At 47.5% G+C, this 115,343-nt stretch carries 94 protein-coding genes, 2 tRNA genes and 1 pseudogene (2 of these 97 cut by a window edge); 32 read left to right on the top strand and 65 right to left on the bottom strand.

Features of this window, described 5'->3' with window-relative positions:
- The 12 genes from C7382_RS01705 to C7382_RS01645 form a co-directional block, all read right to left on the bottom strand.
- Nucleotides 1–555, bottom strand: the 5' portion of a protein-coding gene (locus tag C7382_RS01705; protein ID WP_116678596.1) for an ATP-grasp domain-containing protein. The gene continues 459 nt to the left of window position 1, outside the view; 555 of the gene's 1,014 nt are visible here — the first part of the coding sequence; its start codon is at nt 553–555; the stop codon falls past the left edge of the window.
- A gap of 19 nt (nt 556–574) precedes the next feature.
- The gene (locus tag C7382_RS01700) at nt 575–1,492 is read right to left on the bottom strand and encodes a 1-aminocyclopropane-1-carboxylate deaminase/D-cysteine desulfhydrase (RefSeq protein WP_116678595.1); all 918 of its coding nucleotides are present in this window, start codon (nt 1,490–1,492) and stop codon (nt 575–577) included.
- Nucleotides 1,485–1,985, bottom strand: a complete 501-nt coding sequence (locus C7382_RS01695; RefSeq protein ID WP_116678594.1) for a GNAT family N-acetyltransferase — start codon at nt 1,983–1,985, stop codon at nt 1,485–1,487. The genes C7382_RS01700 and C7382_RS01695 overlap by 8 nt, the downstream gene beginning before the upstream one ends.
- On the bottom strand, nt 1,982–2,617 hold the full coding sequence (locus C7382_RS01690) for a sugar transferase (protein ID WP_116678593.1): 636 nt from the start codon (nt 2,615–2,617) through the stop codon (nt 1,982–1,984). Before C7382_RS01690 ends, C7382_RS01695 begins: the two co-directional genes overlap by 4 nt.
- Before the next feature lie 3 nt (nt 2,618–2,620).
- Nucleotides 2,621–3,778: a glycosyltransferase family 4 protein gene (locus C7382_RS01685; RefSeq protein ID WP_116678592.1), complete on the bottom strand. Its 1,158-nt coding sequence runs from the start codon at nt 3,776–3,778 to the stop codon at nt 2,621–2,623.
- Between the two features lies 1 nt (nt 3,779).
- A complete protein-coding gene (locus tag C7382_RS01680; protein ID WP_116678591.1) occupies nt 3,780–4,865 on the bottom strand; it encodes a glycosyltransferase in 1,086 nt (361 codons plus the stop codon).
- Nucleotides 4,866–4,882: 17 nt separating this feature from the next.
- The gene (locus tag C7382_RS01675; protein ID WP_116678590.1) at nt 4,883–5,986 is read right to left on the bottom strand and encodes an EpsG family protein; all 1,104 of its coding nucleotides are present in this window, start codon (nt 5,984–5,986) and stop codon (nt 4,883–4,885) included.
- A 3-nt stretch (nt 5,987–5,989) separates the two neighbouring features.
- The gene (locus tag C7382_RS01670; RefSeq protein WP_116678589.1) at nt 5,990–6,871 is read right to left on the bottom strand and encodes a glycosyltransferase family 2 protein; all 882 of its coding nucleotides are present in this window, start codon (nt 6,869–6,871) and stop codon (nt 5,990–5,992) included.
- A 10-nt stretch (nt 6,872–6,881) separates the two neighbouring features.
- Nucleotides 6,882–7,808, bottom strand: a complete 927-nt coding sequence (locus tag C7382_RS01665) for a glycosyltransferase family 2 protein (protein WP_116678588.1) — start codon at nt 7,806–7,808, stop codon at nt 6,882–6,884.
- Nucleotides 7,809–7,819: 11 nt separating this feature from the next.
- Nucleotides 7,820–9,343, bottom strand: a complete 1,524-nt coding sequence (locus C7382_RS01660; protein WP_243405621.1) for a lipopolysaccharide biosynthesis protein — start codon at nt 9,341–9,343, stop codon at nt 7,820–7,822.
- A gap of 55 nt (nt 9,344–9,398) precedes the next feature.
- Nucleotides 9,399–10,664, bottom strand: a complete 1,266-nt coding sequence (locus tag C7382_RS01655; RefSeq protein WP_116678629.1) for a nucleotide sugar dehydrogenase — start codon at nt 10,662–10,664, stop codon at nt 9,399–9,401.
- Between the two features lie 877 nt (nt 10,665–11,541).
- Nucleotides 11,542–13,878 (bottom strand): TonB-dependent receptor, encoded by a 2,337-nt coding sequence (locus tag C7382_RS01645; protein WP_116678585.1) that lies wholly within the window; start codon nt 13,876–13,878, stop codon nt 11,542–11,544.
- Nucleotides 13,879–14,031: 153 nt separating this feature from the next.
- Here C7382_RS01645 and C7382_RS01640 point away from each other — a divergent pair, with 153 nt between their 5' ends.
- Nucleotides 14,032–15,000, top strand: coding sequence for a TIGR01212 family radical SAM protein (locus C7382_RS01640; RefSeq protein ID WP_116678584.1), 969 nt, complete (start codon nt 14,032–14,034; stop codon nt 14,998–15,000).
- A 162-nt stretch (nt 15,001–15,162) separates the two neighbouring features.
- Here C7382_RS01640 and C7382_RS01635 read toward each other — a convergent pair whose 3' ends face one another.
- The 20 genes from C7382_RS01635 to glgP all read right to left on the bottom strand — a co-directional run bounded on the left by C7382_RS01635 (nt 15,163) and on the right by glgP (nt 40,292).
- Nucleotides 15,163–15,735 (bottom strand): GNAT family N-acetyltransferase, encoded by a 573-nt coding sequence (locus tag C7382_RS01635; protein ID WP_116678583.1) that lies wholly within the window; start codon nt 15,733–15,735, stop codon nt 15,163–15,165.
- A gap of 133 nt (nt 15,736–15,868) precedes the next feature.
- Nucleotides 15,869–16,597, bottom strand: a complete 729-nt coding sequence (rprY, locus tag C7382_RS01630) for a response regulator transcription factor RprY (RefSeq protein WP_116678582.1) — start codon at nt 16,595–16,597, stop codon at nt 15,869–15,871.
- Nucleotides 16,598–17,063: 466 nt separating this feature from the next.
- Nucleotides 17,064–18,461: an asparagine--tRNA ligase gene (gene asnS / locus C7382_RS01625; RefSeq protein WP_116678581.1), complete on the bottom strand. Its 1,398-nt coding sequence runs from the start codon at nt 18,459–18,461 to the stop codon at nt 17,064–17,066.
- A gap of 45 nt (nt 18,462–18,506) precedes the next feature.
- Nucleotides 18,507–19,820 (bottom strand): pseudouridine synthase, encoded by a 1,314-nt coding sequence (locus C7382_RS01620; protein WP_116678580.1) that lies wholly within the window; start codon nt 19,818–19,820, stop codon nt 18,507–18,509.
- 94 nt (nt 19,821–19,914) lie between these two features.
- Nucleotides 19,915–21,258: an adenylosuccinate lyase gene (gene purB / locus C7382_RS01615; protein WP_116678579.1), complete on the bottom strand. Its 1,344-nt coding sequence runs from the start codon at nt 21,256–21,258 to the stop codon at nt 19,915–19,917.
- Nucleotides 21,259–22,051: 793 nt separating this feature from the next.
- Nucleotides 22,052–25,633 (bottom strand): pyruvate:ferredoxin (flavodoxin) oxidoreductase, encoded by a 3,582-nt coding sequence (nifJ, locus tag C7382_RS01605; RefSeq protein ID WP_116678577.1) that lies wholly within the window; start codon nt 25,631–25,633, stop codon nt 22,052–22,054.
- Between the two features lie 69 nt (nt 25,634–25,702).
- Nucleotides 25,703–26,884 carry an AAA family ATPase gene (locus C7382_RS01600; protein WP_116678576.1) on the bottom strand — a complete coding sequence of 394 codons (1,182 nt, stop codon included), beginning with the start codon at nt 26,882–26,884 and terminating at the stop codon, nt 25,703–25,705.
- A 114-nt stretch (nt 26,885–26,998) separates the two neighbouring features.
- Nucleotides 26,999–27,553, bottom strand: coding sequence for a C40 family peptidase (locus C7382_RS01595; RefSeq protein ID WP_243405620.1), 555 nt, complete (start codon nt 27,551–27,553; stop codon nt 26,999–27,001).
- Nucleotides 27,543–28,457 carry a ribonuclease Z gene (locus C7382_RS01590; RefSeq protein WP_116678574.1) on the bottom strand — a complete coding sequence of 305 codons (915 nt, stop codon included), beginning with the start codon at nt 28,455–28,457 and terminating at the stop codon, nt 27,543–27,545. Before C7382_RS01590 ends, C7382_RS01595 begins: the two co-directional genes overlap by 11 nt.
- 29 nt (nt 28,458–28,486) lie before the next feature.
- Nucleotides 28,487–28,939, bottom strand: a complete 453-nt coding sequence (locus C7382_RS01585) for a nucleoside deaminase (RefSeq protein WP_116678573.1) — start codon at nt 28,937–28,939, stop codon at nt 28,487–28,489.
- Nucleotides 28,936–29,160 (bottom strand): hypothetical protein, encoded by a 225-nt coding sequence (locus C7382_RS01580; RefSeq protein ID WP_207772690.1) that lies wholly within the window; start codon nt 29,158–29,160, stop codon nt 28,936–28,938. Before C7382_RS01580 ends, C7382_RS01585 begins: the two co-directional genes overlap by 4 nt.
- 32 nt (nt 29,161–29,192) lie before the next feature.
- Nucleotides 29,193–29,780 (bottom strand): ribonuclease HII, encoded by a 588-nt coding sequence (locus C7382_RS01575; protein ID WP_116678571.1) that lies wholly within the window; start codon nt 29,778–29,780, stop codon nt 29,193–29,195.
- A gap of 44 nt (nt 29,781–29,824) precedes the next feature.
- On the bottom strand, nt 29,825–30,202 hold the full coding sequence (locus tag C7382_RS01570) for a hypothetical protein (protein WP_116678570.1): 378 nt from the start codon (nt 30,200–30,202) through the stop codon (nt 29,825–29,827).
- Nucleotides 30,203–30,261: 59 nt separating this feature from the next.
- Complete coding sequence (locus C7382_RS01565; RefSeq protein WP_116678569.1) at nt 30,262–31,476, bottom strand: cysteine desulfurase; 1,215 nt, start codon at nt 31,474–31,476, stop codon at nt 30,262–30,264.
- A 43-nt stretch (nt 31,477–31,519) separates the two neighbouring features.
- Nucleotides 31,520–32,071: a nitroreductase family protein gene (locus C7382_RS01560; RefSeq protein WP_116678568.1), complete on the bottom strand. Its 552-nt coding sequence runs from the start codon at nt 32,069–32,071 to the stop codon at nt 31,520–31,522.
- Nucleotides 32,068–32,670: a riboflavin synthase gene (locus tag C7382_RS01555; protein WP_116678567.1), complete on the bottom strand. Its 603-nt coding sequence runs from the start codon at nt 32,668–32,670 to the stop codon at nt 32,068–32,070. The genes C7382_RS01560 and C7382_RS01555 overlap by 4 nt, the downstream gene beginning before the upstream one ends.
- Nucleotides 32,671–34,052: 1,382 nt before the next feature.
- Nucleotides 34,053–35,195 (bottom strand): OmpA family protein, encoded by a 1,143-nt coding sequence (locus tag C7382_RS01545; RefSeq protein WP_116678565.1) that lies wholly within the window; start codon nt 35,193–35,195, stop codon nt 34,053–34,055.
- A gap of 44 nt (nt 35,196–35,239) precedes the next feature.
- Nucleotides 35,240–36,409, bottom strand: coding sequence for an OmpA family protein (locus tag C7382_RS01540; RefSeq protein WP_116678564.1), 1,170 nt, complete (start codon nt 36,407–36,409; stop codon nt 35,240–35,242).
- 307 nt (nt 36,410–36,716) lie between these two features.
- A complete protein-coding gene (locus C7382_RS01535) occupies nt 36,717–37,685 on the bottom strand; it encodes a DUF5106 domain-containing protein (RefSeq protein WP_116678563.1) in 969 nt (322 codons plus the stop codon).
- Nucleotides 37,686–37,724: 39 nt separating this feature from the next.
- A complete protein-coding gene (glgP, locus tag C7382_RS01530; protein ID WP_116678562.1) occupies nt 37,725–40,292 on the bottom strand; it encodes an alpha-glucan family phosphorylase in 2,568 nt (855 codons plus the stop codon).
- A gap of 504 nt (nt 40,293–40,796) precedes the next feature.
- Here glgP and C7382_RS01525 point away from each other — a divergent pair.
- From C7382_RS01525 to C7382_RS01500, 6 genes are all read left to right on the top strand, one after another.
- The gene (locus C7382_RS01525) at nt 40,797–41,087 is read left to right on the top strand and encodes a hypothetical protein (RefSeq protein ID WP_243405619.1); all 291 of its coding nucleotides are present in this window, start codon (nt 40,797–40,799) and stop codon (nt 41,085–41,087) included.
- A 71-nt stretch (nt 41,088–41,158) separates the two neighbouring features.
- Nucleotides 41,159–41,677, top strand: coding sequence for a 1-acyl-sn-glycerol-3-phosphate acyltransferase (locus C7382_RS01520; protein WP_116678561.1), 519 nt, complete (start codon nt 41,159–41,161; stop codon nt 41,675–41,677).
- Nucleotides 41,674–42,495 (top strand): amidohydrolase, encoded by an 822-nt coding sequence (locus C7382_RS01515; RefSeq protein ID WP_116678560.1) that lies wholly within the window; start codon nt 41,674–41,676, stop codon nt 42,493–42,495. Before C7382_RS01520 ends, C7382_RS01515 begins: the two co-directional genes overlap by 4 nt.
- Before the next feature lie 103 nt (nt 42,496–42,598).
- Nucleotides 42,599–43,231 carry an orotate phosphoribosyltransferase gene (pyrE, locus tag C7382_RS01510; protein WP_116678559.1) on the top strand — a complete coding sequence of 211 codons (633 nt, stop codon included), beginning with the start codon at nt 42,599–42,601 and terminating at the stop codon, nt 43,229–43,231.
- 30 nt (nt 43,232–43,261) lie between these two features.
- Nucleotides 43,262–43,675, top strand: a complete 414-nt coding sequence (locus C7382_RS01505; protein ID WP_116678558.1) for an SRPBCC family protein — start codon at nt 43,262–43,264, stop codon at nt 43,673–43,675.
- Between the two features lie 34 nt (nt 43,676–43,709).
- The gene (locus tag C7382_RS01500; protein WP_116678557.1) at nt 43,710–44,177 is read left to right on the top strand and encodes a hypothetical protein; all 468 of its coding nucleotides are present in this window, start codon (nt 43,710–43,712) and stop codon (nt 44,175–44,177) included.
- Nucleotides 44,178–44,263: 86 nt separating this feature from the next.
- Here C7382_RS01500 and C7382_RS01495 read toward each other — a convergent pair whose 3' ends face one another.
- From C7382_RS01495 to C7382_RS01480, 4 genes are all read right to left on the bottom strand, one after another.
- Nucleotides 44,264–45,145, bottom strand: coding sequence for a diacylglycerol/lipid kinase family protein (locus C7382_RS01495; protein WP_116678556.1), 882 nt, complete (start codon nt 45,143–45,145; stop codon nt 44,264–44,266).
- A gap of 29 nt (nt 45,146–45,174) precedes the next feature.
- Nucleotides 45,175–45,639, bottom strand: coding sequence for a preQ(1) synthase (queF, locus tag C7382_RS01490; RefSeq protein WP_116678555.1), 465 nt, complete (start codon nt 45,637–45,639; stop codon nt 45,175–45,177).
- 103 nt (nt 45,640–45,742) lie between these two features.
- Entirely contained in the window at nt 45,743–47,014 is a 1,272-nt protein-coding gene (locus C7382_RS01485; protein ID WP_116678554.1) for a glycosyltransferase, read from the bottom strand.
- Entirely contained in the window at nt 47,011–48,150 is a 1,140-nt protein-coding gene (locus C7382_RS01480) for a glycosyltransferase family 4 protein (RefSeq protein WP_243405618.1), read from the bottom strand. Before C7382_RS01480 ends, C7382_RS01485 begins: the two co-directional genes overlap by 4 nt.
- A 552-nt stretch (nt 48,151–48,702) precedes the next feature.
- On the opposite strand from C7382_RS01480, the gene C7382_RS01475 reads away from it, so the two are divergent.
- From C7382_RS01475 to C7382_RS01440, 8 genes and pseudogenes are all read left to right on the top strand, one after another.
- The gene (locus C7382_RS01475) at nt 48,703–49,074 is read left to right on the top strand and encodes a hypothetical protein (RefSeq protein ID WP_116678552.1); all 372 of its coding nucleotides are present in this window, start codon (nt 48,703–48,705) and stop codon (nt 49,072–49,074) included.
- Between the two features lie 11 nt (nt 49,075–49,085).
- A complete protein-coding gene (locus tag C7382_RS01470; RefSeq protein ID WP_116678551.1) occupies nt 49,086–50,027 on the top strand; it encodes an NAD(P)H-dependent flavin oxidoreductase in 942 nt (313 codons plus the stop codon).
- A pseudogene (locus C7382_RS10275) lies at nt 50,024–50,194 on the top strand (cysteine-rich CWC family protein); the annotation flags it as partial. The gene C7382_RS01470 and the pseudogene C7382_RS10275, both read left to right, overlap by 4 nt.
- Before the next feature lie 135 nt (nt 50,195–50,329).
- Nucleotides 50,330–51,976 carry a fumarate hydratase gene (locus C7382_RS01465; RefSeq protein ID WP_243405617.1) on the top strand — a complete coding sequence of 549 codons (1,647 nt, stop codon included), beginning with the start codon at nt 50,330–50,332 and terminating at the stop codon, nt 51,974–51,976.
- A 229-nt stretch (nt 51,977–52,205) separates the two neighbouring features.
- Nucleotides 52,206–54,017: a DNA polymerase III subunit gamma/tau gene (locus tag C7382_RS01460; RefSeq protein ID WP_116678549.1), complete on the top strand. Its 1,812-nt coding sequence runs from the start codon at nt 52,206–52,208 to the stop codon at nt 54,015–54,017.
- A 987-nt stretch (nt 54,018–55,004) separates the two neighbouring features.
- The gene (locus C7382_RS01450; protein ID WP_116678547.1) at nt 55,005–55,466 is read left to right on the top strand and encodes a helix-turn-helix domain-containing protein; all 462 of its coding nucleotides are present in this window, start codon (nt 55,005–55,007) and stop codon (nt 55,464–55,466) included.
- Nucleotides 55,467–55,930: 464 nt separating this feature from the next.
- Entirely contained in the window at nt 55,931–56,719 is a 789-nt protein-coding gene (locus C7382_RS01445; RefSeq protein WP_116678546.1) for a dihydroorotate dehydrogenase electron transfer subunit, read from the top strand.
- Nucleotides 56,710–57,624, top strand: a complete 915-nt coding sequence (locus tag C7382_RS01440; protein WP_116678545.1) for a dihydroorotate dehydrogenase — start codon at nt 56,710–56,712, stop codon at nt 57,622–57,624. Before C7382_RS01445 ends, C7382_RS01440 begins: the two co-directional genes overlap by 10 nt.
- A gap of 80 nt (nt 57,625–57,704) precedes the next feature.
- On the opposite strand, the gene rlmD is transcribed toward C7382_RS01440, so the two are convergent.
- The 4 genes from rlmD to C7382_RS01420 all read right to left on the bottom strand — a co-directional run bounded on the left by rlmD (nt 57,705) and on the right by C7382_RS01420 (nt 62,303).
- Nucleotides 57,705–59,135, bottom strand: a complete 1,431-nt coding sequence (gene rlmD / locus C7382_RS01435; RefSeq protein WP_116678544.1) for a 23S rRNA (uracil(1939)-C(5))-methyltransferase RlmD — start codon at nt 59,133–59,135, stop codon at nt 57,705–57,707.
- A gap of 22 nt (nt 59,136–59,157) precedes the next feature.
- The gene (gene glmM, locus C7382_RS01430) at nt 59,158–60,546 is read right to left on the bottom strand and encodes a phosphoglucosamine mutase (RefSeq protein ID WP_116678543.1); all 1,389 of its coding nucleotides are present in this window, start codon (nt 60,544–60,546) and stop codon (nt 59,158–59,160) included.
- A gap of 77 nt (nt 60,547–60,623) precedes the next feature.
- Nucleotides 60,624–61,238 carry a DUF4827 domain-containing protein gene (locus C7382_RS01425; protein ID WP_116678542.1) on the bottom strand — a complete coding sequence of 205 codons (615 nt, stop codon included), beginning with the start codon at nt 61,236–61,238 and terminating at the stop codon, nt 60,624–60,626.
- Nucleotides 61,239–61,268: 30 nt separating this feature from the next.
- On the bottom strand, nt 61,269–62,303 hold the full coding sequence (locus tag C7382_RS01420; protein ID WP_116678541.1) for a DHH family phosphoesterase: 1,035 nt from the start codon (nt 62,301–62,303) through the stop codon (nt 61,269–61,271).
- A gap of 501 nt (nt 62,304–62,804) precedes the next feature.
- Between C7382_RS01420 and C7382_RS01415 the strand changes: the two genes are divergently transcribed.
- Nucleotides 62,805–64,655, top strand: coding sequence for an ABC transporter ATP-binding protein (locus C7382_RS01415; protein WP_116678540.1), 1,851 nt, complete (start codon nt 62,805–62,807; stop codon nt 64,653–64,655).
- 29 nt (nt 64,656–64,684) lie between these two features.
- Nucleotides 64,685–66,214: a lipopolysaccharide biosynthesis protein gene (locus C7382_RS01410; protein ID WP_116678539.1), complete on the top strand. Its 1,530-nt coding sequence runs from the start codon at nt 64,685–64,687 to the stop codon at nt 66,212–66,214.
- Between the two features lie 83 nt (nt 66,215–66,297).
- On the opposite strand, the gene efp is transcribed toward C7382_RS01410, so the two are convergent.
- Both efp and glmS read right to left on the bottom strand, forming a co-directional pair.
- Entirely contained in the window at nt 66,298–66,864 is a 567-nt protein-coding gene (gene efp, locus C7382_RS01405; protein ID WP_116678538.1) for an elongation factor P, read from the bottom strand.
- Between the two features lie 178 nt (nt 66,865–67,042).
- Nucleotides 67,043–68,887 carry a glutamine--fructose-6-phosphate transaminase (isomerizing) gene (glmS, locus tag C7382_RS01400; protein ID WP_116678537.1) on the bottom strand — a complete coding sequence of 615 codons (1,845 nt, stop codon included), beginning with the start codon at nt 68,885–68,887 and terminating at the stop codon, nt 67,043–67,045.
- A gap of 568 nt (nt 68,888–69,455) precedes the next feature.
- On the opposite strand from glmS, the gene serC reads away from it, so the two are divergent.
- The 3 genes from serC to C7382_RS01385 all read left to right on the top strand — a co-directional run bounded on the left by serC (nt 69,456) and on the right by C7382_RS01385 (nt 72,826).
- Nucleotides 69,456–70,538 (top strand): phosphoserine transaminase, encoded by a 1,083-nt coding sequence (gene serC, locus C7382_RS01395; protein ID WP_116678536.1) that lies wholly within the window; start codon nt 69,456–69,458, stop codon nt 70,536–70,538.
- A 102-nt stretch (nt 70,539–70,640) separates the two neighbouring features.
- A complete protein-coding gene (locus C7382_RS01390; RefSeq protein ID WP_116678535.1) occupies nt 70,641–71,561 on the top strand; it encodes a 3-phosphoglycerate dehydrogenase in 921 nt (306 codons plus the stop codon).
- A 17-nt stretch (nt 71,562–71,578) separates the two neighbouring features.
- Entirely contained in the window at nt 71,579–72,826 is a 1,248-nt protein-coding gene (locus C7382_RS01385; RefSeq protein ID WP_116678534.1) for a DUF1015 domain-containing protein, read from the top strand.
- Between the two features lie 101 nt (nt 72,827–72,927).
- Here the strand turns inward: C7382_RS01385 and C7382_RS09990 are convergent, their stop codons facing one another.
- The 10 genes from C7382_RS09990 to C7382_RS01335 all read right to left on the bottom strand — a co-directional run bounded on the left by C7382_RS09990 (nt 72,928) and on the right by C7382_RS01335 (nt 84,571).
- The gene (locus tag C7382_RS09990) at nt 72,928–73,410 is read right to left on the bottom strand and encodes a DUF6078 family protein (protein WP_133241524.1); all 483 of its coding nucleotides are present in this window, start codon (nt 73,408–73,410) and stop codon (nt 72,928–72,930) included.
- A 544-nt stretch (nt 73,411–73,954) separates the two neighbouring features.
- A complete protein-coding gene (locus tag C7382_RS01375; RefSeq protein WP_116678532.1) occupies nt 73,955–75,358 on the bottom strand; it encodes an MFS transporter in 1,404 nt (467 codons plus the stop codon).
- Between the two features lie 26 nt (nt 75,359–75,384).
- A complete protein-coding gene (locus C7382_RS01370; protein ID WP_116678531.1) occupies nt 75,385–76,674 on the bottom strand; it encodes a bifunctional folylpolyglutamate synthase/dihydrofolate synthase in 1,290 nt (429 codons plus the stop codon).
- Nucleotides 76,671–77,942, bottom strand: a complete 1,272-nt coding sequence (locus tag C7382_RS01365) for an adenylosuccinate synthase (protein WP_116678530.1) — start codon at nt 77,940–77,942, stop codon at nt 76,671–76,673. Before C7382_RS01365 ends, C7382_RS01370 begins: the two co-directional genes overlap by 4 nt.
- A gap of 27 nt (nt 77,943–77,969) precedes the next feature.
- A complete protein-coding gene (locus C7382_RS01360; RefSeq protein ID WP_116678529.1) occupies nt 77,970–78,473 on the bottom strand; it encodes a Fur family transcriptional regulator in 504 nt (167 codons plus the stop codon).
- Between the two features lie 145 nt (nt 78,474–78,618).
- Nucleotides 78,619–79,494 carry an RsiV family protein gene (locus C7382_RS01355; RefSeq protein WP_116678528.1) on the bottom strand — a complete coding sequence of 292 codons (876 nt, stop codon included), beginning with the start codon at nt 79,492–79,494 and terminating at the stop codon, nt 78,619–78,621.
- Nucleotides 79,491–80,510 carry a type I phosphomannose isomerase catalytic subunit gene (locus C7382_RS01350; protein ID WP_116678527.1) on the bottom strand — a complete coding sequence of 340 codons (1,020 nt, stop codon included), beginning with the start codon at nt 80,508–80,510 and terminating at the stop codon, nt 79,491–79,493. The genes C7382_RS01355 and C7382_RS01350 overlap by 4 nt, the downstream gene beginning before the upstream one ends.
- Nucleotides 80,511–80,522: 12 nt before the next feature.
- Entirely contained in the window at nt 80,523–80,783 is a 261-nt protein-coding gene (locus C7382_RS01345; protein ID WP_116678526.1) for a hypothetical protein, read from the bottom strand.
- A 15-nt stretch (nt 80,784–80,798) separates the two neighbouring features.
- On the bottom strand, nt 80,799–82,994 hold the full coding sequence (gene rnr / locus C7382_RS01340; protein WP_116678525.1) for a ribonuclease R: 2,196 nt from the start codon (nt 82,992–82,994) through the stop codon (nt 80,799–80,801).
- Between the two features lie 41 nt (nt 82,995–83,035).
- Nucleotides 83,036–84,571, bottom strand: coding sequence for a GH3 auxin-responsive promoter family protein (locus C7382_RS01335; RefSeq protein ID WP_116678524.1), 1,536 nt, complete (start codon nt 84,569–84,571; stop codon nt 83,036–83,038).
- 804 nt (nt 84,572–85,375) lie between these two features.
- Between C7382_RS01335 and C7382_RS01325 the strand changes: the two genes are divergently transcribed.
- The 4 genes from C7382_RS01325 to C7382_RS01310 all read left to right on the top strand — a co-directional run bounded on the left by C7382_RS01325 (nt 85,376) and on the right by C7382_RS01310 (nt 88,528).
- Nucleotides 85,376–86,842 (top strand): C2 family cysteine protease, encoded by a 1,467-nt coding sequence (locus C7382_RS01325; RefSeq protein WP_116678522.1) that lies wholly within the window; start codon nt 85,376–85,378, stop codon nt 86,840–86,842.
- 191 nt (nt 86,843–87,033) lie between these two features.
- Nucleotides 87,034–87,107: transfer RNA gene (locus tag C7382_RS01320), tRNA-Arg, on the top strand.
- Nucleotides 87,108–87,143: 36 nt separating this feature from the next.
- A tRNA-Arg gene (locus C7382_RS01315) sits at nt 87,144–87,217 on the top strand.
- Between the two features lie 84 nt (nt 87,218–87,301).
- A complete protein-coding gene (locus tag C7382_RS01310) occupies nt 87,302–88,528 on the top strand; it encodes a THUMP-like domain-containing protein (protein WP_116678521.1) in 1,227 nt (408 codons plus the stop codon).
- A 336-nt stretch (nt 88,529–88,864) separates the two neighbouring features.
- Here C7382_RS01310 and C7382_RS01305 read toward each other — a convergent pair whose 3' ends face one another.
- From C7382_RS01305 to C7382_RS01295, 3 genes are all read right to left on the bottom strand, one after another.
- The gene (locus tag C7382_RS01305) at nt 88,865–91,333 is read right to left on the bottom strand and encodes a bifunctional UDP-N-acetylmuramoyl-tripeptide:D-alanyl-D-alanine ligase/alanine racemase (protein WP_165815103.1); all 2,469 of its coding nucleotides are present in this window, start codon (nt 91,331–91,333) and stop codon (nt 88,865–88,867) included.
- Between the two features lie 69 nt (nt 91,334–91,402).
- Nucleotides 91,403–92,371 (bottom strand): GSCFA domain-containing protein, encoded by a 969-nt coding sequence (locus C7382_RS01300; protein ID WP_116678519.1) that lies wholly within the window; start codon nt 92,369–92,371, stop codon nt 91,403–91,405.
- A gap of 170 nt (nt 92,372–92,541) precedes the next feature.
- Nucleotides 92,542–92,790: a hypothetical protein gene (locus tag C7382_RS01295; RefSeq protein ID WP_116678518.1), complete on the bottom strand. Its 249-nt coding sequence runs from the start codon at nt 92,788–92,790 to the stop codon at nt 92,542–92,544.
- A gap of 961 nt (nt 92,791–93,751) precedes the next feature.
- Here C7382_RS01295 and C7382_RS01290 point away from each other — a divergent pair.
- The 4 genes from C7382_RS01290 (at nt 93,752) to C7382_RS01275 (ending at nt 98,377) form a co-directional block, all read left to right on the top strand.
- Nucleotides 93,752–94,852, top strand: coding sequence for a TlpA disulfide reductase family protein (locus tag C7382_RS01290; protein WP_116678517.1), 1,101 nt, complete (start codon nt 93,752–93,754; stop codon nt 94,850–94,852).
- Between the two features lie 200 nt (nt 94,853–95,052).
- A complete protein-coding gene (locus C7382_RS01285; protein ID WP_243405616.1) occupies nt 95,053–95,832 on the top strand; it encodes a DUF3108 domain-containing protein in 780 nt (259 codons plus the stop codon).
- 304 nt (nt 95,833–96,136) lie between these two features.
- Nucleotides 96,137–97,144 (top strand): phosphate acetyltransferase, encoded by a 1,008-nt coding sequence (pta, locus tag C7382_RS01280; protein ID WP_116678515.1) that lies wholly within the window; start codon nt 96,137–96,139, stop codon nt 97,142–97,144.
- A gap of 33 nt (nt 97,145–97,177) precedes the next feature.
- Complete coding sequence (locus C7382_RS01275; protein ID WP_116678514.1) at nt 97,178–98,377, top strand: acetate kinase; 1,200 nt, start codon at nt 97,178–97,180, stop codon at nt 98,375–98,377.
- A gap of 98 nt (nt 98,378–98,475) precedes the next feature.
- On the opposite strand, the gene C7382_RS01270 is transcribed toward C7382_RS01275, so the two are convergent.
- The 8 genes from C7382_RS01270 to C7382_RS01235 form a co-directional block, all read right to left on the bottom strand.
- On the bottom strand, nt 98,476–99,678 hold the full coding sequence (locus C7382_RS01270) for a tetratricopeptide repeat protein (RefSeq protein WP_116678513.1): 1,203 nt from the start codon (nt 99,676–99,678) through the stop codon (nt 98,476–98,478).
- 33 nt (nt 99,679–99,711) lie between these two features.
- Nucleotides 99,712–102,288, bottom strand: coding sequence for a DNA gyrase subunit A (gene gyrA, locus C7382_RS01265; protein WP_116678512.1), 2,577 nt, complete (start codon nt 102,286–102,288; stop codon nt 99,712–99,714).
- Between the two features lie 181 nt (nt 102,289–102,469).
- Nucleotides 102,470–103,393 carry a hypothetical protein gene (locus C7382_RS01260; RefSeq protein ID WP_116678511.1) on the bottom strand — a complete coding sequence of 308 codons (924 nt, stop codon included), beginning with the start codon at nt 103,391–103,393 and terminating at the stop codon, nt 102,470–102,472.
- 11 nt (nt 103,394–103,404) lie between these two features.
- Entirely contained in the window at nt 103,405–104,127 is a 723-nt protein-coding gene (locus tag C7382_RS01255) for a DUF3256 family protein (RefSeq protein WP_116678510.1), read from the bottom strand.
- A gap of 523 nt (nt 104,128–104,650) precedes the next feature.
- Nucleotides 104,651–104,821 carry a DUF362 domain-containing protein gene (locus C7382_RS01250; RefSeq protein WP_116678509.1) on the bottom strand — a complete coding sequence of 57 codons (171 nt, stop codon included), beginning with the start codon at nt 104,819–104,821 and terminating at the stop codon, nt 104,651–104,653.
- A 241-nt stretch (nt 104,822–105,062) separates the two neighbouring features.
- Nucleotides 105,063–106,520, bottom strand: a complete 1,458-nt coding sequence (dacB, locus tag C7382_RS01245) for a D-alanyl-D-alanine carboxypeptidase/D-alanyl-D-alanine endopeptidase (RefSeq protein WP_116678628.1) — start codon at nt 106,518–106,520, stop codon at nt 105,063–105,065.
- Nucleotides 106,521–106,553: 33 nt separating this feature from the next.
- Complete coding sequence (locus C7382_RS01240) at nt 106,554–108,497, bottom strand: polysaccharide biosynthesis protein (RefSeq protein WP_116678508.1); 1,944 nt, start codon at nt 108,495–108,497, stop codon at nt 106,554–106,556.
- A gap of 10 nt (nt 108,498–108,507) precedes the next feature.
- Complete coding sequence (locus C7382_RS01235; RefSeq protein WP_116678507.1) at nt 108,508–108,693, bottom strand: hypothetical protein; 186 nt, start codon at nt 108,691–108,693, stop codon at nt 108,508–108,510.
- 681 nt (nt 108,694–109,374) lie between these two features.
- Here C7382_RS01235 and C7382_RS01230 point away from each other — a divergent pair.
- The 4 genes from C7382_RS01230 to C7382_RS01215 all read left to right on the top strand — a co-directional run bounded on the left by C7382_RS01230 (nt 109,375) and on the right by C7382_RS01215 (nt 113,093).
- Complete coding sequence (locus C7382_RS01230) at nt 109,375–109,947, top strand: FHA domain-containing protein (RefSeq protein WP_116678506.1); 573 nt, start codon at nt 109,375–109,377, stop codon at nt 109,945–109,947.
- A gap of 55 nt (nt 109,948–110,002) precedes the next feature.
- Nucleotides 110,003–111,304, top strand: a complete 1,302-nt coding sequence (locus C7382_RS01225) for an L-cysteine desulfidase family protein (protein ID WP_116678505.1) — start codon at nt 110,003–110,005, stop codon at nt 111,302–111,304.
- A 9-nt stretch (nt 111,305–111,313) separates the two neighbouring features.
- Nucleotides 111,314–111,814 carry a DNA-deoxyinosine glycosylase gene (locus tag C7382_RS01220; RefSeq protein WP_116678504.1) on the top strand — a complete coding sequence of 167 codons (501 nt, stop codon included), beginning with the start codon at nt 111,314–111,316 and terminating at the stop codon, nt 111,812–111,814.
- Between the two features lie 100 nt (nt 111,815–111,914).
- Entirely contained in the window at nt 111,915–113,093 is a 1,179-nt protein-coding gene (locus C7382_RS01215; protein ID WP_116678503.1) for a proline dehydrogenase family protein, read from the top strand.
- 84 nt (nt 113,094–113,177) lie between these two features.
- Here the strand turns inward: C7382_RS01215 and C7382_RS01210 are convergent, their stop codons facing one another.
- Both C7382_RS01210 and C7382_RS01205 read right to left on the bottom strand, forming a co-directional pair.
- Nucleotides 113,178–114,881, bottom strand: a complete 1,704-nt coding sequence (locus C7382_RS01210) for an alkaline phosphatase (protein WP_116678502.1) — start codon at nt 114,879–114,881, stop codon at nt 113,178–113,180.
- Between the two features lie 25 nt (nt 114,882–114,906).
- Nucleotides 114,907–115,343 carry the 3' portion of a M24 family metallopeptidase gene (locus tag C7382_RS01205; RefSeq protein WP_116678501.1) on the bottom strand. 751 nt of this gene lie beyond the right edge of the window, so only the last 437 of its 1,188 coding nucleotides appear in the window; its start codon lies beyond the right edge, outside the window; its stop codon occupies nt 114,907–114,909.

Below are 115,343 nucleotides of genomic sequence, written 5' to 3'. Positions count from 1 at the left end.
TGTTTTCTTGACTTTCTTCATCAGTAGGCCGTAATAAATGTCTAGTTCCTCCATGTCCGCAATGCTCTCAAGACCGATAGACCCGGAACCCCAACGTGGCTTCATGAACAGTGGAAATGCAACCTCGCCCGCAGCCAATGCCACCTTAGCATCCTTTAGACGGACGTATGTTTTAGGTGTAGTCAAACCCAAAGACTCTACCCACTGAGCCGTTTTGTACTTATCGAAGGCGATGTCTATCACCTTGGGGTCACTCACGATCACTTTCACGCCAAGGGTCTCAAATCTCGCCTTATTCTCTGCCAAGATAGGCAGCTCTAGATCGTTCAACGAGAAGAGCGCATCGATCTTCTGCTCTTCACAGATGCGGAGCGTCATATTCACGTATTCGGGATCATATACGGCAGGTACCTGCAACTTCACATCAGCAACTTGCAATGCTGGCGCACTCAGTTGCATATCTGTAGCCACCACCTTATCTCCGTCAGACAGATTCTCTTTGAAATACTTCAGTAGATATGTGCGTCTGCCCGCACAAGTGAAAAGAATATTCATGGTTATCTATTTCTCTTATTCACTTCATTATGTTCATAATGCCTCCAGTGTGCCAAAATAAGATTTTCTTATTCCACAGTCGACATTTTTCTATCTCTTGCATCATGCCCCAGAAGCCCTTGCCCGAATAGGTTGTGTCGAAAACAAGTCCTGATTGCTTCATTATGCCATCAAGATAGTCTTTCATTTCATCAGTATAATTTTCATACCCCCCAAAAAGATAATCGGTGTTAAAGAGAATCCTGTCTTTGTAATCCTTCTCTAGACCATAATGGGTTGCTAGCATATTTGCAAACTCAGCTATCACTTGTATTCCTTTTTCTTTTTTGCGAGCTACTGAAATGCCAACACACTTTACGTCTCCCCATCCTACCATGTCGAGTCCCACTTGGATACCTGCTTGTGTACTACCAGTACCCGAGGCGAGAAACAGATAGTCAGGTTTCCAACCCTCCTCATCACATTGGCGTTTCAATTCCTGTACAGCCTCCACAAAGCAGGTGCCTCCAGATAGATTATGGCCACCGCCTATTACATAGAATGGATTATATCCTCTTGCTCTGAGATCTTCCATGGCTCTATCCATTGCAGTTGCTGTATCTTCCGGATTGATAAGCTCACACTCAGCACCACTTAGACGATCGAGCAAAGCATTGCCTTTTTCTTCTGCAAACCGCTCTTTCGATCCCTGAATGCAAAGATGACATTTCCATCTGTTTTTTGCACACATCAGTGCCATCGCTCTGTTATGGTTACTTTGAACTCCACCACACGTCACGATAGCATTATAGCCTTCCTCCTTGAGGAATTTCTCGTAAGCCACAGCTTTGCGCGCCTTATTGCCACCGCCTATAAAGGGGAAAATATCATCGCGCACAATTTTCAGCCTTTGGCCATTGATTGTGTAGTTTTCGTGAATCAGAAATGTATTATTCATTGAGTTCACCTCTTAAGAGTCCGTAATACATGCGACTCAACATATGTCCGTTATTAGTGCAGTATTCCTCTCGAAGTATACCTTCCAATTTAAATCCACATTTCTTGTACACATTTTGTGCAGCTTTGTTGTCCTCATTAGTCTCCAAGTGAATTTTGTTGAGCCCCAATTTCTCAAATCCATATTTGCATAATATCTTCGTTGCTCTTGTCCCGATGCCAACCTTCTGTGATTCAGGGTTTACAAAAATGTATAGTTCAGCCTTGTTGATCTCTCGATTGATCCTCGTTAGACCGCCAAAAGCCACGATTCGGCCTTCTTCCTCGAAGACCAAATCCACACGTTTCTCATTGCCAATATTGCCTTGAAACCACTTGATGGTATTCTCCATCATCACAGGTGTCTCAAAGTGCATATTGTTAGAAACTATCGGGTTGTTCATCCACGTTACACGCAACTGCAAATCCTGTTCTTCCAGTCTTCTTGCTATCATCTCAACTTACGATCGACACGTTCTTCATTCAGTTTTCCCATGCCTTTTACGGCACTTGGTACTACGTTCACATCTTTGCTGCCGCTCAGAATATTCCTAATTGTAGTAATAATCACACGGAAGTCCGTCCCAAGGCTAAGATGCTCCACATAGTATGCATCAAGCTCTAACTTCTGATTCCAAGTCACATTGTTACGACCATTGATCTGAGCCCAGCCCGACATGCCCGGTCGTACTGTATGGCGTAAGCGTTCGCGCTCTGTGTAATATGGCAGATACTCTGGCAACAGTGGGCGAGGGCCTATCAAAGCCATGTCTCCTTTTAGCACATTCCAGAGTTGAGGAAGTTCATCTAGTGAGGTCTTACGGATAAAACGCCCAACCGGAGTCAATCTCTCTGCATCAGGCAGGAGCTTTCCGTCTGTATCTCTTTCATCCGTCATGCTCTTGAACTTGTAGAGCTTAAATATTTTTTCATCCTTCCCCGGTCTTTCTTGTGTAAAGAAGGTGCCGGCTCCTTTATTGGCAAAATGCAACCAGATTGTTATCACCAAGAGAAGGGGCGACAACACTAAGAGAGCGATTAAGGCCAAACAAAAGTCCAATACCCGTTTTATTCCGTTCCTGTACATTTCCTATTGTTTAGTTAGTTTTTGGTATTCGGATAGGATCGCCTCCCAAACCGCTTGTTGTTCATAGCGTTCAGCTATGAGTGGGCGAGCCTTTTGTGCCATCATTTTTGTTGTTGCAGTGTCTTCGACCATATTTTTCATCCTTTGATATAGAGCTTGCGGGTCGCGAGGTGGTACGATGTAACCATTTTCTCCTTCTATAATGATTTCGTTACATCCATTGATGTCTGTTACTATTGAGGGCAAGCTCATGGCTCCGGCCTGCATAACGACGTTGGGGAAGCCTTCCCGATAACTTGGAAACGCCAAAGCATCTGCAGCGGCAAGCCAAGGGCGAACATCGTTTTGCCAGCCAGCTTCGAATATAGCGGGATTATCTTTGATTGCTTGAAGTGTTGATGGGCGTATTGGATCTAAGTCTGGTTCTTGTCTCCCAAGCAATACCAATCGACATTCGGAATGTTCTTTTTGCAGTCTCTGGAAAGCCTCAATAAGTTCTATAATACCTTTGTCTCGAACAATGCGCCCCACAAAGATAAAGGTAAAACCTTCTCCTATTTTTGCTTTGATCTGTCTGGCTGCTTCCTCTAAGCTTTGATTTCGGGAGTAGTATTCTAAGTCAACCCCATTGATATTACCATTCAGTATCTTTTTCAGTGGCTTAGCTGTAATGCGTTCTCGTCGAAGTGTTGCTGCTACACCGTCTCCCTCGGGGATTACCTTCGTGGCACACAAGCAGGTAATGCGTTCCATAGCGATGAGCAATCGGCGAAACAATCCTGTTGCGGTCTCAAATCTGAGGCCTGTTACCGTATAGATGCGGTGAGGTACGCGACAATACCATGCAGCGAGCATTCCAAGGAGAGAGCCTTTGGGTGTATTGGCATGTACAATCAAAGGTTTCTCCTTCTTGATAGCTCGGATCAATTCAAGGAACGCTTTCAAGTCATTCGCAGGACTGATAGGCCGGACTAAGTGAGGAATAAAAATAGAGGTAATACCTTCCGCTTCTGTTAATTGTTGCAATCTGTTTTCGGGTTCACCGGCAACACCAATCACATTCCATCCCTTTTGGCTGAGGAAGCGGAGTTGTCCTTTGAGAAGACTAAAGGAACCGGATGTGGTTACGATGCGTAAAAGGGTGTTTCGATGCAGTCTCATCTCACTTATTGATTTTTGAAAAAGATAAGTAAAGTTGATAATAATTATTGGTCATTGTTTCAATGTCGAACTGCTTGGCTCGTTCTTTTCCTCTCAGGATGAGTGATTCTCGCCACCTTATATCTTCACAAGCTCTTTGTATTTCATGAGCCAATGATTTTGCATCGCCCTTGGGGAATAAGATGCCAGCATTACCAACAATAGTCGATAAACCTGGTACATCGGATGCAATAACAGGTATTTCGGCGGCCATCGCTTCCACAGATACTAAACCAAATCCCTCCCAATGAGACGAAATTACTTTAACTGTAGATGCTTTAAGAATATTGGGTATATCAATCCGTGCTCCTAAAAAATGTACACGTTCACCTAATTTTAACTGCTTAACATAGTCCTTGCAGTCTTCCTGTGTAATGCCTGTTCCAACAAGCAATAAATGGTAGTCTATCGGAAGATATCTCATTGATTCAATCAAGGTCTTATGATCTTTTGCAGCTCGAAAGCCTGCAACCATAGAAATAACCTTTTTGCCTAAAAATTTAGACTGAATTTCATCGGAAGGATAGGCTTGTGCATACTTTTGGATATCTACTCCATTGTAGATGGTCTGTATTGTAGGAATATTTGTTCTTAAGTGCTTTCGAAGGTTTTCTTCTGTCTGATCAGATATACATATTATCTTATGATATCTCTGATACATCCATTTGTCAATTGGTCTAAACCAGAATAAGCTACGCCTGCGATTCGAAGAGCTGTGCTCAGTTGTGCACAATATCACTTTTTTTTCGATACTTGCAATGGCTGCAAAAAGTTGTGGAGAGTAATTATGCGAATGAACAATGTCATAGCTGCCAATTATACGCCGTAACCGTAGGATATGCCGTGGGTTATAGACTGATTCTCCGATTGCAGAGATGATAACGTTGATATTCGCCTTTCGTAATTCCTGCATGAATGGTGTTTCGTGACCGTCCAAAACGAATAAATCCACAGAGCAACCTCTTTGCTGCAATCTTGGCAACAAATCAACCATTAGCTTCTCTGCACCTCCAATTGCAAGAGAGGTAATAATATGTAAAATTTTCATATTTGAAAAATATATTATTAGTCAAGTTCTGACCATTTATTGCTATGTTCTCCTTCTATGAAAAATGCCTTATAGGGAACATAGCTTCCTCCATCTCGAACAATTAATTCTTTATAAAAAAGAGCAGTACTATACAGAAGAATCAAAGATACAATGATGAATTTTTCTTTTCGAATAACTAATTTTATGAAATGTGAAACAGAGACAGCATAGCCAATAAAAAAGAACCAATGGATTCGCTGCATACCCGGATCCTTGAGGGTAAATAGCGTTGTGGCAATATAGAGTATTAATAGATTTAAGTAAAGAGGTGGTGTTAAAGCAGAGACTCTTTTGTATTGTATGCAGAGAAAAATGCCAACCGTTACACATTCAATTAAATGCAATAAGTGAGTGGATTCTTCTTCAATCAGTGAATACATTGTTAGTTTTTCACTACCCGTTGTTTCTCCTATCAGAGCTCCGAGGATTTTTGTGCCACCGATCTGCCCTAAAATAAAACTACCTGTAAAAATAGCAATTACAATCCCAATTGGCATTGCTTTTTTACGAAAGAATACTGCAATAGCTGCAATAGCTGCTGTGTAATGAAAAAGAGATGCGATGATGACGACTAACAGATAGCGATAGGGTTTCTCTTGCTCCAACAAAACGAGCCCGGCCCAAAGGATACAGAGCGATAAGAACTGCCTAAGGTAGGCATAACTTGGAAGGGTAAATTTCGCTAGCATCAGAATAAGGACTAAACCTGCATATTCATGCCTTCTGACGTTGCGATAAAGAAGACCATATGAAAGTATAGCTAGGACGAAGAATAATACATATTTATCATCTGTAAATGTTTTAATTATCATGTTAAAAAATAAGTAAAGAGGCTCATAACCGTATATATTTTGTATCTCACCATTTCCTATTGCGGAAAGGGAAAGTACCTCTTCGAAATAACGAGAATACATGTATACATCATAACCTCCAATCATATCTCGACAGGCAGCAAGCAAAGCAGCAAAACCCATGCATACAATGAGAGCTAATCTTTTGTTCTGACTTGTAATCGTATCAGAAGAAGAGATCACCGCTGCAATAATCGCTAGCACAATAAGAAGTGTGTAAACAAACATTTGTTATTTAGGGCTTCTTGTTAGAATGGAATCTTTAAGATATAGTCCATATCCCAAAGGAATTGCTAATATGGATAGAATAGAAAATGACAAACTTAAAGGATGGCTATAGGTCCATGAATGGAAATAATACCTCCAATACAAAATGGAGTTTTTTAACTTGAATAGAATCGGTTTATTCCCATCGACCATCGTTGCGTAAGCTATTGTTGACGATATAGGATTAGTTTGTAATAGTTTCTTGATTTTTGCGGATAAACCATCGGGAAGATATTCTGTTACATATATGCCTTCATTTATGAAAAACATCTTGTGGTTTTTGTCAATAGAATGCCATAAATAGGCTTCGGGACAAAACCGTTCTCCTTCGATTTCTGGGAAAGGATATTGTTTAATAACTTCCAAGCGAACAGTCTCTGCTAAATCTCCTTGAATAGAAAGTTTGCATCGAAAATCTGTGATACTCATTGCTGAGGATTCAAAGCTCACATTGCCTCCGATACGTGTACCATCTGGAGCTACTCTCATAAAGCTTATTCCTGCGACACTCAATTTTTTACCAACCTTTTCGTATGCCTGATTAATTTTGAGAATGGCATCATCAAGCAGATAATCATCGCTATCCACTATAAAGAAGATATCTCCTTTTGCCTCCTTTACTCCTCTATTTATTGCTCGGTGTTTGCCTCCATTGGATTGCCGAAAATAGCGAATAAGTACCCTTTCTTGATTCTTCCATGATGACACTAATTCCTGTGTATTGTCTGTTGAGCCGTCATCAACAATCAGCCATTCAAAATCTTGAGAGATTTGCCTACAAAGAGAGTTGTATAGATTCTCAAGTATATATGCTCTGTTGTACGTAGGAGTGAATACAGTAACCATAATGATTTAGTTAAATTAATTTAGCAATAAGCGAGAAAGCTTTTTCTTTCCATCCAGTGCTATTTGAAAAAAGAATAGATTTTCTATCAAGCGGATAAGTCCTTAGCTGTTCCATTAAAGATGTATATTCTCTCTTGGTGAGTAATGACCTGTTTTTCAAAAGTAAGGATATATACCCTAGCAGTCTATGATTGTATATATGTGATTTTGGATATTGTTTTAAGTAATCTAATGTGACAAAGGCGACTTTCATTGCGTCCTTCATCTTTTTGGCGTCTCTTGACGATGTTATTGAGCCCTCCCTTTTTAGGTAGAAATATGTGCCAATTCCGGAAATTGAAATTTTAGTCAAATTTTCTGCCAAGCTGGGTAATACATATGAGTCTTCATAAACCATCCCTAATGGAAACCTAATATTGTGCCAAGCAGATGATCTATATACGCCTGATTGTAATAATAAAAAATATTTAGACCACAGAAAGCCATTAATAGACTCTTTCCCTTGTTTTGTGCATGAGGCTAGATTGTTAAGATAGGGTCTCTTTGCGCCACTCTTTTCCTCTTCAATAGCAATCGTTGCAACAACCATGTCTATATCCGGATGCTCTTGAAGGTGGCGAATGTTTGCCTCGTAGAAATCCGTAGATATATAGTCGTCGCTGTCGATAAAGGAGATGTACTTCCCTTGGACTATATCAAGTGCTGCATTCCTAGCTGAACTTAGTCCCCCATTGGATTTGTGTATTACCTGAATGCGTGAATCCAATTGTGCATATTCATCACAAATTGCCCCGCATTTGTCTGGAGAACCATCATCCACAAGAATGAGTTCAAAATCTGAAAAGTCCTGTTCAAGAATACTGTCGATGCATTTTTTTAGGTAGCGTTCTACCTTGTAAATCGGGACGATGATCGATAACAATGGTTTTTTTCCCATGGCTTATCTGCTTATATTCTCTTTATTCGTTTGACTATTCTGTTTGAAAAATATCTTATTCCTTTATCCCAGGCAAACAATATGAGGTAAGAAATAGAGGTGAAAATAATTAGATGTTGGGCAGAAAGAAGTATCCAATCTTGCCAAGAAAAAACTGCATCGGGATTTATCCTACCAAGTAAAGTGCAAGTTGCCCAAGCTGATGTGGCAAATGAGAGAATATAGCCCATGTATCTTATATAATAACCAATGACAGGAATGCACAATCCATGTCGATGCAAAAAATAAGGTTTCCAAATCAATAGAAATAAGACCAAGCTGATCAATACTCCAGATAGTATCCCCCGTAAAGAGAAAAAGTATCCGAGCAAAATAGATAAACCAAGATTGGTGATAGCTTCGGCGATAGGAGCCCAAATGTCTTTGAATAGACCATATGCCATCAGAAAATCATCGCATACCCTGGTGATATTGAGAAACGTAATAATGACAATTAGCGAAAAGGCAAAATCGTTTAGAATATAATCTTTTCCGACCCATAGTGAAACAAAAGCATTGCCACTGATCCACAGGCAGTATGATACAGCCGCAGCTGCAAGCATTCGACAGGCAAAATACTCTCTAAAAACCCGTCGTACAGAATCCTTATTCCCCTCTGCTATCAAATTGCCTATACCAGGAATTATGCCACTGAAGACTGATGTTAAGAGCGATATTATGCCAGATACGATAAGCATGTAGTTGCCATATATAGCCACTAAGGTTAGCGTTGTATAGGCATAGATAATCAAAGGAGATGTTTGGTTAAGGATGAATCCTGACATCCGATGGAAGAAAAGTTGTTTGGTCTTTGACAATATTGTGCTATATTTTTTATACGTGTCTTTCCCTAATTTAAAAGATGTTTTTAGCCATGGATAATTTCTGTAAACAACCCATTCTAAGGCCAATGCCGTGAGAATCGAAAAAGCTACTTCTATGGCTAACCATGCATGATATCCCCATGGCGATAAATAAAGAACGCCTATTTGGCCTGCGAGTTTAAGTAGCATTAAACCCTTTGTGATTAAGGTCAGCTTATACTGTTTTTGGTCAGCAGATAGAATGATTTGTTTGTAGTTGACAAAATAACCTAATAAGGAGGAGAATAAAAACGTAATAAATGTAGCATATGCATACCAAATTGGTAGGTCGAGTTTTTTTAATATAAAGGGAAATAATAGCATAAGTATTATTCCTATAGCCGTAATTAATAGTGCGATATTTTTATACAACCATCCTTGTACTGATATGATCTCTTGTATGCTTTTTTTATCGTGGTCAAATAGTGGTTTATATAGCGCAAAAGAAACTGCTGTCCCTATGCCAAGCTCTGTCAGATTCAAAAAGGCGAGTAAATTAGTAATAGCAGTGTTTAATCCTAGTAACTCTATCCCGAGGATGTCAATGAATGCTTTCCGTGAAAAGAAGGTCGTGGCTAATATAAGAAAGTAAAAATACAAAGAAACCTTTGTGTTTTTAAGACTATTATCCATCCGACTTTTTTTGGACGTGCCCATCGATCTTTTAATATAATTTTTTGTGTATATTCTATAATCCTATATGATGTCTCCCCTTTGATAAAATGCCTTTTACATCGTAAATAATCGCATTGCGAGTAGATATCCTATCAAACTCCATATCTTTAAATTCCTTGTGCGCTGTTGAAATAATGATAACATCAAAGAGTCCTTGCGGTTCTTCGTTTAGGATTTTTAGTCCATATGTTTGCTCAACGGTAAGCGGGTTAGCCAAGGGATCATATACGGTGATGTGGGGAGTGTATTCCCGGAGCGTACTGTATATGTCGATGACTTTGGTGTTGCGGATATCCGGGCAGTTTTCCTTGAAGGTGAAGCCTAAGATCAGGATGTGGGCATCCTTGACTAAGATGCCCGCTTTGTTCATGTGCTTAATGACTTGCGTGGCCACATACGACCCCATGCTGTCGTTGAGTCTTCTGGCTGACATCATAACCTGCGGATAGACGCCATAGACCTGCGCACTCTGGATGAGGTAGTAGGGATCGACGCCGATGCAATGGCCGCCGACCAAACCCGGACGGAAGGGGAGGAAATTCCACTTGGTCTCAGCGGCATCCAGCACTTCACGGGTATCAATACCCATGGCGTTGAAGATCTTGGCGATTTCGTTCATGAAGGCAATGTTCACGTCACGTTGGGCGTTCTCGATGATCTTGGATGCCTCGGCCACCTTGATGGAAGAGGCTTTATGTGTACCATTGATCAAGACGGAGTTGTAGACGGCATCTACAAAGTCTGCAATGGCCGGTGTAGAGCCTGATGTTACTTTCTTGATTTTCTCTACCGTGTGTTCTTTATCTCCCGGATTGATGCGTTCCGGTGAGTAGCCGGCAAAGAAGTCTATATTATATCGGAGTCCCGATACGCGCTCCACAACGGGGATGCATTCGTCTTCCGTTACACCCGGATAGACCGTGCTTTCGTACACGACAACGTTACCGTGGCTGATGACGCGGCCGACTGTTTCGCTGGCTTGTAAGAGTGGGTGTAAATCGGGGGTGTGGTTGCGATCGACAGGGGTAGGGACCGTAACGATATAGAAGTTGCAATCCCGAATATCTTCGATTCGAGTCGTGCAGAAAAAGCCCTTGGCGATCGCTTCTTGAAGTGCCTCCCGACTGACCTCGCCCGTTTCGTCTCGGCCCGACATGAGCGCATCAACACGTGCCGAGTCCAGATCGAAGCCGACAGTGGGGTATTTCGTGGAGAATAGTCTCGCCAAAGGCAAGCCCACGTATCCTAATCCGATGACTGCAATGCGGATCTTATCCATTCCGTTCATAACAAATCGCCTGTCCTATATTCGTTCTCATCCAAACGCTTGTGACTTCTACCATTCTTTAATGCGCGGTGCGCAGCACATGGTCATGATCTGTAACAGTGCACTTATTGTTTGTTGCAAACAATGATATACCAATAGTTTTACCTACAAAGATAGCGCTTTCGATCGAAGATTTAGTGATGGACTTGTTTTTGTTCCCCTTGCTGGTGCACTTACTATCGGAAAATACACCCTTTGTGGTGAACTTGTCAGTGAAAAGTGCCATGATCCTTGGGGAGACTGAAACAAAGGAGACCCAAGGCGAAACCATCCTTTTTTATCGCTTTCGTCGAATGCGTAAGGTTCCCTCAGTGTTTTTGTGGTGAAAATTTCTCGACAAAGAGCTGAAAAACGATTTTTCGGCTCATTGTCGACGATATTTTGGCGAAAAAATGATTTTTCGGCTTTTTGTCGACGATATTTTGGCGAAAAAACGATTTTTCGGCTCTTTGTCGACGATATTTTGGGAGAAAAATGATTTTTCAGCTCTTTGTCGACGATTTTTTGGTGGAAAAATCGTTTTTCAACTCTTTGTCGACGATTGATGGCGGTTGTGTCAGTCCTTTATGTCCGACCGAGAGGATAATCGGACCGATGATAATAAACGGAGGGAGTGTAGAGCTGTTTCCTCCCTCGCCTTCGCTTTTGATGCGTATCGCCTCTCCCGGGAGACCGGAAAAATAGCGTAAAATCGTTCGATTTTCTTGGGTATAAGTGGATTTTTCAGTACAGTATGCTACCGGGGTATAACCGTATGAAAGAGGAGCCCCCCGAAAGTTTTTATCCAACTTTCGGGGGGCTTCACTATTTCGTTATCCAAGAAAAGTGCTTAGAGGCTGAAAGTGCAGTCTAAGCCGAAACGGAGGGGCTTGGCTTGCTGCTTGAACTTATTGCCCAGAGACTCGAAATAGAATACGGTGTAGTCTGTGTCGGTCAGATTCTGTCCCCAGATCGAAACGGTGAATGCATCTATCGCAACGCCTACACGGCCTCCCAAAGTGGCATATAACGGCTGCTTGACAGTATTGTTTTCATCCCAGTATATGGAGCCGGCACCACTTAGGTCGAGTGTGCAGAAGAGCTTGTCGATAAAGCTGCGTGAGAGCGCACGGCTATAGTTGATGCTCATGGCATAGGTGTGCATGGGGATGTAGGGGACGCGCTTGCCTTTGTAGTCGAGGGCTACGATCTGGCCATTGATCTTCTTCTCGGTCTTGAAGTCCACAAACTTGGATTGCGTGAAGCCATAGTTGAAGACAGTCGTGAGTCCGGGCAGGACGATCGCGCGGAGAGAGGCTTCGGCTCCGACACTGCGGGAGCGGCCGGCATTGACGATCATACGGCCGGTGCCATTGTCTACGAATCGCGTGAGCTGAAGGTCGCGTGTGTTCGTAACAAAGAGGGCTGCATCGGCAGAGAGTTTGTTCTTGACAGGCTCCCAATGAAGACCCAGCTCGTAGTTGAGACTATATTCGGGCTTGAAAGAGATGGTCTGCTCCATGTCTTCCACGACGGGCTTGAGGGGCTGGTTCTTGAGGGTAGCCATCAAGTCGCTTTGCTGCTGTTGCATGATGAGGTCGGCAAACACCTGTTCGTTATATCCACCTGCTTTATAGCCTTTGGCTACGGAAAAATAGGCTGTCCATTCTGATGATGGGGCATATTTGAGCGAGAATTTGGGCAGGAGTTCCCAGGCATTTTTCTGCTCACGGCCTTCGAGGACACTCGGCACGCTGAGAAGGAAGGTTTCGCCGGAGGCTTTCTTGGTGACGAAGACGGGGAAGGTGGCGGATTCGAAGTAGTCGAAGCGTTGGTGCTCATAGTCCAGACGCAGCCCGATGGTGGCGGACAGACCTTGTACGAAGAGGTCGTCTATCGTGGACTGATGGAAAACAGCTGCACCGAATGTAGGACGCACGAACCGTCCCGGGAGGAGGAGATCCTGAGACATATCGGCCGTGAGCGTGAGAGGGAATTGGGGCATGGCATTGAGCTTGTCGAACTGTGACTGGAGCATGGCCTTGATGCCACCACGCTTGAGCGTAACGGGGACATCCAATGTGTGGTGATCATAGAAACCGAAGAGTCCTGCACTCCAATGATAGCGACCCGAGGAATTGTCTCGAAGGGCGAACTCTTGCGTGAGGCTGTGATTCTTTTGCTTTTGTGTGATGGCAAACAGATCGAGCTGTGTATAGTCTTGGTCCATATTCATCTCGTCATTGAGATGCTGATAGCCGGTGGCCGAACTGAAAGAAAAGGGTGCGAACCGCTTGTTGAGGAGGAAACGCGAAGTGAGCATATGGCGGCGGTAATTGCCCTTATCATTGTAGCTGACAGGGTGGAGTACTCCGGTGGCGTCGTCGTAACGGCGGTAGGGGAAGGCTTCTTGATCGGCAAAGTCATAGTCGGCGCTAAGCGTCATGCGTAGCGTTTCATCGGGGCGCATCTCCATTTTGAAGTGTCCACCCAGATTGTTTTCTCCGTCGGCCCATTTGCCGGTAGTGCTATTGCGGTTGTATCCTGCTACCTTGTCGGCATAGGCTGCAACGGAGAGGGCAGTGCGATCGGAGAGACGTAGATTGCCCTTGCCTTTGAAACTATAGTAGCCAAACTTGCCTGCTCCACCGGTCAGTTCCATTCGTTCGGGGGCAAAGGGAGAGCGGGTATGTACGTTGATGACGCCGGCCATGGCATTGCGTCCGTAGAGGGTGCCTTGCGGACCGCGGAGAATCTCGACGCCTTGGACATCGGCCAACTCGAAGTTGAAAGTACTCTTATTCAGATAGGGCACACCGTCTACATATATGCCGATGGTCTGTCCGCTGGAGCGAGTGCCTACACCTCGCAGATACATGGCCGTGGACATCTTGGAGCCGTACTCCGGCATATAGAGATTGGGGACGTAGCTCGTAAGTGCCGGCAGCGAGCTGATGCGTGACTGCTCTAAAAGGTGTGAGCTAAGGATGGAGTACGCTCCGGGGAGTGTTTTGAGTGAATTAGTCTCCTTAATGAAGGTGCCGGTTGACAAGATGACAACTTCGTCTAATCGGCGAGTTTGGAGGCTGTCGGTCTCCTGATCTAAGAGTCCGTCTTTAACGGGTGCAGCCTGCAAAAGAGAGATGCACACGATGGAACAACCAAGGATGTGAAGGATTTTCTTCATATCGATGCAGTAATTTGGTGGTGAATGATTGGAGGACGAAAATAGGCTTTTGCCTCGGCAGATGAGATGTCCAATAGGGGAAGGTATGGGAGAATGTGGTTTGTTGGCATGGGTTTGTATCAAACGGCTGAAATATCCGCTATCTTTGGCCTAATGAACGATGCTCTACTCCAAGGTTATAGAGAGTTTGGCGATTATCTGCATCGCCTATTCCCTCACTACAAAGTGCAGAAGATAACCCTCAATGCGGGGTTTACCTGTCCCAACAGAGACGGGCTGAAAGGGCGCGGAGGCTGTACTTACTGCAATAATCAGACCTTCAGTCCGGCCTATGCGCTGAGCGACCGATCGGTGACGGAGCAGTTGCACGAAGGGATCGCCTTCTTCTCCCGCAAATATCCGCAGATGAAGTATCTGGCCTACTTCCAAGCTTATACCAATACCTATGGTGAGCAGGAGGAAATCATCCGGAAATATGAGGAGGCTTTGGCCTTTCCCGGAGTGGTCGGGCTCGTCATCGGGACGCGCCCCGACTGTATGCCGGAGGCTTTGCTGTCGTACCTGAAAGAACTGTCGGGGAGTACTTTCGTCCTGGTGGAATATGGTGTAGAGAGTACGCTCAATAGCACGTTGGAGCGAGTGAATCGCGGGCATCTGTGGGAAGAGAGCGTGGAAGCCATTGTGCGGACTGCCGATGCCGGACTGCCCGTGGGGGCGCATTTGATACTGGGCCTGCCGTGGGAGAGTCGAGATGAAATACTCGGACATGCGGATAAGCTCTCCGCTCTGCCGATCACGACGCTCAAGCTGCATCAGCTGCAGATTATTCGGGGGACGGCCATGGGACGAGATTATCTGGCCGATCCGTCCGCTTTCCAATTCTATACCGAAACGGAGTACATCGATCTCTGTCTCGACTTTATCGAACGGCTACGCCCTGATATCGTTTTGGAACGTTTCGTGTCGCAATCTCCGGCCGAATGGATATTGATGCCTCGATGGGGGATGAAGAATCATGAGTTTACCCATCTGGTGAGACGGCGTATTCAGGAGCGCGATATCAGACAGGGGCGTTATTGGCAAGGCTGCATGAACTCGCATCCTCTGCCGAAATCCATTTGAACCCCATAATTTCTAAATTAAGATACTATCAGGTGGTAGGGCTTAATACTGTCAAGTGTTGGGACTTGATACTATCAAGTGATAAGGCTTAATACTATTAAGTGGCAAGAGTTGTTTTGTCCTTCTTTGAGAGCGAATAGGTTTCGTATAGATGACTGCGCACTATGGAAGTCGAGGAAAGGCCGTCTGATACACTCGTTTGTAAAGGAGTCGGATCATTTCTGTCAGGTTAGTTCCCTGAGCATTAAAAGCCAAAAGGTAGAGGGGTACAGCTGCACCGCCTAAGTGATAGGATGGTTGTAAGTATTCGGTGTCGATGATCTCAAATCCGGCTCGCTCATAAAATCCGATTCGTCTGCGGGCGATCTCCGTTAGTGGTGGCTCTGCTTCCAGAAGCATGCAGGCCTCTGCATTAGTGACTTGCTCGGTGAGGAGCTTGAGGATGGTGCTACCCAACTGACGATTACGACACTCGGGCAGGATGGCAAAGTGCTCGATGAAAGTGAGTGTGGGTGAAAGCTCCCAGCTGATAAGGAAGCCCATGAAGCCTGTGGCCTCAGTCTCCTCGCGGACGAGGGAGAGATGGCAGTCGGGATGGAGTAGGGCGTGTTGCAGATCTTCCTGAGACCTCCTCTCTTCTGGAGGGAAGGCTGCTTCGTACAATTGTCGGACGAACGGATATGCTGTTTCCTGTTCCTTAGGAGGTAGCGATGAGTAGTCGATCAGGTGGATCATGGGTGCCGGTAAGTACGTTAAGAGTTAGTCTTTCATTAAGTAATAAACCCCGAGGGTTAAGACCAATAACTCTCGGGGTTCATGCAAATGCGTACGGCTTTGCCCTTTAATACGATGAACAATGCCGATGCGCTTAGATCTCCTTGATCATCTCTTTGCTCTCGCGTTCGCGGAGAGGAGTCACCAGTCGATAGCCTTTGCCATGGACATTCTTGATCTCGACATTGGGATCGTCTTTCAGTAGCTTGCGAAGCTTTGTGACATAGACGTCCATGCTTCTGGCATTGAAATAATTGTCGTCAGTCCAAATTGTCTTAAGGGCAAAGTTGCGCTCAAGCGTTTCATTGGCATTGGCACAAAGCAGTGCCAACAGGTCATTCTCCTTGGTCGTCAGTTTGGTTACCCGATCGCCAAAAGTGATGGTTTGCTTCTGTGTGTCGAATAGATATTTGCCAATGCGGTAGCACAACATATACTTATGTGCACGGCCGCTGCAACGACGCAGGAGTGCCTCGATGCGCATGGCGAGTTCTTCCATGCTGAAAGGCTTGGTGACATAGTCATCAGCCCCGAGCTTGAATCCCTCGATAATATCCTCTTTTTTGGATTTGGCACTCAAGAAAATAACCGGAACGACCGGATCGATCAACCGGATCTCCTGTATAAGTGAGTAACCATCTTTGCGTGGCATCATGATATCGAGTATGCAGATATCATACGAACTCTCTTCGAAATTGGCATACCCCTCTTCTCCATCAGCGAATAAATCGACGATATAATCTTTCGTCTCAAGGTACTCCTTGAGCAAAGGTCCTATATTGCCGTCATCTTCACAGAGAAAGATTCTTGTTTTTTCTTCCATTCCTTTTCTTTGTTAATAATACTGTCATTATTTGGTGAGCGATACGAAGAGCTTCCGTTATCGGATGTTGGTGCGCTTGGCTCTTGTTATCGCTTCTTGTCCTTTATTTGTTATGAATCTTCCTTATTTGGAACGATTCTTAATATCCGATTATTGCTATGCCATCAGAATGCGAGGATTGTCCCAAAATAGACGTATAGATAACACTTGCTAATGTATACTGTTCGAAGGGTTTGCTCTATGTATTTAGACGTAACCGACGCAATCTTGCACAAAATAAATACTTTCTGTCTAATTCTCATGCTTTTCGGCATACAAATATGTACATTATTTCTCATCTGAGCAGAATAATAGACAAATATTCTACTACACAGTCGTTGAAACTGACAATTGTCAATAAAAAGAGGGTAGGCCATCAAGGCCTACCCTCTCTCATTTTTATGTGGTAAGAGACCTATTCCGTCTGTTAAAATTCAGCGTTATTGGGTGTTCGAGGGAATGGGATCACGTCGCGGATATTGCTCATACCAGTTACGAACAACAGCAATCGCTCGAAACCGAGACCGAAACCGCTGTGTGGAGCCGTACCATAGCGACGAGAATCGAGATACCACCAAATATCTTTTTCGGGTACGCCCATCTCTTGAGCGCGAGCCACCAATTTGTCATAGTCGGCTTCACGTTCTGAGCCTCCGATAATCTCTCCGATCTTGGGGAAGAGGACATCCATGCCGCGTACGGTCTTGCCGTCTTCGTTGAGCTTCATGTAGAAACTCTTGATCTCCTTGGGATAGTCTGTCATGATAACCGGTGTCTTGAAGTGCTCTTCTACCAGATAGCGTTCGTGTTCGCTGGCCAAATCGGCTCCCCAGTAGATGGGGAATTCAAACTTGGTTCCATTCTTAACAGCTTCCTCGAGGATGCGTATCCCTTCGGTATAAGACAATCGAACAAATGGTTTTTCGAGAACGAACTGCAAACGGCTTACCAACTCTTTGTCGAAGTGATCGCCAAGGAAGCTGATGTCGTCCATACAATTGTCCAATGCCCACTGCACGCAGTACTTGATGAACTCTTCGGCCAAGTCCATATTCTCTTCTATCTCCAAGAAAGCTACTTCCGGTTCGATCATCCAAAACTCGGCCAAATGACGGGGTGTGTTGGAGTTCTCGGCACGGAATGTAGGACCGAAGGTGTAGATACCTCCCATAGCCATGGCTGCCATTTCGCCTTCGAGCTGGCCCGATACGGTCAGCGAAGTGTGGCGACCAAAGAAGTCTTTGCGATAGTCCACTTCTCCTTCTTTGGTGCGGGGAGGACAGTCTTGGTTCAGTGTTGTTACCTGGAACATCTGTCCTGCTCCTTCGCAGTCACTACCTGTGATCAGAGGTGCATGGAAATAGTAGTACCCCTTGTTGTGGAAGAAGGTGTGAATGGCAATAGCCATATGGTGGCGGATGCGGTAGATGGCACCAAAGGTATTGGTACGCGGACGCAGGTGTGCGATTTCACGCAGAAACTCCAATGAGTGGCCTTTCTTCTGCAGCGGGTAAGTCGTAGGATCGGCAGTACCATATATCTCTATGGCCGAGGCCTGTACTTCAACGGACTGGCCGGATCCTTGAGATTCCACCAACTTGCCGATGACGCTGATGCAGGCTCCCGTGGTGATCTGGGCCATCAGTGCTGCATCGAATTGGGCGAGATCGGCTACGATCTGAATATTGTGAATCGTAGAACCATCATTGAGAGCAATAAAATTTACAGCCTTGTTCCCGCGCTTTGTGCGCACCCATCCTTTGATGTTGATTTCCTGGCTGACAAGCTCTCCGCGGAGGGCGTCTGCGATTTTAGTCCTTTTCATTGTCTTTGTCCTATAGTATAAGGTATTCGTTGATTCGTTTTTTGCTTACTCGAATGCTCCCATTCGGAGGTTGTTCACTTCCTGCTCGTTGAGGTAACGCCATTTGCCTCGGGGTAGATTCTTCTTGGTCAGACCGGCAAAGTACACGCGGTCGAGCTTGTTTACTCGATAACCGAGGTGCTCGAATATGCGTCGTACGATACGGTTACGGCCACTATGTATCTCTATACCCACCTGAGAGAGGTCATCCTCTTTCACATAGCTGATGGCATCGGCATGAATCTCACCATCTTCCAACTCCACGCCGTCGGCAATCTTCTGCATATCTTCGATAGATACGTCCTTATTGAGCCATACGTGGTAGATTTTCTTTTTCTTAAAAGAAGGGTGGGTTAGCTTGGAGGCCAAGTCACCATCATTCGTGATCAAGAGTACACCAGTCGTGTTACGGTCCAAACGTCCTACGGGGTAGATTCGTTCGGGACAAGCGTGCTTTACGATCTCCATAACAGTCGTTCGGCACTCGGGATCGTCGGTGGTGGTTACGCAGTTCTTTGGTTTGTTTAGAAGTACGTAGACCTTGCTTTCGATTTCGACCTTGTTTCCCTTATATATGACCTCGTCTTGGCGGGTGATGCGTCTGCCCAATTCGGTAACAACCTCACCGTTTACCGTGACCTCACCTCTTTCGATCAGAAGGTCTGCTTCGCGACGCGAGCATACACCTGCATTACTCAAGTATTTATTCAGACGGATAGGCTCGTTCGGGTCTGCCAGTACCTCTTGATACTTAACCGGTATGATAGGCTTTTTCTTTTTCTTCTTCTGAGGAGCTGTCTGCACTTTGGTACCGATGGGACGTTCTTCGCGAGGCTGTTGCTTGTGATGGGGGAAAGATTGACTGCCACCACGACTATATTCATCATTTCTTCTGGCACGATTGGCATCGTATTCGTTTTCATACCGTCTGGTAGTAGCTCTCCTTTGTCCAAACTCTTCGTTGTCCCGGTTGTAACTCGGCGATGGACCTCGCTGTTCGCTCCTGTCATAGCGATCGTTGTTGTACGTACGCTGCTGGGAGGGGTGTGAGTCATTGAAATCACCTTGCCGATTTTGTCCGTAGGGGGACTTAGGACGAGATGGTTGTTCGCCGATGCGGGTACGGCGCTTGCGCATCTGTAGGGCATCCGTCGATTCATGATGGGATGTTGCTCCTACGCGTGGAGTCGGAGTAAAGCTTCCTCTGGCACTCGAGCGGTTCGCAGTCTTGAAAGGCGAAGGAGCATCGGTACGTTTGTCTGACGAAAAAGCGTCCTCGCGGCTTCGTTTTGCGATGAAATCGCATTCTTCAGTTGTCATTTCTTGAAATAGGTTGTTCTAAGATTCTACACATACAACCTCACGGTTGCTAAGCATTTTTTTATGTCTTTGGTTGAGCGAATGTAGGAAAAAATCATATTCCTACGTAATTCGAGGGTGTTATCTTGCGCATTTCCCTCTTGACTGCTTCGTCCACTTCCAATGTTTCGATGAACTGTGCGATCGAATCGGCCGTTATAGCTTCATTCGTTCGCGTCAACGCTTTGAGCGTTTCGTAAGGATTGGGATAACTTTCTCGGCGGAGTATTGTCTGGATGGCTTCGGCCACAACAGCATAGTTGTTCTGCAGATCGCGCTCCAGAGCCGTTTCGTTCAGGAGCAACTTGCCCAGTCCCTTTCGGATGCTTGACACTGCAATGAGCGAGTGTGCCAGAGGTACACCCACATTGCGCAGCACGGTGGAGTCCGTCAGGTCGCGTTGTAAGCGGGAAATGGGGAGTTTGCGCGACAGATGCTCGTATATCGCATTGGCAATACCCAGATTGCCTTCGGCATTCTCATAGTCGATGGGGTTCACCTTATGCGGCATAGCTGACGAACCCACCTCTCCGGCCTTAATTTTCTGCTTGAAGTACTCCATGGAGATATACTGCCAGAAGTCGCGACAGAGATCGATCAAGATTACATTAATACGACAACAGGCGTCAAAGAGGGCTGCCATATTGTCGTAATTGGATATCTGGGTAGTCCATTCCTCGCGATCAAGCCCGAGTATTGCCAAAAAGCGACGACCGAAATCTTTCCAATCATGCTCGGGATAGGCTACGTGGTGTGCATTAAAGTTACCCGTTGCTCCTCCGAATTTGCCGCTATGTGGTACGGCTTCAAGCTGCTCGATTTGCTTACGCAAGCGATATACGAATACTTCTATCTCTTTGCCTAAACGAGTCGGAGAAGCGGGCTGCCCATGGGTCTTGGCGAGCATGGGTATATCCTCCCATTCGAGTGCATAGCCATGCAGTTGCTCTACAAGCTCTCGTAGAGCGGGGATATATATATCGACTATTGCCTCACGGATCATCATCGGGAAGGCTGTATTATTGATGTCCTGCGAAGTGAGGCCAAAGTGGATAAACTCCTTGTCTTCTCCTATGCCGAGAGTTTCGAATCTCTCTTTCAAGAAATATTCCACGGCTTTAACGTCGTGGTTGGTCACAGCCTCTATTTCTTTTACTCGAGCGGCATCGGCCTCGCTGAAGTTTGTGTAGATGCGACGCAGCTCTTCACAGAGCGAGGGCGTGCAGACGTCCTTGAGTGAGGGCAATTCGCTACAGAGAGCGATGAAGTATTCTACTTCTACCTGGACACGGTAACGGATCAGAGATTCCTCTGAGAAATAGCGACTGAGTGTTGCTACCTTATCACGATACCTGCCATCAATAGGAGAAATGGCTTGAAGGGCTTGAAAAGCAATCATTTGTTTTGTTCTGAAAAACCGAAAAGTATGACGAGAAGTTGTGTCTTTAATTATCCGTTGAGATACGACGACGAAACCTCTACAAATAGTGAGCAACAAAGGTAATAAAGATTTTGCTCTGCTTAGTATGCTTTTCTGCCTGCCTATTCCACCTATAAGCAAATTAAGAAAGAAACGTTCGAAAGGCGTTCTATATTCAAGCTTTTTTCTGAGTCTGTTGTTACGTTAGTATTCATTATTTGCAAGTTGTTTCTGGGTTAACTCAATGGAAGAAGAATGCATAGGGATGTATTGTCTGATGACAGCATTTACTTGTTCGATGTGAGGTTTGCGCGTAGAAGGTCTACGCTCTGGCAGAATATACGGGCATCTTGAGGGCTTCTTCAATCTTATCAAAAACCATGAACTCTGACTTGTTATTACTGGTGATCGATTGGAATTGTTCTTTCTGTTCCTTGATTTCTTGCACTTCACCAGATTTGAAAGTCTGCTCTCCATGTCTGAGAACATGTCTGCAATGAGTGTATAGAGCACCTCCGCTGTGCTTATCCTCGTGTAGGAAGTCATAAATAGAGGTTTTGCCCACCATGAGTTGCCGCTCTCGCTTATCGCGACCTGCAATTTGCTCTGGCGACCACTGTTCATTTCGGATTTTCGTTGCAATCTCCTCTTTGATTTTTATACCAGCCTACGCGGATGCTGCTTCCATTCATGCCGTTCCCAGACAAAAAAAGAAGCCCTCGCACTCGATGAGCGCGGGGGCTTCCTGCGTGAAGAGGGGAGTCGGAAAGACTTATGCGTCGCGATCCTTTTCCTCCTTGATGTCCTGTATGCCCAGCGTGTCGGACCAGTCGGCTGCACTCATACGCATATAGTTGCGGTATCTCCACTGAGCATTCTCAAGGGCTGCAGCGAAGAGCTCGTTGGCATCCTCAGGGAACTGTTTATGGAGTGAGGCGTAGCGCACTTCGCCCTGAAGGAACTCTTTAAATTTGCCCCAGTTCGGCTCCTTGCTATCCATCTGGAAGGGGTTCTTGCCCTCCTTCTCCAATTCTGGGTTGTAGCGCCACAGGTGCCAGTAACCACATTCGACAGCGCGTTTGCCCTCGGCTTGGGTCTTACCCATACCGTTTTTGATACCGTGTGAGATACAGGGTGAGTAGGCAATGACGATTGAAGGACCGTCATAGGCTTCTGCTTCGCGGATGGCCTTGAGGGTTTGGGCAGGGTTGGCACCAATAGACACCTGTGCCACATAGACGTAGCCGTAGGTAGTGGCAATCATGCCGAGATCTTTTTTTCGGATACGTTTGCCGGCAGCGGCAAACTTGGCGATGGCACCGATGGGGGTACTCTTGGAAGACTGGCCACCCGTATTGGAGTACACCTCTGTGTCGAGTACCAAGATGTTGACATTCATGCCTGAGGCAATTACATGGTCAAGACCGCCGAAACCGATGTCGTAGGCCCAGCCGTCACCACCGATGATCCATTGTGCACGTTTGATGAAGAAGCTATCGACACGCTGGATGCGCCGGCATATGTCACAGTCGCATGCGGCAACAAGGGGACGGATCTTATCGGCCAAAATCTTGCTCGCTTCGGCATCTTGACGCTTCTCTATCCATTCCTTGAGGAGAGCTTTGAGTTCATCAGAGCAACAAGAGCAGCTTTGTGCTTCTTCAGCGAGGTTAACGAGGCGGCGACGCATCTTTTTATAGGCCAGATGCATACCGAGACCGAATTCGGCGTTATCCTCGAAGAGAGAATTGGCCCATGCAGGTCCTTCTCCACGTTCGTTCTTGGTGTAGGGAGTGGAAGGTGCCGATCCAGAGTAGATAGAAGAACATCCCGTAGCGTTGGCTACCGTCTGACGCTCACCATAAAGCTGCGTAATGAGCTTCACGTAGGGCGTTTCGCCACAGCCGGCACATGCTCCTGAGAATTCGAACAAAGGTGTGGCAAACTGAGAGTTTTTCACATTGGCTGTCACATCTACGAGGTGAGCCTTGCTTGTCACGCCGGTGATCATTTTGTCCCAGTTCTTTTGCTCGTCGTACTGTTCTTCGATGGGCTTCATTGTCAAAGCCTTGCCGTTCTTATTGCCGGGACACACATCCACACAGTTGCTACAGCCCAGACAGTCCATTACATTAACTTGGATACGGAAGCCCATATCGGCAAACTGTTTGCCCACAGCCTTGAGTACGCGAACGCCGCTCTTATCCTCTTCTTCTTTGGTGAGGACGAAGGGACGAATCGTTGCATGGGGACAGACGTAAGCACACTGGTTACACTGTACACAGTTGTCAGCCTCCCACACGGGGACAAAAGCTGCAACACCGCGCTTCTCAGAAGCAGCCGTGCCGGCATCCCACGTACCGTCCTCACGGCCGAGGAAAGCCGATACAGGGAGGTCGTCTCCGGCTTGTGCATTGATAGGACGTACTACGTTGTGAATGAAGTCTGTGTCTCCTTCGTGGCGTACCACTGGATCATCGGAGAGATCGGCCCATTCTGGCTTCACTGCTATCTCCACTACGTTACCACCCTCATCTACAGCCGCAAAGTTCTTGTTGATAATTTCTTCACCTTTCTTGCCATAGCTCTTGACGATGAACTTTTTCATCTGCTCTACGGCCAATTCATAAGGGATTACGTTGGCGATCTTGAAGAATGCCGACTGGAGGATAGTATTGGTTCTGTTGCCCAGACCGATGCGTTGTGCGATGGCTGTGGCGTTGATGATGTAGAAACGAATATTGTTCTTGGCCAAATAGCGCTTCACCTTGTTGGGCAAGTGTTGCTCAATGTCTTCGGGTGCCCAAATGGAGTTAAGCAGGAAGGTGCCGTTCTTCTTGAGACCCTTGAGAACATCGTACATACGCAGGTAAGCTGGTACGTGGCACGCTACGAAGTCTGGCGTAACAACGAGATAAGTAGAACGAATGGGATTGTCACCGAAGCGGAGGTGTGAGCAGGTGAAGCCACCGGACTTTTTGGAGTCATAAGCGAAGTAGGCCTGACAGTATTTGTCCGTATTGTCACCGATGATCTTCACAGAGTTCTTATTGGCTCCTACAGTTCCGTCGGCACCGAGACCGTAGAACTTGGCTTCCACCAACGAGGGGTTGTCAAAGATAAGGTCTTCGCCCAAGGGCAGTGACGTGAAAGTTACATCATCTACAATCCCCACTGTGAAGTGATCTTTTGGCACATTGAGTTTGAGATTATCATACACGGCCTTCATTTGAGCCGGTGTGGTGTCCTTGGAAGAGAGTCCGTAGCGACCTCCCACTATCACAGGGGCATTTTCAATACCATAGTAGCAGTCCCTTACGTCAAGGTAGAGAGGTTCGCCGGTAGCACCTGGTTCCTTGGTCCTGTCAAGTACGGCGATGCGCTTCACTGACATGGGCATGGCTGCCAGGAAGTGCTTAGCACTGAACGGACGGTAGAGGTGTACGCTGAGTAGACCCACCTTTTCTCCCTTGGAGCGGAGGTCGTCCACTACTTCGCGGATAGCTTCGGTCACAGACCCCATAGCGATGATTACGTGCTCTGCCTCTGGATCACCATAGTAGTCAAAGAGATGATAGTGACGTCCCGTAACCGTTGCGAGCTGATCCATACAATACTGTACTGCTTCTGGCACAGCATCGTAGAAGCGGTTGCTGGCCTCACGGTTCTGGAAGTAAATGTCTCCGTTTTGTGCCGTGCCGCGAGTTACAGGAGCTTCGGGGTTGAGAGCACTCTTGCGGAAGCGTTTTATGTCGTTCCAGTCAATGAATTGAGCCAGGTCTTCGTTGTCGAGAGCTTCGATCTTCTGGATCTCGTGCGAGGTGCGGAAGCCGTCAAAGAAGTGGATGAATGGGATACGCGTACGCAGGGTGGCAAGGTGTGCCACTCCGGCCAAGTCCATTACTTCTTGTACTGATCCGGTACAGAGTTGTGCAAAACCAGTCTGGCGTGCAGCCATCACGTCTTGATGGTCTCCGAAGATGGAGAGGGCGTGGGAGGCAATTGCACGTGCCGATACGTGAAAGACGCAGGGGAGCAGTTCGCCGGCGATCTTGTACATGTTTGGGATCATCAGCAATAAGCCTTGTGATGCCGTAAAGGTTGTGGTTAGTGCTCCTCCTTGCAGAGAGCCGTGAAGTGCTCCGGCTGCTCCGGCTTCACTTTGCATCTCTTGGACTCTTACCGTCTCGCCGAAGATGTTTTTCCGACCGGCGGCAGCCCAGTCATCTACGTACTCAGCCATCGTAGAAGATGGAGTGATGGGATAAATGGCGGCTACTTCGCTAAACATATAAGCAATGTGCGCAGCAGCTTGGTTCCCGTCACAAGTGAGGAATTTCTTTTCTTTTGCCATTTTGATTCTTTATTGTAAAGTAATAATCGTAACTGTTTTTCTCTTTTTTATCTGACAAAGATCTGCTCCTTAGTACAAGAAACCGAAAAGCCAGAGGGGGATAATATTGCGAGTCCCGCTTCTTATGTTGTGGACTGCATAGTAGCGATCCGGACGGTAGCGGCGACTCATCTTTTCATCTATGCAAAACTGATATTCTCCGTTCACACAGAATGCTATCTGAGAGCGAGAACCCAGACACACCTCATTGCGGCTTTTCACCTGATTGAGGAAGAATGTCTTGAGTACATCGATAAAGTTAAGAGGTTCGGGCTGTATCACATATCCCACATTGGTATTGTCGAGATAGATCATTGCCGGCTTCTTAACCTCCTCGGTCTCTTTGCGGTGAAGCTCTTTGATCAGTCTGGCTTCGGACAGATACTTCAAGTAGTTTGTTATCGTTGTACGTGATGTATCCACTTCCTTGGCTATGTTCGATATGTTAAGTGACCCTGGTGCCCGTTGCCCCAAGATGTATAGAAGCTTACGCAGCTTATGCAGGAAGCGCTGTTCGATCTGTCTGATAAAGAGCACGTCCACCTCCAGTGTCATATTGAGTGTCTTGAGCAGATTCTCAGAGTAATTCTTGTCTTCTAAGAAAATAGGGTAGTATCCATGGTGCAGATATTCTTGCAGCCAATCGAGCGGATTCACCTCATCCAGTATCTTTGGTACGATCTCTTCATGGTGCTTGACAATCTCTTCCCATGTGTAGGGTTTAAGCGATAGACCTGTTCTAAGATTTAGAAATTCGCGGAATGAGAAGCCATCTAACACATAAGACGTGACCAATCCATTCAGTTCAGGATTTTCTTCCTTCAGACGCATCACAGTCGAACCAGTGAATACAATTCGAAGACTCGGATACAACTCTATGCACTTACGCAAGCTTGCAGGCCAGTCCGGGTATTTGTACACCTGATCCAGTAGTAATACTTCTCCTCCTTGCTCAACAAAGTCGCCGGCGAAATCCACCAATGATTCTGTCGTGAAATAGAGCTGATTCAGGTTGATATACAAGCACTTTCTATTGCCTACGCCGAATTTTTCCCGTGCATAGTCAAGCAGAAATGTCGTCTTGCCTACACCTCTCGAACCCTTGATACCAATCAGACGTTCCTCCCAATTGATTTCATCCATCAAACCTCTACGTAGTGAGGGCGATAGATTGCGAAGAAGATTGTCGTATATCTTGAAAAAGTTGTTCATTTGATTATGTCGCTATATTTAGGTAGCAAAGATAACATAGTTTTTCTGTTTTTGCGACATAGACTTTGCAAAATTGGGGCATAGTATGCCAAATTCAGCGATAGTATGCCAAATTCAGTCCATGCGAGCATGAATCTCAGGCAGACGACCTGCCCCAACGTATCTATTTCGGAAATATGGGCTGCTTTGTACTGATTCGATAATAATTCCTCGGCTGTTAGTATTGTGCATCATGATTAGTTCTTCACCGCGTACTTCAATGAGTAGAGCTACGTGCCCAATGCGGCTATTCTTGTTGTTATTCCCACGAAAGAATAGCAAATCACCGGGAAGGGGGTAACGCACAGGTAGGGTATAGGTGTATAGGGCTGAAGAGGATCGTGGTATATGGATGCCGTAGCATGAGTACAAATAAGCTACATAGCCGGAACAATCCATTGGCCAAGCCGAAGGATAGTTATAAGGCTTTCCAAGGAATTTCTTGCCATACGCAATTAGATCAGTTACAATCTCTTCAGCAGTCAGTAGAGGTCGGCCGGTAGCCGAATAAACCGGCTTGCCGGATATAGGAGTAGGCTTCTTGTTGACTCCACAAGAACTCATCAGTGCCGTGAGGATGATGAGTACATATAATAATGGTGTCTTAAAGATGTCACCTCTATACGTCAATGCGCATCCCCTCATTGGCTGCAATGGTAGCTTCAAAAACTGTTTTGGCTTCTTCAAGAAGCCCCTTGCTATCTCTGTATCTACCCGAATAATGTCCTATGACAAGACGCTTGACTTCTGCCCTGCGTGCTATTTCTGCAGCCTCCTTGGCTGTACTGTGGCAGGTCTCTTTGGCTCTTGTCTTTTCCGAATCCATAAATGTTGCTTCGTGGTAGAGGAGATCTACACCTTGTATAATAGGGATGATAGCCGGAAGAAACTCCGTATCTGAGCAATAGGCATATCTTCTGGGAAGTGTCCCCGGGATGGTCAATTGTCTGTTGGGGATGATTCTTCCATCATCAGTCGTATAGTCAAAACCTTCTATTATCATGGGGTATTCGGACAGAGGAATTTGGTAAAACTCCGCTGCTGCCCTGTTAAGGTGGCGCACCCTGCATTTTTCTTCAAATAGATAGCCCGCTGTCGGTATGCGATGACTGAGCGGTATACTGTACACTTTCACTGATTTATCTTCATGTATCAGTGCGTGACGCGAAGCATTGATGGTGTGTATTTCTACCTCATAGGGCATACGTTGGCAGAACTGATCTAATATGGGAGCCAAGAAGCGTTCTATTCCTTCAGGCCCATGTACATGCAGAGTTCCTGTTCGACCCAACATCCCAAGCGTGGAGATAAGACCGGGAAGTCCGAAGCAATGATCCCCGTGTAGATGGCTGATGAAGATATGCACCAGACGACCGAAGCATAGCTTTTCGATTCGGAATTGATGCTGCACGCCCTCTCCACAGTCGATCATATAGAGCTTGTCACGCAAATTGATTACTTGCGAAGATGGGTGGTGATAGGTCGTCGGTAGGGCAGATCCGCAGCCCAAGATATGTACACTGAATTCTGCCATATTGCACAAATATATAGATAATGAGTCTGTCAGCGTTTACTTGCAAAGAAAGTACGCATCAGATCTTCCGACTCTGCAGCCAAAATACCACCTTCAACGCGGCATTTCGGATGGAATGCATTGTCCGCAAAGAGATGATAACCTACCTTCGGCTCTGAAGCACCATATACTACGCGTGGTATCTGTGTCCATCGCAGTGCTCCTGCACACATAAGACATGGTTCCACCGTGACGTATAGCGTGCAGTCTCGTAAGTATTTCCCTCCTATTGCATCTACTGCCATCGTGATGGCAAGCATCTCGGCGTGTGCGGTGGGGTCGTTCAGTCTTTCCACTGCGTTGTGGGCACGCGCAATGATTTGCCCCCTGCTTACGATGATAGCACCTATGGGCACTTCGCCTTCCTCGGCAGCCTTCTGCGCCTCCTCAAGAGCCAATCGCATATAGCGGATATCGTCTGTGGCAAGAGTTACGGACATCATCGCATCTCCTCCTCTCGGAAGAGTAAGGGCACATCGCTTTCCAATCGATGGATCACCTCACTCATCAATAATTCACGTATCCAGCGCGAACGATTCTCGACACCAAAACGGGAACAATACGCATCAAGGGCCTTATGCTCCGCTTCGTTCAAGCGAATCTGGATGGCCTTCTTGCGGAGCATCGTTGCTCGTGGAAGTGCATGGTGGCTTTTTTTACTCATATATACTGCGGCGCAAATATGATTCCTAATCCTTACTTCTCTGTCACACCACGGAAGGTCAGACGATGATGGGGTGATGCCCCATGCACGCGAATGGCCGATTTATGAGAAGGCGAAGGATAACCTTTGTTTTGCTTCCATCCATAGACGGGGAAGTCTGTATCCAAGCGGAGCATTTCGTCATCTCGATAAGTCTTGGCCAATATAGATGCCGCAGCAATGGAACGATAGCGAGCATCTCCTCCAACGATGCAGTGATGCGGTATCCCTTCAATGGGATCGAATCGATTACCATCAATCAGCAATCTTTCCGGACGGAAGGGTAGTTGATCAATGGCACGATGCATAGCCAAAAACGACGCTCGCAGGATATTGATTTCATCTATTTCCTGCGCACTTACTATGCCTATACCCCAAGCAATAGCCTCTGCTTCGATAATGGGGCGCAAGCTATAGCGTTGCTTTTCGCTTAGTTGCTTCGAATCGTTTAGCAGTGGGAGGAAGAAGTCCGCAGGCAAAATTACAGCCGCTGCATATACGGGACCGGCCAAGCAGCCACGACCGGCTTCGTCGCAACCACATTCACGTAAATCGTCATCTATGTAGCGGGAGAGTAACAAGTAATAGAAAAATGAGGAGTCTAAGTCTGTATAATAGAAGTGTTTTACGTGCTAAATATGTAGGATTCTTTACCTTTTACATACTTTTCAAAGACTCTTGCCTCTTCTTTGTGTTCAAAAGCTATTGTGCGATACTCAATTCTATCAATATTTTCAAGGATGTATTCTCTCTTTTCTTTATTCTTTCTTGTCCCTTCCCCTTTAGGCTTAGGTAATAATGAGGACATACGAAATGCAACATTCTTCCCACTACCAAATAAGATGAATTCTTCTGGACAATCATGATCGAAAGAAGAATGACGTAGCTGATAAACACCAGGACCAAATGGAGCAAATAAATATTCTTTTTTGTCAGGGTTAGGAAATTTTTTCCATTCGCTCCAATTGTTTTCGTAGAGTGCCTCGAATTCTTTTTGTGTCATAAGCCTGTGTCTTATTATGAAAATCCTTTTTCAAAATGGGTGTGTAGATAAATAAGAGCTTAAAACATACTCACTACACGTTTGAGGCCTTGGAGGAATTGTTCCACTTCCTCTTCGGTGTTATAGAGGGCAAAGGAGGCACGTGCCGTAGCATTCAGTCCCATGCTTTCGAGTAGAGGTTCTGCACAATGGTGTCCCGTGCGGATGGCTATCCCGAGTCTGTCAAGCAGCATACCGAGGTCGTAGGGATGAATGTCCCCGATCAAGAAAGAAAGTGCACCACTTTTATGCTCTGCCTCTCCGATGATGCGGGCATTGGGAAATGCCTTTATGCCTTCAGTGGCCATCCGAAGCAATTTGTCCTCGTGTGCGGCTATTGCTTCCAAACCCAATCCTTCTATATAATCAAGTGCAACAGCCAAGGCCGTGGAGCCTACATAGTCCGGCGTACCGGCTTCGAACTTATAGGGAAGTTCGTTGTATGTCGTCTTCTCGAAAGTAACCTTGGCAATCATTTCTCCGCCTCCGTGGTAGGGAGGCATCTTTTCCAACCATTCTTCTTTGCCATACAGTACACCTATGCCCGTAGGAGCATAAACCTTGTGTCCTGAGAAGGTGTAGAAGTCTGCCCCCAGTTCGCGGACGTCTACCCGACTGTGCGCGATGGCCTGAGCGCCATCTACCAACACAGGTACTCCTGCTGTATGAGCCAGATCTGTTATTTGACGTATGGGGTTGATTGTGCCGAGTACATTACTTACGTGTGCTACCGAAACGAGTTTGGTACGTTCGTTCAGCAACGAACGGTAATGCGCCATATCGAGTTCGCCTTTCTCGGTCAGACGGATTACACGTAGTTGAGCACCAGTACGTTCGGCGAGTAGTTGCCAAGGGACAATGTTCGAGTGATGTTCGAGCGTGCTGATGATGATCTCGTCTCCTGCTCGGACGAATGCTTGTCCGAAGGACGTAGCCACCAGATTGATGGCCTCAGTGGTGCCACGCGTGAAGAGTACCTCCTTGGCATCCTCAGCACCGATAAAGCGTGCTATCCGTTTGCGTGCCAGCTCGTGCTGTTCCGTGGCTACTTGGCTTAGGTGGTGTACGCCGCGATGGATATTGGCATTGAAGGTGCGGTAAGCACGCTCTATCTGGTCTAAGACGGCGATTGGCTTCTGTGTCGTCGCAGCATTGTCCAGATAGATGAGCGGTTTGCCGTAAACCTCGGTATGGAGGATGGGGAAGTCTTCCCTTATTTTCTGAATGTCGTACATAACGATCTGTAATAGTGGTATAGCTTCGTGGAGATTTTTCCCTTCACCACTTTTCGCGGTGTAGGATCTCCGAGGTCTCTTTGCGTTTCTTGAGCCTGTGCGGATCTGTCGAGTATCCGAGTACAATGTTCATGACCACACGACGCCCCGACGGAATGCCGAGGATGTCGCGAATCTTGGCATCGTTGACCCAACCGATGATGCAGCTGCCGAGTCCTTCGGCTGCTGCAGCCAAGGTAATATGTGCAGCAGCAATGCCGAGGTCTATGTTGGCGTAGTGGATGCCCTTCATCTTACCGCCTATGGTAGCGGTGAAATTGGCTTTCTCTTCCACCACAATGATTTGTACAGGGGCTTGACGGGTGAAGTGATTCATCATCAGCACACGGGAAGAGGAGGCTTCGGCCAGCCTGTTACGCGTAGCGGGATCGGTCACAACTACAAAACTCCACGGCTGGGAATTGCATGCCGATGGAGAGAGCCGTCCTGCTTCTATGATACGTTGTAGTACATCATCCGGTACGGTACGATCGGGGTCGAACTTGCGGTCGCTCTGTCTTTGCTCGACGAGTGCGTAGAAGTCCTCCGGTATCATTGGTACTGAATCATCTTGCTGAGGTATTTCCCCACAATGTCAAATTCCAAGTTGACGACGCTACCCGGAACGATGCGGCAGAAATTCGTATGGTCACGCGTGTAGGGGATAATAGCCACGCGGAAGCTGTTCATGCCAGAATCGCAAACCGTCAAGCTCACGCCATTCACGCATACTGAACCCTTTTCCACCGTCATATAACCTTGCTGTGCCATCGCCTTGTCCAGCTTGTATTCGAAGGCATAGTAGTGGCTGCCTCCCGCTTCTTCTACAGCAGTACATACAGCTGTTTGATCCACATGACCTTGCACGATGTGTCCGTCAAGGCGGCCACCCATCATCATGCTTCGCTCCAGATTGACGAGGTCTCCTATCTGCAGGAGGCCGAGGTTGGAGCGTTCAAGTGTCTCACGTATGGCGGTGACCGTGTAGGTCGTGTCCGTTTTGCTCACGACCGTCAGACATACGCCATTGTGCGCGATGCTCTGGTCTATCTTTAGTTCGGGAACAAAAGAGCACGTCATTGTTATATGCAGATTGTCATTTTCGCGACGAAGATCCGTCACTTGGGCATATTCTTCTACGATTCCGGAAAACATATTCTTATTCTTTTCGTTGGTGTAAGTTGCACAAAATTACGGAAATTACTCAGATCTGCACATTCCCCCTCAAGAGCAACACAGTTGTTATATAGAGCGATAGAGATTAGTAAAAGAAGTAGCCAGCGGGTAGTGGCCCGTCGGCTGATCGGAAAGACAACACTCTACAAATGGTTTCACGAGGACAAATGGCAGGGCGGCAAGCTCTATACCTATTGTCGTCATTGCCTATGCTCTCGTAAGCGTTCGTTGGCGACACCAATGCCGATTATATAGAAAAGCAGTTTTGTCCTTAGGTAAGGACAGTTCTGTCCTCAGTCAAGGACAAATCTATCCTTTATAAGGGATAAAGGGGCGCAAAAGTATTCTTGATCGCCTGCCCATTATCGAAGCCAAGGAGCGTATAGGGGACATCGAAATGGAATTATATGGGCATCAGGCAGCGAAGCAATACTGACGTTATGTGGATAGGAAGACCGAATTTGCTTCAAGGACGGCAGGAAGTCAGAGAGTCATTAAGCAAGTGCGTGATTAGACGATTAGCCTATGCCAAACGGCGCGGTCAGCTTCACTCAATAATGACGGATAATGGTTGTGAATTCGCTGCCTTTGCTCGGATAGAGAGGTGCCTCAAGGTGCCCGTATTCTTTGCTCGCCCCTACCGCTCGACAGATAAACCTCTTAGTCTCAGCATATCACGCATGTGTACAACTCCTGCTGTAGGGTGCTCGGTGTGGTACGCATCAATGATACGCATCATCCCTAGGTCCTCCTCACACTCTCCCTTTGGCTTGTAATATAGCGTAGATCAATTAAGCTTCATATCCTTACAAAAACGACTTCGACTTAAGCCTGCTGGACACTGACTCTCCATTTCTATTATCTCACTTTGAGTCCTGCTTCCTCGTGGCAGTCGCAAAAAAATCGCAGTCAATTGTTAACTGTCCCTGCTTCTGCAAAAGCCGCTTATTCTCACTCTCTATCTTCTTAAGGTCTCTGGCATTGTCAGAGGGCTTTTCAAAAGCTTGAGTAGCTTTCTCCTCAAACTCTCGCATCCACTCTGTAATCTTGATCGGGATGACTTCGTATCGTTTCGCTAAACTCTGTATCGTCTCCTCACCCCTCAAGCCGGCGAAAGCAACTTGTGCCTTAAAGCATGAACTCGATTTACTTCTTCGTCACATTAACTTCTATTTTTCTTTCCCTCTGAATGTGACAATGATTGATACCTCAATGCTCAAATCCAGCTCTTTTTATGTTGTAGAGTTTATGGGGAGTAGAATAGCTTCTCAAAATTGATCGAGTCATTATCGAAAAGAATAGGGGCTGCCTCGGAAGAGGCAGCCCCTGATTCATTGTCTATTGGTAGGGAAAACTCAATATTATTCTGCGGCAGACATTACTACGATGCGGTTCCAAGCATTTTCTTCATAGATTTGCTCAGAAGATCCCTTCCAATCAATCGTGATACGATCTGCAGATACGCCATACTTTTCAAGCATCTTGGCCACTGCCTTCGCACGACGCTCTGAAAGCTTCATGTTGTAGTCAGCTGTACCAGTCTTTTCGTCTGCGTAACCAACAATCTTGATCGGTGCATTGTTAGTCTTGGCGTACTCAGCTGTGTTGTATACGTTGATTTCTTGGTTGCGATCTATCTTCGCGCTGTTGAGACGGAAGTAAACCACATTGTCAACTACTACGCGGCTAACAACAGCCTGTACAGGTTCGGGACACTCGGGGCAAGAAACCGGACGACGGCTAAGCTCTTCTGCCTGCGCACGGAGAGCGTTGATCTGGTTGTTGAGGTCGTTAACCAAAGCATAGTCCATCGGAATAACTTCTGTCCATTCTGTCTTGCCAAGATTAAACGTAAGACCTGCTGTAGCCATTGCAGGGAAGTCTGCTTTGCCAGTCTTGGTTCCGATAAAGTTCATCTTAGAAGCAAAAGCCTGACCTTCAATATTGAAGTCCACAACTCTTGAAAGGCGGAACTTAATCATCAAACCGGCATTAACTGTTCCAGAAATATCATCTTTGCTTCCTATCTTATTACCGTCAGAATCAGCGCTATGGAATTTATATCCAAAGCCGATACCTACCCAAGGAATGAGGTGGAAGACACGGTTGGGACGATATGTTCCGAAATAGTTCATCATGTCAAACATGAAGTCGAAGTGAGCATTGCCAAAGTAGTTGTGATAACGGTCAGTACTCCCGTTTGTATATCCGTAAATGTCGAAACCAGTGAATTGGAGACGAGTTGCAAAGTAGGGCTCATGCCATTTACCAAAAGCTAAGGTCGGAACAATGCTGATACGATCCATGAGATCGATGTTGTTGTTCCAGCCAGAGAGAGGCATTCCTGCACCTCCTGCAATGTCAATGAACCAATGATCAGATGCTTTATCGCGTTGGAAAGTGGTGTTCTTTCCTGCTTTGTTCTGCGAAGTCACTTCTTGGGCAGTTGCACCGAAAGTGCATGCGAGACCCACAAGCGCTATAAATAAAGATTTAGCTTTCATATCTGTATGTCATTTTATATTATCCAACAAATGTTTCAGGCGAATTACTTGGAGCGAACGATTACAACGCGGTTCCAAGCTTTTTTGCTGAACGGTTGCGTAGAGTCACCCTTCCATTCTACAGAGATCAATTCGGAAGGCACACCATACTTACCTGTCAGAACTTCAACAACAGCCTTAGCGCGACGCTCTGACAAATTCTGGTTGTACTGCGAAGCACCCGTCGGATCAGCGTAACCTACTACTGTGATCGGCTCTTTCGTTTCCTTTACGAACTGAGCAACGTCGTACAGATTGATGAGCTGGTCTTTGTCTACTACATCGCTGTCGAAGCGGAAGAGTACAGCCTTATCCGTGAGTTTGTTTTCTGTCACAGTTACGGGAGTAACATCTGGACATTCTGGACATGAAACAGGACGCTTTGAGAGTTCTTCTACTTCACGACGCAGACGATTGATCTGACCATTCAGGTCGTTGATCAGTTCGTAGTCCATAGGCTCTACAGCATCGAAGCCAACTTTGCCTAAGCGGAAGTTGAGACCTGCAGTGGCCATACCCTGAAAACCGTTATAATAACGTCCTGCTGGATCGTTGATCACGGGGTTGGGCTTGTGGTTGAACGCGCGACTCAGATTGAGGTTGGAGTGAGCTGCTTGAGCTTCAATAACGAAGTCAACGCGCTTTCCTAATCTAAAGCCCATCATTACACCGACGTTTGCAGTCAGTGACTCAACGTTGTTTTTGCTCCACTCGTTTCCGAGGAATTTGTGCTGGTAGCCAACGCCCACCCAAGGGATGAAATGGAAGAAGCGATTCTCGCGATAAGACGAGAAATAGTTAACCATGTCAAACATGAAATCAAAGTGAGCAGCGGCAAAGTTTGAATGGATTTCTTGCTCACCGTTGTTGCCTAAGAATGTGTGCGCATGTCCGCCATTCAATTGGAGACGTGTCGCGAAGAACGGATTGTGATACTTTCCGATTGAGAGAGAACCAATGGCACCCAAGCGATCTAAGAGATCCTTGTTGTCATTGTCATTCAAGAACTGTGCTGCAACACCGCCTTGCAGTGTTACAAAGTAATTGCCGCCATTACGAGCAAAAGCGACGTTCTTTGCGGGTAACTGACCCGTTGCCGGTACAGTATTCTCCTGTGCACTTGCATTGAGTGCAATAGCTCCTGCTAAAGAGAGCATTAAGTACTTTACCTTCATAGTTTTACTTTTCTAAGTGTATTATTATACGTTTACCAATAGCCTATTTCGCTACACAAATGTAGTTCATTCCTTTGAATAACCAAATTATTCGCTCAAAAATTTCACTCCAAGGAGTCATTGGACATCCTTCCAGATAGCTTTTTTTATTGTATATCAGACGGAAACAATACGAATAAAACTACTGAGAAGCAGCTTTCGCTACCGATTGTAGCCCGCCCGATTATGTCTGCTTTCGACTATAACAAAGCTTCGTTTGATATGTTTATTCAGTTCTTCTTTTGGGCAAAAAGAAGAGAGTAGAGCATTATTTTTTTTCGTTTAGGTATTCCTTTATAACCTCGATACGGGCATCTTTTTGGAGTACATACCCGTGTTTGTCAAGCAGATAGATGGTCGGCGTAGCCTTGATGTCGTAAAGCTGTTTGCTCACTATGCTGCCATCACTGTTAATTCCTGCCTCGATGAATGCCGGGAATTCGGACAAGCCTGCTTGCCAAGTTGTCTTGTCTCCATCGGGATATATGAAGAGGATATCTAATTGCTTGGTTTCGCTCCATGAACGGAACTGCTCGTCGTTTTGCAGTTGCTGTAGTAATGCGGCGCATGTATGACACCCTGGTTCGTAGAAGACGAGCATGGTATGAGGAGTAAATCGTGTGCTCAGACGGTGCAAGCTACCATTGCCAAGTTCGTATACGAAGTCCTCTGCTTTCTTTCCCACGCGATTTCGCAGCATTAGTTCGTAGCGTTCTTTCAAGCGCACGCGCTCGGCGTAGGAAACCTTAGGTGATTTGAGTGCAGACTCTACGACGGGGATGTAGTATTCCTCATTCAATATCGGTGAATTAGGATCGTAGAGATACTTTTTATATAATCTGAGGAAAAGCTCCAACATCCCCCCTGAGGAATTTTCGATAGGGAGGAGGATGGATGGTTTAGCTTCACCCAGAGGTAGAGCTATAGCCACTCCGAGAAAGTTAGCTACGCTGACCTCCATGTTTTGTGGCTTGGCCAGATAGGAAGAGTCCGTGAAGTTGAACTCATCCCAATAGTGCTTGACGAAATAAGAGGCACGCTCTTGTGGTGTCGTTAGGGACAATGGAATGTTGGGGAGTGGGAAGGCGAGTTCCGGCTCCGCCTCCACGTCATTTTGCGCAATGCTGTCTGACGGGATAGGTGAGGTCTTAGCCTGACGGCTGCATGAGGCCGCGAGCGTAGTGATCGTACCGAGCATGAGCGTCAGTCCGGTCGCGATGAGAAACTTGCGATACATATTATATAGGTTAGAATTGGATATCCTTTTTCTTTCCTGTTACAGCGCAGCCCACCGCACATAGGCAAAGTCCATTTGATGCGGGAGCAAAGCTGAGTGCGGGGTAACACGTATGGCAACGCGATGTATCCCCGGATTTTTCAGACGACAGTCCACATGGTATTTCTGCCAACGACTGTCAGCCGATTGTTCTACGAGTTCAAGTGGTATGCTTTGGGCGAGGGTGAGTCCTCCCTGATTGTCATCTGACGCAACTATTAGCTCCACTTTGAGTCCGGCTGTCAGGCCGCCGCGGTCGATTTCCACTTCGAGAGACTGTATCACATCCGTGTTCGTTGTGCGTAATTCGAAGCCGGAAGCATTGACACGAAGGATCTGCATTTCATCCCAATGAGCAGCAGTCTGTTTCTTCCACTCCACGATTTCCGAAGCCATGGCGTAGGAAGATGCACTGACAGCCTGCTGGCGTTGTGAGAGTGGTTTGTAAAAATGATCGTAGTAGTCGTCCATCATTCTCCGCATCGTGAAGTGTGGAGCTATGTACATCATGGAGTTCCGAATGTGGTGTATCCACCCTTCGGAATAGCTCTTACCCTCCTTGTCGTAATAGAGCGGGATGATTTCGCGTTCCAGCATGTCGTATATCGTATGAGCATCCAGCCTGTCTTGCATCTGCTGGTCGCGGTATGTAGTCTTGTCTGTCAGTGCCCATCCGGCATTGGGGCGGTAGCCTTCGTACCACCAGCCGTCCAGTACTGAGAAGTTGAGCACACCGTTCATCTCGGCTTTCTCGCCTGAAGTGCCCGATGCTTCGAGCGGACGTGTCGGTGTATTGAGCCACACATCCACACCGGCGATCAGTTTGGAGGCCAGATGCATGTCGTAGTTCTCTAAGAAAATGATCTTTCCTTCAAATTCGGGACGGCGACTAATCTCGGTGATATGCTTGATGAGTCCTTGACCACCACCATCGGCCGGATGTGCTTTGCCGGCAAAGAGGAAACGAACGGGACGATCCGGATGATTGACCAGACGCGAAAGCCTGTCAAGATCGGTAAAGAGTAGGTGAGCACGCTTGTACGTGGCGAAGCGGCGGGCGAACCCGATAAGGAGCGTATTCAGTCCTATGCAGTCCAACCCTTCGGGCAGGTTTGCGGAGCCGTCATTGGCACGAAGCCAACGCTTCCGGTAGTCATGTGTAATGTAATGGAGCAGATTCTCTTTGAGCTGCGAACGCAACTGCCAGATTTCGTCGGACGGAATATGCTCGATGGCTGCCCATGTTGATTCGTCTGCCTGCCGACTGACGTAGTCTGTGCCGAGGTGTTTCTTGTAGAAAGCTTGACTCTCGGGAGAAGCCCATGTGGGGAGATGGACGCCGTTGGTCACATGCCCTACGTGCAACTCCTCGGCAAAGAAGCCCGGCCACACGGGTGCAAACATACTTCGCGAGACCACTCCGTGTAGATAGCTTACACCGTTGGCCTCTTGACAGGTATTGAGAGCGAAGACACTCATGGAGAACTTCTCCGAAGAGCCCGGTGTCGTCCGTCCCATATCGATGAACTCTTGCCAACTGATGCCCAGCCTGTGAGGGAAGTGTCCCATATAGCGTCCCAGCAACTCTTCGTCGAAGTAGTCGTGTCCTGCGGGTACCGGCGTATGCACGGTGTAGAGCGAGGAGGAACGAACGACCTCGAGAGCTACGTCGAAGGGTAAGCCCTTTTGCTCCACATAGTCAGCCAGACGCTGTGCACTGATGAGTGCGGCATGCCCTTCGTTCATGTGATAGATCTCCTTGCTGATACCGAGATGCTGTAGCAGGAGTATGCCACCGATACCGAGCAGATACTCTTGCTTCATTCGGTTCTCCCAGTTGCCACCGTAGAGATTGTGCGTGATCTGACGATCGGACAGGTTGTTCTTCTCCAGATCCGTGTCCATGAGATAGAGACTGATGCGTCCCACCTGCACCCGCCACACATGGCAGTAAACGGTGCGGTCAGAGAAGGGCACTTCGAATACTAATGGATGTCCGCCCTCGTCGGTGACAGCCTGTATGGGCAGGAGGTTGAAGTCCTGTGCTTCGTAGGTGGCGAGCTGTTGACCGTCCACACTGATGCGCTGGTCAAAGTAGCCATATCGGTACAGGAAGCCCACTGCTGTGAGTGGCACATTGCTGTCACTGGCTTCTTTGAGGTAATCGCCGGCCAATACGCCCAGGCCACCAGAGTATATCTTGAGCACGTGGCTGAGTCCGTACTCCATACTAAAGTAGGCCACGCTCGGGCGTGAGGAGTCAGTTGGGGCCGACATATAGGCTTGCCAAGCCATGTACACCTCATCCAAGTTCTGCATCCACGCTGCATCACGCAGGAGCGCATCAATGCGGTTGAGGGAGAGCGAACGGAGTAGCTTCACCGGGTTGCCATCCGTCTCGAACCAGAGGTCCGGATCCATCCGTTCAAAGAGATTGGTGGCAGCCGGATTCCATGTCCACCACAGGTTGTACGCCAACTCTTCCGCACGTTTGAGTGGTGCAGGCAGTTCAACGCAGGTAAATATGTCTTTCCAGACTATTGTGTTGCTTTTCTTCTGAATGATCATACCTTAATTATATATGGCTTTTTGTCTCGACGGGGACCTCTTGGTCTCATCGTCGACAAGAAAACAAGCCAAAGGTATAGATTTGTTTTGATTAGCTCCCGATTATGTTCTCAAGAAAGGGAGAGGTGTCGTTATGGAAAGATGTGCCAATTTTGGGCAGAAGTACGCGCCAAATTCCTGAGTTTTATGCGCCTAAATTTTTTCGATTTGGTGCATATTTTTTTTTGAAATGGCGCCATTTCAAAAAACTTTTGGCGCCATGTTTTTTGGCACCATATGCGAGATTTTTTTTGTGCCTATGCTGTCTTTCGGATAGGACTGCACAGTGTTGTATGTGAGTGCATTGTGTCTTTCTTTAGTCCCTCAGCTATGATGGATGACATATGATGAGGAGTGATGACTGATGTTGTTTGTGCTTGCAAAACGAACGAGGTGAGGTATTTCTTGCGTATATTTGTACCTATACAAAGTATTATAGCCACTAACTCAAAGATCATCGATCATATGGCAAGTGAAAGAAAACTGAAAAAGCAGATCGCAGGAGCGGTCTCCGAAGTGTTTACCGATGCATTCCTTCTCCAGCTCTTTGTCAAAGAAGAAAAACAAGCAGAGGTAGATACCATTATCAATCGTATCCTACAACTTCAAGACGACACTATAGCCAAGGTGCGTTGCAGCGATGGAAAGCATACACCCGCCTTGGTCAAGAAGTATTATCGTCAGCTCATCGACAATTTCAAGAAGGAGTTAGCCGAGATCGTAGCTCTCATATCTCAGTGCGCTTCGGCAGAGTAACCGGTTCGGCACAGTATGCCCCATAGCAGGACGAGAGTGTTTTGAAGTTTTTTTCTCAATTATTACTTAGGATGATGGGTTGGACATCTGTCATCCCGGGAGAGGCTCCGCCCAAAAGTATCATCTGCGTTGCTCCACATACGAGTAACTACGATTTTCTCATGGGCAAACTCTATTATTGGGCAGTCGGGCGCAAAGCCGGCTTCTTGATGAAGAAAGAGTGGTTTTTCTTCCCTCTGGGAGTTTTGTTTCGCGCGATGGGGGGGATTCCTGTTTATCGTTCGCAACGCACTTCTACGGTAGAACAGTTGCAAGAGTATATACGCAAGTCTTCCTCTTGCAGCATAGCCATCACTCCGGAGGGGACTCGTGGGCGAGTGACTCACTGGAAGACGGGGTTCTACCGCATAGCTCTGGGGGCTGGAGTACCCATCGAATTGGCGGTTATTGACTATTCGCGCAAAGAATTGCGCATCATCGAAGTGTTCCATCCGACGGGAGACGAAGAAGCCGACATCGCTTACATCAGAAGCCGATACAGTGCGTCACAAGCTCGCTTTCCCCACAAATTTGCAGAATTGGAATCATGACAATACAGACAGACGTCCCGCGGCTCAGGATAGCAATGGCTCAGTGCCGGATCGACTGGGAAGACAAGCATGCCAATCTGCAGCGTGTGGAACGCTTGGCCGCCGAAATGGCAGGAACGACTGATGTCCTTTTCTTTCCTGAAATGATGACAACGGGATTCTCCATGAATGTACAGTCTTTTGCCGAACCATTCGAAGAGGGCGAAACCATCACGGTAGTAAGACGAATAGCTGCACAATACAATATGGCACTCTCGGCTACAATGGCCGTGAGTGAGGCTGGGAAGTTCTACAACCGTGCTTACTTCGTGACACCGCAAGGCGAGGTTTTCCATCAGGACAAGCGACATCTTTTCCGTGTGGGAGGGGAGCATGAAGTTATGACACCGGCCGAAGAGCGGCGTATTATCACTTACAAGGGGTGGAAGATCTTCATTATCCCCTGTTATGATCTGCGCTTCCCCGTATGGTGCGCCAATACAGATTTGGAGTACGACCTGCTGGTCTGCATGGCCAACTGGCCCGCGCCGCGCCGCACCGTGTGGCAGACACTCCTTCGTGCTCGCGCCATGGAGAACTATGCCTATGTCTGTGGGGCCAATCGAGTGGGGGAAGATGGTATAGGTCTCCACTATACAGGTGATTCGGTTATCCTCTCTCCGCGAGGCGAAGTCATGCAGGCGTGCACTCCGGAGCTGGAAGAGACGCTTTGTGCTACGCTCGACAAGGAGTCGATGCATCGCTTCCGCGAGAAATTTCCCGCCTGGATGGATATGGATCGTTTCACATTGGACTATGAGGACTATGCCCGTTCTTGATTCTTTTATCGGCTTGGAGGTTAGTGCTGTGTACACAGGATCGCTCTGAGCTTTTTCCCTATTCTTGTGTAACATCTGACAAAGACAATATTCAAAATAAACAATGGAAAAATTAGGAAAACTCATCGCCTCGAAGCTAATCGAAGTAAAGGCGATCAAACTACAGCCACAGAATCCTTTCACATGGGCTTCGGGCTGGAAGGCACCTATCTACTGCGACAACAGAAAGACGCTGTCTTATCCCGGGATTCGTTCCCTTATCAAGATGGAGCTGGCACGCGTCATCTCCGAAACTTTCGGTGAGGTCGAAGCCATTGCAGGCGTAGCCACAGGAGCCATTGCTCAAGGAGCTTTGGTAGCTGACCTCTTGGGTGTGCCGTTTGCGTACGTGCGCTCGTCGCCTAAGGATCACGGATTGGAAAACTTGGTAGAGGGAGAACTCAAGCCTAACGCAAAAGTGGTGATTATCGAAGACCTCATTTCTACCGGTGGTAGCAGCCTCAAAGCCGCTGAAGCGATTCGCAATTTCGGATGTGAAGTGCTGGGTATGGTAGCCGTTTATACCCACGGATTCCCCATGGCTGAGGAGAACTTTGCAAAAGCAGGTGTGAAGCTCGTCACTCTGACAGACTATGATCAGGTGATTGAAGAGGCATTGCGTACCGGATATATCTCTGCCATCAATGTCGAATTGCTCCGTGACTGGCGCAAAAGTCCCGAGACTTGGGGTCTCTAATTAGGTCACTGACAAAATAATCATACCAGTATGGCAGAATACGTAAGTGAAGCAAAAAGTATAGCAGCACCCCGGTCAGCGGTCTATGCCAAGCTGTCGGATCTATCCAATCTCAATGCCTTGGCCGAGATGTTGCCCGAAGGAAAAGTCAATCTCACAGCTGTTGATAGTGACAGTTGCACGCTCACTATCAATCCTGTAGGCCAGATCACCCTCAGAATTGCAGAGCGTAAACCCGATAACTTGATCCGATTCGAGGCCGATCGCTCGCCTATTCCGCTCGATGCCCACATACAACTTGACGAAGCTACACCCGGCAATACGAAATTGACGGTCATGCTCAAGGCTGAACTCAATATGTTTGTCAAACCCATGTTGGACAAGCCGCTACGAGAAGGCGTGGACAAATTGGCGATGCTACTCTCTTCTTTGAAGTATGCTTAGAGCAACAACAAATAGGATATTGCGCAGTCTGCGAATGTTCTCTCTGATATTTATCGGAGGGAGCATCTTTGCTTCTTGCGGAAAGGAGGTCGCTGTGCAGACGATTCCGAACGTGCCCGTGAACTACACCATCTACGACAATAGTGCTTTGGGCATCAAATTGCTCAAGGATGGAATGGTATCCATTACGAGTCTGGACGTCGAGAATAGTGCTATCGGGTATGGTGGTCTTTTAGTCGTGTCGCGTTCGATCACTCCTGCAGCTGAGGATTTTGCCTATGATCTCTGTTGTCCGTACGAAGTTAAGCAGGACATTCGAGTGCGACCGGTGGCAGAGAATCCTTTTGTGGTCAGATGTCCGCATTGTGGTAGCGTGTTCAATGTTGCAGAGAACGGTGGTGCTCCCATCGACGGGCCCGCAGCTTCTACCGAAACTCCCCGTAGAATGCGACAGTACATGGTTGTCCGTCAGCCCGATGGTATCCGTATTGTTAATTATTGATGAGCGGATAGTCTGTCAGGAATGAGAAATAAAAAGCCCGTAGCCGAGAGTGGTTACGGGCTTTTCTGTTAGGTTTAGAAGAGAAGTTAGTCGTAATTCTCCGGAGCAAAGACCTTGAGTGAGCGACCGTAGGTGCGTACTTTGATCCGTTTACCTAACATAACAGGATCTCCGTCAATGTGTACGACACCCTCTCTGTCGCGTTCGATAATGAGGTTCTCGGCCTTATAGGTGTCCAGATTGGAGTTGCTGTTGATACGCTTGGTGAAGAGTTGTAGTGCCAATTGCGGGGCTTCGAGCGGATTGAAGGGTCGGATGATGACGACATCCATCTTACCATCTTCCAAATCTGCGAGCGGTGCTATATAAGCGTTGTTCCCATATTGGGGAGCATTGGCACAAGTGACAAGGAAAGCCTTCTCTACAAATGATTTGCCATCGATTGTCAGTTTGTATTCTTTCGGTTCGTTTTGCAAGAAACTCTCGATCATTGTTCGTGCATAAGTGATAGGACCGCGCGTGCCGGCTTGAGCAAATTTGTTACTCACCTCCGCATCGAATCCCAATCCACAGGTGCAGAAGAAAGGATGATCTTCTGCCTCGCAGCAGTCGATGGTGCGGATATGACCGGCTTTGATGACGTCAAGAGCCTTGCTGACGGTGAGCGGTAATTTCAGCGCACGGGCCAAACCGTTGCCCGAACCCTTCGGGATAATTCCTAAAGCTACGTCTGTATAGCGTAAGCTTTGGGCAATTTCGTTGACAGTACCGTCCCCTCCGACTGCAATGACACAGTCGTAATGCTTGTCGACTGCCTGCGCTGCAAGCTCACGAGCATGCCCTGCACGCTGCGAATAGGTGATGAAAAGCTCGTGAGGCTCGCGTGCAAAAACTTCGGCTATGAGGCTCGGGATATTACTCTTGGAGCCAATGCCCGATATGGGATTGATGATTGTGAGAATCTTCATGCTCGGAAACGTAAGGAGAACTTCGATGTTTAGCGGTAGGACTCTAGCCTTCTCTCCGCCAATTGTTCGTATCGTGTGCCGGGCCTGCCGTAGTTGCAGAAAGGAACGATGCTGATACCTCCTCGCGGAGAGAAGTCACCCCACACTTCGATGTAGCGGGGTTGCATCAGATGGATGAGGTCCTTCATGATGATATTGACACAGTCCTCATGGAAAGCTCCGTGGTTACGGAAACTGAAGAGGTAGAGCTTGAGACTTTTGCTCTCCACCATTTTCACATCGGGGATGTAGTTAATGTGTATGGTGGCGAAGTCCGGTTGTCCTGTAATGGGACATAAGCCTGTAAACTCCGGACAGTCAAAACGCACCCAGTAGTCGTTCTCTTGGTGCTTATTGGTGAAAGCTTCCAGTACTTCCGGTGCGTAGTCCTGACGGTATTCGGTCTTTGTGCCGAGCAGAGACAGTTCGTTTTCTCCTTCTCTTATGCTGTTCATCGTTGTTATTTTCTGATTGATTATTGTTGCAAAGGTATTGTTTTGGAGCCAAAAAGGTCGTATTGACCGATTGGCATCCTCTACAAAGAGGTGTGGTGATACCTCAGACTAATTCGCGGTACAACTGCATCATTCGATCGGCTACTGCCTGCCGAGAGTAATGTGTCATGACGAATGAACGACAATCTGTGGCAACGCTCTCCCTACTTCGTCCCAACATGGTGATGGTTTCTGCCATTCCCTTTGCCAGATCAGAAGCTTGGCGGTACTCTGCCAAGTATCCGGTACTGCCCTGTACGATCATTTGGGGAATACCTCCTACCCGAAAAGCTATGCAGGGGGTACCCACAGAGAGGGATTCCATGATGGTATTGGGCAGATTCTCCTCCAACGATGGTGTCACGAAGAGGTCTGCCGCTCTATACAGTTCGGCCATGCGATGCGGATCGCGGACGTAACCCACAGGGATTATCTCGTGGTCGGGAAAGAGTTTGTGCACCTCCTCACGCAGTGTACCAAATACAACGAGTCGGACTTCTCTGTTCTGATCCGGATAATCTGTCTTCAAGCACTGCATCGCTTGCGATAGCTCGTATATCCCCTTGCGAGGATCGTCGGCCTGGACTGCTCCGAAGAGTATCAAGGTTTTGTCCATTGGCAACCTTAAGGCTTCTCGTGCAGCCGTGCGACTACCCGGGGCGAAGAGATTCGCGTCGATGGGATTGGGGATGGATTCGATGCGTAGTCCTGAGGTCAGTGCGCTCTTTCGTGCCAAATCGGCCAACCAATGGCTACAGCCCACCAGCGTAGGGCGTAAATGTGACAGCACTTGCGACTTGCGTATCCACACACGGTGTGCCAAGTCGTGCTCCCGATGAGAGGAGATTTGCGGACATGCCCCGCATATCGTTTGGTAGCGAATACATTCGCGAGCGTGGTGGCAGATGGCTGTCACCGGCCACATATCGTGCATCGTCCAGACCACGGGCTTACCACAGCGGTTCAGACGTCCAAGTCCACGTAGAGACAGAAATCCTTGATTGATCCAATGGAGGTGGAGCACATCGGCCCACTGTACCCAAGGGTGCCGACTGATGTCGTGTCCCGTGAGTGCTGTGCTTACGTGGAAGAGACGGCTACGATCTCGTCCGTTACACATATATATATGTAGTCGTTCAGCAACAAATGCTCCGCGTGCTGCCAGACGACCCCATTTGCCTTCGTGGAGTGCCTCGACTTCGGGGCGTGAGCTGTCTTGATTCAGGACGAGCATCCTCACTTCTGCACCCACACTCTGCAATGCTTCCATGAGACGAACAGCAGCCACGGCGGCACCACCTCGGGCATCAGATGTATTGAACAAGAGGATTTTCATCTGTCCAAAAGCGTTAGGACGGGACGTATGGCCTCGTCGAAAGAGTAGGGCATGAGCGAAGGACGCAGGCTGTCGCCGCGGAAAGGGGGAAGTCCCTCTAACAAATCGGTGCACGCTCTGGCCAAATCCTCGGGCAGCATGGGGTCGAAGACGCGTCCATTCTGTGACGAAATCAAGCAAGAAGCACCGGCAATACGGCTACAAATGACTGGTACACCTGACACGAGAGCCTCGTTAACAACCGAACCGAAGCACTCTCTCGTGCTGGGCAGAACGAGGCAGTCGGCTTGTGTGTAGTAGGCATAGAGGTCGCTGCCCTCTTTCTTGCCTACGAAGGTGACACGCTCCGACAGGCCGGCAGCGCCCACTCGCCCGATGAGGGTCGGCAACATGGGGCCGTCACCGACCAGTACAAGATGTACGTCCTCGGGCAGACGGGAGAGACTACCGATGAGTGCAGGCAGGTTTTTCTCCTCTGAGAGGCGTCCCACGTAGAGCATCATCCGATGGCCTTGAGGCACGAGGCGGTCGCGCTCTTTACGTCCCTGACTGAAGGCTCTTTCGTATAGCGGGCGCAGCACCTTTTCATCCTGCAAAATAGGGAAATAGACGAAGCGCTCCCTGTCCAACGTCGCGTATCGGGCAGCGTATAGCTCCGTCGCGCGGCTGTCGCATAGTATCACTCCGTCCACGTAGGAGAGCATCCTATGTTTCAATCCTTGCCCGTAACGTAGTTCGGACTCTGCCATCTGCTCGTTGTCGTCACACAGGACGTAGAGTTTGGTGGCGGGGGAGACGAGACGACACGTGGCTGCCAACATCAGGGTCAGGAGGTTGAACTCACTACAAAGCACGGCATCCGGACGAAGTGAGCGGACAAGTGACGTGGCGTAGGGACGGTAGTTCTTGAGTCCTATGAGACTCGGAGCGGGAGGGAGTACCTCGCTACGGAAGTGAACGCGTTTGGCCAGCTCTGAAGCATCGAATCTTTGTTCGATAGGGGAGGCGTATTCGAAGTAAATATGCGCATCGAAAGCCGCAGACAAGGCGTTGAGCAATTCGATACGATAGGGGGCTAATGCTCTGTGGATGACGAGCAGTTTCTTGGACGCATTCATTCCATTTTTCTGTTTCATAGTTACAAAGTTAATATAAACAGGGCAGGGATATTAGCCTGAGTTCTAAGTGTATTTGCCCTAAAGCGAGGCCAAAATACCGATTCGTTCCTGCCTATGCATAGCATTCGTTTGTAGTAGCATCATTGCGCAGCATGTCTCCTTTGTCGGAACAAATGCGCATGTGTAAATAAACATGTAAAAGTGTTATGATTTTCATCACATGTATATTGTCGAAAAAACTCGCGCCAAAATAAATTTTTTTTGGCGCCATAATAAAACAAAACTTGTCCCAAATCGAAGAATTTTATGCGCAAGTTATTCCGAGCTTTCGGTGCCATATTCTCTTGGTTTTTGCCTCATAATTTCGACATTTATACTTTATGCATCTCTACGCTTATGGAAAGTTAAAAAAGATGCTGGCACAATAGTTTTTTCTTCGTCAGTGCGCCCTCATCGAATCTCCTGCAACATGTCTCTCCTATGAGCAGAGCAGAACCCGCTTAGGGAAAGTCAGCATTTGTACTTATTTTTGTGCCTATGTGCAATCTTTTTACCAGACGACTGACAGGAATGGTAGCAGCAAGGCTACTGACCACTGTCTTGGCGGGGATCGTATTTTTCTCGAATGCATGCACACTCCCCCGAGAGCGAGAGCAAGGTGTAAAGGCTGAAGCTATCGCTACGGATACTGTGTCACGGATCGTGATCGCTTTCTATGACAGCGAAGAGGGAAAGCTTAACCTTATAAAAGCTGCCCGACTCTACTGCTCCGAGATCGTGTATCACTACAAGAATCTCCACGGCATGGCGCTGAGCGTGCCCCGTGGCAAGAGTGAGGAAGAGGCGTTGGCTTACTATCGAAAGGTCAAAGGTGTGCTCGGAGTGAGCCGAAACGAGAAGGCATATCTCCACGGAAATATAGATGATAAAAACAACAAATAAAGACTGTAGGTATGAATAGAATTTGCGAATTATTGGGCATTGAGTATCCGATTATCTCGGGAGGTATGGTGTGGTGTAGCGGGTGGAAGCTGGCAGCTGCTGTCAGTAATGCCGGTGGCTTGGGACTCATTGGTGCCGGCTCCATGCACCCCGAGAACTTGGAGCACCACATCCGTTCGTGCAAGGCTGCGACGAACAAGCCTTTCGGCGTGAACGTTCCGCTCTTGTATCCGGACATAGAACAGATCATGGAGATCATCATGCGTGAGCAGGTACCCGTGGTGGTAACTTCTGCCGGCAGCCCCAAAGTGTGGACGGCCAAGCTGAAAGCAACCGGATGCAAGGTGATCCATGTGGTGAGCAGTGCCCTTTTTGCGCGCAAATCACAAGATGCGGGTGTCGATGCAGTCGTGGCTGAGGGCTTCGAAGCCGGCGGACACAATGGCCGTGAGGAGACTACTACGCTGTGTCTTATCCCGGAAGTGGTGGATGCCGTGACTATTCCCGTGGTTGCAGCAGGCGGTATCGCCTCTGGACGTGCGGTGGCTGCTGCCTTGGCATTGGGTGCCGACGGGGTACAGGTGGGCACGCGTTTCGCTTTGAGCGAGGAGAGTTCAGCGCACGAGAGCTTCAAGGCCTACTGCCGTGAGTCGGGTGAGGGAGGCACGATGCTGTCGCTCAAGGCTGTGTCTCCGACGCGCTTGTTGAAGAATAAGTTCTATCAAGATGTGACTGCTGCCGAACAGCGTGGTGCATCTGCCGAAGAATTGCGAGCCATCCTCGGTCGCGGTCGTGCCAAACAGGGAATCTTTGAAGGCGACTTGGAAGAAGGCGAACTCGAAATAGGGCAGGCTGCTTCACAAATCAAGCATCCTGAGACCGTGGCTCAGATCATGGACGAACTGGTAGGGGGCTACCAAAAAGCTCTTGCGGCACTTCCCGCGCATCTATGAACCGAGTAGGGCAAGGAGCATACCGGCAGAAAGTATGTCCGCGGTGCGGACTCGCCTTTCTGTGTGGGCATGATCTGCCCGAGATGCAGTGTGATTGCAGACAAGTGGTGCTGCAAGAGCATCATCGCATATACCTTGCGGCACATTATTCCGACTGCCTTTGTCTGCCATGTCTCCGTGAGATTGCAGCCCGATCTTCCGAAGAGCTGACGACTGTGCAGTCAAAGATGCAGCCATTCCGGCACCGATGTCGAATAAGAAACGAAGAAGACGATTATCACTTTAATAATGTAACGATTACTATGGCAACTCCAGAATTTAAGTATCAGAAACCCTTCCCGATGGAGCCGGATACGACTGAGTATTATCTTCTGACGAAGGATTATGTATCGGTAGAGAAGTTTGGCGACCACGAGATGCTGCGGGTAGATCCCGAGGCTCTGCGTTTGTTGGCACGAACGGCTTTTCACGACGTGGCTTTCTATCTGCGCCCTGATCATCAGGAGCAGGTGGCCAAGATTTTGTCCGATCCCGAAGCCAGCGAAAACGACAAGTTCGTGGCTCTAACCTTCCTGCGCAATGCAGAAGTATCGGCCAAGGGACAGCTTCCCTTCTGTCAAGATACGGGTACGGCTATCATACTCGGCAAGAAAGGACAGCAGGTTTGGACCGGAGGTCACGACGAAGAATATCTCTCGCATGGTGTATATGACACCTACACGCAGGACAATCTGCGCTATTCGCAGAACGCTCCTTTGGATATGTACAAGGAAGTGAATACGGGATGCAACCTGCCCGCACAAATAGACCTCATGGCTGTAGACGGAATGGAATACGACTTCCTCTGTGTAGCCAAGGGTGGTGGCTCTGCCAATAAGACCTACCTCTATCAGGAAACTAAGGCTCTGCTCAATCCCGAGAGCCTCGTGAAGTACCTCGTGGATAAGATGAGCACGTTGGGTACTGCCGCTTGTCCTCCTTATCATATCGCATTCGTGATAGGCGGCACGTCGGCCGAAACTAATCTCAAGACTGTAAAGCTGGCTTCGGCCAAGTATTATGACAATCTGCCTACGTCAGGTAACGAAGGCGGTCGCGCCTTTCGTGATGTAGAGTTGGAGCGCGAAGTGCTCGAAGCCTCTCATCGTTTGGGGCTGGGTGCACAGTTCGGTGGTAAATACTTTGCCCATGATGTACGCATCATCCGTCTGCCTCGCCACGGAGCCAGCTGCCCCGTGGGAATGGGTGTGAGCTGCTCGGCAGACCGCAACATCAAAGCGAAGATCAATAGAGAAGGTATCTGGATCGAAAAGATGGAGACCAATCCTGCACGTCTTATCCCCGAATCCATGCGTCAAGGCACGGAGGGACACGTTGTTAAGGTGGATCTGAATCGTCCGATGCCGGAGATTCTGAAGGAGCTGGCACAATATCCCGTTTCTACACGTCTGTCCCTCAACGGTACGATCATTGTAGGGCGTGATATCGCTCATGCCAAATTGAAAGAGCGTATCGACAAGGGTGAGGGATTACCCGAGTACATCAAGAATCATCCTATCTACTATGCCGGTCCGGCCAAGACGCCTAAAGGAATGCCGAGTGGTTCGTTTGGCCCAACGACTGCAGGCCGAATGGATAGTTATGTGGATCTCTTCCAATCGCATGGAGGCAGCATGGTGATGATCGCAAAGGGCAACCGCTCCCAGCAAGTGACCGATGCCTGCCACAAGTACGGCGGCTTCTATCTCGGCAGTGTAGGGGGACCGGCAGCTATCTTGGCACAAGACAGTATCAAGAAAGTAGAGTGTCTGGAATACCCTGAGTTGGGTATGGAGGCAATTTGGAAGATAGAGGTGGAAGACTTCCCTGCTTTCATCTTGGTAGATGACAAAGGAAATGACTTCTTTACGCTGATACTAGAGAAGTGTAGCGGCTGTGCTCTACATTGATCTATAGTAGATTGTAGGCTGATGCTATGCACCTCTTCGGAGAGACATTCGTAGCACGGCGTTAATTCATTGGTCCCAAGTCGGCACACGCTTCTGTCATTATTAGGAGTGTGTAGTCGACTTGGGACTTTCTTTTTGAGGTGATTTTCTGCAGGACTAATAAGGAGTTGGTGGCTTTTCCTGCCTCTTTTTAGATTACCTTTGTTATTCAAGCTAACAAGCTCGGCTCATGGAAACGAAATATATCGTATCAGCGCTCAAATACCGTCCCGATACCTTTGCCTCAATGGTGGGGCAGGAGGCTCTATCTACCACGCTCAAAAGTTCGATAGTACAACAAAAGACGGCTCATGCCTACCTCTTTTGTGGGCCGAGAGGTGTAGGAAAGACCTCATGTGCACGCATCTTTGCTCGTGCCATCAACTGCATGGATAGGCAGCCGGACGGCGAAGCTTGTGGCAAGTGCGAGTCCTGTATGGCCTTCAATGAGCAGCGCTCCATGAATATATATGAGTTGGATGCCGCTTCCAATAACTCTGTGGACGACATTCGCCTGCTGACGGAACAAGCCAACGTGCCTCCTCAGATCGGGAAGTATAAGATCTATATCATCGATGAGGTGCATATGCTCTCGAATCAGGCCTTCAATGCTTTCTTGAAAACGCTCGAAGAACCTCCTTCTTATGTAATATTCATCCTGGCTACGACGGAGAAGCACAAGGTGCTGCCGACTATCCTTTCTCGTTGTCAGATATTCGATTTCAAGCGGATTCCCCCTGCTCGCATCGAGCAACATCTACATTATGTGGCCGAGAGTGAAGGAGTACAAGTGGAACCTGAGGCCTTGGCTGTGATAGCGTCCAAGGCAGACGGTGGAATGCGTGACGCACTTTCTCTGTTTGATCGTATAGCTCGTTTTTCGGAAGGTAATATCACTTATGCCAATACGATCGAGAACCTCAACATACTTGACTATGACTACTACTTCCGTTTGACAGATTTCTTCTTGCAAGGCGACTATCGCTCAGTTCTTATCGTGCTGAACGAACTCCTCTCCAAAGGTTTTGATGGTCAGGTTATCGTTAATGGTTTGGCTGCTTTCTTCCGTGATCTGCTGATGGCACAGGACCAATCGACTTTGCCTCTATTGGAGCAGTCGGAAGTCGTTATGCAGCGGTATGTCGATGCGGCGAGGCGTTGTTCTGCAGCATTTCTCTATCAGTCGCTCAAGATTTTGAATGCTTGCGACCAGCAGTATCGTCAGAGTAATGGCAAACGTCTCTTGCTCGAATTGGCAATGATGAATATCGCCGCCCTCTTCAGCAAGGGATTAACGGCTCAGCCTGCTCCTGCTGCTACACAGCCACAACCAACTTCGGCGGCACCTCCCCGACCAATAGCGACACAGCCATTGCCAACGGCTGTGAAGTCACCGGAAGCTTCTTATCATCCTACTCCGCGCGTACAAGAGGAGTCTAAGCCTCAGGAGCTGACAGTTGCGCCTCCTCCTGTCGTCCAAGAGAACCCTGTGGAGGTAAAGACTGTCCCTCAAGCTCGCATTGTTACCCCTCCCACTGTGGAGACGGAGGGGAGTCGTTTTACGCTCAGGGGATTGAGAAACAAAAAGGAACAGCAGCAGGTCGCTGAGCAGCAGCTTCGTAGGGAAATGAATGAGCCCTTCGATGAAGAACAATTACGTTTGGCCTGGCTTGAGTTCGCAGAAAAACAGCTGACGGAAGACGTACATCTTAAGAATACGATGAATAGCTGTCTGCCGAGTCTTACTCCTGGTACTACTGCTTTTGTGGTAGAAATCATGAACAACAAGCAGAAAGATGCTCTTGACGTGGTTACTATGCGTCTGATGGATTTCCTCGCCGAAAAGCTCCGCAATACGACATTAAAAATGAATGTTCAAATCGCTGAATCTTCCTCTGTGAACCGTATTCCGGTCTCTTTGGATGAAAAGATTGAGCGTTTGAATGCTGAGAATCCTCTCTTCGACGAACTGCGTACACGTCTCGGGCTCAGTATCGCGTAAGTTCAGCATTAGTCAGATGAGGCTGTTAAGTCTTCATCTGCCATATTTCTGTTTTCCTTCTTTTTTGTATCCCTTCGGTTGCTGCCGAAGAGACGCAAGCTTTTTGATGACATCTCTATAGAGTAACCCCAATCTATTCAGATGCTAATCATCCTTTTCTGCATTGAAAAGAAAGGAGATTTGCTTCAGCCTTCTCTTTCTCGTGTCCATACTTGGCAATTCTCATGAGTAACCCTCGAATCTCTTTCTCCTGTGTTTCCTTGAGCGAATAACTGCATTTTTTGGGGCTATAAATAGACGAATGCCGTATTTGGCCCTTTTCCTGCCCAAATTCGCGCTCTACAACATTTTGATACTTTCTCTCGTCAAAAAAAATTTATCCTCTTTTTCAGTATCTTTTTTTGACCATATAGAGTTGTTCTATCTGCCATTTTGGCAGTTTATAGGGTTCGATCCATCTGTGTTTACAAATGTCGTTTACAATGTCAGCAACTATCTGGCAGGTATAATTGTAATTCGATTGATTTGACACACAAACGTAAATACGCCGATGCGGTGGTAGCTTTTGATGCAAATGTAATAGCATTGCACACAGAAGTAAACAGTATTCCAAAGAGCATTTTATTCATGAGATTATAATATGTATATCAATCTTGTTATCAGTTGATTATGTAGCCATACTTAATGTGATTAATCAGTAATAGAGTAGGGTGGACTACTGTTTGTGCAATAATGAGAAGATAACATGTGTATAGCTTATGTACTATACTGATAATCAGATATAATCTATAGATTCTTAAAGTGTCGATCTATGTTGACAAGTCAGCACTTATCAACAAAATAGATGTAAACACACAATTGTGTCATACAATTGTGTTGGTTAATCATGTAAAATCGAATCGCGGCTGTTTGTGTATGTAAACTCAAGTTTGTAAATTTGCCAACAAAGAGCACTGCGCTCCAAAATAATGACAAAACGGCAGTATTATGATTGATGTAGATGCTATCAAAACGCGTATTCTCTCCATGATGGAGCAATTAGGGATGACACCTTCGGCTTTCGCGGATCAAGCCTGCATTTCTCGTTCGGCTTTGACGCATCTTGCTTCCGGCAGGAATAAAGTGACGCTGGATATGATCAATAAGATTGTACAAGGCTTCGACGAATGGAATCCGGAGTGGATTATCTTTGGGCATGGGCCACAAAAACGAGGAGAGACAGACTCGTCTGATATGTATGGTGGCGATCTCTTCAGCTCTGCGTCCTCTGTAGGAGAAATTACGCCCACAGAAGCTCACAGAGAATCCGTCTCACAGCATTATTTTGCGCCAAAGAGTGAGCCAGAGGTGAGAATTATTGAGAAACCGGAGAAACAAATCGAGAGAATAACAGTCTTCTATTCAGACGGTAGTTACCAAGAGTTTCGCAGGGCAACAGCATCAAAATAGGGATTACTTTCGTCTGTTTTTCGAGAAAACAATCTATAACAGTGTAGAAAGTCAAATTCGATAAGAAGCCAGACTGTCTTTTACAGACTAACGAAAAGGGGACTGCAGAGGAACAACATCACAAAGGACAAAAGTGTCCTTTATAAAGGATAGATTTGTCCTCGACTGAGGACAGAACTGTCCTTACCTAAGGACAAAACAGCTTTTCTATATAATCGGCCACCCATATCGCCATCTCACCATTCGTCCGACAGATAAGAGCAATCGAGAATTTGGCACTTCTCCACACCAAGACAACTGCATCACAATGTCCTGAATCCGTTCGATGGCATCTACAGAGGGGATTTCGTCAAGATAATCCCTATTTTGAGGTGGTTGCCCTAAGAGTCTCATTCCGATAAGGAATAAGCCTCCTCTTTTTAGTAATTTAGCAGCCGAATATTGTAACTCATTTTTCTCTCTCTATGAAATACAATCACAGACTGCAAGTTGTGGCCAATAAGGAGCTAAATGACAGCTATTTCTTGCTGACATTGGCACCATTCTCTCAGGAGGCAGCTTTTTCTCTTCCTGAAATTCTCCCCGGACAATTTGTTCAAGTGCTTACCGAGGCCTCGGGAGCATTCCTTCGTCGCCCCATATCGGTATGTGATGTCGATTATGCACGTCAGCAACTTCTTTTATTGGTCCAGAAGGTAGGCAAAGGCACTCACGCATTGGCTCATTTGACTACATCAGATACAGTCGATCTTCTCTATCCGCTTGGCAACGGATTTACTTTTCCGAATCAGTCTTCGGAAGCATATCGCCCCCTTCTTGTCGGTGGAGGCGTAGGAACGGCTCCGATGCTTTATTTGGCTCGCTGTATGCGTGCCAGAGGTATTGAACCTAACGTTCTGCTTGGAGCGCGCACAGCCGATCTGATCGTTATGAGAGACCATTTCGAAGAGTTTGCTCATCTCCATGTAACAACAGAAGACGGTTCTATGGGTGTCAAAGGATTTGTTACGGATCATCCCGCTTTGCGTGAGGGTGCATATACACATATATATGTCTGCGGGCCTAAAGCCATGATGGTTGCTGTGGCTTCGTTGGCTCATAAGCGAGCTATTTCATGTGAGGTGTCGTTGGAGAATACGATGGCTTGTGGTATCGGCGCGTGTCTCTGTTGTGTGGAGAATACCAAGGAAGGCAATCTCTGCGTATGCACGGAGGGTCCCGTATTTAATATTGATAGACTGCAATGGTTTTGACAGAAGTTCAAATAGGTCGGGGGCTAAAGATCAAGAACCCCGTCATGACAGCCAGCGGCACTTATGGCTATGGTACCGAATACAGTGATTTTATTGACATAGACCGTCTGGGTGGTATCGTTGTCAAGGGTACAACTCTTCATCATCGTGAGGGCAATCCCTATCCACGTATGGCTGAAACACCTGCAGGTATGCTCAACGCTGTCGGTCTCCAAAACAAGGGTGTTCGCTACTTTGTGGATCACATCTATCCTACCATCCGAGATTATGGTACGGAAATGATAGTCAATGTAAGTGGCTCTACTCTCGAAGACTATGCCGAGACAGCTGCTGCGATCAATACATTGGAAAAGATCCATGCTATCGAACTGAATATTTCCTGCCCCAATGTCAAGCAGGGAGGGATGGCCTATGGCGTAACCTGCGAGGGAGCTGCCTCAGTAGTCAAAGCCGTACGCCAAGCCTATGACAAGACGCTCATCGTCAAACTGTCGCCCAACGTGACAGACATTACCGAGATTGCACGTGCTGTAGAGGCTGAGGGAGCTGATGCCATCTCAATGGTCAATACTTTCCTCGGCATGGCTATCGACGCAGAGAAGCGTCGCCCCATCCTCTCAACCATCACCGGAGGGCTTTCGGGGCCTTGCATTAAGCCCATTGCATTGCGTATGGTGTGGCAGACAGCCCGCGCTGTCCAAGTGCCTATCATTGGTATGGGAGGAATAGCCACGGCAGCCGATGCCATAGAGTTTTTGCTCGCCGGAGCTACGGCGGTACAGGTAGGCTGTTACAATTTTGTAGATCCTTCTGCGCCGATCAAAATCCTCGAGGGCATAGAAGATTATCTCGTAAGACACAAGATCAACGATGTGAACGAGCTGATCGGCTCTTTGCAGACCTAACCCTACGACAGCAGTATACTCATAAAAGAAAGGTGACATTCAGAGAAGAGTGTTGCCTTTCTTTTATTTGTGCATATGCTTTAGCAGCGGCACAGGAGTACCACGTTCTCAATATGGTGTGTGTGTGGGAACATATCCACAGGACGGGACTTTACCACCCGATAGGCGCCTTCGGCTGTGAGTAGTGAGAGATCACGTGCCTGTGTTGCGGGATTGCAACTGACATAGACAATTCGCTCGGGTGCAGCAAAGAGAATTGCTTCCACTACGCTTTCGTGCATACCGGCTCGCGGCGGATCGGTAATGATCACGTCCGGTCGGCCATGCGACTCGATGAAGTCGTGTGTGAGTATATCTTTCATGTCGCCGGCATAGAAGAGCGTATTCTCTATCGCATTGAGTCGGCTGTTCTCCCGAGCATCCTCAATGGCTTCGGGTACGTACTCGATGCCGATGACGCGGCGGGCCCGGCGGGCGACGAAGTTGGCTATTGTGCCCGTCCCTGTATAGAGGTCATAGACCAGCTCGTTGCCAGTCAGTCCTGCGAAGTCGCGTGCCACTTGATAGAGGCGATAGGCTTGCAGACTATTGGTCTGATAGAATGACTTGGCACCAATCTTGAAGCCCAGTCCTTCCATTTCTTCCTCTATGTAGTCTCTGCCATGGTAGCACAATACCTCTTGGTCGCCTATCGTGTCGTTGCACTTCGTATTGATCACATACAAAAGCGATGTGATGGCAGGGAAACGCTCGCGCAAAGCTGAGAGAAGCGACTCTCGTGCTTCCACATCATCGCGGAAAAAGACCACGACGACCATCACTTCGCCTGTAGATGTCGTCCTGATCATCAATGTACGCATCAGTCCTTCCTGGTTACGCAAATCAAAGAAAGGGTAACGTTCCGGATCGCGCATACAGTGTTCACGGACAAAGAGACGTATCTCATCCGTCAAAGGATCGCCCAGATGGCATTCGCGAATATCCAGCACTTTGTCAAACATGCCCGGTATATGGAACCCCAACCCGTATCGCACTTTGGGAGAGAAGTCACCGTCCACGGCCTGTACCTCTTCGGGTAGGAGCCAACGCTTATTACTGAAGGTGAATTCGAGCTTGTTGCGGTAATTTTCTGTTCGTTCCGATCCAACTATGGGTAGCATTTCTTCTACCTCCACTTTGCCCAATCGTACCAATGCATCGGTCACCTGCCGTTCCTTGGCTTCGAGTTGTACCTCATAAGGGATGTGCTGCCACTTGCATCCACCACAGACGGTGAAGTGCGGACAGAACGGTTCGCGACGCATCGGTGAGGGACGATCTATGGAGACGATACGCCCCTGCATGAAGTTGCGTTTCTTCTTGACCACCTGCACGGTGCAGCAATCACCCGGTGCCCCGAAAGGCACGAACATGACCATATCATCAATGCGGCAGAGAGCATTGCCCTCTGCCGCCAGATCAGTTATCTCCACACCGCTGAGCAGGGGGAGTTCTTTCTTCTTTCTTGCCAATGAATGACGTTGTTAGTCTTATTTATAATTCCTTTTCGATCTCAATGCGGAAGCGATCGGCCAATGCTTGTGCCTGCTCTTCAGTGGCAGCCTCAGTATAGATACGGATGATAGGTTCCGTATTGCTTCGGCGCATATGCACCCAGCTATCAGAGAAGTCTATCTTCACACCGTCCACGGTAGTCACTTGCTCGTCTTTATAGCGGTCATGCATCGTCTTTAGGAGGGCTTCTGTATTTGTTCCCGCAGGAGTGTCCACTCGTTGCTTACTCATATAGTAAGCCGGATATTCGGCACGCAGACGACTCACTGCCGACTTGCGGTGAGCCATCAGTGTGAGGAAGAGTGCGATACCAACAAGCGCATCTCTGCCGTAATGGAGTTCGGGGTAAATAACACCACCGTTACCTTCACCACCGATAAGTGCTCCGATTTCCTTCATCTTGGCCACGACATTCACTTCTCCTACAGCAGCAGCCTCGTATCGGCCACTGCGCTTCGTCGTCACGTCACGAAGTGCACGTGTAGAGCTGAGGTTGGACACCGTATTGCCGCCGCCGTTCAGCTCCAGCAGATAGTCAGCTACTGCCACCAATGTATATTCCTCGCCGAAGAACTCACCTTTCTCATCGATGATAGCCAAGCGGTCTACGTCCGGATCCACGACAAAGCCCACATCGGCTTTATTCTCTTTTACGACCTTGAGGATCTCGGTTAGGTTCTGCGGGAGTGGCTCCGGATTGTGGGGGAACTGTCCGTCCGGCTTACAATAGAGCGAGAAGACAGTCTCCACCCCCAAAGCTTCGAGCAAAGCCGGTATGGCCAATCCTCCAACAGAATTGACGCAGTCGATGGCCACGCGGAAACCTGCAGAACGAATAGCTGCTGCATCCACAGCAGGCAGAGCCAGTACCGAGCGGATGTGCTCCGGAGTATAGTCTTGGCTGTCAATGATGCTTCCCATCTTTTCTACAGGAGCGAATTCTGCCTCTCCGGCTTCCGCTATGCGCAGTATCTCCTTGCCTTCGGCATCGTTGAGAAATTCTCCGGCAGGGCCCAAGAGTTTGAGTGCATTCCATTGTACTGGGTTGTGACTGGCGGTAATAATGATACCTCCGTCAGCATTTAATCCCGTTACCGCCATTTCGGTTGTGGGGGTTGTAGCTAAGTCAATATCGATCACATCGCATCCCATGCCCATAAGTGCTCCTAATACGATATTCTTGACCATGGGCCCTGAAGGGCGTGCATCGCGTCCTACGACTATGCGGGGGCGTTCGGTGTGGGTCAATTGTTTGATGAAATGCGCATAGGCAGCTGTAAACTGTGCTATACTGATTGGATTGAGCCCCTCATCGGCTTTTCCTCCGATGGTGCCACGTATTCCGGATATGGATTTGATAAGAGTCATGATAATTGTGATATATGTGATCTGTATGAGACAAAGAAGCGTGTAAAAACGTGGAGGATGAGCCCCCACTTTTTTATTTACTTACGGAAGATGTATTCCACCTCTTTATAGTAGCCGGTCATTCCCTGTGAATAAAGATTATCCGGACCTAGTCTGAAAGGTACGATCAGTCGCACACGTGCTCCATTGCCAAGCATCGTCATGGGGAAAGCGATACCTTGACAAACGTAGGCATCAAGATTGGCTCCTGTGGTGCAGGGGATCAGCTCGAAGTTGATGTCTCCATCGTTATAGGTATGGATATAGCGGAATACGCTCTCTTGGAAACCTCCCGAAGTAAGACTATTGAAGACGACAATCGAGTCACGTTCGCGATTGAAGTAGAAGCCTTCCATTCGGACGTTGATCTTCGTCTTATTCAGCTCCGGAGCCTCCTTGCCCTTGTCCAGCACCTGCATGTATAAGTCGTTGTCGAAGTGATACATGACATTGGGGTCGAACTCCGTCTGCCCTTCAGCACCGTCTTTGATGGTGAAGCCCATGCGGCTGATGAAAGACTCAATAGCTTTGCGCTCGTCCTGCTTCATTTCCTTGAGCGACTTGATATCACTCTTCTTGCAGCTGCCAAATGCCAAGATCGCCATTGCAATGGTCAATACAGGCAGCAGTGTCGTTGTTATTATCTTTTTCATCTTTCTATTGATGTTGTTTTTGTCTTTGGTTTAGTTCTTTCTGTAATTCTTGGGGTTGAAGTCCCGCCAGAGTTGCAGCAGCTTATCTGTTGCTTCTTGCAAACTGCCACGGAATTCTCCTCCGGCAGCATTCTTGTGCCCGCCACCACCGAAGTTCTCGGCAAGCACATTGACGGGATAGTCTCCTGTAGAGCGGAAGGAGAGCTTGATCTGCTCCTTATCCTCTCGCAGGAAACACACAGCTTCGATACCCGCAATGTCGAGGGGCATATTGGCCAGCCCATCGGTGTCACCCGTGCGGCTGTCAAATCGCTTCAGCTCTTCGGCAGAGAGTGTGAAGTATGCAGTCCCTTGCTCCGGCAATAGGGTCATCTTCTCATATAGAACGTAACCCTGCATCCTCATCTTGCCTTCCGAGTTCTCTTGGAAGGTGTTTTGGATGATTTTGTCCTTGTCGGCACCCGCTCTCATGAGGTCGGCCACTATTATGTAGAGCTCAGGATCGGAAGAATTGTAGGAGAATACGCCTGTATCGGTCAGGATGCCTGTCAGGAGAGCCGTAGCTGCTTCTTGGGATAGGCTGTCTGCCATATCCATGGCTTTGGTCAGTCGCAGAACCAATTCGGAGGTAGAAGACAACGGGGGGTAACTAAAGCAGAGCGCAAAGATGTCTGCCGGATAGAGGTGATGATCCACTAACACTTTAGGGGCTGACGCATTCTCCAGTGCAGATCTCAATCCTGCCACACGATGCGGAGCATTGAAGTCCATACAGAAAATGAGATCAGCTTCATACAAGGCTGTTTCAGCTTTTTCGGGATAGTTTTCGTGGATGATTACTTGATCAGCCTCGGCTATACAGTATAGATATTGAGGGATACTATCCGGCACGATTACGCTGATCCGGCTCTTACCCATTCCTTTCAATATCTCTGCAAAGCCAATACTGCTCCCCACCGAATCTCCATCAGGAGCTGTGTGGGAGACAAGAGCGATGCTTTCGGCTTGGTCGATCATCCTTCGCAGGGCTGTAGCCTGAGAGGAGTCGATCTTTACTGCTGTCATAGTCTTCTTCTAATTATTCCTTTGCCTTAAAACGGCGCGTAGAATCGTACAAAGATAAGACAGAAAAGCATAAAGACACCAAGTAAATACATGTGCACCAAGGCAACCGCCTCAAAATAGGGATTATCTTGACGAAATCCCCTCTGTAGATGCCATCGAACGGATTTAGGACATTGTGATGCAGTTGTCTTGGAGTGGAGAAGTGCCAAATTCTCGATTGCTCTTATCTGTCGGACGAATGGTGAGATGGCGATATGGGTGGCCGATTATATAGAAAAGCAGTTTTGTCCTTAGGTAAGGACAGTTCTGTCCTCAGTCGAGGACAAATCTATCCTTTATAAAGGACACTTTTGTCCTTTGTGATGTTGTTCCTCTGCAGTCCCCTTTTCGTTAGAAAGTAATCCCAATTTTAATGCGGTTACCCTGGTTGCAATGTTCGTCGAGGCTTCAATCGGCAAAATAAACTACCTTTCGGACGTTTTTGCGAAACAAGACTGATTCATGAAGCATTTTTTTAGTGCCATAAGGCGCTTTGTACCACCTTATAAGAAGTATGTAGTGTGGAGTGTGGTGGCCAATACCCTGAGCGCATTCCTCAACCTGCTCTCTTTCTCCCTGATCATGCCCATCCTGCGCATACTATTCGAGATAGATCGGCAGGTGACTACCTACATCCCCATGGACAATATCGACTGGGGGAGCATGGCCGGATGGAAAGCTGCAGGTGCAGCGTTGAGCAATAATTTCAGCTGGTACGTGGGTCAGCTTATCGAAGTACGTGGAGCGTCCTTCACGCTTGTCATGCTGGGCATTTACTTAGTGGTGATGACTTTCCTCAAAGTTGCTTCCATGTATCTCGGTTTCTACAGCATGATACCACTGCGCACCGGTGTGGTACGCGACATACGCAATCAGATCAACGACAAAATCCTGGACCTGCCGCTCTCTTTCTTCAGCGAGGAGCGCAAGGGTGACATCATGGCACGGATATCGGGCGACGTCAATGAAATTGAGACCTCGGTTATCAGTTCGCTGGATATGCTGCTGAAAAACCCCATTCTCATCGCCATCTATTTAATAGGAATGATCGCCATCAGTTGGCAGCTCACCCTCTTTGTCTTCATTCTACTGCCTATCGCGGGCGGGCTGATGGGCAAGGTGGGCAAGACGCTCAAGCGCAAGAGCCTCGAAGGGCAGAACCAATGGGGCGGTCTAATGAGCCAGATAGAGGAGACTCTTGGCGGCTTGCGCATCATCAAGGCGTTCAATGCCGAGAAAAAGATACAGGATCGATTTCACAGGTCTAACGAACAGTTCCGTCGCACGACTATGAAGGTCTTCCGTCGGCAGCAGTTGGCGCATCCGATGAGTGAGTTTCTCGGCACGGCCACCATCGCCATTGTTCTTTGGTATGGCGGTACGCTGATCTTGAACAATACGAGCGAAATCGACGCTTCTACCTTCATATATTATCTGGTTATTTTCTATAGCCTGATCAACCCCGTCAAGGAACTGAGCAAGGCTTCGTATGCCATCGAAAAGGGATTGGCTTCTATGTCGCGTGTGGACAAGATCCTGATGGCTGAAAATGACATCAATGATCCGGAACAGCCTGTTCCCGTAGTCTTCAATGAGGCAATCACATACGACCACGTATGGTTCCGCTATGGAGAAGATTGGGTGCTGAGGGACGTATGTCTGACTATCCCCAAGGGAAAAACAGTGGCTCTCGTGGGCCAAAGCGGTTCGGGTAAGAGTACGATAGTGGATCTGTTGCCGCGCTTCTATGATATACAGGAGGGGCGGATTATGGTCGATGGCACGGATGTGCGGGAGCACAAAGTGCGGGAGCTGCGAGAGTTGATCGGCAACGTCAATCAGGAGGCCATCCTTTTCAATGATACGGTCTTCAACAATATCGCCTTCGGCAAGGAGAATGCCACGGCCGAGGAGGTGGAGCGGGTGGCACGTATGGCCAATGCACACGACTTCATTATGCAGATGCCGGAGGGTTACGAATCCAATATAGGCGATCGTGGTGGCAAACTATCCGGAGGTCAACGCCAACGTATCAGTATAGCACGCGCCCTCCTAAAGAATCCGCCGATTCTGATTTTGGACGAGGCTACCTCTGCCCTCGACACAGAGAGCGAACGCTTGGTACAGAACGCCATCGAGAAATTGATGGCCAATCGTACTGCTATCGTCATTGCTCACCGATTGACCACCATACGCAATGCTGATCTCATCTGTGTGCTTCACGAGGGTCGTATCGTGGAACAAGGTAAGCACGATGAGTTGTACGCCTTGGACGGATACTACACCAAGCTCTGCGACATGAGTGGGGAGTGAATCTCACGTTCAGCTTATTAGACTTTTATATGACAAAGACACGTACTCAGAATAGTCTGCTCAACTCTAAGGTGTCGCTCTTGTATTATGTGTTGATACTGGCGGCGACATTTATTTCTCGCAAGGTCTTTATCGACTGTTTAGGCAGTGAAGTCCTGGGTTTGAATACGACCGTATCCAATCTTTTGGGACTACTCAATCTGACCGAATTGGGGATTGGCGTGGCTGTATCATTCGCCTTATATAGACCTCTCTTCGACGATGATAGGAAGAGCATCATAGAGATTGTATCCGTACAAGGATGGCTGTATAAGAATATAGCCATTGTGGTTTCTGTCGGTGGGATGATCATGATGGCTCTTTTCCCTTGGATATTTGCCAAGAGCGAATTGCCCCTTTGGTATGCATATTCCACATTCAGTGTGCTGCTATTCTCCTCGCTGCTGGGCTACTTTGTCAATTATAAGCAGATCATCCTAACGGCAGACCAGAAGCAGTACAAGGTTGTATTGGTTACTAAGACGCTGACTTTCGTCAAGCTCATTGCTCAAATTTTGTTAATACGCTATTCGGCATGGGGCTATCAGGGGTGGTTGGTACTGGAGTTTGTGTTTTCGATATTCATCGCATGGGGGCTCGATTATGTTGTGAGACGTACTTACCCATGGCTCAAGACTTCGTTCCGTCTGGGCAAGGCTGTTCACAAAGCGCATTCGGTTATTATCACTAAGACCAAGCAGCTTTTCTTCCATCAGGTGTCGGCCTATATTCTTTTCCAGACTTCTCCTTTGGTCATATATGCATACACCGATCTGACGCTGGTAGCTATCTATGGCAATTATATACTCATTTCTTCGGGTATCGTCTCCCTTTTGGAATCTGTCTTCAGCGGCATTGTCCCGGGCGTGGGCAATCTCATAGCAGAAGGTAAGCGAGAAGCCATACAGCGAGTGTTCAATGAGTATTTTGCCTGTAGGATGTTGGTTGCAGGTATCGTTTGTTATTGCTTGTGGGTTGGCGGAGATGCCTTTGTCACAATGTGGGTAGGGAAGGAGTTCCTACTGGCTCCCATTCCCTTTGCACTGGTCGTAGCCATCACCTTTGTCAATACGACTCGCGTTTCAGCCGGATTTACCTCGGCATATGGCTTGTTCAAGGATATTTGGGCTCCCATCACAGAAGCTTGCCTGAATCTGGGCTTGTCAGTTTTGCTGGGTTATTATTGGGGACTGACGGGTATTCTGATCGGAGTGCTCATCAGCCTCTTGCTCATCGTAGTTACATGGAAACCATATTTCCTACATCGGGAGGGTTTGCAATTGCCCGTATGGCCCTACTTCCTCAAGTATATCGGGTATATGGCTGTGCTTTTTGGTAGTGTGTGGCTAGTACGCACGGCATTAGGCCCTATAGAAGACGTAAATGTATTTGGTTGGCTTCTCGGTGTATTGAAACATTTGGTCGGGTATGGCCTGCTCGCTTACGTCATACTCGTTCTATTTGACAGAGGGATGCGAGACTTTTCCGGCAGAGTTTTGCGTATGCTCAAGCTGAAGTAATAATCAAGAAGGCAGCAATATAAAAAGAAGCCGCCAAGTTCGTTAGAGCTTGGCGGCTTCTTATATATGTTTGGAAGAATCGCTTATTCCTTTACACGACCGATGTAAGAACCATCACGAGTGTCCACTTCGATGAGTTCACCCTCTTGGATAAAGAGCGGTACGCGCACTTCGGCACCGGTCTCTACGGTTGCCGGCTTGAGGGTATTGGTGGCAGTGTCGCCCTTGAGCCCCGGTTCTGTATAGGTGACGCGAAGCTTAACGTGCGCCGGCAATTCGCAAGTGAGCACAGTCTCACTGGCTGCATGAACCATAGCTTCCACCATATCGCCGTCTTTGAGGAATTGTACACCGTCGATACTGGGACCAGGGATGGCAATCTGCTCGAATGTCTCGGGGTGCATAAAGTTGTAACCCATTTCGTCTTGGTAGAGGAACTGATAGGGACGACGTTCGATGCGTACCTCTTCTACTTTGACTCCACTATTCCAAGTCTTATCGAGGATACGGCCTGTAGCCACATTCTTGAGTTTGGTACGTACGAAAGCGGGGCCTTTGCCGGGCTTAACGTGGAGGAATTCGACGATGAAGTAGTATTGTCCCTCGATGTCGAGACACATACCGTTACGGAAATCTGCTGTTGTAGCCATTGATATCTTTGAGTTATTATTATGAGCTAAGTAGGGGAGAGACCTTATATTCCAATCGAAAATGACCTCTTGCACCCACAAAAGTAGAAAAAATGTCGGTGACAGAAATAATGGTACTAATAATGCAAAAACAGATTTGTCAAGAAGAGAATACCGAAATGATGTTTCATGTCGTCAATTATTCCACAGTTACCGACTTGGCCAAGTTGCGTGGCTGGTCCACATCTAATCCTTTGCAGACGGCAATATGGTAGGCCAATAATTGTAATGGGAGGGTTGAGATGAGCGGAGTCAGGCATTCGGGTAAGTCCGGCAACTCGATACAAAAATCTGCTATCCCCGGCATGACTGTATCTCCCTCCGTTATCAGGGCTATTACGCGTCCTTTACGGGCTTTTATTTCTTGTACATTGCTTAGCACCTTTTCGTACAATCTATTTTTCGTTGCCAAAACTACGACCGGCATTTCTGCATCGATCAAAGCAATGGGTCCGTGCTTCATCTCTGCCGCAGGATAGCCCTCGGCATGAATATAGGAGATTTCCTTTAGTTTCAGAGCTCCTTCGAGCGCTACCGGATAGCTGTAACCTCGTCCCAGATAGATAAAGTTGTGTGCATAGGTGAAAATCTTCGAGAGCTCGGCTATTTTGTCATTAAGGGCGAGTACTTGTTGCATTTGCTCAGGGATTCGACTAAACTCCTTCAGCACAGTCCGGAATGTGTCTTCGTCTATCGTCCCTTTCTCTCGTGCAAGAGTAAGAGCCAACATCGTAAGGACTGCCACTTGTCCTGTAAATGCCTTGGTCGAAGCGACACCGATCTCAGGCCCGACATGGATATATGAACCTGTATGAGTCGCTCTCGGGATCGATGCCCCTATGGCATTGCATATACCATATATAAAGGCCCCTTTCTGCTTGGCCAGCTCTACAGCAGCAAGTGTGTCGGCCGTCTCTCCTGACTGAGAGATGGCAATTACCACGTCGTCTTCACTGACTACCGGATTTCTGTAACGGAACTCCGATGCGTATTCTACCTCAACGGGGATGCGACAGAAGCTCTCGATCAGATGCTTACCAATCAGACCTGCATGCCAAGACGTACCACAGGCAACAATGATAAAACGCCTGGCAGACAAGAGTTTATCCTTGTTGTCAATGATGGCTGACAAGACAATATTGGACGCTTCTACATTGATTCTGCCCCGCATGCAATCCATCATGCATGCCGGTTGATCCATGATTTCTTTGATCATGAAGTGCGGATAGCCTCCTTTCTCTATTTGACCGAGACTTAGTGTCACTTGCTCGATCGTATGCTTTTTCTCGACATTGTGCAGATTCACTATTTTCAGCTCCTTTCCCCGACGAATATGACAGATCTCTTCATCTTCGAGATAGATCACCTGATCCGTATATTCGATAATAGGCGTGGCATCCGATGCGAGAAAGAATTCATCTTTCCCGATCCCCACCACCAAGGGGCTACTCTTCCGTGCAACGATGATTTCGTCGGGATGCTGCTTTTCTATAATGGCGATGGCATAGGCCCCGATTACCTGTCGCAAGGCTAACTGCACGGCAGTGATGAGGTCGATCTGATTAGTCTGCTGGATGTATTCCACCAATTGCACCAAGACTTCAGTGTCTGTGGAGCTTCGGAAAGAGAAGCCCTGATCTTGTAGTTTGCTCTTGAGGGTAGAGTAGTTCTCGATGATACCGTTATGGATCAGAGCCAGGTTTTCAGAAGATGAGTAATGGGGGTGCGCATTCTCTGTGCATGGTTCTCCATGTGTTGCCCAGCGTGTATGTGCTATGCCGATGGTGCCGCTTATGTCTTTGTCACGGACAAAAGCCTCCAATTCAGCCACCTTCCCTTTGGCTTTATAAACGTTTAGTTTGCCATTGTCTCCGATCAAAGCAACTCCGGCACTGTCGTAACCGCGGTATTCGAGCCTTTTAAGACCCTTTATCAAGATGGGGTATGCCTCTTGCATACCGATATATCCTACTATTCCACACATAATTTGACGATATTTTAATGTTGTTGCGCAATGCGTATGCATCCGAACCAAAACGCAAAGAACAAACAAATAAGTATATTCTCCAAAGCACCGCACCAAAATACAGGTTGTTATTTGCGGTATGATAGCATCGAACGGATCTTAGGGTATTTTGGTTTGCTAACCGATAGGCGAGATGGCGATATGTGCCACCGATTATATAGAAGTTCAGTTTTGTCCTTAAGGAAGGACATTTCTGTCCTCAGTCGAGGACAAATCTATCCTTTATAAAGGACACTTTTGTTCTTTGCTTTGTAGTCCACGCTTGAAGTGAACTCTAAAAGTCGGGCAAAATAACTTATGAGCCTTACTTTAGGTTTTTTACTGCTGGCAGAATAGTCTTCGACACCCTTCACGCGAATGATAACCCCTATTTCGATACAGTTGCGCTGGTATTTCTCGGGAATAAGTTTGCGCGTATGTTTTATTTGGTACCTTTGCGCAGGAAAAAGATGCAGTCAAGCATCTTCTCAATCAAAGAACAAGAAAATACTACTAATAACTAACCAATTTAAACATTGTTTTTCTGATGAAGAAGCACAATTTCACAGCAGGACCCTGTATCCTCAACGACTTAGTATTGAAGGATGCAGCATCGGCATGTCTCAACTTCGCCGGTACAGGTCTTTCTCTTCTCGAAGTATCGCACCGTGACAAAGAATTTGACGGTGTAATGATCGAAGCTCGCAATCTCTTCAAAGAATTGCTCGATGTGCCCGAAGGCTATGAAGTCCTTTTCCTCGGTGGTGGTGCCAGCCTCCAATTCTATCAGGTACCTCTGAACTTGCTCAAGAAGAAAGCAGCCTTCATCAATACCGGTACATGGGCTACTAATGCTATCAAGCAGGCTCGCATCATGACGCAGGTATATGGTGGTGAAGTAGAAGTATTGGCTTCTTCCGAAGACAAGAACTTCTCATATATCCCCAAGGATTTCGTTATCCCCGAGGATGCGGACTATTTCCACTTTACGAGCAACAATACCATCTTCGGTACTGAAATCCGTAAGGACTTCGACACGAAAACTCGTCTCGTGGCCGATATGTCATCTGACATCTTCTCTCGTCCTGTAGACGTTTCTAAGTATGACCTCATCTATGGTGGTGCTCAGAAGAACATCGGACCGGCCGGTGCTACTTTCGTTCTCGTGAAAGCCGACGTACTCGGACAAGTAGAGCGTCCTCTGCCTGATATGCTGAACTATCAGATCCACATCAAGAAGGATTCTATGTTCAATACACCTCCTGTATTCCCTGTTTACGTAGCACTCCAGACAATGAAGTGGTACAAGGAACTCGGTGGTGTGAAGGTATTGGAAAAGATGAATCTCGACAAGGCTGCCGTTCTCTACGATGCTATCGACAGTAGCAAGCTCTTCCGTGGTACTGTAGCTACTGAAGACCGTTCTATCATGAACGTATGCTTCGTGATGAAGGACGAATATAAGGAGCTGGAAAAAGAATTTGCCACATTCGCAGCATCTCGCGGTATGGTAGGCATCAAGGGTCACCGTTCAGTCGGTGGTTTCCGCGCTTCTCTCTACAATGCTATGCCCATCGAAAGCGTTCGTGCTTTGGTAAGCGTAATGAAGGAATTCGAAGCTAAGCACTAATCACATAATTTTCGGGAGATAAGACGATTGTCCTCTTTCTTGGTGTGACAATCTCTTATCTCCTTTTTTCATAACCATAACACATAACCGTAGTTATCAATCATGACTAAAGTACTGGTTGCTACCGACAAGCCCTTTGCTAAGGTAGCCGTAGACGGAATCAAGAGAATCATCGAAGAAGCCGGTTTTGAGCTTGTTTTGCTGGAAAAATATACAGAGAAGAAGCAGCTCCTCGATGCAGTGAAGGATGCCAATGCCATCATTATCCGTAGCGACATCATCGATGCCGAAGTGCTCGATGCAGCCAAGGAACTGAAGATCGTAGTACGTGCAGGTGCCGGCTATGACAATGTGGATCTGGCGGCTGCTACAGCTCATAACGTATGTGTAATGAATACACCGGGTCAGAACTCCAATGCTGTTGCCGAGTTGGTACTGGGTATGCTCGTATATCTCAATCGTAACCTCTTCAATGGCACTTCCGGTGCTGAACTGATGGGTAAGAAGCTGGGTATCTTGGCTTATGGTAACGTGGGTCGAAATGTAGCACGTATTGCCAAAGGCTTCGGCATGGACGTATATGCCTACGACCAGTTCGTTTCTGCTGCTAACATCGAAAAAGAAGGCGTGAAGCCTGTTGCTTCTCGCGATGCACTCTTCGAGACTTGTGATATCGTATCTCTTCACATCCCGAAAACTCCCGAGACTGTTAAGTCAATCAATGCCGAACTATTGGCTAAAATGCCTAAGGGTGGTTGCCTGATCAACACGGCTCGCCAGGAAGTAATCGACGAAGAAAGCATCTGTAAGTTTATGGCAGAGCGCACCGACTTCAAGTATGCAACAGACATCAAGCCTGCCAATGATGCTGAGATGGCTAAATTTGAAGGTCGCTACTTCGCAACGCCCAAGAAGATGGGTGCACAGACAGCTGAGGCCAATATCAATGCCGGTCTTGCTGCTGCCAATCAGATTGTTGATTTCATCAAGAACGGAAACGAAAAATTTCGCGTAAACAAATAATTGACCAGACATAGAATATGGCTATCGTAAAACCATTCAAAGGGGTACGTCCTCCCAAGAACTTAGTAGAGCAAGTAGCTTCTCGTCCCTACGACGTTCTCAACTCTGAAGAAGCCCGTGCAGAAGCCAAAGGCAATGAGAAGTCTCTCTATCATATCATTCGTCCTGAGATCGACTTTCCTGTTGGGAAAGATGAGCATGACGAAGATGTATATCTGAAGGCTGCCGAGAACTTCAAGATGTTCCAAGAAAAAGGCTGGCTCGTTCAGGATGCCAAAGAGAACTACTACGTTTACGCTCAGACGATGAACGGCAAGACTCAGTACGGTCTCGTTGTGGGTGCTTACGTAGAAGATTACATGAAAGGTGTCATCAAGAAGCACGAACTTACGCGTCGCGACAAGGAAGAAGACCGTATGAAGCACGTACGTGTGAACGATGCCAACATCGAGCCTGTATTCTTCGCTTATCCTGAGAACAAGGAGCTGGATGCTATCGTGAAGAAATATACTGCTCGTCCAGCAGAATATGACTTTGTAGCAGAGTTCGACGGCTTTGGTCACCACGTATGGGTGATCGATGAAGAAGCAGACATCAAGCGTATCACTGAACTGTTTGCAGCCATGCCTGCTCTTTATATCGCCGATGGTCACCACCGTTCTGCCGCTGCAGCTCTCGTCGGAGCTGAAAAGGCTAAGAATAACCCCAACCACCGCGGAGATGAAGAGTACAACTACTTCATGGCTGTTTGCTTCCCTGCAGATCAGCTCACGATCATCGACTATAATAGAGTAGTGAAGGATCTGAACGGTCTGAGCGATGAGGAGTTCCTGCTGAAGCTGTCTCAACACTTCGATGTTGAATGCAAGGGTACGGAAGAATACCGTCCCAACAAGCTGCACAACTTCTCTCTCTACTTGGGAGGTAAGTGGTATTCACTCACAGCCAAAGAGGGCACTTACAACGACAACGATCCTATCGGAGTTTTGGACGTAACCATCTCGTCTAACTTGATCTTGGATGAAATTCTGGGTATCAAAGACCTCCGTTCAGATAAGCGTATCGACTTTGTAGGAGGTATCCGTGGTTTGGGTGAACTCAAGAAGCGCGTGGACAGTGGCGAAATGCGTGTTGCTCTGGCTCTTTATCCCGTGTCTATGAAGCAACTCATGGATATTGCCGACTCTGGTAACATCATGCCTCCTAAGACTACGTGGTTCGAACCGAAGCTCCGTTCAGGACTTATCATCCACAAATTGAGCTAATATCCCTTAGTAATATTAGAAAAGCGACCGTATCCAGATTGTTGGATACGGTCGCTTTTTGTCTTAATTGCTGTGATAGATTAGGGCACCACGGAGCGGCTTTAGGTATTAATGGTTCGCACAATGGGGCTTTCTGTATCATAGATGGCATGCATCTCATCATAGCGAATCCGATCGGGGTCAATCCCCTTGTCTTGAAAGAGTGAGCGTATGTAGGCCTGTTCTTCGATGGTGATGTATCTGGCCTTTGTCCGTATTCGAAAGAAGTTAGTGCGACCAAAATAAGCGATCAATTCTTTTTTGATCGATACAGCTGCACGATAGGGCAGATCGTCCAATAGCTGACTGATACCCAAAGCATACATCATCGGCATATTGGTGGCAAAAAACTCACAGCCTATTGCTGTACAAGGAATAAGAGGGTTGACAATGGTGAGAAAGCTCGCGCCCTTTCTCGCCACTGTGTCGTAAGCCGAAGCACGCAGGCATTGTCCCCTCACAGGACAGTCGGGACGGGTGGCACATACTTGGTAATCGGTGGGGAGACGATCGTACCCCGAAGGAATAGTAGTTGCAGTGTTCATATATCAATAATTAAAAAATACTCTGAAAACAAGGATGCTTATTCTACGAGAACAAACGGGGTCGGGAGAAAAATTGATCATCCCTGACAGCGTCTGACTACCCGTGGTGCAAATGTAGTTGATTTCTTCCGTCAATCTCTCATAGAAAAGAAAGAAGTAGGGAGACCAAGTTCTCGTATGCACTTATTTGCTTAGCTGATGGGTATCTATAGGAAGTTCGGTTATGTCCTTAGGGGAGGATGGTTCTGTCCTCTACGGTGGATAAATCTATCCTTTATTAAGGACAGTTTTATCCTTTGCTTAGTTTGTCTCCTTGCAGTCCATTCTTCGTTGGCAAGAAAAGCCAGATCCATTTGTAGTGTCTGTCTTTCTGCGTTGTTATTGAGCTTTTTAGCATACAACTAAACATAATCACGATTATATATAAATATACACCACAATCATTATCCGTGGGAATGTGTTTGTATGTTTGATCGAAGAAAAAAAGTGTGCCAAAGGAAGAACGCTCCCTTTGGCACACAACATATTTCGGGAATATCAGGAGCTACTTCTTGATATTAGGAAGTTCCAAGCCGTAACCTTTCTTCACGTCGGCACCTTTGAGAAGCAATCCAAGGAAGAAAGCTACAACGCCAAACGATGCAAAAACAAGCATGGCAACTGTGTAGTTCTTGGGATCACCGGCAACAGCTCCCTTGTTCGTCGCATCCAAAATCGAACCAATTACGATGGGCACAACCATCAGACCAATATTCTGGATAAAGAAAATTGCAGAGTATGCCGAGCCCAATACCTTGGGATCAATAATCTTGGGGACAGATGGCCAAAGAGCGGCCGGAACCAAAGAGAATGAGATGCCCAGCACTACGATAGCAGCGATGGCAATTCCCAAAGAGGATGAGGTACCAGCTTCAAATGGATAGATGGCAAAGGTTAGGTGGCAAGCAAACATCAACACTGCACCCACGATAAGCATCGTTGCACCCTTGCCCATTTTGTCCAAGAAAGCCCCCAAAAATGGCGTAAGTACCATAGCTCCCAAGGGGAACATACTGAAGATGCGGGCAGCGTTTTCGGCGGTAAGACCGATGTTGGATTGGAGCATCTCAGTCGCAAATTTTTGGAACGGGAAAATGGCAGAATAATAGAGCACGCAGAGGAGCGCTACAATCCAGAACATGCTGTTCCCGAATACCTGCTTGAGGTCGCTGAAACGGAATGGCTCTTCCTCTTCAATGTTTGAATCTTGTATTTCTGTATCGAGTTTCTTGTCTAAGATACCATAGACAACGTAGATAATAAGAGCGATAAAGAGCAGGCAAGTAATGAAAATCACCGGCATCTGAACGCTCTGAAGTGTACCTTCGAACTTCTTGGAAATCATGGGTGATGTCCAGAATACGGCGAAAACACCCAATCGTGCAATTGCCATCTCAAGTCCCATTGCCAAAGCTAATTCCTTACCTTGGAACCACTTGACGATGGCGCGCGACACCGTCACACCAGCCATCTCGACACCACAACCAAATATGGCAAAACCGACGCAGGCCAACTTAGCTGAGGGCGGGAATGCATGAGAGAAAGAATTGAGCATGTCGTAGCCAAAACCACCATTATTGAAAGTTTCACTAAGGGCATATACCTTAATAAGCGCTCCGATGAGCATCAAACTACCAGATAGAAGAGCTGTGAAGCGAACTCCCATTCGGTCCAGAATGATACCGGCAAAAATGAGGAACCCAAAGAAAACATTGATAAAGAATTCGCTACTGCCATATGAGCCAAAGACAGTAGAATTCCAGTTTACTTGCTGCTCCAACTGAGTTTTCAGCGGAGAAAGCACGTCCACGAACATGTAGGCGATGAACATGGTGGCGGCCACGAGGATAAGCGCAGTCCACCTGACTGCAGGTTTATCCCTCAGAGTTTGTTTCATTACTTCAGTCATTTCTTGAAAAATTTTTATGAATTATACTATTTGAATTCTTCCAATAGATCGGCGACAATGAAATTACTGCCTCCGACAAAAATAAAGTCATCTGCATCTGCTTCTTGGCGAGCGGCTTCCAACGCTTCGCGCACTGTAGGATAGGACTTACCCTCTAATCCAAAGGACTGAGCCTGCTGTTTCATATCCTCTTCGGGCAACGCTCTTTCCACAGATGCTCGGGTAAAATAGTAAGAAGCTTCCTTGGGTAAGAGAGCCAAAACAGCTGAGATATCTTTGTCATTGACCATCCCGAAAACCATATGTAGTCGGCGATAGGATTGTCTCTTTAGCTGTTCTGTTATGAATCGGAATCCATCTACATTATGTCCTGTATCACATACGATACGAGGATGATCTGCCAACTGTTGCCAGCGTCCCCAGAGACCGGATAGTCGTGTGACGTGCATGAATCCTTCGTTTACCTGCTGAGGCGTGACGGATATGCCACATTTGTTTTGCAATGTGCTGACAGCGCAAAGGATGGTACGAGTATTCTCTTCTTGTGCCAAACCTGTCAATTCGCCACGTATCTGCCCATAGTCACGGGTTTCATAGAGATAATACTCCCCTACTCGTTCAATAGACGTCACGATGTCAAGGTCTTGAGCAAAAGAGATAGTTGTCCCTACTTCTTCGGCCTCCTTCTCAAAGACTTCGCGCACTCCGCCATCTGCTCGACCGATTACGACAGGAACACCCGTCTTGATGATTCCGGCTTTCTCGAAGGCTATCTTCTCTAATGTATCACCCAAGAACTGCGTATGATCCTTGCTGATGTTCGTAATGATGCTGAGTATGGGAGTGATTATATTGGTGCTGTCCAAGCGCCCACCCATCCCTACTTCGATTATGGCTATATCCACAGCTGCATGGCGGAAATAGTCTAACGCCATCATTGTAGTAAGTTCAAAGAAAGAAGGATGCAGAGAAGAGACAATCTCACGTGTACGCTCACAGAAGTCAACGACGTATTCCTTCGACACACATGCTCCGTTAACCCGAATGCGTTCTCGAAAATCGACCAAATGTGGTGACGTGAAAAGACCGACACGCATGCCGGAAGTCTGCAAAACGGCAGCCAACGTTGATGCAGTAGAGCCTTTCCCATTAGTACCTGCTACGTGGATTGTTTTGTAAGACTTGTGGGGATTGCCAAACAAATCGTCTATTGCCCGGACAGTATCAAGTCCTGGTTTATACGCTCCCCCCCCTTGATGCTGAAAAACGGGGGTAGCAGTAAAGAGATAGTCAACGGCTTCCTGATAGGTCATCATACCTTTCGGATGATGGTCTGTTCTCTGTCAGGACCAACAGAAACAATGTAAATAGGAACACCCAATTCTCCTTCCAAGAATGTGATATAGTCGCTAAATTCTTTAGGAAAATCAGCTTCGGATGTAACTGCAGTCATTGATGTCTGCCATCCTGGTAACTCTCGATAGATAGGTTTTACCTTATCTGTCAATCGGAACGGGAAGTCTTGTGTCACTACCCCATCTATTTCGTATGCAACACAAGCCTTGATTGTCGGGAACATATCCATGACATCACTCTTCATCATGATGAGCTTGGTCACCCCGTTCAACATTATTGTATAGCGCAGAGCCACGAGATCTATCCATCCACAGCGACGCTTGCGACCGGTTACTGAGCCAAACTCTCGCCCAAGCTCGCACAATTTGTCTCCGATTTCATCGAATAGCTCTGTGGGGAATGGACCAGCCCCAACTCGTGTGCAATAGGCCTTGAATATGCCATATACATCTCCGATGGTACGAGGAGCAACACCTAAACCGGTGCAACAACCGGCACAAATGGTATTACTACTGGTGACAAAGGGATAAGAACCGAAATCAATATCCAACAAAGAGCCTTGAGCTCCTTCAGCCAGAACTGTCTCCCCTGAAGTAAGAGCATTATTGATCACAAACTCACTATCCACGAAAGTGAATTTACGCAGGTAGTCCGTAGCATCCAGCCAACGTTTCTCAAGATCGGCTAATTCATCTGTGGGATAATTGAGGGATGCTAATACACGGAGATGACGTTCTTTAGTCTCAGCGTAAGCTGCATCGAAATCACATTCCAAATCGCCAATACGAAGACCATTGCGGCTGACTTTGTCTGTATAGGTCGGGCCGATACCTTTGCCTGTTGTGCCAATTTTGCCACTTCCTTTGGATGCCTCATTAGCCGCATCCAAAAGTCTGTGCGTAGGCATAATAAGATGTGCCTTGCGAGAAATGACAAGACGCTTGGTGAGGTCATGACCACTCTTGGCCAAAGCCTCAGCTTCTTCTTTAAAGAGCAATGGATCCAATACTACCCCATTGCCGATCACATTCATCTTTTCGCCTTGGAATATTCCGGATGGGATAGAGCGGAGTACATATTTTTCACCATTGAACTCAAGCGTATGGCCGGCATTGGGCCCACCTTGGAATCTTGCTACTATATCATAGTGTGGAGTAAGGACATCCACGATCTTTCCTTTTCCCTCATCGCCCCACTGAAGACCGAGGAGCACATCTATTTTTTTCATTAGGATGGATATGTGACAGTGATTATTCTATTTCTTTTTTTTCTTTGCTTTTTCCCTCTCTATTGCTCGCTTCTGAGCTTCTGCGCTTTTCTTGCATTTATTGCAGATTCCGTAGAGGCAGATAATAGCATGCTCATGGGTAAATCTCGGTGGGCGAAGTTCTTTTTCTGCTAAAATAGCTTTGACACTTTTTCGATAGTAAGTAGAGAACTCTGCGCACTGTGTACAAAAAAGCAGTGGTGACTGTTCTGCTTGAAATGTCATGAGATACTGATACATGGTCCCAGGCGAAGGTAGGCGAAGCACAATGCCAGAGCGCTCAAACAAGGTCAGCGTATTATAAACGGTAGCCCGACTAACTTGCAGCCCTTCTTCCTGAGCCAACTCATAGAGCACCTCTGGTGTAAAAACTCTCCTCGCGTTGTAAGCGATTTCAAGAATGCGGTATCGTTCTTGCGTATGGCGTAAACCATTTTCAGACACGTATGTCCGCAGTTTATTCCGAAGTTCCTCCAATGGTGTGGCTGTCATTTTTAAATAGTATCACTATTGTTTAGGCGAGAGGGATATGCAAATGTAGATGTTTTTGACGAGGTTATTTTATGATATTTCTAAATAATTACACAACGCTCCCCATTCTGTGACTACAGTATCACGATGAGAAGGGAGCGTTGCATTATTGTCCATACTCCTTATTAGTTCGCGGTAATAATTTAGCCGCAGCCGAATCCTCAAGGATGTATGGGGCGAGATCCTTGTAAGACAGGGTAACCACAATCATTCCCATCGCATAGGGTGCGATCTCATACTGGTTGAAGTGAAATGATATGCCATTTGGCGTAATCTCGTAGTTGTCCGTTAGGTATAGATCTCCGAGGGTGCCATAACCCATTTCATTCAATGCTTCACGAGAGGTTACATCTTGATCTTCCATGAGTTGCTTCCATAGCATGTCAGTCAGTTCTCTGGCCTTTTTTTCATCTAAGAAGTCAAATAGTCGAATGAGTTTCCCCGTGTGCAAATCAAGATTGAACAATCTCGTGAAGAAGTGTCCGTGGGCTCCACCTGTATAACCAAAAATCTCAACTCCATAGACCAAAAGACTATCCTGCCTATAGATTACTTGTCCGAACAATTCCTCTACGTATGAGTATAACCCTCCTTCAGGGCGATAATTGGGATTTGCAGCCAATTCTTCTTTTAGTTCTGGCTCTACCTCAGCTAAATAGATCGAATCACTTGCTGCTGCATATGCAAGCATCGCCTCTCTCGGCTTCATGGATGCATATTGGGGTCCAAATAGATTGTTTAGAATATTGTAGCGTATTGAGTCAATAACTACATTGGGCATAGAGTCAGTGGGACAGGCAAAGACTATAGAGATACTATTATGGGGCATCGTAGTATCCCCAAAAAGGTGAGTGCTACGTTCCAAAGACAAGCTGTCAAGGATGATTTGACCGCTCTGGAGGCTTTTGTTTCTATTACAAGACATCACATATGCCAATGTAGCCAAAAGGATGAAAAGAAGAGCAATTTTTTTTGTTTTCATAATGAGAAATGTTGCGAATTAGACAATGGAGGAATGTATGTTTCAAGTAGTTTGCAGGCTATTTGGGGCATGAGTTGCAGATCGGCCAATGCCGCAGGTATCAATACGCTTCTTCCTTGCTGTAGCTGAATAGTATTACTTCTATTATCAGTGATTGTAAGCGCTCCATCCAAACACATATAGATGACGAAGCTATCCTTTTCCAATAAATTGCGTTGCAAAGGTTGATCTAACTCTAAAACACTAGTGTGGAAATATGGACAATCGACCAGTTCGACAGCGGTATTACGACAACTACGATAGTCGGTCTGGTATGACTTTTCGACTTGGAAATTGATTGCATCCTTGGCCCATTCGGTGTGTAATTCTCGCATTCGTCCCTCTGCATCCGGGCGATTATAGTCATATATCCGGTATGTAATATCCGAGGTTTGTTGTATTTCAGCTACAAAGCATCCGGCTCCTATAGCATGTATCCGTCCGGCAGGCAAGAAGAAGACGTCACCTGCATGAACCTTATGTTCAGCCAACACATCCATGATTGTGCCATCGGTTACTCGCCTTTCGTAGTCATCGGGCGACGATTGGACTGCCATGCCAGAATAGAGACGAGCATTTGGTTCAGCCTGCAACACGTACCACATTTCAGTTTTACCGGAAGAATTATGCCGTTCAGCTGCCAAATGATCATCAGGATGAACCTGAACCGAAAGATCTTCGCGAGCATCTATAAACTTGATCAATAGAGGAAATTTGCGACCAAATCGTTCAAAGACATGACGCCCCAGCAATTCCTCTCCATGATAGACAAGCAAGTCATCTATCGTTTTTCCTGACAATGCACCATTGTCAATAACAGAAAAACTGCCATCCACATGAGATATCTCCCAGCTCTCCCCTATAGGTTCATCTGTAGGTTCCAATCCTTTGTATGGACGTATCTTCTGCCCTCCCCAAACCACGGATTTGAGAATAGGGCGGAATACATACGGATAAAGATGGTTTGCTTCTGCCATATACCGCTTTCTTTATTGCTTCAGTTCATCTGTTTCATCCTCATAATGAGCATATTGCTCAGTTTCTCGTCTGCGATGCTCACGGAATTTATGCCGTTTGATTAATGCCCATCGTAATAGAAAAAGAACGATCAACTCAAGCACACAGACGAGAATGAACGGAATCAATCTATCAGTACCATCCGGAGCGATCCGCTCTTTGGGAAATCCGATAATGGATAGCACCAAGAAATAGATGAAAAGAAGACCTATGGTGATATTGATCCGTTTCATTCGCTTCTGTATTTATTAACCCACAGGTTCAAAATCAAGCTGTTTCCTGTCGAGATTAGCTTGAACCACACGTACTGTTATTGCATCGCCGAGGCTGTATTTATGATGGAAGCGTCGTCCTGTGAGACAGAAGTTCTTGTCATCATATTCGTAGTAATCATCATCCAGACTGCGGATAGGTACAAGCCCTTCGCACATATTTTCTTTCAGTTCGACATAAAGCCCCCATTCGGTAACACCCGAAATCACTCCATCAAACACTTTGCCCAAGTATTCGGCCATGAACTCAACCTGTTTGTACTTGATCGATGCTCGTTCGGCAGAGGCCGCCAACTGTTCCATGGCGGATGCATGCTTACATTTCTCCTCATATTCGTTCCGATCCACAGAGCTTCCTCCTGACAGATATCTTGTAAGGAGTCGATGCGCCATCAAGTCCGGATAGCGACGAATTGGAGATGTGAAGTGGGTGTAATAATTGAATGCCAGTCCATAATGGCCGATATTATCCGTCGAGTAAATAGCTTTCGCCATAGAACGAATAGCTATGGTAGAAATCAGGTTTTCCTCCGGTTTGTCTTGGATATTGTCTATGAGCGAGTTGATGCTGCGACTTACATCCACATTGCTACCCGTTGTACGCAGCTTGTAACCGAATCGACGTATAAAATCTGACAGGGTTTCCAATTTGTCTGGATCGGGCAAGTCGTGGATACGATAAATAAAGGTCTTGGCTTTCTTTCCCTTAGTTTCCTGTCCGATATGCTCGGCTACCGTGCGATTGGCCAGGAGCATGAACTCTTCGATCAATTTGTTGGCCTCCTTGCTCTCCTTGACGATTACGCCCAGTGGACGTCCTTTTTCATCTATTTCGAATCGCACTTCTTTTCTTTCGAAAGCTATCGCACCTTGCTGGAAACGCTCTTCGCGGAGTCGCTGAGCCAGCTCATTGAGTTTGAGGATGGCCTCTTTGCAGTCACCTTCGCCAGTTTCTATGACGGCTTGTGCTTCTTCATAAGCGAACCGTCTGTCGCTTTTGATCACTGTCCGGCCAATACGATAGTCCAGCACTTTGGCAGTATCATCCATGTGGAAAATGCAGCTGTAAGCATACTTTTCTTCGTCGGGACGAAGCGAGCAGAGGTCGTTAGAAAGGCATTCGGGCAGCATCGGAATCGTTCGGTCTACCAGATAAATACTGGTGGCACGATTGTATGCTTCGGCATCAATAATTCCGCCTTCCTGTACGAAGTACGAAACGTCAGCAATATGTACCCCCACTTCGTAACTATTATCGTCTAATACACGGAAAGAAAGGGCATCATCAAAGTCTTTTGCATCCTTGGGATCGATCGTAAACGTCAGCACCGAACGGAAATCCTCGCGACTGGCAAGTTCCTCATCAGTGATAAGACCGTCTAATTGATTGGCAGCTTCTTCCACTTCTTTGGGGTAGATATAGGGCAATCCAAATTCGGCCAAGATGGCATTCATTTCTGCATCGTTGTCTCCGGCTGGTCCCAAAACAGCTTGTACCTCGCCTATGGGATTCTTGGACTCTTCCGGCCATTCGAGGATACGAGCGATCACTTTGTCCCCTTTTTGAGCGTTGTTCAGTTTGTCTTTGGGGATAAATATATCGTTTGCCAATGTGCGATCCTCTGTCACGAGGAAGGCGAAGTCTCTATGAATCTGTATTTTGCCTACAAACGTTGCTCGTTTGTGTTCTAATACTTCTATGACAGCAGCTTCCGGCGCCCTACCGCGACGCTTGGCGAAGAGCTGTACCCGCACTTTGTCGCCATGCATGGCATGTGCTGAGTTGCGCTCAGCAATAAATATCGGTGCACCTCCGGCTTCGGGGATAAAAGAGTTGCGTCCATTGGAGCGTCGCTCGAAAGTTCCTTCTACGATAAGTCCTAAATCATTGTAACGGTAGCGACCTCGTTCGATCTCAAGCAGGATGTCGTCCATTGCGAGGTCTTCCATCAGCGAGTTGATCATCAACTTCTGAGGTGCAGCCTCCACACCCATGAGCTTGCTCACTTGTTTATAGTTCATGACACTTTGCTTATTGCCTTGGAAGATATCCACGATGGCATTCTGCATTTCCTCCTTTGTCATGCGTTTATTCCTACGTCCACTACGGGATAGGCGGGGTTTATCGGCTTTGCGGGCTTTAGTCTTTACTTTATCTTTTTTCTTACTCATTATTTTTTCTTGTTTGTTACGCTATTTCGCAGAAGAAGTAGCTATTGTGATTGGGTATATGGCCGACTATTCATTTCCAAAATGGATGTAATGATCTCGGGTGTATTGCTCAGTCGCGGGATCTTATGCTGACCGCCCAGTTTGCCCTGCTCTGCCAGCCAGTCATGAAAGAGGCCTCTCCGCGCCACCGTGAGCGAAAGAGGAAGCAAAGTCATGTCGGCATAACGCTTGGCTTCATAGTCAGAGTTGAGCTGTTGCAATTCGGCATCTAATACCCTCGCAAACTCCATTGGATCAGTTGGTTCGACGGCGAATTCAATAAGCCAATCGTGTCGTCCTTTCCCTTCCTCAGGGAAGAAATGCGGTGCAGCTGTATAGTCCACGATCTGAGCCCCACATCGCTTGCAAGCAGAGGCCAAAGCCTTATCGGCATTATCTACCATGAGTTCTTCGCCGAAAGCGTTGATATAGTGCTTGGTGCGCCCTGTAATAACGATTTTATAGGGGCGTAACGAAGTGAATCGAACGGTATCGCCCAAAACATAACGGTACAGGCCTCCGAGTGTACTGATGAGCATGGCATAATTACAACCTAAATCTACTCCCTCCAACGGAACTGCTTCTGCATGAGCTGAGCCGAAAGTATCCATGGGAACGAATTCATAATAAACCCCATAATCCAGCATTAAGAGCAAACCAGAGTCTTGGGGATCATCTTGTATGGCAAAAAAACCCTCTGAAGCATTGTAGGTCTCCATATACTGCATCCGAGAAGAAGGGATGAGTTTTTCGTACTGAGCTTTGTATGGGCTGAAGCTGATGCCTCCGTGGAAGAAGACTTCAAGCTCAGGCCATAGATCCGATAGCGTCTTGCAATTCTGTGCAGCCAGAAGCTCCTTGATCATTACAAGTACCCATGATGGCACGCCGGACAGACTACCGACGCGAGCATGAGCAACCTCTCGTATGACAGCCTGCATCTTCTCAGTCCATTCGCTCATCAAGAGTGTTTGTTTGCTCGGGACTCGTACACTATTGCCGAGCCAAGGCATATTCTCCACCAAAATGGCACTCAAGTCACCCGCTTTGATGTCTTTGCCCCCCATCGCCACCGAAGAATGGCTACCGCCCAATACCAAAGCTTTTGTTGCAAAGAAACGACTATCAGGTCTATTACGGAGATATAGCCACAGAGTATCTCTGCTGCCTTGGTAATGGCAGTCATGTAAATGGTTGGCCGGAACGGGAATGAATTTGCTCTTGCTGTTAGTAGTACCACTGCTCTTGGCAAACCAAAGACAACGCCCCGAGCATAGTACGTCTTTCGAGCCACGCAGCATCAACTCTATCTCCTCTTGGAGTGACTCATAATCATGGATCGGAACTCGTCGTGCAAACGCCTCCAAGGAGTCTATATTACCGAATCGGTAGCGATCCCCTACGACAGTATTTGCGGCTCGTGAAAGGATACGCATGAGCTGCCTATGTTGTATTTCGGCAGCTTTATGTGCGAAGCTGTCGATGGCACGGAGTCTACTTTTTGTGAAGGTGGATATAATACGAGTTCTGTAGTCCATCGTTCATAGTTTCATTACAAATATATCATTCTTTCCTTTATGATGATGTAGAAGTTGAGGCGACACTCCTGTTTTCTATACAATTATACACCAGATACAATACTCTTTCTTATAGATATTGCAATGTGCAAAGAAACGGACACTATGTTTTTATGCTGTAAAACGCCTTGCGAAACCTCGAAAACAATCTGGCTTGGCTCTTTGCTGACGTACGATGAGTAGAAAAATTCTGTTTTTGCCTCTGCGTACATGTACGCGAACGTGAAAACTCCGTTTTTCGCTTCTGCGTACGTGTACGTGAACCTGAAAACTCCATTTTTTGCTTCTGCGTACGTGTACGTGAATACGAAAACTAAATGTTTTGCCTCTTCGCACAAATACGATAGCATAGAAAAACGGGGCTGCCACTCAAGCAATCTGACAAAAAATGATCTTTCCTCCACCCTCTTTCTCTCCTCTCAGGTCGTACGAATCCTCTAAAATCTTTCTCATAAAGGACTGAAAGCAACATGCCAGATTCCCTAAGAACCTCTTATTTACTCCTCATTTTTGTTTCAAAAAGTATGTTTTGTCCCTTTGGACTGCTATATCACTTGGAATCAATGGATTAAATATGTTGGGATGCGTGATTTGTCCAAATCTGGTCGAAAAAAGCTTGAAATTTTTGCGGAAATGCGTGATTTGTCCAAGTAGAATGCGTGATTTGTCCAAGTGCTTTAGCCCTTTTCTCTCTTCATTTGTGCAAGACACTTTCAGTAGAGAGAATATGTGTCACTTATTTATTACTTCAAAAAAATTACAGCTATGGCTAAGAAAGAATCCATGCTATCCCTTGATCCCAAGAGACTAGAGATGATTATGGCGGAGAAACGACTTTCTCCAAAACAAGAAGAGGCAAAAGCTCGAAAAATCGAGGACAGTAAAAAAGCCCTTGAATTTTTGGGTGTTGCTAAAAACGATCAAGTGAAAAAAGAAGTTTCGGATGGTCTGATCAATCCATTCGCATTAACAGAAACCCTTTTAGAGGCAGAACTCAATTGGCGCGATCCCCGTTCGATGGATATAATGAGTCGAGTTCTTGGTGCAAATTATGAAGATCTAATCACGAGTAAGGATTCAATTCTATTGGCGGGACGAAACCTTGGAGGCAGAAAAGAAGTAGAAATTGAAACTGTGCGGTCAAACACACGGGGATTGGAGTCTTTAGAAGAAATCAAAAAATCGCTGAACGACTTTGATATGCCTCCCTTGTCTGACCAAGAATTAGAGACAAAAAGGCAGGAATATGTATCTAAGCTCAACTTGCGGGAGAAGAAGGAAGCAGTCCTGTCTAACACTAAACTGAGAAAAGAGATCAGGGATCTAGTAATTCCATCAAGCGGACGAGATACACAATCGGAATTGCCCAGCTTCGAAGTTGGTTTTCAAGGAAACATCGTTCACAATAAGTGGGATAATGTAATCCAAGGGGGAGTTGGCAATTGCTATTTTCATGCAGGTCTATGTGCCGTAGCTTGGGCATGGCCGGGACTGTTGAATATGGATGTTGACACTCTTCTAACCGCTAACGCCGATTTTGCAGACAACTGGAGACTATGGAAGTATTTTATTGGGACAACAGATCATCAAACAAGTTCTGGAGTAGGCGTATCAAAAAATAGGATCTACTATTTTGGTACAGATGCTAAAAGAACAGGCCAAGCGATATTTGGTCATAGTAGATTCGGCCATAATGGAGAATACTGGACTGGTATCATGGAACAAGCGTATGCTAATTGGAGGTTCCCCAACTTAAGATTGGATCAAGCAATCATGACTACCAATGGGGGGTGGGGAGAAACTGCAGCTTTAGAGCTCACCGGTGATTCGACTTGCACCTCTGAAAGATTTTGGCTATATAATATCTCAGAGGCAAATCTCCGTACATATTTATTTGGAAATGGGAGTAATATTCCATCCAAATTCTATGAGTGGAAAACTATTACTCCAATGACGTTGTCGGCTCGGAAGGATCACACACTACAGGGTATAGCATATCCTCATGCTTATACGTTGTTAGGATACACAACTTACCAAGGAAGAACATACTTAATCATCCGGAATCCTTGGGGATATGGTGAACCATCCGGACAAGGAGTCCTCAGTATTAGAGATTGGGTGAAGCATTTCGGAAGAACAACGTGGTTCAACTTCCCGCTCGATGATGGCATATTTGCTCTAGATATAAGCCTAGTAATGAGCAACTTCCGTTATATAGGTCGTGTTTTCTAACCTATTTCTATGTATGACACAAGGAGGCTGCTCGTAAGGGTTGCCTCCTTGCTTTTCATGAGACACTTATAGATTAGGCTTTAATGGATAATAAAGAAGTCTATTAGAGAAAAAAGAGCGAAAAAAGTGGGTGAGTTGTTGCAGCAATCAAGAAAAGTCCTATATTTGCACCCGAAACGAGGAAACAAGACGGCCGCGTAGCTCAACTGAATAGAGTAGCTGACTACGGATCAGCCGGTTACAGGTTTGAATCCTGTCGCGGTCACTCTTTGTTCTTCTTTGTTTTTCAGGTTATTACGATGGCCGCGTAGCTCAACTGAATAGAGTAGCTGACTACGGATCAGCCGGTTACAGGTTTGAATCCTGTCGCGGTCACAGAAGAAGAGGGGAATCCGATTGCGGGTTCCCTCTTTTGTTTTTCGCATTAACAAGAAAGATTGGTGCAGAGACACAAAGAGAATGTTGTACGACGAAAAAGAGATAGTAGCCATCACTGAATGGGCACAGGCCTATTTAGAGCTGTCACCCGACCGGATATTGCTCGGGAGCAACAATATTCCGCAATCTTACCGTGCTGCCGTAGCCATCCAAGTAGAGCTGTGGCCTCGTCTGCGTGCCAAGTTGCCACATTGGGCAGACAACCGCTCTTTATATGTTCCGTCTCGTTTGACTCTGGAGCAATGCTCGGGTTCACTGGCTGCTTCGTATAAACGTCGTTTTGTCTGTGAGGGAAGCAAGATCGTAGATCTGACAGGAGGACTTGGAGTCGATTTCCTCTCCTTCATGGAGAGCGCCTCACATGGCTTGTACATCGAACAAAACGAAGCAACGGCGGCAGCTGCCCGACATAATATCCCATGCTTATTGCAGCAAGGCAAGCAGGCAGAGATACTCACAGGAGACTTTGCGCAATACTTGCCAATGATTAAGGAGTATCGTCCTGACTGCATCTTTGTCGATCCTGCCCGCCGTGCAGGAGCAGTTAGGCGAGTATATGCCATCGCGGACTGTGAACCAGACCTCAGACCTCTTGCCCATGAGCTTCTGCCAGATACCAATAATCTTGTGGCCAAACTCTCTCCTATGATAGATGTGCTGGATACTATGCTCTCCCTACCCTATGTTCGAGAGCTGCATATTGTGGCTGTACGAGGGGAAGTGAAGGAATTGCTGGTGAGGATGTCTTTACACGAGGGAGAGGCTCTGCCTATTGGTCGAGTCCCTATCCACGCCGTCAATCTGACAAACGGAGGACAGGCATCAACACTCCAATTCACACTGGAAGAAGAACAGTGCGTCTCAGTCCGATACGCCGACAGTATTGAGACCTATATATATGAACCGCATGCGGCAGTACTGAAAGCCGGAGCATTCAAGTCAGTAGCGCATCGGTACAACCTCAGCAAGCTACATCCCAATAGTCACATATACACCTCATCAATCCTTGAGTCGGACTTTCCCGGGCGGACGTTTGTTGTCGAAGAGATCATTCCTTTCACCTCTTCCACACTCAAGCGGCTCTGTCAGACGGTGCCGCGCGCCAGCATCAGTTGTCGCAACTTCCCACTTTCGCCTGATGAGCTACGTAAGCGAAGCAAAATAGCCGACGGAGGTGACAAGACCCTGCTGGCTACTACTGCTGCGGGAGGGGAAAGGCTGTTGCTCTTACTACACAAAGCGGAATAGTCGAAAAAGAAAACGGGATTGCCCAAAAAGACAATCCCGTGCGCACCCTTCATAATACAACAATACATCGAAAAGTAAATGTAGAGGTTTTCGTTTCTCACACCGTATATCCTCTGACGTATGCTTTTTCACATGTTTAGAATTCAAAGTTTCTTTTAGAGGTTATCACAAAGGTATGCACTTAGTAGGGCAGATTATCTACGTATTTTTCTGTATATTGACTACGTATTTATACGTAATTCCCTCTTGTGGTAAATAAAAACATCAGAGAGTACAGAAAAAGCGTGCCGGATGATAAGTCTGGCACGCCTTATGAAGACTTGTAGAAAAGTGAGTTTATTCCTGGAAGTAAACTCGTCGAACGCGAGGAGATATACCGGTCAGGACTTCGTAAGCGATTGTCTGCATCTTCTCGGCCACTTCGGCAATGGGTAGTTCCTCGCCAAAGAGAAGAACGGTGTCCCCTTCCTCTGCCGCAATATCCGTAATGTCTGCCATACAAATATCCATACACACATTGCCGACAATCGGGCATCGTCTGCCACGAATCACAACTTCCCCCACTCCACAACTTAGTCGCCTGTCCAACCCGTCGGCATAGCCTATGGGCATCACGGCGATGCGTGAATCTCGAGAGAGACGACCGCGACGACCATAACCCACAGTCTCGCCCGCGGGTACGTCCTTGATCTGTAAGATCGTTGTGGTGAGTGTAGCCACAGGACGTAGCCCACTGACGCCTGATGCCGTGACACCGTAGAGACCGATACCTAGACGGATCATATCCGTCGGGAAATGAGCGAAGCGTTCCACTCCGGCCGTATTGAGTGTATGGCGTAGTGGCCTATAGCCGAGAGAGGATTCAAGAGCGTTAAACACTTCATCGAAAGAAAGGAGTTGGGAACGGGTGAAATCATCGAAAGCAGGATCATCCGCAGCTGCCAAATGGGTGAAGACGGAGCGGACATGGAGTCCTTCGTATTCAGCCAAAGCTTCAGTAAGCTTGGCTATATCGGCAGGCATAAAGCCCAATCGGTGCATACCGGTATCAATTTTGATATGGACCGGATAGTCCGACAGCCCGTTGCGAACCACTATCTCAGAGAAAGAACGGAGTAATGTGAAGCTGTATATCTCAGGTTCAAGCCTGTAGTCGATAAGCATCTGGAAAGCATTTCTCTCGGGATTCATCACCACAATGGGCATCGTGATACCGCGTTCTCGCAGCTCTTTGCCCTCGTCCGCCACAGCCACTGCTATGTAGTCCACACGATGCTCCTGCAGCGTCTTGACCAATTCGTAGGAGCCTACTCCATACCCCTGAGCTTTGACCATACAGATGGTTTTAGTACCTGAAGGGACGAGGCTTCGATAGTAATTGAGGTTGTGTACGATAGCTGACAGATTGATCCGCAGTGCTGTCTCATGCACTTGTTGAACAAGACGTTCAGTGATCTGTTCGAAGCGGTATTTGCGTGCACCTTTGAGGAGGATACACGAGTCCGAGCATTCATAGAGTACGGCCGATGTCAAAAGCTCTGTAACATCTCTGAAAAATGCAGCATGCAGATCGGCAAAACGATGCCTCTGAGCGACGATATCCTCCCCTATACCGATGAAGAAGTCCGGCCGATAGATGCGGAGCTGTGCCGCTACATGAGCATAGAGTTCTTCCGCGGACATACCACTCTGTAGAATGTCCGATAGGACTACCACCTTCTTCATCTGTGTTCCGGCAGTGCGTCTCTGCTGAAAATCCAAGGCCAAAGCAAGAGAGTACACGTCGCTGCTGTAAACATCATTGATGATCGTATTGCCACGGTCGCCGGCTTTGACTTCCATACGCATCTCGACAGGTTCGAGTGATGCAAATCGATCTTGAGCATACAAAACTTCCGGTCGGAGTATAGAGATGAGTGTGATGCAATGCAGCACATCCTCTATCGAAGCTTCGTCAGTAAAGGGAACCGTGATCGAATAGTCTGCCCCGTCAGAACGGAATTTTATAGTGGTATGAGTCTCTTCAGTCTCAATTTTACATATATATACCTGTGCTCCGGGATTCGTCTTGCTCCACCCTATGGCTACAGCCGCTTCCGGTGATGACGAGATAGCTGTGGCTATCTCCTTGTGGTCGGCATTGTACACAATCGCTTGGCAGCGACTGAATAGGCGAAGTTTCTCCTGTAATTTGGTCCGAGTGTCTGCAAAATTCTCTTGATGTGCCGCCCCGATGTTTGTGATGATACCCAACGTAGGACGGATGACGGCTTCGAGACGTTCCATTTCGTTCGTCTGTGATATGCCCGCCTCGAATATACCCAAGGTATGCTCCCCGCTCATTTGCCATATGGAGAGGGGTACACCGATCTGCGAATTGTAGCTGCGCGGTGAGCGTACGATACGGTAATCTTTGCGCAGAAGTTGGTACAGAAACTCCTTGACGATGGTTTTCCCGTTGCTGCCGGTAATGCCGATGACCGGTATGTCGTACTGCATACGCTTGAGGCCGGCTGCTTGTTGCAGTGCATTCAGCGGATCGGCTACACAGATATAGTTGGCATCCGGCATCGTCTGGCTCCAATCCTCTTCCGTACGGGAGATAACAAAGCAGCGCACCCCCCTGTCATAAAGATCACGTATGTACAGATGGCCATCCCCCGAAGCCGTCCGCAGAGCAAAAAATAGCGTAGAAGACGGCTCCGAAAGCGTGCGGCTATCTGTGAGCAAATGAGCAAGATCAGTATCGTGAACGATCCTCGCCTCAATGGGAGACAACTGTCTGCTGAGATATGAAAGGAGCATAATGATGCGTGTATTAATTCTGTTAGCGACAACAAAGGATGGTCATCCCTGTGTGTATCGCCCATTTCATTAGGGCAAATCATCTAAAACAATATCCGGATACTTGCGTCGCAGGGCTGTAATCAGCGTTTCGGTTTGCGTTTCGAAGAGCATCGCATCCGGACTATCGGGGTGCAATGGTCGGTGCGCCATCCGACGTCTAAGCTTGAGGCAGGCATCCATGGCTTCGTGCAGCTCTTGTGCTATGTACAGATCTGCGAAGCGTTGGCGAATGATAGATACAGCTACCGACGAAGGATGGGTCATGTCGTCGGCATAGTAGCGATAGTCCCGCAATTCGTCCATCATGATTTCGTAAGCAGGGAAGTAATAGACGTGATCGGAGAAATGCTCGACAAGTGCCTTGCAAAAGAGTATGAGAGTAGCTTTACTTTGCTGATTGCCCACGGCTCCGTCACGTAAGTGACGCACGGGGCTGACAGTGAGCAGTATTTTACGTTCGGGAGCAGATGCTATCAGTCGTTCGATAATCGGTATCCAAACGGACAATAGAGTATCCACAGAAACCATGCGACGATGAAAATAACGCTCAGGGAGCTTATGACAATTGCTCACCACCCTATCGTCTTCCTGCGTGCTATAGACAAAAGCTGTCCCCCAGGTAAAAAGAAGACAATCCGCTCCCATCAAGGCATCACGGCCTTGTAGCAGAGCATGGTTAATATGCTCCAATGTTTCTGACTCGCTAGCATGAGAGAAAGCTCCATGATGGTCTGCGCTATGGTACAAACCATCGTATAGGAACAGCTCCTCTGCGCCATATAGTGTGCCATCGAGCAGTCGCTCCACACCTTGGGCTATGGAGAGAGGGTTGTACACGATGCCGAAAGGATTTATCTCCGTGCGGAAACCCGCTTGACGCATATACTCTCCCACCTCCACACTGAAACATGAACCCATAAAGAAAAGTCTGTTGGCATAGGATATGATTCTCGGTCTGGGGGCTGGATAATCCACAGGAGTGGTAAGTTGTATCATCCGCTTTGTACCTTATTACACCGTTTATTCTATACAAAAGAACAAAAAAGAGGCAAAAGAACAGAGGCTGCCAGAGATAATTATATCCATGACAGCCTCGCTATTTGGGTCGAAGTCTATATACCCCTCACTTCACTGTAAGCAGAGCGTGGGATGCAGACACCGATTGATTAGAGGAATTTTTTCAATTCTTCTTTTTGTTCCTTGGTCAGCATTTTGATCTGATCTGCTACGGACGTAACTGCTATATTGTCTTTTGCGGTACGGCAGTTAGCCAAAAAGTTTTCATAGCGAGCAATAGCTGCATCAAGCTGAGCCATTCTTTCTGCGGGTTTTGCACTCTTGAAGTAAAAACCCATCGAAGCTTTTTGCTTCTTCTGTTCGGGCGTTTCTGCCCTTTTTCCACGCTTCTTTTCCATAATCTATATTACTAAGTGAATTGTTTGGTAACACAAAGGTAAAAAATTCTTTCAAAGAAAAAATCATTTGCACTAAGTTTTATGCACTTGCGATAATAAAACAATTGTTTGCCTTATTAGGTTTAGTATTCCTTTTCCCACTATGTCATACAGTCTGCACGTTGGATACCGTTACTCAGGAATTCTATGCAATACTTTCGTTGATACGGATCAGAAATACTCCTGTCAGCTCTCTGGTCGGAAGAGCATGAACGGTGTTTTGGAGGACTACCCCCACCGTCTTTTGCAAACTGACTATGCCGGATAGCTACCTCCGATTGCAATCCTTTGTTCAGAGAGATAGAGGATGGACAGGAATTGGCAGGAAGTCGTCCGAACGACGAGTGGAAATACGATCTTGAAATAGAACATATCCCTGTCTTCAGCTACCCTGTCGGGGCTTAGATGTTACTGCTTAGTCTGATTTATTCAAAGAAGTGCACATTATCCCCTGACTATGCAGAAAAGGAATATGGACATCACCTTTTTTAACCCTCCAATACCCATCGAGAGGGATGGGATGCAGTTCTCGAAATTATGGGCCAAAAGAGCTGGGAATATGGCGCCGTAAATCCGAAAAACTCAGGCCAAATCTTTTTCGATCCGACGCATATTTTTTTTCTAAATGGCGCCAAAATCTTTTCTTTTTGGCGTGAGTCTTTTCGACAAATCGCCCAAGTCGGAAATCATAACACATCTGCATATTTTTTCACACCAACGGATTGATTGCTCTGGCGATGAGCATCATGTTGCAAGACATACCGTACTGTGACAGAGAGAATGCACTCACAATGCAGGGACATACTGTCATGAGTGCATCTGTACGCTAATCCCGCGAGGATACGATGTCGTGTAGTACAAAATACCTACTTTTGTGCGTAGATAATAGAACACAGTAGTAACTACTAAAACGAAACTGCAAATGAAAAAATTATTATTCGCAGCCATTGCGCTGCTTGTAGGCCTTACCTCATGCGACCAAAAGGGATACAGCATTGTCGGTACGGTGGACAGTACATTCAATCTCGACGGACAGATGGTGTACCTCCAACTGTCGCAGGATAGCATCTTGGATAGTACTGAAGTCAAGAATGGCGTATTCGCGTTCACTGGCCCATCGGTTGATACGGCTAAATTGGCTTATATCGTACCCACACAATCAGAGAATTCGCCTCGTAGTCTTGTTGTCATTCTGGAAAAAGGTGTCATCACGGCCAAGCTGGGAGAAGAGGCTGCTCAAGGAACTGCATTGAACAATGCCGCATATGAGTACTATGGTAAGACTGGCAAACTCATGGAGTCTTTCAACCAAAAATTGGAGGTTGTCAAGGCTGATACTGCTATGTCCGATTCTGCCAAACAGACTCTTATCGAAGAAGAATATATGAAAGTATCGAAAGAGCAGACCAAGATATCTTTTGATCTCTTCAAAGAACACACGGACGACGCTCTGGGCGCGTTGATGATGTTGCAGATTATTCGCAACGAATCTCCTGAATCAGATATTATCGCCGAAGCACGCAAGATGGCTGCCCCCATTGTTCTCAATAACCCGATAATTGCTCCGAGACTGAAAGCCATCGATATGCTGTTCGAATCACAGCCCGGGAAAAAGGCAAAGGACTTCGAAGGAGTGGATGCAGAGGGCAATGCAGTCAATCTGTACAAGTATGTAGGCCAGGGCAACTACGCTCTCGTGGACTTCTGGGCCTCTTGGTGCGGTCCATGCCGTCGTGAGATTCCTTATATTGCCAAAGCCTACGAAAAGTATGCAAGCAAGGGGCTTCAGGTTGTAGGCATCGTAGTATGGGACAAGTTGGAGGACCACATCAAAGCAGCAAGTGAACTGAACGTGGTATGGCCTCAGATCATCGACAACACCAAAGAAGGTGCTACCCTCTACGGTGTTAATGGTATTCCCATGATTATCCTTATCGGTCCTGACGGAACCATTGTAGAGCGTGATCTTCGTGGCGAAAAGATTCTGGAAAAGTTGGAAGGAATCTATGCAGCTAAGAAGTAATCTGATCCAATCCTAACCGTTTTTTTGAGAGGAAGCCTCCCTGAGGAGCTTCCTCTCTTTCGTTTATACTTATTCATATTCTCTATATTTGGATCACAGAAAACAGATGTCGTCAAAATAAAATGAAAGGACAGGATAGAATTAAGCAGAGAGAAATGTTTCGATTGGACTTGTGGGGCATAGTAATAATGATATGTACGATGATACTCTACCCCCTACAGGCACAGCAACGCATTACAAACGAATTCAGCCAAGTAGGCGAGCAACTCACCTATACGGCTTACTATAAATGGGGCGCAGTGATGCCGCGTGCCGGTGATGCGACCCTTACCCTTGGCAAGCAGAATGGTGGATACAGATCGAGATTGCTATTCAAGACAGCACCTTTCTTCGATGCAATCTTCAGCATGCGTGACACGCTCGACTGCAACCTCGACAACCAGATGCGCATCGTCAGTGGCACGAAGCATGTGATGGAAGGCGGAGATTATACAGTAGATCTTATCGACTTTGTACAAGAGGGCGATCGTACCCGCATTCATACAAGACGATTTCGTAATGGCGAATCAAGAATCGACACGATCGAACGGGTTCGTGCCACTGCATTGGACATGGTGGGGACACTGCTATTTCTTCGTTCTTATGACTGGTCAAAGACATCCAACCAGCGCATATCTGCTCGTATTTATGCCGGAAAGAAAGGTATAGACTGCTCTTTCCAATATGAAGGCTCCGAAGAAGTGAAGACCAAACGTGGCTCGCGATACCGCACACACAAGGTATCCATGTTTATAAACTCAACCGAAACTTTCAAGAACCTTCGAAAGGCTATCACCATCTGGCTTACCGACGATGCCAATCGTCTACCCGTTCGCATCCGCATGGAGCTAAAGATCGGAGCAGCCGAGGTTTACCTCTCCTCTGCACATGGACTTCGGTATCCGCAAACAGCCCTACTCTCCAATGGAAAGCGCAAATGACAGTATTGATCCATAGTGTATAAAAGGTCGTTGATCCCAGCCATTCATAGAGGGTTAAACAGAGGGGAAGAACCATAATCCTTCTAACTATAGAGCGTATCTCATCCACTATACAGGTTGGTGTGTATCATAACGGTTGCATGTACAACGAATCAGCATCGATAAGTTTTGGTGCGTAATTCGTCGCCGATGCGTGCCTTTTAACTACCTTTGCATTTGTTGACGAGTTGCATTTCCCGCAGCATCTATCCAAGACAAGATTATCATTACAATAATAGTTCAAACATAATCAAGGTATTATTCCATGGATCTCATCAAAGACGTTATCAAACGAGCTCAAGAGAACAAACAACGAATCGTCCTGCCTGAAGGACTGGAACCCCGTACATTGCAAGCTGCCGACCGCTTGTTGGCCGAAGAAGTTGTAAACCTCATCTTGATCGGCCAGCCCGATGAAGTGAAGGCTAAAGCAACGGAACTCGGATTAAAGAATCTGAATAAGGCCGAAATCATCGACCCCAAAAACCATGCCAAGAAGCAAGCATATACAGATCTGTTACTGCAAATCCGTCAAAAGAAAGGACTGACTCCGGAACAAGCTGCAGGATTAGTCGAAAATCCTCTCTATCTGGGCTGCCTCATCATCAAGGCTGGCGATGCAGATGGTCTCATTGCCGGTGCGCAAAATACGACAGGTGATGTACTCCGTCCCGCTCTGCAAATCATCAAAACGGCTCCGGGCATGAGTAGCGTGAGCGGTACTTTCTTGCTCTTCACGAAGGCGAAAGAGTATGGAAAGGACGGCTTGCTTCTCGTAGCTGACTGTGCAGTAATCCCCAACCCCACAGCCGAAGAACTGGGACAGATCGCAGTGGCTACCGCACGTACGGCAAAAGCTATCGCTAATGTAGAACCTCGCGTGGCTATGCTTAGCTTTTCAACTAAGGGTAGCGCCAAGCACGAGATGGTGGACAAGGTGGTTGAAGCTACTCGTATCGCGAAAGAAATGGCTCCTGATCTGATGATCGACGGCGAAATGCAGGCCGATGCAGCTTTGGTGGAAAGAGTGGCTGCACTCAAAGCGCCCGGAAGTGATGTTGCCGGTAAGGCTAACGTACTCGTCTTCCCCACTCTTGAAGTCGGCAATATCGCCTATAAGCTCGTGGAGCGTCTGGGACATGCAGAAGCTGTAGGACCTATCCTACAGGGTATGGCAGCTCCAGTAAACGATCTGAGTCGCGGTTGCTCTGTAGAAGATATCTATAGAATGGTGGCGATCACTGCCAACCAAGCTATTGCAGCAAAGAAATAAGACACAACAAATACAATAAACAAAATAACAATAATGAAGATATTGGTATTGAACTGCGGCAGTTCGTCTGTTAAGTACAAGCTGCTCGAAATGCCTCAGGGCGATGTATTGGCTCAAGGGGCTGTAGAGAAACTGGGGTTGCCCGATTCATTTCTCAAACTGACCTTGCCCAATGGAGAGAAGGTCGTAATCGAGAAAGAAATGCCCGAGCACACTGTGGCAGTGGAATTGATTCTCTCGGCCCTTACTGATGAAAAGACCGGATGCATCAAAAGCTACAATGAGATTGAAGCTGTTGGTCATCGTCTTGTACACGGCGGTGAGAAGTTCAGCAACAGTGTGGAGATCACGCCCGAAGTTATAGCCAAGGTAGAAGAATGTATTCCTTTGGCACCGCTCCACAATCCCGCTAACCTCAAGGGAATTGCTGCTATTGAGAAGTTGCTGCCGGGTATCCGCCAAGTAGGAGTATTCGACACAGCATTCTTCCAGACAATGCCCGAGCATGTATATCGCTATGCTCTGCCCTACGATATGTGCAACAAGCACGGAGTTCGTCGCTATGGATTCCACGGTACAAGCCATCGCTATGTAAGTGCACGTGCCTGTGAGATATTAGGCCTCGACTACAACAAGACACGCATTATCACAGCACATATCGGTAATGGAGCCTCTATTGCAGCTACCATGAATGGCAAGGCTTTGGATGTTTCTCTGGGTATGACTCCGGTTGAAGGATTGATGATGGGAACTCGTAGCGGTGATGTTGACCCCGGTGTTCTTACTTTCCTGATGGAAGCTGAGAATCTTGATGCTGCCGGCATCTCCGAACTGATCAATAAGAAGAGTGGTGTCCTCGGTGTGAGTGGCATCTCATCAGATATGCGTGAGATCGAAGATGGCATCAAACATGGCAATGAGCGTGCGATTCTCGCTATGACCATGTATGACTACCGCATCAAAAAATATGTCGGTGCCTATGCAGCTGCTATGGGTGGTGTGGATGTCCTCGTATTTACCGGCGGTGTGGGAGAGAATCAATTCTCTACTCGTGAAAAAGTATGCTCCAATATGGAATTCATGGGTATCGTCTTCGACCCTGCTGTAAATAACGGTATGCGTGGTAAGGAAATGGTGATCAGCAAACCCGAAAGCAAGGTGAAGGTGATTGTAGTCCCCACAGATGAGGAGTATATGATCGCATCTGACACGATGACTATTCTTGCTAAATAATACCAACACCCCATTTCGTTAGAAACACACTCTTCCTGACGAAATAAAAAAGGCCGAGTTTCAATGAAACTCGGCCTTTTTTATTGATTGTATTTGGATTACTTTCTTTCGTGACGATCAGTCATTTCTTTGTACTTATCGTTCATCTTTAGGTTGTAATACACATTGCGCAGTACATACCATGATTCATCGGGGTTAACGGAATAAGCCTTTTCGAGCAGAGGTAGAGCTTTCTTGAGATATTCCGTTGCCTTTGCCTCAGTCTCTGCATTTACTTGCTCAGCACCCTTGAGGTCGGCAGCGCGGTTGTAGTACACACGTCCCAAATCGTAGTTCGCAGAAGCATTGTTCGGATCGATAGCCAATCCTTTCTTCAACCATTCCTCAGCCTTGTCAAAGTTCTGCTGATTTTCATACAACTTAGCCATTACGTCGTAGAGTTGCACATTCTGAGAATCATCTGCAATAGCTTGTTCCAAGAAAGAAATTGCCTCGGTAGAACGTCCGGTCTCAATATATTTATTGATAAGATTGAGTGTATAGTACGGTTCTTTCGGGAATTTTTGCACACCTTCTTCCAAAACTCGGATATATCCGGTTGTATCTTTTCGGTCTTGATATACCGTAGCGATCAACTGGTATACGTCATTCTGACGATAAGGAGCATTCTTAATTTTATTAGCTATTTCCAATGTTTTGTCGAGCTCGTTAGCCTGATAGGCAGAGATAGCAGCATAGAAACCGACCATCATGGAATTAGAGTCCTGTGCAGAGACCTCAGGAACAGCAGCAAACATGGGCAATTCCTTGATCTGCAAGAACTGTTCGAATGCATCAAGAGCCTTCTTGTAGTCCTTCTTCTCCATATAGTAGCCACCGGCATTGATATAATAGAGATGGTTGCCCTTTAGAGACTCCATGATCTTCTTCGTGAAGCGAGGTTTTACTTTTCCCTTTTCATTGGGCATATTGTCCAATTGATCGGCTTTCAAGAAGAGCGGTAACACTCGCAAGAGAGCGTCATTCATTGCTGCACGGTCGGGTTCTTGTCCTACCGTCTGCTTCAGATTCTCTGTCGTGAAGTGTTTTTCTTCCACCTGACCAGCCACAAACCAAGTCTTGGCATCGTCCATAGTTTCAGGGTTTTTCAGAGCTTCGCCAATGAGGGTGCGCGCTTCGGCAAAGTTTGGTTTCGAACCAGAGGAAAGGCTTTCTGCACCTTTCACATTGGCTTTCTGAGCAAAGGAAACCGGCATAGCTGCTGCTAAGAGAGCTGCTGCCAATAAACTCTTTCTGTTCATACTGTTTTGCGTTAGTTGTTAAACGTCTTGTGATTATTCTTCTTCATTGCTATCGGAAGTGGCTTCGTCGGTTTCGGTTACTTCCGGCAAATCGATTTCTTGTGGTACGACTTCATGAGTGTGATCGGCTCGTTCTTCTGCCTTGGTTTCCTCTTCTTCGGAAACGACACTGCATACAGAGGCTATTTCATCGCCACGCTTAGCCAAATCGATTAGCTTCACGCCCTGAGTGGCTCGTCCGATAATGCTCAAGTCAGCCACTTTTACACGGATAGCGACACCACTCTTATTGATGATCATGAGGTCGTTAGCATCAGTCACCGCACGGATGTCAACTAACTTACCTGTCTTATCCGTGATATTCAGCGTCTTCACACCTTTACCGCCACGGTTGGTAATACGGTAATCGTCAATATTAGAACGTTTGCCATAGCCCTTTTCGCTGACAACTAAGATAGATTCCTCTTCGGGATGCTTGATCGAGATCATGCCTACCACTTCGTCTTCATTATCGTTGTCCAGCGTCATACCTTTTACGCCCATCGCTGTCCGTCCTGAAGGGCGCACCACTGATTCATGGAAGCGGATGGCACGTCCGCCACGATTAGCGATGACCATATCACACTTACCGTTGGTGAGACGCACGCTTACCAAGCCATCATTGTCTCGTAGATCAATGGCAATCACCCCATTGGCACGAGGGCGAGAGAATGCTTCAAGCAGCGTTTTCTTGATGATACCTCGTTTGGTACAGAACAAGAGGTAGTGGCTATTGACAAACTCTTTATCTGTCGTCAGATTTTTGATGCGAATAAAGGCATTCACCTTATCATCCGGATCAATATTCAACAGATTCTGGATAGCACGTCCCTTGGCATTCTTAGCTCCTTCCGGAATTTCGTACACCTTCAGCCAATAGCAGCGTCCTTTAGCTGTAAAGAGCATAATGGTAGCATGCATGGAGGCAGAGTAGATATACTCCACGAAGTCCTCTTCGCGGGTATCCGATCCCTTGGCTCCTACTCCACCACGAGCCTGCGTCCTAAACTCGCTCAGCGGGGTACGCTTGATGTAGCCCATGTGAGAAAGCGTGATGATCATATCATCATCGGCATAGAAATCTTCGGGGTTGAATTCTTCTGAGGCGTATATTATCTCGCTCTTACGGGCATCGCCATACTTCTCTTTTATCTCGATCAGCTCTTTCTTCACGAGCTCCATCAGCAATCCTCTGTCGGCTAAGAGTGCCTCCAACTGATGGATGGATGCCATTATTTCATCAAACTCCGCACGCAACTTATCGCGCTCCAATCCTGTCAAAGCACGCAGACGCATGTCGACGATCGAACGGGCTTGAATATCTGACAAACTGAAGCGTTCCATCAGTCGGCTCATCGCTTCTTGAGCATCTCTTGAAGCACGTATAATGGAGATTACTTCGTCAATATGATCTACGGCGATGAGCAGGCCTTCCAGGATATGAGCTCGTTCACGGGCTTTACGCAGTTCGAATATACAACGGCGCGTGACCACATCTTGTCTGTGATCCACGAATTCGCCGATCATATCTTTCAGATTGAGCAAACGAGGACGCCCCTTCACCAATGCAATGTTGTTTACACTGAAAGAGCTCTGCAGGGCTGTCATCTTGTAGAGCTTATTGAGTACTACCGAAGCATTGGCATCGCGCTTGATGTCAATAACGATACGCATACCCTTACGATTCGACTCATCAGCGATATTCGAGATGCCATCCAAACGTTTTTCGTTGATCAGCTGAGCGATATTGGATACCAGCTCAGCCTTATTCACCAAATACGGGATTTCCGATATGATGATGCGCTCATGATTGTTATGTTGTTCTATCTCGGCACGGCTACGAATCACGACACGACCACGTCCGGTCTCGAAAGCCTCCTTTACACCGGCATAACCATAGATGAATCCACCTGTGGGGAAATCCGGTGCCTTGACATACTGCATCAAGCCTGCCACATCAATGTTGCCATCGGCATCGATATAGGCTACACATCCGTCTATAGCTTCCGACAGATTATGAGGAGGCATATTGGTAGCCATACCTACTGCAATACCCGAAGCTCCGTTAATCAGAAGATTCGGTATGCGGGTAGGTAATACTGTGGGCTCCTGGCGGGTGTCGTCGAAGTTGTTTTGGAAGTCTACTGTCTCCTTATCGATATCGCGGAGCATCTCTCCGGCGATCTGGCTCAGACGTGATTCCGTATAACGCATGGCTGCAGGAGAGTCTCCATCCACCGAACCAAAGTTACCCTGTCCATCCACCAAAGGATAGCGCAGACTCCACGGCTGTGCCATACGCACCAACGCCATATATACGGAAGAATCGCCATGCGGGTGATAGTGACCCAATACCTCACCAACAGCATTGGCACATTTGCGAGTAGGATTGGAATAGACGTTACCCGTCTCATTCATGGCATAGAGCACACGGCGATGTACGGGTTTGAATCCGTCGCGGACATCAGGCAAAGCACGGGATACGATCACGGACATCGAATAGTCGATGTACGCGGTTTTCATTTCCTCTTCGATACTGATGTTAATAATTCTGTCTTCTCGGTCAGTCATTTTCTTCTATTATGCAATGGTGTACGGGGGGCTTCATGGCCAGATAATCGCAGGCCGTCTCCTACACCATTATATTTATTCTCTACTGTCAAATGGGGCTTAAGAATTGAATCTACACGCCCAAACAAGGCACTAAATTAGTGTTTTCGATCGAAAAGGGATACCTACTACAGGAAAAAAATTAATCCAACTTAAAGGACTTACGGCCGATCAGATGCCCATCAGCAAAGAAATCCACCCTGTAAGAGCCCGAAGTAAGCGTCTGCACCACATTCCAATAAAGAACCACATCCGTTTGGTCGCCGGTGTATTCTATCTGCTTGCGGCAAGAATAGGCTATCTGCTTACCCTCGAAGGGGAAAACATCTCCCGAGGAACGCTGTAGCACCTCATCGTTCGGCGTGAGTATGCGTGCATAGATCGCCTTTTCTCCCACGGGGGCCGTGATGTTTTTCGGAATAATAAAGTTCATCTGAATTGTTTTCAGCTTGGCTACATTCTTTACGGCTCGCCCTTTCTTGTCTAACAATCCTATTGAGATGCCGGCAGCCTCCAATTTTGAGGCCAATTCTACTTTTCCTGTCAACTCGGCCTTTTCCACTTTGAGACGACTGGCTTCGCCTGCGGCCTGTGCATAATTGCGGCGCACTTCTTGATTTTCTGTTCTCAGTCGTTCGTTGGCAGCATTGAGCGAGTCGATCTGCACAACGTAAGACTTCAGTACAGCTCGGAGGGTTTTGATCTCCCCCCTCAGCTCCCCTATGCGTCTGGCATTAGTCGCCTTCACTGTCTTTAGTTCGTCTTGTAAGCGATTTACCCTCGTACGTTCAGCTGTGAGTTGTGCCAGCAATGAGTCGTTTGCCAATTGAATATTCATTTCACCCGCATTGCCGGACAACTTATTGTATTGCTCGGTATAGTCCTCGGATATGCGGTCGAGCTCGTCCTGCATAGCTTCTTTCTCCAGTTTGGCAAAGTTTTCTCGGTCCTGTTCCAATGCAGAACGTTCGCGAATTACCTGCCAATTGAAAAAAAGTCCCATCAATACAATGAGTGCTGCAACAGCCACTGCCGCGAAAACGAGTTTTTTCTTTGTTATTTCCATAGATATCTATTCTATCCCTGAGATGTAATGCTTGGAGAGAACACAAAGCGTCCGTCCTTCCACATATAAGCCAAACTTTCTTTGAGGAGAAATTGTGCAGCGAGAGGCTTCTCCTCCACTGCTAGCGTTTCGATCACAGTCTGACGAGCTGTAAGAATAGCTGGGGCTCCAGATATGTCAATGCGCATATAGAACGGTCGCAAATGCTTGTATGTTGCCTGATAAGTGTACGACTCCTTGTCAGTGCAGGGGAGAACAAAGTCGTCCATCTGAGGCATTTGGATAAAACGATCGGTCGGTAGCGGTTCCCACTTATCCGAGAAGAATGCTATCTGACTGTCTTCCACAGGAAGCAATGCAGTTGTCACCATACAGAGGATGAAAGTGCTATCTGGAAGCTGTAAATGACGAATGGTGATTACACTTGCGCTACTGGACTGGAGGGTGATTGTGTGATTTGAGCGTTCGTAGCGGAGCTGTCCCAAACGGGTTGTAACAAACTCTATTCTATTATCATTGGAGTAGATGCCCCTGGGAGCGCATAGTTCTTCGCGTTCTGAAGTGGACAAAAGTGGCATGAGCGAGTCCGGCATAGCCACAAAACAACGTCCCAATTTATCGTCACCGATTTGTTGAGCGGATGCAGGAGTAATCCCTCCAAAAACGTATCCGCCTATGAGGACTCCGGCCAAACAGAACGATCGGACAAAACGAGCGATAGTATTTCTTTTCATTATGCTTGCAAAGATAATCGTGCGATGACACAACACCAAATAAGCTATGGCATGTCAGCAATCGCAGGCCAAGCTTCGTGAGAAAATGCAGGAATGCAAAAAAGGATGCCTGTCAATAAACAAATATACGACTTCCCCCCCCTCAATGTAGAGGCAGAGAATGCCATTTATAAAGAATGTTGAGCAGGATGAGAGGCGCATAAATAGGCGATAGTGACGAGGTTTGCGAGGCGTGAACATCTTGCAATCTAATGTGTCCTTTATAAAGGATAAAAAGGTCCTTCGAAAAAGATAGAACCGTCCTTAATAGAGGACATTTCCGTTCTTTATGATATTAGTATTGACGATCAGCTCTTTGGAGGGTGTGACCGAGCCATTCTTTGTCAAGACACTTGCGCCTTTGTACTGCTTTGGTGTGCAATCGGCAGCAGAGACTTATCTTAGTTCCGTATAGAAATAAAAAAGAAGGTGCGCCAAAATTTTCATTTTGGCACACCTTCAAAAGTTAAAATCGATTCGCAGATTAGTTTGCCGGATGGATAGCTTCTGAAGGACAAGCTGCTGCACATGAGCCACAGTCGATGCAAGTATCAGCATCAATGCTGTAGATGCTACCTTCTGAAATTGCAGATACCGGACATTCGTCGATGCATGTTCCGCAAGCTACACAACTTTCATTGATTACGTAAGCCATAGTCTTTGTAATAGTTTGATTTGTTAGAAAATTCTTGTTTGTTCGTTTTTACGGAGCAAATGTAGAAAGAAAATCGAGAAAATACCAAGATGTAGGTATGTAATATGCCGTTTTTGGGGCTATAATGAGCAAAAAGTCCGAAAAAATGCCTACTTGAGCGCCCAAATAGGACTAAAAAGGATGAGAAATGTGTGGGAGGAAAGCAGAAATGAGTGAATGGCAGGGCTATACCTATAATAAGTTACCGCCCTGCAGTGGATGTATGAAATAAAGCCGTCAAAAAGTCTGTATATGCCTTATAAACGGTAGCTGAAGACGAAAAATCGTTGCCGATCATGACGACACTATACCACTCACCCCCATAACGGACATAACCGGCATAGCCAAGGACGCCTCTCATGCTTCCGCTCTTGAGATAGGCTTCAATGGATTGATCCTTGAGAAAATTGCGTACACTCCCCTCTTCTCCGGCGCGGGGCAGGCTATTGAGAAAGGAAGTGGTGCTGACGTCACCGGCGGCGAGCATATTAATCAAGATGCGACCGAGTGCCGAGGGACTGAAACGATTGTTACGGGAGAGTCCCGAACCGTCGGCCAGCGACATATCGGTTTTACGCAAGCTGATTTGCTCCGACCAATAGTTATGGATGACGGTCAAACCTCGTTCTGTCGTATTGCCTTTGACCTGTCGGGGGGACAGAGAGGCGAGTTGTTTGACGAAAGCCTCTGCAAAATGATTGAGGCTGCGGAAGTTCATCACTCGCACGAGGGAATCCAACATTAAGGACTCGTACAAAAGCAAATCACGTGATAGGGGCACGGCATCATAGGATCCACGGCTGCCACCACGACACATAATGCCGGCAGAGGAAAGTACCCCCCGAGTCCATGCAGCTCCATAAAGAGCCGGATCGGGCATATCGGTGCGGAGACGGTAGGAGGAAACGTGTGCCGGCAATACTCCGGTGAGTGTCCTACGCAGGTCAAGCCCCTCGCCATAGCATCCGGCCGTATCACTTTTACCGCGTACAACTCTGATTTGATTCGCCCATTGAACCTCGGGATGCGGAGGTTCGATACGCAGAACGCGTGCCTCTGTACCAGCCTTGCCGGTGGAGAGAATGACATCTATTCTATTATCATTAATGTTGAAGCCATAGACGCCGGCACCGTAGTAATTGCCCTTGTCCTCGTCCATCCATGAGGGGATCACTCCCTCGGCATCAAATACAGAAGCATCCACGATGACATCTCCCGTGATCTCCTTCACGCCCCACTGGCGAAGAGCATCAACGATAGCATAGGCGAATCGGCTGGAGTCTGTGGGCAAATAATTGGAAGCCAGTGAGGGATCACCACCACCTTTGACGATGAGATTGCCCGTGAGAATACCATTATGCAAAGAGCCATCCGTACCCACTCTTGTGATGAAAGGCATATCCGCACCTTTGAGGCGGAGGATCGATGCAGAGGTGATAAGTTTGACCAGTGAGGCCGGGCAAAACTGTTCACCTCCTCTATGGGAAACGACAAGGCTGTCGTCACGGCATCGGCGCACTTCTATGCCTATACGCGCTTGCGTTTGGCGTTCGGCATTGCATATTATTTCAACGGCTGTCGGATCTTGCGCCGAAGCAAACAAAACCCACAAGAAGAGGCAGGAGAGAATGGTGATGCGAGGCAGTCGATCAAGCAGCATGATGAACACCTATATTATATATAAGGTAAAAGATCAAGCTACTGATTCAGCTTTCGACTCTTTATCCAGCTTTTCATAGACAGAGTTGTTGCTGATAAACTCGGGAACAAGCTCTTTGAGAAGCTTGACTGTGCCAAACATATCAACATCCTTGGCATTCTGCTCCAACTGCGGCAGTAGCGTTTCGATCAGGCCAAGATCGACTTTCCTCGTTTCCGCTACTAAGATTTTAGGATGCAGAGTAGGCTTGGTGTTTTCTTTATTATTAAGCAACTCCTCGTACAATTTCTCTCCCGGACGCAAACCGGAGAAGGTGATCTCAATGTCCTTGCCAGGTTCATAACCGGCGAGTGTGATCATGCGCTTGGCCAAGTCGAGAATCTTCACCGGTTCTCCCATGTCGAAGACAAATATTTCACCACCTTGGCTCATCGAACCCGCCTCCAAAACCAACTGGCAAGCTTCGGGGATAGTCATGAAATAGCGGATAATATCGGGATGTGTGACTGTGACAGGACCTCCCGCAGCAATCTGCTTTCTGAAATAGGGAATCACAGAACCATTCGAACCAAGCACATTGCCAAACCGAGTAGTGACAAATCTCGTACTGCCATCTATCTTATTGCATTTGATGGCTTCATCGTAGCACTGTACGACCATTTCGGCTGCGCGCTTGGTAGCTCCCATCACATTGGTGGGATTCACAGCCTTGTCAGTCGATACCATAACCACTCGCTCTACCTTGTATTCTATTGCTTTACGCGCTACGAGGGAGGTTCCTATCAGATTATCCAAGACCGCCTCGCAAGGATTCTCTTCCATCAGCGGCACGTGTTTGTAGGCTGCAGCATGGAAGATAATATCGGGATGGAAGCGCTTCAACACGTAGTCGAGTCGCGCAGCACTACGCACATCGCCCACGATGGGAACAATTGTTTGGTGGGGGAATCCTTGTTCAATCTCCAAACGAATCTCGTGGAGCGGCGACTCGCTCATGTCAAAGAGCACGATATTCTTGACGTGCAATTTAGCCAGCTGACGGACGATTTCGCTACCGATCGACCCTGCTGCACCAGTTATCATGATAATTTTCTCGCGCAGTTCGCGGCCGATCGTTTCCATATTGAGGAAAATCGGTTTTCTGCCGAGCAAATCTTCCACCTGTATCTCACGCATGGCACGACGCCCGTTAGTCTCGATCTGCTCCACCGGCCCTTGGTAGACAAAGAGCTTGATACGTCGGGCAATGCACTCGGTGGCAATGTCCCGATGCGCATCGAACACTTCTTCACTGTCGAAGAGAAGGGTTTTGATGCGATACCTAGTAATGATACACATCATCTCCTCTGTGTTTTCAAAACTAAAGATGGGCAAGCCATTCACTCGCATTCGTTTCATTTTCAGACCACGGACCATGAAGCCTTGTACGTCCCACTGGCGCACCTGCGCATTGGCTATTTGATAAGATAGGGCAATGCTATTGCTGGCCATCCCTACAATCAGAGCTTTTCCATGAATGGCTTTGGATCTGTTCAGCATATGATAGATATAGACTACAGAGGTGCGAAAAACTAGTAGGATGAAAAGGGTGGAGAGGGTGTCCAGAAATGCGATAAACAGCCCTAACGGAGCGTCGAAGATGACCCATCCAGCCACGAACATAGTCAGCCCTTTGGTGGTAGAGAAGTAAAAGACCTTGGTAACTTCTTGGAAAGTACTGTGCCGAATAATACCCCTGTACAAACCCAAAAGCAGAGAGAAGAAAACACTGGCAAAAAATGCTGTGCCGCTATACACGAGGAAGGATACAGCTCGTTTCTCTTCTATCCCTCCTACAAAAAAGAAAATACAGAAGAAGCAAAATACTGAGGAGAGATACGAAATGGCCAAATCCGACAAAAAGACCACTATTCTACTCGTGTATGACTCCTTAAAAGAACGGAGGATATTTACAATTAGAGAGCGAATAAATTTCATATTAAAACTGTTATTTGTCTGCAAAGATACGAAACGCTTCTGTTAGCGTGTATTTTTCATCACGATTATTAGCATAAAATCCATCAGAGGGTATTTTAGCAATCTGCAGCTGTTGTCTGACGTTTCCTCCCGGCTTTCTAACTATGGTCTTTGTTACAAAAGAATCCCCCCAATTGACCTCTGCAGAATCTTCCATGATGGATGATATCTCCAATTTGCTTTGTGTATCGTCGTCTGGGTATGAAAAGTAAAAAAAACAGATTTCCGAGTCTCCACTCTTAGACGATCAGCGGAAATCAGATTTCTTCGGCCGCTGTACGAGTACAAAGACCTCAATAAGCGTTTTTCAGGTCGTCGCTCGTCCGCGAAGAGTCAAAACAGTTTTTTTCGAGTTTTCACACCTGTACGAAAGGGCAAATCACAAGTTTTCGAGGTTTTGCAAGTCATTTTTTCGTCAAAAAACCGTTTTTCTGCTTTTCGGACATCGATTATTTCTTGAAACATACGTTGTCTGCTCATTGTCTGCGAGCGAACATTTTCTCGCTTGTTTTTGAGGTATTCGGCTGTAAATGAGAAACGGAATATGCTTTTTCACTGCAAACACGCCAGAATTGAACATACGAACTGTTGTTTTGGACCACGACTACAATACGAAGTAGTACTCAATACAACTCTATATGGGAAACATGAACGTTTCTTAGAATTGGATACATCCATTCCAAAGAGTCTTCATGCGGCACTTTTGGGGGCAATTTGGGAATATAGTCTTATCTTCGCACAAGATTCAATAGACGACAGATAGAGAGCGCCTTTACTCATCGATGAATACCGATCTATCCTACACCTCAACAATTGAGTCAAAACAAAGTAAATCTTCATGAAACGAATCTTTTGTCCCAAGTGTGACAACCCCATCTCCATCAGTCGCGAAGCCCTCCGCCAGGCTTCCCCGAGCGGTGTCCTCTCGCTGCTCTGCCCCGATTGTTGCCATCAGGTGCGCATCCGTCTGGTACGCAAGTCTGGCGAATCGGATGCAGGACAGTCCGCTTCCGGCGAGCAAGAAGTGGCACGGGAGATTGATCGCAGTCGGGGCCACATCGTCGTGCTGGAAAATGTATTCGGCTATCGGCAGGAGTTTGGCCTCGGCGAAGGCAATAACGGCATCGGACGACGCAACAAAGACTCCGTGGTGGACATCCCCATCATCACGAGCGACCCCAGCATGGGACGTCACCACTGCATCTTGCGGGTCACGACCAAAGCCGACGGTTCGCTTCTGCACACTGTGGCCGACGACGACAGCCTCGTGGGCACCTTCGTCGGCGGGCATCTGCTCGGCAAGAAAGAATGGTGTCGGCTCAATGATGGCGATGTCATCACCCTGGGCGCAACGAGTGTCATTTTCCACGCCCCCGACCATGAAGAAGCCACGCAGCACGACCTCCATTAAGCATACGAAATAATCATAACAGACTAACGCACCCAGAAAAATTAGGTCTTCAACTATGGACAGGCAAAGTCAAGAACGAATCATTACGCTCATTCAACGTGAAGTGGTACCCGCAACGGGATGTACCGAACCGGTAGCCGTGGCACTGGCCGCAGCACAAGCAGCCTCTCTCATGCAGCAACGCCCCACCCGGGTAGAAGTGCTTCTGAGTCCCAATATGCTCAAGAATGCCATGGGCGTTGGCATCCCCGGCACCGGCATGATAGGACTCCCCATCGCCATTGCCCTCGGCATCGTGGTGGCCGACCCCACGATGCAGCTTAAAGTTTTGGATGGAATCACGCCCGATATGCTTGCAGACGCCAAAGCCATCGTCGACAGCAAGATCATTCACGTAGCCGTCAAGCAGGGAGACGTGGACAAGCTCTACATCGAGGTCAATCTGAAAGCCGAAGCAGAGACGGCAGCGACCATTATTGAGCAGATCCATACCAATATTATATATGCTGCGCACAATGGTCACGCTGTCATAGACAATAGGCTGCCAGTCAAAGGAAATTCTGCCGCAGAGCTTTCGGGGACCGACGCCGATATAGTACTGTCTTTCGAAAAAGTCTATGACTTTGCGATGAATACGCCATTGGAGGAAATCGAGTTTATCCTCGAAGCAGCTCGTCTCAATCGTGCAGCCAGCGAAGTTTCGATGCGTGGCAATTATGGCCACGCCGTCGGCCGCATGATCCAAGGCCCCCTCGGCCAACGCTATTTGGGCGACAGCTCCCTCACCCGTATGCTCACCTATACCAGCTCGGCCTGCGATGCACGCATGGATGGCGCCCCCGTCACCGTCATGAGCAATTCGGGCAGCGGCAATCAGGGCATTACGGCCACGCTCCCCGTACTCTCCTTTGCCGAAGACGAAAAGGCAGGGCACGAGCGCACCGTCAGAGCGTTGGTCCTCAGCAATCTGATGGTCATCTACATCAAACAGAAGCTCGGACGACTCTCCGCCCTCTGCGGATGCGTAGTGGCTGCAACGGGTTCCAGCTGTGGCATCACCTATTTGATGGGAGGTACTAAGGAGCAGATCAGCTTTGCCATCAAGAATATGATCGGCAATATCACCGGCATGCTCTGTGACGGAGCCAAGCCCAGCTGTAGCATGAAGGTGTCCAGCGGCGTGAGCACAGCCATGTTCTCCGCGTTGCTCGCCATGGAACAGAAAGTAGTGACCAGCAGCGAAGGCATCGTTGATGAAGATGTGGACAAAAGCATCGACAACCTCACCAGCATCGGACGCGACGGCATGAATGCCACAGACGCTCTCGTACTCAACATCATGACAAGCAAGAAATAATCCCTTCTCATGTCGTCCGAACACAAGCACTCTTTTCCTCCTGTCGAAGACGGACAGCTGGAGATACTCATCCTCGGAAGTCTGCCCGGCGATCGTTCCATTGCAGCGGGAGAGTACTATGCACATCCGCGCAATCGCTTCTGGCCATTGATGGCTAAGCTATTGAAGCAGGAACTGCCGATGGGCTATTCGCAGCGAAAAGAGATGTTGCTGGCAGCACATATCGGCTTGTGGGATGTAGCGCATTCGGCCAAGCGGAAAGGGAGTGCCGATGTGGACATCATGGATGCTGTTCCGAATGATATTGTCTCCCTCATCGGGCGCAATCGGCAATTGCACACGATCGCTTTTAATGGCAAGAAAGCAGAGCAGTTGTTCCGACGACATATTTCCCTGCCCGATGACTCCATTCGCACGATCTGTCTGCCGAGTACCAGTCCGGCCTATGCAGCAATGGATCCGGATCGCTTATTCGAGGTCTGGCGTTCGACAATTTGCTTGAATAAGTAGGAAATGCCAGAAAAAACGATCACAATCTGCGCAATCAAACAGATAAAGTTCCTATCTTACAGGCCAACTAGTATTACTATTCAGATAAAAAGGATCCATCATGATTGATTTTTTCAATACACGCATTGCATTCGAAGGAAAGTCGGATGCAGACCTCAAACGAGCAGAGTTCCTATTTCGAGCAATGGCATCGTCGTCTCTTGTCAAGGCGGGACGATTCTTCTCCAATCTGGCCTCAAATCTTCATATCCCCATCGGTTGGGCTTTGCGTCCCACCATCTATAAACATTTTGTCGGAGGTGAGAATTTAGAGGATACCCGCCACGCTATCGACAATCTCGGTCGACGCGGAGTGATGGCCGTACTGGACTATTCTGCAGAAGGAGGTAGTTCCGAGGCCGACATCGAAACCACCTATCAAGAGACCATCCGTTCTCTGGAGTTTGCCCGCACCAATCCCTACGTCAGCCACGGTGTATTCAAGCCCAGCGGTGTAGGCCCCGCCGAGATCCTCAAAAAGTACTGTCGCAAACTGCCCCTCACTGTTGAGGAAGAAGAGCGGTTCCGCTCCTTCCGCCATCGGTTTATGACGCTCTGCCGCATGGCACACGAATACGGCATCCGTCTTTTGATCGATGCCGAGCACGTAGCCTATCAAGACATAGTGGATGAACTCACCATCGAAGCCATGACTCTCTATAATAAAGAGCGAGCTATTGTCTTTGCCACACTGCAAATGTACCGACACGACCGGATGTCGCTCTTGCAGCGCATACATGAAGCTTCACTCAAACATGGATTCATCCCTGGTATCAAGTTTGTCCGCGGTGCATATATGGAAGAGGAGCGTATGCTAGCTCATCAAGGCGGCTACCCCGATCCCATCTGCGTTGATAAGGCAGCAACTGATCGTAACTACGACGAGGGCGTGCGCTTCACATTAGAAAGATTGGCACATTTCGAAGTCTTTATCGGCACACATAATGAGCATAGTTGTCAGATGGCTACCAAGCTCATCGGAGAATTGGGTATCGCTCCCGACGACAAACGCATCTTCTTCGCACAGCTTTACGGGATGAGCGACAATCTCTCTTTCAATCTCTCCAATGCGGGCTACAACGTCTCCAAATATCTCCCCTACGCTCCTGTGGATAAAGTACTGCCCTATCTCATGAGACGAGCCGAGGAGAATACAGCCATCCAGGGACAAACCTCTCGCGAGCTGCACCTCATCCGAACAGAGATCGAGAGGCGCAAAAGCACAAAGGGCGGGGCTTAACCCCATCTTTCCCCCCAATAACGAATGCTCCCCAATCGCTCATTTGTCGATTGGGGAGCATTCGTGTTATGTGTTATGGGGGAACTAATCCAATAGCAAACGCAGCTCGCGAGGGAGATAGAAGGTATCAGTCTTGTCAACGTAGATGATAACCGACGAAAGCTCGATAACTTTCTTGTCTAAAACCACTGTATTGGTGAACGGGGCAATCCGCAACTTGCGACTGCCTTTTGTCACTTCGAGCACTGGCAGCTCAGACTCGTCTGTTTTCCCTTTCCCTCTTACGATCGTGAATTTCATTCCTTGGAATACGTCCGTATGGGGAGCGAAGATCCTGTCTGTAAGAGCTGGCAATTGTCCCCTGAGGTCGAAGAGTTGGCAGAGATAATCGTTCAACTCATAGTTCATATACATGCCCATCGGGCGTGTGTCCTCGGGGTGATAGGCAGCCAGGAGCACCTCCTCGCCTGTGTGCCCGCCGGAGGTGAATCCGATGGCAGTCTTCAGTCCGTATATGGAAGCGAGGAAAGTACTGAGCGAACCGCTGTACATCGACTCTCTGATTTGCTTGCGTTCTTCCAAGGGGATAGGGCTGTGTTCGTAGTCAGGACTGTTATATAAGGCCCTCAGTTCTTCCGGCTTTAGCTCGAAGCCGCATACCTCACGCATCAGCTCCTGCACTTTGTCGACAGGAGTCTCCGCCAGACGTTTCGCCAGTCCGTCTGCAGTAAGGCGGAAGCGGCAGAGTTGCTCGAACAGGTCATACGCCGTAGCTGTGTCATAGCTTTTAGCCATTCCGCGTTTACCTATGCTTATACCACTATTGCCATGATCCGACACGATGATGACAGCCGTCTGACCATCCTGGCGGGCAAACTCCAAAGCGGTGGCACAAGCACGATCAAAGGCGAGCAGATCCGTCGCGACACCCACGGGGTCGTTAGCATGAGCAGCCCAGTCCACTTTACTTCCCTCCACCATCAGAAAAAAACCTTCCTCCGAGCGGTTCAATTTGGCGATTGCTATGTGCGTCATCTCCTCCAGCGAGGGGATTGATGCCGTATCTCGATCCAAGTCATAGGGCATTTCACGTGGGCGATAAAGTGCCCACATCTTATCTCCAGCATAGGAGCGCATTCCCTTCATGTCGTCTAGGAACACGCCGTATCCTCGCTGCCGCAATACAGAGCGGAGATCGGGCTTGAGATAGTCTATGCCTCCTCCGATCACGATATCCAGATTCTGATGCACCATTTGCATCGCAATATGGCCGTATTCCTCGCGTGAGTAGGAATGAGCGGCACAGTCGGCCGGAGTAGCATGCGGGAAGTGACAGGTCACGACCAAACCAGTTTTCTTCCCACGCATGATCTTTGCAGCCTCCAACACAGTCGCCAGCGGCATATAGGCACGACTCGGATCCACAGGAACCAGATCCGCCTTACCCGAACTCACGGGATAGGTGGCGACAAAGCCCGTATTGGAAGGCATACCCGTCATATAGCATGAGGTAGTGGGTGCAGAGTCTCCTATTGGAGCATCTGACGAGTACGTGAGCACTGTGCCACAGATATAAGGATCGATAGCCAAGCGTTGGCGCTCGGGATTGAGGTATCGCTGGTACCAGCGAGCCAATGACACGGCAGAGGGCGAAGTCCCATCCGGTATCATCAGGATGACATTTCGCACAGGTTTCACTTCGCGGCGCAGCTCACCGGCATGGAGAGCCTGTGTGAATACGATTAGCAAGAATGGAATCGTGCTCAACAATAAGATGATTTTCTTCATATCAGCGTTCTACATCATTTCGTTATTAATAGTTTAACAAATTGATTAGCTCCTCCGCACATATCGTCAACTTCTCCACTCCGTTTTCGGTGATGAGGAAGCTATTCTCTACCCCCACGGCTCCGATGCCTGAGAGGACAAACTTGGGCTCGAAGGCAATCACCATTCCTGGCGTCAGCAGATCGACACTACGCTCCGTCAGCACAGGTAGTTCGTTGATCTGAAGTCCGATACCATGTCCCACGAATCGGGCTTGCTGTTTCGTCCCCATGAATTTGTCGGCAGCACCACCCTTCCTCGCAATCTCCAGACTGCGTGTGTATAGCTCGGCACAGGACATACCCGGGAGGGCAGCCTCCATCACTCGAGATTGTATCTCCAAGCTCAGATCGTGCAATCTGCGTGCCTCGTCAGGCACACGCCCTATGGCATAGCTGCGAGTCATATCAGATATATAGGGTG

Source organism: Porphyromonas loveana, assembly GCF_003096695.1.
GTDB lineage: Bacteria > Bacteroidota > Bacteroidia > Bacteroidales > Porphyromonadaceae > Porphyromonas > Porphyromonas loveana.
The sequence above is the reverse complement of the archived record's forward strand: the minus strand, read 5'-3'. Positions and strand labels throughout refer to the sequence as shown.

Excerpts from the sequence above, each read along its gene's own strand:
- C7382_RS01480 (WP_243405618.1), bottom strand. The coding sequence starts at position 48,150 with ATGAAACAGAAAAATGGAATGAATGCGTCCAAGAAACTGCTCGTCATC.
- dacB (WP_116678628.1), bottom strand. The coding sequence starts at position 106,520 with ATGCTGCTTGATCGACTGCCTCGCATCACCATTCTCTCCTGCCTCTTC.
- C7382_RS01420 (WP_116678541.1), bottom strand. The coding sequence starts at position 62,303 with ATGACAGCAGTAAAGATCGACTCCTCTCAGGCTACAGCCCTGCGAAGG.
- C7382_RS01485 (WP_116678554.1), bottom strand. The coding sequence starts at position 47,014 with ATGAAAATCCTCTTGTTCAATACATCTGATGCCCGAGGTGGTGCCGCC.
- C7382_RS01500 (WP_116678557.1), top strand. The coding sequence starts at position 43,710 with ATGTTCTCTCTGATATTTATCGGAGGGAGCATCTTTGCTTCTTGCGGA.
- C7382_RS01700 (WP_116678595.1), bottom strand. The coding sequence starts at position 1,492 with ATGAATAATACATTTCTGATTCACGAAAACTACACAATCAATGGCCAA.
- C7382_RS01470 (WP_116678551.1), top strand. The coding sequence starts at position 49,086 with ATGAATAGAATTTGCGAATTATTGGGCATTGAGTATCCGATTATCTCG.
- pta (WP_116678515.1), top strand. The coding sequence starts at position 96,137 with ATGGATCTCATCAAAGACGTTATCAAACGAGCTCAAGAGAACAAACAA.
- C7382_RS01425 (WP_116678542.1), bottom strand. The coding sequence starts at position 61,238 with ATGAAAAAGATAATAACAACGACACTGCTGCCTGTATTGACCATTGCA.
- C7382_RS01285 (WP_243405616.1), top strand. The coding sequence starts at position 95,053 with ATGATACTCTACCCCCTACAGGCACAGCAACGCATTACAAACGAATTC.
- C7382_RS01695 (WP_116678594.1), bottom strand. The coding sequence starts at position 1,985 with ATGATAGCAAGAAGACTGGAAGAACAGGATTTGCAGTTGCGTGTAACG.
- C7382_RS01270 (WP_116678513.1), bottom strand. The coding sequence starts at position 99,678 with ATGAACAGAAAGAGTTTATTGGCAGCAGCTCTCTTAGCAGCAGCTATG.
- gyrA (WP_116678512.1), bottom strand. The coding sequence starts at position 102,288 with ATGACTGACCGAGAAGACAGAATTATTAACATCAGTATCGAAGAGGAA.
- C7382_RS01685 (WP_116678592.1), bottom strand. The coding sequence starts at position 3,778 with ATGAGACTGCATCGAAACACCCTTTTACGCATCGTAACCACATCCGGT.
- C7382_RS01235 (WP_116678507.1), bottom strand. The coding sequence starts at position 108,693 with ATGGAAGATTCTGCAGAGGTCAATTGGGGGGATTCTTTTGTAACAAAG.
- C7382_RS01255 (WP_116678510.1), bottom strand. The coding sequence starts at position 104,127 with ATGAAAAGAAATACTATCGCTCGTTTTGTCCGATCGTTCTGTTTGGCC.
- purB (WP_116678579.1), bottom strand. The coding sequence starts at position 21,258 with ATGATTGCTTTTCAAGCCCTTCAAGCCATTTCTCCTATTGATGGCAGG.
- C7382_RS01305 (WP_165815103.1), bottom strand. The coding sequence starts at position 91,333 with ATGCTCCTTTCATATCTCAGCAGACAGTTGTCTCCCATTGAGGCGAGG.
- efp (WP_116678538.1), bottom strand. The coding sequence starts at position 66,864 with ATGGCTACAACAGCAGATTTCCGTAACGGTATGTGTCTCGACATCGAG.
- C7382_RS01225 (WP_116678505.1), top strand. The coding sequence starts at position 110,003 with ATGGACAGGCAAAGTCAAGAACGAATCATTACGCTCATTCAACGTGAA.
- C7382_RS01230 (WP_116678506.1), top strand. The coding sequence starts at position 109,375 with ATGAAACGAATCTTTTGTCCCAAGTGTGACAACCCCATCTCCATCAGT.
- C7382_RS01660 (WP_243405621.1), bottom strand. The coding sequence starts at position 9,343 with ATGGATAATAGTCTTAAAAACACAAAGGTTTCTTTGTATTTTTACTTT.
- C7382_RS01570 (WP_116678570.1), bottom strand. The coding sequence starts at position 30,202 with ATGACACAAAAAGAATTCGAGGCACTCTACGAAAACAATTGGAGCGAA.
- C7382_RS01295 (WP_116678518.1), bottom strand. The coding sequence starts at position 92,790 with ATGGAAAAGAAGCGTGGAAAAAGGGCAGAAACGCCCGAACAGAAGAAG.
- C7382_RS01590 (WP_116678574.1), bottom strand. The coding sequence starts at position 28,457 with ATGGCAGAATTCAGTGTACATATCTTGGGCTGCGGATCTGCCCTACCG.
- C7382_RS01555 (WP_116678567.1), bottom strand. The coding sequence starts at position 32,670 with ATGTTTTCCGGAATCGTAGAAGAATATGCCCAAGTGACGGATCTTCGT.
- C7382_RS01675 (WP_116678590.1), bottom strand. The coding sequence starts at position 5,986 with ATGTTTGTTTACACACTTCTTATTGTGCTAGCGATTATTGCAGCGGTG.
- C7382_RS01260 (WP_116678511.1), bottom strand. The coding sequence starts at position 103,393 with ATGGAAATAACAAAGAAAAAACTCGTTTTCGCGGCAGTGGCTGTTGCA.
- C7382_RS01655 (WP_116678629.1), bottom strand. The coding sequence starts at position 10,664 with ATGGATAAGATCCGCATTGCAGTCATCGGATTAGGATACGTGGGCTTG.
- C7382_RS01505 (WP_116678558.1), top strand. The coding sequence starts at position 43,262 with ATGGCAGAATACGTAAGTGAAGCAAAAAGTATAGCAGCACCCCGGTCA.
- C7382_RS01370 (WP_116678531.1), bottom strand. The coding sequence starts at position 76,674 with ATGATGACCTATCAGGAAGCCGTTGACTATCTCTTTACTGCTACCCCC.
- C7382_RS01690 (WP_116678593.1), bottom strand. The coding sequence starts at position 2,617 with ATGTACAGGAACGGAATAAAACGGGTATTGGACTTTTGTTTGGCCTTA.
- C7382_RS01415 (WP_116678540.1), top strand. The coding sequence starts at position 62,805 with ATGAAGCATTTTTTTAGTGCCATAAGGCGCTTTGTACCACCTTATAAG.
- C7382_RS01345 (WP_116678526.1), bottom strand. The coding sequence starts at position 80,783 with ATGAAACGGATCAATATCACCATAGGTCTTCTTTTCATCTATTTCTTG.
- C7382_RS01495 (WP_116678556.1), bottom strand. The coding sequence starts at position 45,145 with ATGAAGATTCTCACAATCATCAATCCCATATCGGGCATTGGCTCCAAG.
- serC (WP_116678536.1), top strand. The coding sequence starts at position 69,456 with ATGAAGAAGCACAATTTCACAGCAGGACCCTGTATCCTCAACGACTTA.
- C7382_RS01645 (WP_116678585.1), bottom strand. The coding sequence starts at position 13,878 with ATGAAGAAAATCCTTCACATCCTTGGTTGTTCCATCGTGTGCATCTCT.
- C7382_RS01220 (WP_116678504.1), top strand. The coding sequence starts at position 111,314 with ATGTCGTCCGAACACAAGCACTCTTTTCCTCCTGTCGAAGACGGACAG.
- C7382_RS01335 (WP_116678524.1), bottom strand. The coding sequence starts at position 84,571 with ATGGACTACAGAACTCGTATTATATCCACCTTCACAAAAAGTAGACTC.
- C7382_RS01365 (WP_116678530.1), bottom strand. The coding sequence starts at position 77,942 with ATGAAAAAAATAGATGTGCTCCTCGGTCTTCAGTGGGGCGATGAGGGA.
- C7382_RS01445 (WP_116678546.1), top strand. The coding sequence starts at position 55,931 with ATGAAATACAATCACAGACTGCAAGTTGTGGCCAATAAGGAGCTAAAT.
- C7382_RS01635 (WP_116678583.1), bottom strand. The coding sequence starts at position 15,735 with ATGATCCACCTGATCGACTACTCATCGCTACCTCCTAAGGAACAGGAA.
- asnS (WP_116678581.1), bottom strand. The coding sequence starts at position 18,461 with ATGAAAAGGACTAAAATCGCAGACGCCCTCCGCGGAGAGCTTGTCAGC.
- C7382_RS01310 (WP_116678521.1), top strand. The coding sequence starts at position 87,302 with ATGTTGTACGACGAAAAAGAGATAGTAGCCATCACTGAATGGGCACAG.
- glgP (WP_116678562.1), bottom strand. The coding sequence starts at position 40,292 with ATGATCATTCAGAAGAAAAGCAACACAATAGTCTGGAAAGACATATTT.
- C7382_RS01440 (WP_116678545.1), top strand. The coding sequence starts at position 56,710 with ATGGTTTTGACAGAAGTTCAAATAGGTCGGGGGCTAAAGATCAAGAAC.
- C7382_RS01325 (WP_116678522.1), top strand. The coding sequence starts at position 85,376 with ATGGCTAAGAAAGAATCCATGCTATCCCTTGATCCCAAGAGACTAGAG.
- glmS (WP_116678537.1), bottom strand. The coding sequence starts at position 68,887 with ATGTGTGGAATAGTAGGATATATCGGTATGCAAGAGGCATACCCCATC.
- C7382_RS01520 (WP_116678561.1), top strand. The coding sequence starts at position 41,159 with ATGATGGGTTGGACATCTGTCATCCCGGGAGAGGCTCCGCCCAAAAGT.
- pyrE (WP_116678559.1), top strand. The coding sequence starts at position 42,599 with ATGGAAAAATTAGGAAAACTCATCGCCTCGAAGCTAATCGAAGTAAAG.
- C7382_RS01250 (WP_116678509.1), bottom strand. The coding sequence starts at position 104,821 with ATGGCTTACGTAATCAATGAAAGTTGTGTAGCTTGCGGAACATGCATC.
- C7382_RS01360 (WP_116678529.1), bottom strand. The coding sequence starts at position 78,473 with ATGACAGCCACACCATTGGAGGAACTTCGGAATAAACTGCGGACATAC.
- C7382_RS01410 (WP_116678539.1), top strand. The coding sequence starts at position 64,685 with ATGACAAAGACACGTACTCAGAATAGTCTGCTCAACTCTAAGGTGTCG.
- rnr (WP_116678525.1), bottom strand. The coding sequence starts at position 82,994 with ATGAGTAAGAAAAAAGATAAAGTAAAGACTAAAGCCCGCAAAGCCGAT.
- C7382_RS01565 (WP_116678569.1), bottom strand. The coding sequence starts at position 31,476 with ATGTACGACATTCAGAAAATAAGGGAAGACTTCCCCATCCTCCATACC.
- C7382_RS01385 (WP_116678534.1), top strand. The coding sequence starts at position 71,579 with ATGGCTATCGTAAAACCATTCAAAGGGGTACGTCCTCCCAAGAACTTA.
- C7382_RS01240 (WP_116678508.1), bottom strand. The coding sequence starts at position 108,497 with ATGAAATTTATTCGCTCTCTAATTGTAAATATCCTCCGTTCTTTTAAG.
- glmM (WP_116678543.1), bottom strand. The coding sequence starts at position 60,546 with ATGACTCTTATCAAATCCATATCCGGAATACGTGGCACCATCGGAGGA.
- C7382_RS01300 (WP_116678519.1), bottom strand. The coding sequence starts at position 92,371 with ATGATACAACTTACCACTCCTGTGGATTATCCAGCCCCCAGACCGAGA.
- C7382_RS01375 (WP_116678532.1), bottom strand. The coding sequence starts at position 75,358 with ATGACTGAAGTAATGAAACAAACTCTGAGGGATAAACCTGCAGTCAGG.
- C7382_RS01475 (WP_116678552.1), top strand. The coding sequence starts at position 48,703 with ATGGTAGCAGCAAGGCTACTGACCACTGTCTTGGCGGGGATCGTATTT.
- nifJ (WP_116678577.1), bottom strand. The coding sequence starts at position 25,633 with ATGGCAAAAGAAAAGAAATTCCTCACTTGTGACGGGAACCAAGCTGCT.
- C7382_RS01560 (WP_116678568.1), bottom strand. The coding sequence starts at position 32,071 with ATGATACCGGAGGACTTCTACGCACTCGTCGAGCAAAGACAGAGCGAC.
- C7382_RS01620 (WP_116678580.1), bottom strand. The coding sequence starts at position 19,820 with ATGACAACTGAAGAATGCGATTTCATCGCAAAACGAAGCCGCGAGGAC.
- C7382_RS01210 (WP_116678502.1), bottom strand. The coding sequence starts at position 114,881 with ATGAAGAAAATCATCTTATTGTTGAGCACGATTCCATTCTTGCTAATC.
- C7382_RS01290 (WP_116678517.1), top strand. The coding sequence starts at position 93,752 with ATGAAAAAATTATTATTCGCAGCCATTGCGCTGCTTGTAGGCCTTACC.
- C7382_RS01670 (WP_116678589.1), bottom strand. The coding sequence starts at position 6,871 with ATGGTTACTGTATTCACTCCTACGTACAACAGAGCATATATACTTGAG.
- C7382_RS01535 (WP_116678563.1), bottom strand. The coding sequence starts at position 37,685 with ATGTATCGCAAGTTTCTCATCGCGACCGGACTGACGCTCATGCTCGGT.
- C7382_RS01540 (WP_116678564.1), bottom strand. The coding sequence starts at position 36,409 with ATGAAGGTAAAGTACTTAATGCTCTCTTTAGCAGGAGCTATTGCACTC.
- C7382_RS01580 (WP_207772690.1), bottom strand. The coding sequence starts at position 29,160 with ATGAGTAAAAAAAGCCACCATGCACTTCCACGAGCAACGATGCTCCGC.
- C7382_RS01460 (WP_116678549.1), top strand. The coding sequence starts at position 52,206 with ATGGAAACGAAATATATCGTATCAGCGCTCAAATACCGTCCCGATACC.
- C7382_RS01640 (WP_116678584.1), top strand. The coding sequence starts at position 14,032 with ATGAACGATGCTCTACTCCAAGGTTATAGAGAGTTTGGCGATTATCTG.
- C7382_RS01525 (WP_243405619.1), top strand. The coding sequence starts at position 40,797 with ATGGCAAGTGAAAGAAAACTGAAAAAGCAGATCGCAGGAGCGGTCTCC.
- C7382_RS01350 (WP_116678527.1), bottom strand. The coding sequence starts at position 80,510 with ATGGCAGAAGCAAACCATCTTTATCCGTATGTATTCCGCCCTATTCTC.
- C7382_RS01390 (WP_116678535.1), top strand. The coding sequence starts at position 70,641 with ATGACTAAAGTACTGGTTGCTACCGACAAGCCCTTTGCTAAGGTAGCC.
- C7382_RS01450 (WP_116678547.1), top strand. The coding sequence starts at position 55,005 with ATGATTGATGTAGATGCTATCAAAACGCGTATTCTCTCCATGATGGAG.
- C7382_RS01600 (WP_116678576.1), bottom strand. The coding sequence starts at position 26,884 with ATGAACAACTTTTTCAAGATATACGACAATCTTCTTCGCAATCTATCG.
- C7382_RS01680 (WP_116678591.1), bottom strand. The coding sequence starts at position 4,865 with ATGAAAATTTTACATATTATTACCTCTCTTGCAATTGGAGGTGCAGAG.
- C7382_RS01585 (WP_116678573.1), bottom strand. The coding sequence starts at position 28,939 with ATGATGTCCGTAACTCTTGCCACAGACGATATCCGCTATATGCGATTG.
- C7382_RS01275 (WP_116678514.1), top strand. The coding sequence starts at position 97,178 with ATGAAGATATTGGTATTGAACTGCGGCAGTTCGTCTGTTAAGTACAAG.
- queF (WP_116678555.1), bottom strand. The coding sequence starts at position 45,639 with ATGAACAGCATAAGAGAAGGAGAAAACGAACTGTCTCTGCTCGGCACA.
- C7382_RS01215 (WP_116678503.1), top strand. The coding sequence starts at position 111,915 with ATGATTGATTTTTTCAATACACGCATTGCATTCGAAGGAAAGTCGGAT.
- C7382_RS01545 (WP_116678565.1), bottom strand. The coding sequence starts at position 35,195 with ATGAAAGCTAAATCTTTATTTATAGCGCTTGTGGGTCTCGCATGCACT.
- C7382_RS01355 (WP_116678528.1), bottom strand. The coding sequence starts at position 79,494 with ATGAAAACAAAAAAAATTGCTCTTCTTTTCATCCTTTTGGCTACATTG.
- rprY (WP_116678582.1), bottom strand. The coding sequence starts at position 16,597 with ATGGAAGAAAAAACAAGAATCTTTCTCTGTGAAGATGACGGCAATATA.
- C7382_RS01665 (WP_116678588.1), bottom strand. The coding sequence starts at position 7,808 with ATGGGAAAAAAACCATTGTTATCGATCATCGTCCCGATTTACAAGGTA.
- C7382_RS01465 (WP_243405617.1), top strand. The coding sequence starts at position 50,330 with ATGGCAACTCCAGAATTTAAGTATCAGAAACCCTTCCCGATGGAGCCG.
- C7382_RS01515 (WP_116678560.1), top strand. The coding sequence starts at position 41,674 with ATGACAATACAGACAGACGTCCCGCGGCTCAGGATAGCAATGGCTCAG.
- C7382_RS09990 (WP_133241524.1), bottom strand. The coding sequence starts at position 73,410 with ATGAACACTGCAACTACTATTCCTTCGGGGTACGATCGTCTCCCCACC.